118 protein-coding genes, 5 tRNA genes and 1 pseudogene (1 of these 124 running past the window's edge) are annotated in these 111,623 nt (G+C 52.7%); 37 read left to right on the top strand and 87 right to left on the bottom strand.

Translation table 11 applies throughout. From position 1 onward, the window contains the following. Positions 1-750: 750 nt before the first annotated feature. Positions 751-1,604, bottom strand: a protein-coding gene (locus HMPREF1487_RS26590) for an IS5 family transposase (RefSeq protein WP_154982398.1) whose coding sequence is annotated in 2 segments (ribosomal slippage) — positions 751-1,256 and positions 1,256-1,604 — 855 coding nt in all. Because the reading frame shifts where the segments join, the coding sequence is not laid out codon by codon here. Positions 1,605-1,746: 142 nt separating this feature from the next. On the opposite strand from HMPREF1487_RS26590, the gene HMPREF1487_RS26595 reads away from it, so the two are divergent. The 3 genes from HMPREF1487_RS26595 (at position 1,747) to HMPREF1487_RS00030 (ending at position 5,683) form a co-directional block, all read left to right on the top strand. Beyond that, positions 1,747-2,963, top strand: a protein-coding gene (locus tag HMPREF1487_RS26595; protein WP_244294402.1) for an IS3 family transposase whose coding sequence is annotated in 2 segments (ribosomal slippage) — positions 1,747-2,083 and positions 2,083-2,963 — 1,218 coding nt in all. Because the reading frame shifts where the segments join, the coding sequence is not laid out codon by codon here. Between the two features lie 321 nt (positions 2,964-3,284). Further along, positions 3,285-4,643, top strand: a complete 1,359-nt coding sequence (locus HMPREF1487_RS00025; RefSeq protein ID WP_010794541.1) for a tyrosine-type recombinase/integrase — start codon at positions 3,285-3,287, stop codon at positions 4,641-4,643. A gap of 20 nt (positions 4,644-4,663) precedes the next feature. Next, positions 4,664-5,683, top strand: coding sequence for a hypothetical protein (locus HMPREF1487_RS00030; protein WP_010794542.1), 1,020 nt, complete (start codon positions 4,664-4,666; stop codon positions 5,681-5,683). Between the two features lie 6 nt (positions 5,684-5,689). Here HMPREF1487_RS00030 and HMPREF1487_RS26190 read toward each other — a convergent pair whose 3' ends face one another. The 3 genes from HMPREF1487_RS26190 to HMPREF1487_RS26600 form a co-directional block, all read right to left on the bottom strand. Then, positions 5,690-6,784: a YagK/YfjJ domain-containing protein gene (locus tag HMPREF1487_RS26190; protein ID WP_010794543.1), complete on the bottom strand. Its 1,095-nt coding sequence runs from the start codon at positions 6,782-6,784 to the stop codon at positions 5,690-5,692. Between the two features lie 204 nt (positions 6,785-6,988). Then, on the bottom strand, positions 6,989-8,488 hold the full coding sequence (locus tag HMPREF1487_RS00040) for a YfjI family protein (protein WP_003298460.1): 1,500 nt from the start codon (positions 8,486-8,488) through the stop codon (positions 6,989-6,991). Between the two features lie 49 nt (positions 8,489-8,537). Next, a complete protein-coding gene (locus HMPREF1487_RS26600) occupies positions 8,538-8,819 on the bottom strand; it encodes a helix-turn-helix transcriptional regulator (RefSeq protein WP_308410953.1) in 282 nt (93 codons plus the stop codon). Positions 8,820-9,060: 241 nt separating this feature from the next. Here HMPREF1487_RS26600 and HMPREF1487_RS27180 point away from each other — a divergent pair, with 241 nt between their 5' ends. The 5 genes from HMPREF1487_RS27180 to radC all read left to right on the top strand — a co-directional run bounded on the left by HMPREF1487_RS27180 (position 9,061) and on the right by radC (position 13,016). Continuing rightward, positions 9,061-9,393, top strand: a complete 333-nt coding sequence (locus HMPREF1487_RS27180) for a hypothetical protein (RefSeq protein WP_010794544.1) — start codon at positions 9,061-9,063, stop codon at positions 9,391-9,393. A gap of 56 nt (positions 9,394-9,449) precedes the next feature. Then, positions 9,450-10,418, top strand: a complete 969-nt coding sequence (locus tag HMPREF1487_RS00050) for a DUF932 domain-containing protein (RefSeq protein WP_003298463.1) — start codon at positions 9,450-9,452, stop codon at positions 10,416-10,418. Positions 10,419-10,493: 75 nt separating this feature from the next. Next, a complete protein-coding gene (locus HMPREF1487_RS00055; protein WP_003298464.1) occupies positions 10,494-11,498 on the top strand; it encodes a YqaJ viral recombinase family nuclease in 1,005 nt (334 codons plus the stop codon). A gap of 89 nt (positions 11,499-11,587) precedes the next feature. Then, positions 11,588-12,490 (top strand): recombination directionality factor, encoded by a 903-nt coding sequence (locus HMPREF1487_RS00060; RefSeq protein WP_003298465.1) that lies wholly within the window; start codon positions 11,588-11,590, stop codon positions 12,488-12,490. Positions 12,491-12,518: 28 nt separating this feature from the next. Next, on the top strand, positions 12,519-13,016 hold the full coding sequence (radC, locus tag HMPREF1487_RS00065; protein WP_003298466.1) for a RadC family protein: 498 nt from the start codon (positions 12,519-12,521) through the stop codon (positions 13,014-13,016). Between the two features lie 294 nt (positions 13,017-13,310). On the opposite strand, the gene HMPREF1487_RS00070 is transcribed toward radC, so the two are convergent. From HMPREF1487_RS00070 to HMPREF1487_RS00185, 24 genes and pseudogenes are all read right to left on the bottom strand, one after another. Next, a complete protein-coding gene (locus HMPREF1487_RS00070; RefSeq protein ID WP_010794545.1) occupies positions 13,311-15,053 on the bottom strand; it encodes a LeoA/HP0731 family dynamin-like GTPase in 1,743 nt (580 codons plus the stop codon). After that, positions 15,025-16,773, bottom strand: a complete 1,749-nt coding sequence (locus HMPREF1487_RS00075; RefSeq protein WP_010794546.1) for a P-loop NTPase family protein — start codon at positions 16,771-16,773, stop codon at positions 15,025-15,027. The genes HMPREF1487_RS00070 and HMPREF1487_RS00075 overlap by 29 nt, the downstream gene beginning before the upstream one ends. Before the next feature lies 1 nt (position 16,774). After that, positions 16,775-17,374 (bottom strand): OLD family protein, encoded by a 600-nt coding sequence (locus HMPREF1487_RS27185; protein WP_003298470.1) that lies wholly within the window; start codon positions 17,372-17,374, stop codon positions 16,775-16,777. Positions 17,375-17,568: 194 nt separating this feature from the next. After that, complete coding sequence (locus HMPREF1487_RS00085; RefSeq protein ID WP_010794547.1) at positions 17,569-18,606, bottom strand: helix-turn-helix transcriptional regulator; 1,038 nt, start codon at positions 18,604-18,606, stop codon at positions 17,569-17,571. Positions 18,607-19,130: 524 nt separating this feature from the next. Further along, positions 19,131-19,920, bottom strand: a pseudogene (locus tag HMPREF1487_RS00090) (IS5 family transposase); the annotation flags it as partial. A gap of 93 nt (positions 19,921-20,013) precedes the next feature. Then, entirely contained in the window at positions 20,014-21,453 is a 1,440-nt protein-coding gene (locus HMPREF1487_RS00095) for a hypothetical protein (RefSeq protein ID WP_154982399.1), read from the bottom strand. Continuing rightward, positions 21,450-26,504 (bottom strand): AAA domain-containing protein, encoded by a 5,055-nt coding sequence (locus HMPREF1487_RS00100; RefSeq protein ID WP_010794550.1) that lies wholly within the window; start codon positions 26,502-26,504, stop codon positions 21,450-21,452. Before HMPREF1487_RS00100 ends, HMPREF1487_RS00095 begins: the two co-directional genes overlap by 4 nt. Positions 26,505-26,595: 91 nt before the next feature. Beyond that, positions 26,596-26,886 (bottom strand): AlpA family transcriptional regulator, encoded by a 291-nt coding sequence (locus HMPREF1487_RS26620; protein WP_371106359.1) that lies wholly within the window; start codon positions 26,884-26,886, stop codon positions 26,596-26,598. Further along, positions 26,876-28,987: a DEAD/DEAH box helicase gene (locus HMPREF1487_RS00110; protein ID WP_010794551.1), complete on the bottom strand. Its 2,112-nt coding sequence runs from the start codon at positions 28,985-28,987 to the stop codon at positions 26,876-26,878. The genes HMPREF1487_RS26620 and HMPREF1487_RS00110 overlap by 11 nt, the downstream gene beginning before the upstream one ends. Before the next feature lie 24 nt (positions 28,988-29,011). Further along, entirely contained in the window at positions 29,012-30,331 is a 1,320-nt protein-coding gene (brxD, locus tag HMPREF1487_RS00115; RefSeq protein WP_010794552.1) for a BREX system ATP-binding protein BrxD, read from the bottom strand. Between the two features lie 15 nt (positions 30,332-30,346). Continuing rightward, entirely contained in the window at positions 30,347-33,136 is a 2,790-nt protein-coding gene (pglZ, locus tag HMPREF1487_RS00120) for a BREX-2 system phosphatase PglZ (protein ID WP_010794553.1), read from the bottom strand. A gap of 4 nt (positions 33,137-33,140) precedes the next feature. Beyond that, the gene (locus HMPREF1487_RS00125) at positions 33,141-36,818 is read right to left on the bottom strand and encodes a BREX-2 system ATPase PglY family protein (RefSeq protein WP_010794554.1); all 3,678 of its coding nucleotides are present in this window, start codon (positions 36,816-36,818) and stop codon (positions 33,141-33,143) included. Positions 36,819-36,834: 16 nt separating this feature from the next. Next, on the bottom strand, positions 36,835-40,536 hold the full coding sequence (gene pglX, locus HMPREF1487_RS00130) for a BREX-2 system adenine-specific DNA-methyltransferase PglX (RefSeq protein WP_010794555.1): 3,702 nt from the start codon (positions 40,534-40,536) through the stop codon (positions 36,835-36,837). 43 nt (positions 40,537-40,579) lie between these two features. Next, positions 40,580-44,761: a BREX system serine/threonine kinase PglW gene (gene pglW, locus HMPREF1487_RS00135; RefSeq protein WP_010794556.1), complete on the bottom strand. Its 4,182-nt coding sequence runs from the start codon at positions 44,759-44,761 to the stop codon at positions 40,580-40,582. Positions 44,762-45,015: 254 nt separating this feature from the next. Continuing rightward, positions 45,016-45,092, bottom strand: a tRNA-Pro gene (locus HMPREF1487_RS00140). A 67-nt stretch (positions 45,093-45,159) separates the two neighbouring features. After that, on the bottom strand, positions 45,160-45,516 hold the full coding sequence (locus tag HMPREF1487_RS00145) for a MerR family transcriptional regulator (RefSeq protein ID WP_010794557.1): 357 nt from the start codon (positions 45,514-45,516) through the stop codon (positions 45,160-45,162). Further along, positions 45,497-45,799: an integration host factor subunit alpha gene (gene ihfA / locus HMPREF1487_RS00150; protein ID WP_010794558.1), complete on the bottom strand. Its 303-nt coding sequence runs from the start codon at positions 45,797-45,799 to the stop codon at positions 45,497-45,499. The genes HMPREF1487_RS00145 and ihfA overlap by 20 nt, the downstream gene beginning before the upstream one ends. 3 nt (positions 45,800-45,802) lie before the next feature. Further along, complete coding sequence (gene pheT / locus HMPREF1487_RS00155) at positions 45,803-48,181, bottom strand: phenylalanine--tRNA ligase subunit beta (RefSeq protein WP_010794559.1); 2,379 nt, start codon at positions 48,179-48,181, stop codon at positions 45,803-45,805. 17 nt (positions 48,182-48,198) lie between these two features. Continuing rightward, positions 48,199-49,203 carry a phenylalanine--tRNA ligase subunit alpha gene (gene pheS, locus HMPREF1487_RS00160; RefSeq protein ID WP_010794560.1) on the bottom strand — a complete coding sequence of 335 codons (1,005 nt, stop codon included), beginning with the start codon at positions 49,201-49,203 and terminating at the stop codon, positions 48,199-48,201. Positions 49,204-49,297: 94 nt separating this feature from the next. Then, a complete protein-coding gene (gene rplT / locus HMPREF1487_RS00165) occupies positions 49,298-49,654 on the bottom strand; it encodes a 50S ribosomal protein L20 (protein WP_010794561.1) in 357 nt (118 codons plus the stop codon). Positions 49,655-49,680: 26 nt separating this feature from the next. Then, positions 49,681-49,875 carry a 50S ribosomal protein L35 gene (gene rpmI / locus HMPREF1487_RS00170; RefSeq protein ID WP_010794562.1) on the bottom strand — a complete coding sequence of 65 codons (195 nt, stop codon included), beginning with the start codon at positions 49,873-49,875 and terminating at the stop codon, positions 49,681-49,683. Between the two features lie 61 nt (positions 49,876-49,936). Beyond that, positions 49,937-50,488 carry a translation initiation factor IF-3 gene (infC, locus tag HMPREF1487_RS00175; protein WP_010794563.1) on the bottom strand — a complete coding sequence of 184 codons (552 nt, stop codon included), beginning with the start codon at positions 50,486-50,488 and terminating at the stop codon, positions 49,937-49,939. After that, the gene (thrS, locus tag HMPREF1487_RS00180) at positions 50,488-52,410 is read right to left on the bottom strand and encodes a threonine--tRNA ligase (protein ID WP_010794564.1); all 1,923 of its coding nucleotides are present in this window, start codon (positions 52,408-52,410) and stop codon (positions 50,488-50,490) included. The genes infC and thrS overlap by 1 nt, the downstream gene beginning before the upstream one ends. A gap of 996 nt (positions 52,411-53,406) precedes the next feature. Then, positions 53,407-54,552 carry an RNA-guided endonuclease InsQ/TnpB family protein gene (locus tag HMPREF1487_RS00185; RefSeq protein ID WP_010794565.1) on the bottom strand — a complete coding sequence of 382 codons (1,146 nt, stop codon included), beginning with the start codon at positions 54,550-54,552 and terminating at the stop codon, positions 53,407-53,409. A gap of 129 nt (positions 54,553-54,681) precedes the next feature. On the opposite strand from HMPREF1487_RS00185, the gene HMPREF1487_RS00190 reads away from it, so the two are divergent. The 3 genes from HMPREF1487_RS00190 (at position 54,682) to HMPREF1487_RS00200 (ending at position 56,646) form a co-directional block, all read left to right on the top strand. Continuing rightward, positions 54,682-55,152, top strand: a complete 471-nt coding sequence (locus HMPREF1487_RS00190) for a hypothetical protein (RefSeq protein ID WP_010794566.1) — start codon at positions 54,682-54,684, stop codon at positions 55,150-55,152. A gap of 77 nt (positions 55,153-55,229) precedes the next feature. Beyond that, on the top strand, positions 55,230-55,433 hold the full coding sequence (locus HMPREF1487_RS00195) for a hypothetical protein (RefSeq protein ID WP_010794567.1): 204 nt from the start codon (positions 55,230-55,232) through the stop codon (positions 55,431-55,433). 142 nt (positions 55,434-55,575) lie between these two features. Continuing rightward, a complete protein-coding gene (locus HMPREF1487_RS00200; protein ID WP_010794568.1) occupies positions 55,576-56,646 on the top strand; it encodes a phytanoyl-CoA dioxygenase family protein in 1,071 nt (356 codons plus the stop codon). A gap of 29 nt (positions 56,647-56,675) precedes the next feature. Here the strand turns inward: HMPREF1487_RS00200 and HMPREF1487_RS00205 are convergent, their stop codons facing one another. The 11 genes from HMPREF1487_RS00205 to HMPREF1487_RS00255 all read right to left on the bottom strand — a co-directional run bounded on the left by HMPREF1487_RS00205 (position 56,676) and on the right by HMPREF1487_RS00255 (position 67,589). Then, the gene (locus tag HMPREF1487_RS00205; protein ID WP_010794569.1) at positions 56,676-56,858 is read right to left on the bottom strand and encodes a hypothetical protein; all 183 of its coding nucleotides are present in this window, start codon (positions 56,856-56,858) and stop codon (positions 56,676-56,678) included. 9 nt (positions 56,859-56,867) lie between these two features. Further along, entirely contained in the window at positions 56,868-58,538 is a 1,671-nt protein-coding gene (locus HMPREF1487_RS26195; RefSeq protein ID WP_010794570.1) for a hypothetical protein, read from the bottom strand. Positions 58,539-58,609: 71 nt separating this feature from the next. After that, positions 58,610-59,128, bottom strand: coding sequence for a hypothetical protein (locus tag HMPREF1487_RS00215; protein ID WP_010794571.1), 519 nt, complete (start codon positions 59,126-59,128; stop codon positions 58,610-58,612). After that, positions 59,125-61,896, bottom strand: a complete 2,772-nt coding sequence (locus HMPREF1487_RS00220; protein ID WP_010794572.1) for a host specificity factor TipJ family phage tail protein — start codon at positions 61,894-61,896, stop codon at positions 59,125-59,127. The genes HMPREF1487_RS00215 and HMPREF1487_RS00220 overlap by 4 nt, the downstream gene beginning before the upstream one ends. Further along, the gene (locus HMPREF1487_RS00225; RefSeq protein ID WP_010794573.1) at positions 61,889-62,287 is read right to left on the bottom strand and encodes a hypothetical protein; all 399 of its coding nucleotides are present in this window, start codon (positions 62,285-62,287) and stop codon (positions 61,889-61,891) included. Before HMPREF1487_RS00225 ends, HMPREF1487_RS00220 begins: the two co-directional genes overlap by 8 nt. A 1-nt stretch (position 62,288) precedes the next feature. Further along, positions 62,289-62,774 carry a DUF1833 family protein gene (locus HMPREF1487_RS00230; RefSeq protein ID WP_010794574.1) on the bottom strand — a complete coding sequence of 162 codons (486 nt, stop codon included), beginning with the start codon at positions 62,772-62,774 and terminating at the stop codon, positions 62,289-62,291. After that, positions 62,771-65,812, bottom strand: coding sequence for a phage tail length tape measure family protein (locus HMPREF1487_RS00235; RefSeq protein ID WP_010794575.1), 3,042 nt, complete (start codon positions 65,810-65,812; stop codon positions 62,771-62,773). The genes HMPREF1487_RS00230 and HMPREF1487_RS00235 overlap by 4 nt, the downstream gene beginning before the upstream one ends. A 2-nt stretch (positions 65,813-65,814) precedes the next feature. Next, positions 65,815-66,141 carry a DUF1799 domain-containing protein gene (locus tag HMPREF1487_RS00240; protein WP_313323663.1) on the bottom strand — a complete coding sequence of 109 codons (327 nt, stop codon included), beginning with the start codon at positions 66,139-66,141 and terminating at the stop codon, positions 65,815-65,817. Continuing rightward, positions 66,126-66,443, bottom strand: coding sequence for a phage tail assembly chaperone (locus HMPREF1487_RS00245; protein ID WP_010794577.1), 318 nt, complete (start codon positions 66,441-66,443; stop codon positions 66,126-66,128). Before HMPREF1487_RS00245 ends, HMPREF1487_RS00240 begins: the two co-directional genes overlap by 16 nt. An 8-nt stretch (positions 66,444-66,451) precedes the next feature. Continuing rightward, positions 66,452-67,096, bottom strand: a complete 645-nt coding sequence (locus HMPREF1487_RS00250) for a phage tail protein (RefSeq protein ID WP_010794578.1) — start codon at positions 67,094-67,096, stop codon at positions 66,452-66,454. 82 nt (positions 67,097-67,178) lie between these two features. Then, positions 67,179-67,589, bottom strand: a complete 411-nt coding sequence (locus HMPREF1487_RS00255) for a phage tail terminator-like protein (RefSeq protein ID WP_010794579.1) — start codon at positions 67,587-67,589, stop codon at positions 67,179-67,181. Positions 67,590-67,700: 111 nt separating this feature from the next. On the opposite strand from HMPREF1487_RS00255, the gene HMPREF1487_RS00260 reads away from it, so the two are divergent. Further along, a complete protein-coding gene (locus tag HMPREF1487_RS00260) occupies positions 67,701-68,246 on the top strand; it encodes an NUMOD4 domain-containing protein (protein WP_010794580.1) in 546 nt (181 codons plus the stop codon). Here HMPREF1487_RS00260 and HMPREF1487_RS00265 read toward each other — a convergent pair. The 36 genes from HMPREF1487_RS00265 to HMPREF1487_RS26625 form a co-directional block, all read right to left on the bottom strand. Then, on the bottom strand, positions 68,243-68,686 hold the full coding sequence (locus tag HMPREF1487_RS00265) for an HK97 gp10 family phage protein (protein ID WP_010794581.1): 444 nt from the start codon (positions 68,684-68,686) through the stop codon (positions 68,243-68,245). The genes HMPREF1487_RS00260 and HMPREF1487_RS00265 overlap by 4 nt on opposite strands. A 2-nt stretch (positions 68,687-68,688) precedes the next feature. Beyond that, positions 68,689-69,078 (bottom strand): hypothetical protein, encoded by a 390-nt coding sequence (locus HMPREF1487_RS00270; RefSeq protein WP_010794582.1) that lies wholly within the window; start codon positions 69,076-69,078, stop codon positions 68,689-68,691. Between the two features lie 5 nt (positions 69,079-69,083). Then, positions 69,084-70,085 carry a phage minor head protein gene (locus HMPREF1487_RS00275; protein WP_010794583.1) on the bottom strand — a complete coding sequence of 334 codons (1,002 nt, stop codon included), beginning with the start codon at positions 70,083-70,085 and terminating at the stop codon, positions 69,084-69,086. Continuing rightward, the gene (locus HMPREF1487_RS00280) at positions 70,082-70,603 is read right to left on the bottom strand and encodes a DnaT-like ssDNA-binding protein (RefSeq protein ID WP_010794584.1); all 522 of its coding nucleotides are present in this window, start codon (positions 70,601-70,603) and stop codon (positions 70,082-70,084) included. Before HMPREF1487_RS00280 ends, HMPREF1487_RS00275 begins: the two co-directional genes overlap by 4 nt. Positions 70,604-70,619: 16 nt before the next feature. Next, entirely contained in the window at positions 70,620-71,930 is a 1,311-nt protein-coding gene (locus tag HMPREF1487_RS00285; protein ID WP_010794585.1) for an SGNH/GDSL hydrolase family protein, read from the bottom strand. Between the two features lie 91 nt (positions 71,931-72,021). After that, entirely contained in the window at positions 72,022-72,327 is a 306-nt protein-coding gene (locus tag HMPREF1487_RS00290) for a hypothetical protein (RefSeq protein ID WP_010794586.1), read from the bottom strand. 3 nt (positions 72,328-72,330) lie between these two features. Next, positions 72,331-73,257, bottom strand: a complete 927-nt coding sequence (locus HMPREF1487_RS00295; protein WP_010794587.1) for a DUF2184 domain-containing protein — start codon at positions 73,255-73,257, stop codon at positions 72,331-72,333. 11 nt (positions 73,258-73,268) lie between these two features. Next, on the bottom strand, positions 73,269-73,673 hold the full coding sequence (locus tag HMPREF1487_RS00300; RefSeq protein WP_010794588.1) for a structural cement protein Gp24: 405 nt from the start codon (positions 73,671-73,673) through the stop codon (positions 73,269-73,271). A 12-nt stretch (positions 73,674-73,685) separates the two neighbouring features. Further along, positions 73,686-74,771 (bottom strand): DUF2213 domain-containing protein, encoded by a 1,086-nt coding sequence (locus HMPREF1487_RS00305; RefSeq protein ID WP_010794589.1) that lies wholly within the window; start codon positions 74,769-74,771, stop codon positions 73,686-73,688. Positions 74,772-75,020: 249 nt separating this feature from the next. Continuing rightward, complete coding sequence (locus tag HMPREF1487_RS00315) at positions 75,021-75,248, bottom strand: Acb2/Tad1 domain-containing protein (RefSeq protein ID WP_010794591.1); 228 nt, start codon at positions 75,246-75,248, stop codon at positions 75,021-75,023. 2 nt (positions 75,249-75,250) lie between these two features. After that, entirely contained in the window at positions 75,251-77,050 is a 1,800-nt protein-coding gene (locus tag HMPREF1487_RS00320; RefSeq protein ID WP_010794592.1) for an anti-CBASS protein Acb1 family protein, read from the bottom strand. Between the two features lie 7 nt (positions 77,051-77,057). Beyond that, positions 77,058-78,299 carry a terminase large subunit domain-containing protein gene (locus HMPREF1487_RS00325; RefSeq protein WP_010794593.1) on the bottom strand — a complete coding sequence of 414 codons (1,242 nt, stop codon included), beginning with the start codon at positions 78,297-78,299 and terminating at the stop codon, positions 77,058-77,060. Further along, positions 78,262-78,822 (bottom strand): HGGxSTG domain-containing protein, encoded by a 561-nt coding sequence (locus tag HMPREF1487_RS00330; RefSeq protein WP_010794594.1) that lies wholly within the window; start codon positions 78,820-78,822, stop codon positions 78,262-78,264. Before HMPREF1487_RS00330 ends, HMPREF1487_RS00325 begins: the two co-directional genes overlap by 38 nt. A gap of 9 nt (positions 78,823-78,831) precedes the next feature. Further along, a complete protein-coding gene (locus HMPREF1487_RS00335; protein WP_010794595.1) occupies positions 78,832-79,305 on the bottom strand; it encodes a hypothetical protein in 474 nt (157 codons plus the stop codon). After that, a complete protein-coding gene (locus HMPREF1487_RS27190) occupies positions 79,302-79,457 on the bottom strand; it encodes a hypothetical protein (protein ID WP_010794596.1) in 156 nt (51 codons plus the stop codon). Before HMPREF1487_RS27190 ends, HMPREF1487_RS00335 begins: the two co-directional genes overlap by 4 nt. A 9-nt stretch (positions 79,458-79,466) precedes the next feature. Further along, positions 79,467-80,951 (bottom strand): cellulase family glycosylhydrolase, encoded by a 1,485-nt coding sequence (locus HMPREF1487_RS00340; RefSeq protein ID WP_010794597.1) that lies wholly within the window; start codon positions 80,949-80,951, stop codon positions 79,467-79,469. A gap of 170 nt (positions 80,952-81,121) precedes the next feature. Further along, positions 81,122-81,511, bottom strand: a complete 390-nt coding sequence (locus HMPREF1487_RS00345; RefSeq protein WP_010794598.1) for a hypothetical protein — start codon at positions 81,509-81,511, stop codon at positions 81,122-81,124. A gap of 1 nt (position 81,512) precedes the next feature. Further along, positions 81,513-81,938 carry a glycoside hydrolase family protein gene (locus HMPREF1487_RS00350; protein WP_010794599.1) on the bottom strand — a complete coding sequence of 142 codons (426 nt, stop codon included), beginning with the start codon at positions 81,936-81,938 and terminating at the stop codon, positions 81,513-81,515. Then, a complete protein-coding gene (locus HMPREF1487_RS26200) occupies positions 81,938-82,402 on the bottom strand; it encodes a phage holin family protein (RefSeq protein ID WP_010794600.1) in 465 nt (154 codons plus the stop codon). Before HMPREF1487_RS26200 ends, HMPREF1487_RS00350 begins: the two co-directional genes overlap by 1 nt. Beyond that, on the bottom strand, positions 82,399-82,785 hold the full coding sequence (locus HMPREF1487_RS00360) for a putative holin (RefSeq protein ID WP_010794601.1): 387 nt from the start codon (positions 82,783-82,785) through the stop codon (positions 82,399-82,401). Before HMPREF1487_RS00360 ends, HMPREF1487_RS26200 begins: the two co-directional genes overlap by 4 nt. A gap of 337 nt (positions 82,786-83,122) precedes the next feature. Further along, positions 83,123-83,491, bottom strand: coding sequence for an antiterminator Q family protein (locus HMPREF1487_RS00365; RefSeq protein ID WP_010794602.1), 369 nt, complete (start codon positions 83,489-83,491; stop codon positions 83,123-83,125). Beyond that, positions 83,488-83,865: a VRR-NUC domain-containing protein gene (locus HMPREF1487_RS00370; RefSeq protein ID WP_010794603.1), complete on the bottom strand. Its 378-nt coding sequence runs from the start codon at positions 83,863-83,865 to the stop codon at positions 83,488-83,490. The genes HMPREF1487_RS00365 and HMPREF1487_RS00370 overlap by 4 nt, the downstream gene beginning before the upstream one ends. Beyond that, positions 83,862-84,143 carry a hypothetical protein gene (locus HMPREF1487_RS00375; protein ID WP_010794604.1) on the bottom strand — a complete coding sequence of 94 codons (282 nt, stop codon included), beginning with the start codon at positions 84,141-84,143 and terminating at the stop codon, positions 83,862-83,864. Before HMPREF1487_RS00375 ends, HMPREF1487_RS00370 begins: the two co-directional genes overlap by 4 nt. A gap of 178 nt (positions 84,144-84,321) precedes the next feature. Next, positions 84,322-84,624 carry a nuclease domain-containing protein gene (locus HMPREF1487_RS00385; protein ID WP_010794606.1) on the bottom strand — a complete coding sequence of 101 codons (303 nt, stop codon included), beginning with the start codon at positions 84,622-84,624 and terminating at the stop codon, positions 84,322-84,324. After that, complete coding sequence (locus HMPREF1487_RS00390) at positions 84,621-84,845, bottom strand: hypothetical protein (protein ID WP_010794607.1); 225 nt, start codon at positions 84,843-84,845, stop codon at positions 84,621-84,623. Before HMPREF1487_RS00390 ends, HMPREF1487_RS00385 begins: the two co-directional genes overlap by 4 nt. Further along, complete coding sequence (locus HMPREF1487_RS00395; RefSeq protein ID WP_010794608.1) at positions 84,842-85,246, bottom strand: NinB/YbcN family protein; 405 nt, start codon at positions 85,244-85,246, stop codon at positions 84,842-84,844. The genes HMPREF1487_RS00390 and HMPREF1487_RS00395 overlap by 4 nt, the downstream gene beginning before the upstream one ends. Continuing rightward, a complete protein-coding gene (locus HMPREF1487_RS27650; RefSeq protein ID WP_010794609.1) occupies positions 85,239-85,469 on the bottom strand; it encodes a hypothetical protein in 231 nt (76 codons plus the stop codon). Before HMPREF1487_RS27650 ends, HMPREF1487_RS00395 begins: the two co-directional genes overlap by 8 nt. Beyond that, on the bottom strand, positions 85,466-85,657 hold the full coding sequence (locus tag HMPREF1487_RS00405; RefSeq protein ID WP_010794610.1) for a hypothetical protein: 192 nt from the start codon (positions 85,655-85,657) through the stop codon (positions 85,466-85,468). Before HMPREF1487_RS00405 ends, HMPREF1487_RS27650 begins: the two co-directional genes overlap by 4 nt. Further along, complete coding sequence (locus tag HMPREF1487_RS00410) at positions 85,654-85,851, bottom strand: hypothetical protein (RefSeq protein ID WP_010794611.1); 198 nt, start codon at positions 85,849-85,851, stop codon at positions 85,654-85,656. The genes HMPREF1487_RS00405 and HMPREF1487_RS00410 overlap by 4 nt, the downstream gene beginning before the upstream one ends. Further along, positions 85,848-86,045, bottom strand: coding sequence for a hypothetical protein (locus tag HMPREF1487_RS00415; protein ID WP_010794612.1), 198 nt, complete (start codon positions 86,043-86,045; stop codon positions 85,848-85,850). Before HMPREF1487_RS00415 ends, HMPREF1487_RS00410 begins: the two co-directional genes overlap by 4 nt. Before the next feature lie 133 nt (positions 86,046-86,178). Beyond that, positions 86,179-86,574 (bottom strand): hypothetical protein, encoded by a 396-nt coding sequence (locus HMPREF1487_RS00420; RefSeq protein WP_010794614.1) that lies wholly within the window; start codon positions 86,572-86,574, stop codon positions 86,179-86,181. Further along, entirely contained in the window at positions 86,571-87,356 is a 786-nt protein-coding gene (locus tag HMPREF1487_RS00425) for an ATP-binding protein (protein ID WP_010794615.1), read from the bottom strand. Before HMPREF1487_RS00425 ends, HMPREF1487_RS00420 begins: the two co-directional genes overlap by 4 nt. Beyond that, positions 87,346-88,209, bottom strand: coding sequence for a YdaU family protein (locus HMPREF1487_RS00430; protein ID WP_010794616.1), 864 nt, complete (start codon positions 88,207-88,209; stop codon positions 87,346-87,348). The genes HMPREF1487_RS00425 and HMPREF1487_RS00430 overlap by 11 nt, the downstream gene beginning before the upstream one ends. Positions 88,210-88,282: 73 nt before the next feature. Beyond that, positions 88,283-88,504, bottom strand: a complete 222-nt coding sequence (locus HMPREF1487_RS00435) for a hypothetical protein (RefSeq protein ID WP_010794617.1) — start codon at positions 88,502-88,504, stop codon at positions 88,283-88,285. A gap of 19 nt (positions 88,505-88,523) precedes the next feature. Further along, the gene (locus tag HMPREF1487_RS00440; protein ID WP_010794618.1) at positions 88,524-88,739 is read right to left on the bottom strand and encodes a hypothetical protein; all 216 of its coding nucleotides are present in this window, start codon (positions 88,737-88,739) and stop codon (positions 88,524-88,526) included. 21 nt (positions 88,740-88,760) lie between these two features. After that, the gene (locus tag HMPREF1487_RS26625) at positions 88,761-88,964 is read right to left on the bottom strand and encodes a Cro/CI family transcriptional regulator (protein WP_010794619.1); all 204 of its coding nucleotides are present in this window, start codon (positions 88,962-88,964) and stop codon (positions 88,761-88,763) included. Between the two features lie 105 nt (positions 88,965-89,069). On the opposite strand from HMPREF1487_RS26625, the gene HMPREF1487_RS00445 reads away from it, so the two are divergent. Further along, positions 89,070-89,969, top strand: coding sequence for a LexA family transcriptional regulator (locus HMPREF1487_RS00445; RefSeq protein WP_010794620.1), 900 nt, complete (start codon positions 89,070-89,072; stop codon positions 89,967-89,969). A gap of 632 nt (positions 89,970-90,601) precedes the next feature. After that, positions 90,602-91,279 carry a DUF1828 domain-containing protein gene (locus HMPREF1487_RS00455; protein ID WP_177325215.1) on the top strand — a complete coding sequence of 226 codons (678 nt, stop codon included), beginning with the start codon at positions 90,602-90,604 and terminating at the stop codon, positions 91,277-91,279. 105 nt (positions 91,280-91,384) lie between these two features. Here the strand turns inward: HMPREF1487_RS00455 and HMPREF1487_RS00460 are convergent, their stop codons facing one another. Then, positions 91,385-91,618 (bottom strand): DUF1654 domain-containing protein, encoded by a 234-nt coding sequence (locus tag HMPREF1487_RS00460; RefSeq protein WP_010794623.1) that lies wholly within the window; start codon positions 91,616-91,618, stop codon positions 91,385-91,387. Positions 91,619-91,951: 333 nt separating this feature from the next. Here HMPREF1487_RS00460 and HMPREF1487_RS00465 point away from each other — a divergent pair, with 333 nt between their 5' ends. The 13 genes from HMPREF1487_RS00465 to HMPREF1487_RS00525 all read left to right on the top strand — a co-directional run bounded on the left by HMPREF1487_RS00465 (position 91,952) and on the right by HMPREF1487_RS00525 (position 98,667). After that, positions 91,952-92,446, top strand: a complete 495-nt coding sequence (locus tag HMPREF1487_RS00465) for an HNH endonuclease (RefSeq protein ID WP_010794624.1) — start codon at positions 91,952-91,954, stop codon at positions 92,444-92,446. A 714-nt stretch (positions 92,447-93,160) separates the two neighbouring features. After that, on the top strand, positions 93,161-93,532 hold the full coding sequence (locus HMPREF1487_RS00475; RefSeq protein ID WP_010794626.1) for a hypothetical protein: 372 nt from the start codon (positions 93,161-93,163) through the stop codon (positions 93,530-93,532). Next, positions 93,532-93,792 (top strand): hypothetical protein, encoded by a 261-nt coding sequence (locus tag HMPREF1487_RS00480; protein ID WP_010794627.1) that lies wholly within the window; start codon positions 93,532-93,534, stop codon positions 93,790-93,792. The genes HMPREF1487_RS00475 and HMPREF1487_RS00480 overlap by 1 nt, the downstream gene beginning before the upstream one ends. Continuing rightward, positions 93,789-94,097 (top strand): hypothetical protein, encoded by a 309-nt coding sequence (locus HMPREF1487_RS00485; protein ID WP_010794628.1) that lies wholly within the window; start codon positions 93,789-93,791, stop codon positions 94,095-94,097. Before HMPREF1487_RS00480 ends, HMPREF1487_RS00485 begins: the two co-directional genes overlap by 4 nt. 120 nt (positions 94,098-94,217) lie before the next feature. Further along, a complete protein-coding gene (locus HMPREF1487_RS28255; RefSeq protein ID WP_037029528.1) occupies positions 94,218-94,421 on the top strand; it encodes a DUF551 domain-containing protein in 204 nt (67 codons plus the stop codon). A 59-nt stretch (positions 94,422-94,480) separates the two neighbouring features. Beyond that, positions 94,481-95,227: a hypothetical protein gene (locus tag HMPREF1487_RS00495; RefSeq protein WP_010794629.1), complete on the top strand. Its 747-nt coding sequence runs from the start codon at positions 94,481-94,483 to the stop codon at positions 95,225-95,227. Positions 95,228-95,242: 15 nt separating this feature from the next. After that, complete coding sequence (locus tag HMPREF1487_RS26205; protein ID WP_010794630.1) at positions 95,243-95,848, top strand: ERF family protein; 606 nt, start codon at positions 95,243-95,245, stop codon at positions 95,846-95,848. Beyond that, entirely contained in the window at positions 95,845-96,426 is a 582-nt protein-coding gene (locus HMPREF1487_RS00505; RefSeq protein ID WP_010794631.1) for a hypothetical protein, read from the top strand. The genes HMPREF1487_RS26205 and HMPREF1487_RS00505 overlap by 4 nt, the downstream gene beginning before the upstream one ends. Before the next feature lie 28 nt (positions 96,427-96,454). Next, on the top strand, positions 96,455-96,616 hold the full coding sequence (locus HMPREF1487_RS27195) for a hypothetical protein (RefSeq protein WP_010794632.1): 162 nt from the start codon (positions 96,455-96,457) through the stop codon (positions 96,614-96,616). Between the two features lie 198 nt (positions 96,617-96,814). After that, a complete protein-coding gene (locus HMPREF1487_RS00510) occupies positions 96,815-97,072 on the top strand; it encodes a phiTE_015 family protein (protein WP_010794633.1) in 258 nt (85 codons plus the stop codon). A 75-nt stretch (positions 97,073-97,147) separates the two neighbouring features. Further along, positions 97,148-97,390: a hypothetical protein gene (locus tag HMPREF1487_RS00515; protein ID WP_010794634.1), complete on the top strand. Its 243-nt coding sequence runs from the start codon at positions 97,148-97,150 to the stop codon at positions 97,388-97,390. Next, a complete protein-coding gene (locus HMPREF1487_RS00520) occupies positions 97,383-98,384 on the top strand; it encodes a hypothetical protein (RefSeq protein WP_010794635.1) in 1,002 nt (333 codons plus the stop codon). The genes HMPREF1487_RS00515 and HMPREF1487_RS00520 overlap by 8 nt, the downstream gene beginning before the upstream one ends. Beyond that, on the top strand, positions 98,377-98,667 hold the full coding sequence (locus HMPREF1487_RS00525; RefSeq protein ID WP_010794636.1) for a hypothetical protein: 291 nt from the start codon (positions 98,377-98,379) through the stop codon (positions 98,665-98,667). Before HMPREF1487_RS00520 ends, HMPREF1487_RS00525 begins: the two co-directional genes overlap by 8 nt. A 114-nt stretch (positions 98,668-98,781) precedes the next feature. On the opposite strand, the gene HMPREF1487_RS00530 is transcribed toward HMPREF1487_RS00525, so the two are convergent. Next, the gene (locus tag HMPREF1487_RS00530; RefSeq protein WP_010794637.1) at positions 98,782-99,126 is read right to left on the bottom strand and encodes a hypothetical protein; all 345 of its coding nucleotides are present in this window, start codon (positions 99,124-99,126) and stop codon (positions 98,782-98,784) included. Between the two features lie 103 nt (positions 99,127-99,229). Here HMPREF1487_RS00530 and HMPREF1487_RS27655 point away from each other — a divergent pair, with 103 nt between their 5' ends. Genes HMPREF1487_RS27655 through HMPREF1487_RS00540 form a run of 3 tightly spaced genes read left to right on the top strand, consistent with a single transcriptional unit; the run spans position 99,230 to position 100,693 of the window. Beyond that, positions 99,230-99,406 (top strand): hypothetical protein, encoded by a 177-nt coding sequence (locus tag HMPREF1487_RS27655; RefSeq protein ID WP_010794638.1) that lies wholly within the window; start codon positions 99,230-99,232, stop codon positions 99,404-99,406. 46 nt (positions 99,407-99,452) lie between these two features. Further along, the gene (locus HMPREF1487_RS00535) at positions 99,453-99,659 is read left to right on the top strand and encodes a DUF4224 domain-containing protein (RefSeq protein ID WP_010794639.1); all 207 of its coding nucleotides are present in this window, start codon (positions 99,453-99,455) and stop codon (positions 99,657-99,659) included. A 2-nt stretch (positions 99,660-99,661) separates the two neighbouring features. Then, entirely contained in the window at positions 99,662-100,693 is a 1,032-nt protein-coding gene (locus HMPREF1487_RS00540; protein WP_010794640.1) for a tyrosine-type recombinase/integrase, read from the top strand. A 69-nt stretch (positions 100,694-100,762) separates the two neighbouring features. Here the strand turns inward: HMPREF1487_RS00540 and HMPREF1487_RS00545 are convergent. From HMPREF1487_RS00545 to HMPREF1487_RS00575, 7 genes are all read right to left on the bottom strand, one after another. Next, positions 100,763-100,849 (bottom strand) — tRNA-Leu (locus HMPREF1487_RS00545). A 125-nt stretch (positions 100,850-100,974) separates the two neighbouring features. After that, a tRNA-Cys gene (locus tag HMPREF1487_RS00550) sits at positions 100,975-101,048 on the bottom strand. Between the two features lie 41 nt (positions 101,049-101,089). Next, positions 101,090-101,165 (bottom strand) — tRNA-Gly (locus HMPREF1487_RS00555). Between the two features lie 64 nt (positions 101,166-101,229). Then, on the bottom strand, positions 101,230-101,787 hold the full coding sequence (gene pgsA / locus HMPREF1487_RS00560) for a CDP-diacylglycerol--glycerol-3-phosphate 3-phosphatidyltransferase (RefSeq protein WP_010794641.1): 558 nt from the start codon (positions 101,785-101,787) through the stop codon (positions 101,230-101,232). A 32-nt stretch (positions 101,788-101,819) separates the two neighbouring features. After that, positions 101,820-103,646, bottom strand: a complete 1,827-nt coding sequence (gene uvrC / locus HMPREF1487_RS00565; RefSeq protein ID WP_037029541.1) for an excinuclease ABC subunit UvrC — start codon at positions 103,644-103,646, stop codon at positions 101,820-101,822. Between the two features lies 1 nt (position 103,647). Beyond that, complete coding sequence (uvrY, locus tag HMPREF1487_RS00570; protein WP_010794643.1) at positions 103,648-104,292, bottom strand: response regulator transcription factor GacA; 645 nt, start codon at positions 104,290-104,292, stop codon at positions 103,648-103,650. A 132-nt stretch (positions 104,293-104,424) separates the two neighbouring features. Next, positions 104,425-104,514 (bottom strand) — tRNA-Ser (locus HMPREF1487_RS00575). 124 nt (positions 104,515-104,638) lie between these two features. On the opposite strand from HMPREF1487_RS00575, the gene HMPREF1487_RS00580 reads away from it, so the two are divergent. From HMPREF1487_RS00580 to HMPREF1487_RS00610, 7 genes are read left to right on the top strand one after another with little or no spacing between them, the layout of a single operon-like run. Further along, positions 104,639-105,307, top strand: coding sequence for a Bax inhibitor-1/YccA family protein (locus tag HMPREF1487_RS00580; protein WP_010794644.1), 669 nt, complete (start codon positions 104,639-104,641; stop codon positions 105,305-105,307). A gap of 46 nt (positions 105,308-105,353) precedes the next feature. Then, the gene (gene tusD / locus HMPREF1487_RS00585; RefSeq protein WP_037029544.1) at positions 105,354-105,746 is read left to right on the top strand and encodes a sulfurtransferase complex subunit TusD; all 393 of its coding nucleotides are present in this window, start codon (positions 105,354-105,356) and stop codon (positions 105,744-105,746) included. Next, a complete protein-coding gene (tusC, locus tag HMPREF1487_RS00590) occupies positions 105,746-106,105 on the top strand; it encodes a sulfurtransferase complex subunit TusC (protein ID WP_010794646.1) in 360 nt (119 codons plus the stop codon). The genes tusD and tusC overlap by 1 nt, the downstream gene beginning before the upstream one ends. Then, entirely contained in the window at positions 106,102-106,401 is a 300-nt protein-coding gene (gene tusB / locus HMPREF1487_RS00595; protein ID WP_037029547.1) for a sulfurtransferase complex subunit TusB, read from the top strand. The genes tusC and tusB overlap by 4 nt, the downstream gene beginning before the upstream one ends. Next, positions 106,398-106,712 (top strand): TusE/DsrC/DsvC family sulfur relay protein, encoded by a 315-nt coding sequence (locus HMPREF1487_RS00600; protein WP_010794648.1) that lies wholly within the window; start codon positions 106,398-106,400, stop codon positions 106,710-106,712. The genes tusB and HMPREF1487_RS00600 overlap by 4 nt, the downstream gene beginning before the upstream one ends. Then, a complete protein-coding gene (locus tag HMPREF1487_RS00605; RefSeq protein WP_010794649.1) occupies positions 106,709-107,680 on the top strand; it encodes a glycosyl transferase family protein in 972 nt (323 codons plus the stop codon). The genes HMPREF1487_RS00600 and HMPREF1487_RS00605 overlap by 4 nt, the downstream gene beginning before the upstream one ends. A 30-nt stretch (positions 107,681-107,710) precedes the next feature. After that, the gene (locus tag HMPREF1487_RS00610) at positions 107,711-108,718 is read left to right on the top strand and encodes a glutathione S-transferase family protein (RefSeq protein ID WP_010794650.1); all 1,008 of its coding nucleotides are present in this window, start codon (positions 107,711-107,713) and stop codon (positions 108,716-108,718) included. On the opposite strand, the gene cysG is transcribed toward HMPREF1487_RS00610, so the two are convergent. The 3 genes in view from cysG to crcB are tightly spaced (at most 13 nt apart) and all read right to left on the bottom strand, a layout consistent with a single transcriptional unit that may run on beyond the window. Next, positions 108,715-110,106, bottom strand: a complete 1,392-nt coding sequence (gene cysG / locus HMPREF1487_RS00615; RefSeq protein ID WP_010794651.1) for a siroheme synthase CysG — start codon at positions 110,104-110,106, stop codon at positions 108,715-108,717. The genes HMPREF1487_RS00610 and cysG overlap by 4 nt on opposite strands. Further along, positions 110,106-111,386, bottom strand: a complete 1,281-nt coding sequence (gene serS, locus HMPREF1487_RS00620; RefSeq protein WP_010794652.1) for a serine--tRNA ligase — start codon at positions 111,384-111,386, stop codon at positions 110,106-110,108. The genes cysG and serS overlap by 1 nt, the downstream gene beginning before the upstream one ends. A gap of 13 nt (positions 111,387-111,399) precedes the next feature. Then, a protein-coding gene (gene crcB / locus HMPREF1487_RS00625; protein ID WP_010794653.1) for a fluoride efflux transporter CrcB crosses the window boundary here: on the bottom strand, positions 111,400-111,623 show its 3' portion. It continues 151 nt past the right edge of the window; 224 of the gene's 375 nt are visible here — the last part of the coding sequence; its start codon lies beyond the right edge, outside the window; the stop codon is at positions 111,400-111,402.

Raw genomic sequence — 111,623 nt, forward strand, 5'->3', positions numbered from 1 at the left:
AGCTAAGCCATTGATATACAAGGCTTTTTGCCGTTCCGTTGCAACGGAAGTGGGGCGCATTATAGGCCCCTCCGCTCACAGGTCAAGCTTTATTTGAGAACGAACCCCGGATCAGCTATCTATTTATCAGCATTCTTTGAGGCCTAGCGCAGAAAGCCCCCCTAAAGCGCATCATTAAAGGCACTACATCTATGCATTTTACTAAATTGGAACAGCGCATTTGTATTACACGCCTGCAGCATAGGCGACCCATAGGTACTCGCCAAAGCAAGACCTTATATAGAAATTACTAAGCTACTAGTATCAGCAGCTCTTTGAATGAATACCAGACATTGATATAGCCTCAAAAACATCAACCTAATAGCTCTCAAGCCAAAGGAACCAACCCAATAACAGCTCATTTACTTTTAAACAACATTAATGCATCCGTTACCGTCACCCCGACATCGGCTCACACCGGACCGACTAAGAGTCACAGACTGCCAAAGCATGCCCTTAGGAGCGAACCTAGGCGTCATGGTGATAAGGAGCATTGAAACACTGTCAAGCTTATGGAGTACTGCCGAATCAGGATAGACAAAGCAAAACCAATAAAACCAGTGATCTTGCTAGGACCGCCTTGAGATGACGTCACAATTGGCTGAGCTAGTAACCGTCTATCGATCCGGCGGAGCATTTATTTAGATGCAAGGGGAAAAGATCACCGGATGGCAACTGACGAGAGACTCCGGAAGAAAGCCTTTAAGGATATTAGGGTTTGTCTGAAAAGTCGGCACGCATGCATCGTTCGATACAGGCCAGCGTTACCATGGCCTTGAAGCTGTTAGCCAGCTTATCAAAGCGAGTACAGAGCCGACGCCTCTCCTTTAACCAACCGAATAGCCGTTCGATCACGTTACGCTGTTGATACTTGGGTCTATCAAACAGGCGAGGCAGACCTGGCCGAGGTTTGCGGTGCGTCGTGCGCTGGGCAATCACCGGCTGCATACCGAAGCGGTCGCAATAGCGGCGCACCCCTTCACTATCGTAGCCCTTGTCCGCGATCACTGTCCGGCAACGCTTGCGTGGTCTGCCCTGAGAGCCAGGAAGACGCACCTGATCCAGTAACGGAATAAAGTTGCGCGAATCGGCCTGCTGACCAGGCGAGAGGGTAAAGCTCAGCGGATAACCATTGGCATCGCAAAGCAGGTGAATCTTGGTACCTAACCCACCCCAGCTGCGTCCCAGGCAATGATCTACAGGTTCGTCCGGGCCCCTTTTTTTCCGCCTCCTGCCGCGGCACGGGTAGCTCGAATGGTCGTAGAGTCCACCATCCAGGTATCCAGATCGATAAAGCCATCCTGGCGAAGCCGCAGATGCAGACGAGTCAATACGCGCTCAAACGTTCCGTCGTCCCGCCATTGGCGAAAACGCTGATAGACCGTTTTCCAAGGGCCGTAGCGTTCGGGTAGATCACGCCATTTGGCGCCGGAGCAAAGGATCCAGAAGATACCATTGAGCCTCTGTCGATCATCCCGGCGAGGACGGCCCATGGTCTGGGGAGGAGAAACGATGTCTTCAATCAATGCCCAGCGCTGACTCGAAAGCTCGTAGCGACCTGTCATGTCTGCCTCCGCTTGCCACAACGGCATTAGGCTAACAAACGCGAGTTTTCAGACAAACCCAAGAGACGCAGCAGGCTACTAATGAAATGGCATTGAAAGGAAATGCTTGGTTTTCATTGGTAAAGGCAACACTGCTGGCGACATATTACAAGCGCGTAAGAGTGGTGAGCTGCTCGGCCAGGAACGCCGTCGCCGCTGGAGCACCGACCAGAAGCTGGCCATTGTTCGCGAGAGCCTTGAGCCCGGACAAAGTGTTTCCGTGGTTACCCGGCGCAACGGCATCAATGCCAACCAGCTGTTCCTGTGGCGCAAGCTGTACCAGGACAGAAGCCTGTCGGCAGTCAGTGCCGGCGAAGCTGTGGTACCGGCATCCGAGCTGAGTGATGCGCTCAAGCAAATCTGCGAATTGCAGCGAATGCTGGGCAAGAAGACGATGGAAGCCAAAGTTCTCAAAGAGGTCGTGGAGATCGCTCGGTCGCGAAAATGGATTGCGCACTCACCCTTGTTGCCGGGAGACGACCAGTGAAACTGGTAAGCGAATGTCTCGGTGTGTCGCGCTCGCAATTAACGGTTCGCATCAAGCAATCAATATCGCCCAAAGTGCGGCGACGCCGGCTCGTGAATGACAAGGAACTGGTCGCTGAGATTAAGCGGCAAGTTAGCGAGCTGCCCAGCTATGGCTACCGTCGCGTCTGGGGTTTGTTGCGCCGCGAGCGTGAAACTCGCTCGCTAGCCCCGATCAATGTGAAGCGGGTTTATCGAGTGATGCGCGACCACAACCTGCTGTTGGGGAGACGAATCAAACAACAGGGCGTACTGCGCCGGCATAAAGGCCGCATTGCCGTCGCTACCAGCGATACACGGTGGTGTTCGGACGGCTTCGAGTTCCGCTGCAACGATGGTGCAAAGTTGAGCGTGACCTTTGCCCCGGACCGCTGTGATCGCGAAGCCATTGGTTGGGTCGCCAGCCCGACAGGCTACAGCGGCGATGACATCCGAGACTTGATGCTAGAAAGCGTGAAGAAGCGATTTGGCGATCAACTACCAAGCACGCCGGTGCAATGGTTGAGCGATAACGGCTCGGCCTATATCGCCGAGCAGACACGGCAGTTTGCCCGCCAGATCGGCTTGCAGCCGGTGAGCACGCCGGTGCGCAGCCCGCAGAGCAATGGCATGGCGGAGAGCTTCGTGAAGACGATCAAGCGTGATTACGTGGCGCACATGCCCAAACCTGACCGAGAAACGGCGCTGCGCAATCTGACGATTGCCTTCGAGCACTACAACGAGCAGCATCCGCACAGCGCTTTGAAACATCGGTCACCGAGAGAATTCAGGCGTTTGGCAGCAGCATCAGTTTAACGGGGAGTTGGTGTCTGATTTGGTAGGGGCAAGTCCATGCAGCGTCTTCATGACGCTCAAAAGCAAAACGGGTCGACAATCATAGATTGTTGACCCGTTTTTAGATATTTGGTCGGGACGGAGTGATTCGAACACTCGACCCCTTGCACCCCATAAAGGTAATTCATGATCCATTACCTTACAAAGAAATCCAAAGCAAGAGATGTAACCCAGTAAAAACAGGCCATCCAGGGATTTCTCTGTCCAATCGCATGCAATAGGATACCAAGCAAGCCTACGAGAAACGGTGACCAAACGGTGACCGTGATTGGCGAGGATGCGATGGCTACGATTACCGACAAACAAATGAATGCAAAGCCAGATAAGCCGACTTGGCTAATCGAAGATGCGCCGCGTGGTTGCGGTCGCTTCATGGCAAGGCTACGACCGAATGGGGAACGCCATTTTTATTTTCGCTACACGAGCTCAAGCAGTGAGCGCATTTTCCTTCCGCTTGGGGTGTATGACCCAGCCGGGGTCGATGGATTAACCCTAAAGGAAGCCCGGACGAAGGCAGGCGAGCTTTCGCGTCTCTATCAGGGTGGAATTCGCGATCTGCGGGAGTACATTCAGGCCGAAGAAGATGATCGAAAAGCGGCTCGTGAAGCAGAGCAAGCCCGAGTTGCAGCCGAGAAAGCCGCTGCAGAAGAAGCACGGGCTCGACAAGCCGCCAGAAAGACCGTCCAAGACCTATTTGATCACTGGGCCAAGGTTGATTTGATCAACCGTAAAGACGGCGGAGATGAAGTACGCCGCATGTTCAATAAGGACGTCTTGCCACTCCTAGGCAGCATACCTATCGATGAGGTAAAGAAAGGCCATATCACCGAAGTGACGGACGCTTTGCTTGCCCGTGGCGTAAATCGGATGGCCAAGATGATCTTCAGCCTTATGCGGCAAATGTTCCGATTCGCCGTTGATAGGGACTTAATCGATCACGACCCTACCGCTAGCATCCGCAAAGCGAAGATTGGTGGCAAGGACGTTGAACGAGACAGGGTGCTGAACGACGAAGAACTTCGTGCTTTAGCGAGGCAAGCACCAGCAGCCGGTTTGCTCCCCTCGACAGAGGCGGCAATCTGGATTGCGCTCTCTACCTGCTGCCGTATTGGCGAACTAATAAATGCTCGTTGGGATAATGTCGATCTGGATACTGGTATTTGGCTTATCCCCCCAGAAGACAGCAAAAATGGAAAGGCTCACAGTATCAGCCTCTCCAAATTTGCGATTCAACAATTCGAAAAAATCAAAATTTTATCTAACAAAAGTCAATGGTGTTACCCCAATACAAAAAATACCGGCCCTGTCTGTTCGAAGACCGTGACCAAACAATTGGGGGACAGGCAGCGCCAAACAAACCAAAAAGTAATGAGCAACCGCAGCGCCAACGCTCAAGCTTTAATTCTAAAAGGAGGAAAATGGACTCCACACGATCTAAGGCGGACAGGTGCAACTTTGATGACTGCGCTGGGTGTTATTCCTGAGGTAGCAGAGCGATGCCTAAATCATACCGAAGAAAATAAGGTGAAACGAACATACCAACGTCACAGCTATACAAAAGAAATGGCTAATGCTTGGAACATCCTTGGCGACCACTTATCAAATCTCCTTCAAAAAGATGACTCACATTTTAATGGCTAGCTCAGAATCTGGACTAAAGAATGGAAAACAGCAATAGCCAAATAATACCTATCACAGAAATTCGGAAAGAATATAAACTCTCAGAGTCAGAGCTCAAAGAAAATCTTATTCAATTAAAAATAGACCTTTTAGTTCGTCGCCCTGGAAATTGTGATATTTACACATCTGGCTCAGCAATCATTCTAAATTCAAATGAACCAAAAACCATAAAAGACCATTACAAGAAGCGAAAAGGGACACCATTTAGCGATGAGCATGACTCATGCAACAAGCTAAGCGAAAATGTGCTCTTTTTAACTATCTCTCTCACAGATTGGCTTGATACGATAAGTTTCGGCAAGACGTTAGTAAATAAATTCCAATCAATTTACCTTCAGACAACTGAAGGAACACTTACAAAAAAATCAGCACAACAGTTATTTAGAACCGCTCACTCGCCACTTACGCCAATATTTATTGACTCAGGAGTATTTCTGTCATCACGAGCAGGAGAGCCATCATTAATAGATTTCCCTTTAACCGAAAACGACATTTATATAACGCCTGACGCATATAGCTCACTAAAGGCCAAACTAACTGGCGACACAAATAGCGAGGCAAACTCAACTATCAAAGACTACTGGATGTCCGAAAAGCTCTTAGTTCTCAACAGAGCGTCTGATTTATTCTTTTCAAGAATAAACCATAACAATCGAGATGAAATCCTCAAAAATATTGAAGACTGGCTAAGCGAAAAATGGAACACCCCTAAAGCTCGCCTTATTGAGCAAGCAGCCTTATCTGTAATCCCAGATGAGCTTTATCGATCAGCCCCAAAAAAAACAAGCAACAAAGTAACTGGTAATCATCGATCAAGCGCACTAACCATAATCAACGAAACTGCAAAAGCTGTCGAAGATAATTTCTTGAAGAAAGGCGGAAGGAGGGACAAAGCACAAACAATAGAAAGCGAACTCATCAATACACACGGATTCACAAAAATTATGGCTACCGCAGCCACCACCATCATCAGCTTAAAAGTAAAAAAGACAAACAAATAACACCCTTTAAGGTTCAGAAGCAACCAATCTATAGAGCTTTCTAGGGCGCCCTCTCTTCACTGTATTCTTCTTGGGCATATTACCTCTAAAGAAAGCTCTCCCTTTACATGGAGACAAACGAACCCAGTAATCAATTTTAGTAAGATAAGATGCCACACGATTTTTTAAAGCATCTCTACACTCCGTCTGATCAAAATTAATCATACCTATTCCCAAGTGCCGATATTTCGTCTTCACAGCGTTACAGTTAAAATATGTCCCTGCGCCAGCTGTGACAGAATATTTCCAATGCTCTCCCACCATTTTGCCCAATACACCATCTTGACGACGAACTGAACCGTTATAGAACAATAACAGATGGAGATGAAACCCTTTCAACTGCCCATACTCAAGCTTGCAGGCGAATCCAAGAAGGCTATCAGCTGGCTTTCCCTTATAAAGATCCCTTTGCATCGCAGCCCAATGCGCTTTCACAAGAGCTAGCTTTTCATCAAATCTATCGTCTTTGTTAAAGAAGTCGGCGCGATAAGAAAGATCAACTCTGACCACAAGCAACCTAGAGTGCTTATCGAAAAGTGCATCTATGTAACTATCCAAGCTGTCTGATCTTTTTTTTGATGCTTTATAAAACCGGCCTTTCAATTTTTTGAAAGCCTTGCCGGACATCTCACTTCGTGCAAAGCAAACGAGACGGTTCATTGCTTCTGAAAAGACCACAGCATCCTTATCAATCAACCTCTCCCAACCATCAAACATAAATGATTCATCGAGACGCTTAATGCATTTATAAAAAACCTCAATGTAAGGATTGACCTCATGAACTGGAAAATGATAATCAAACTTATATACACCTTGAAGTAAACTCAACACAAAATCATTCCCCAGCCTTTTAGCTTTTATCCTCACAACCCCTCTCTCAATGAAGCATGTAAAAAGATTACTCTCTTTACAAATCTCCAAGCGCCTCATCATTTTTTCAATCCTACGCAGATCAAGCAACAAGCTTTCCTCTAGCCTTAGTAGAGGAATCTCTCCAAGATCCTCTACTATCAATCCTGTTACACCTTCATAATCAATCCAGTCTTTATCCTCATACATCATGAATCACCATTACCTCTAACAATGCCATGATGTTGGCACCATGGCATTAAGCATTAATGTAAAGCATCATTGATCTAGATAACCATATGGCTATAGTTAATTAACTATTAAATTAAATAGTAAACCAAAATTTATACCAACAAGATGCTCCTGAATTTAGAGTATTCACAAGAAAACTTAGAAGGCAGAGAGGTCCAATCAGACTTAGATCGTTGAGAAGTTAGTGGAATTCACGTAAATCGGTATGGCCGGCATAACGCCCTGCCTTGGGCTGACATCCACATAAATTGTCTTATCACCAGGCCATGAACAATATTGTACAACTCCATTACTTGCGAGATAACCAAGCAATCTATCAATAGTATCTTTCTTTCTAAACTTAACCGGTCCATACTGCCTAATATAATTTTTTTTAATCACCCGCCTACCAGACATTCGCACCGTATCTAGCCAAACATCCAACTCTCGCGCGTCAAAATTCTCCCTGGCTGCACAGCTAAATAATTTTATAAAATTATCTGAGTACCACTTAGCGACACCCTCGGCTGCTTTCAGTGTACTGATTGAGATATTTCCAGAAAACCCTTCAAAATAGTGGAACAACGCTGCCAGTCGACAAATTACATCCGCAAGTTTTGAAGCATGATCTCCCAACCCATCCATCAATCCATTTTTGCAAATCTTTGATTCGATTTCATTTGCAATGCCTATCCAATACCGAGAAGCATCATCATCAAAATGTATTAGATCCCTTCCAAAAGCCTTAGCTTCAAATTTCTTCAAATTTCTTACCAGAAGTTGTTCAATGCGCTCATTGAATTTATCCACACACGACCATGTCGCTGTTACACCGTCAATAAACCTGGTGCCTTGCTTAGATTGAGGGCGGCATAATAAGAATCTTGCCAACAGTCCGGAGCCTCTTGACTGCTCTCCCTTATTTTTCATGTACTCTGAAAAAGCACTGTCTTGCACCATCATTGAAACTGTCAACCGCCCTCCAATAAGCTGAAAGCTTTCTGATGCCTTACGATCAACCGTAATACTATCTCCACTCCAAATTGTATTTTGCTTTGAAAGATCGTTAAAAGCTCGACCACCTAGAACCCCTCCCCCCTCACTAGAAACCAAACCCGCCGCAGGCAAGTTTTTATACATTCCATAAAACAGAGCTTCAGATGTTGAGTCCTCATAAAGTATTTTGAATTCTTTTGGCCTCACTGGAAACTCACGACCTAGCGTCACTAGTGCCTCTTCAGCCTCCTTAGTCGATAGTCCTTTCGACATTTGTTTTTCAATGTTCCTTAGAACCGCTTTACGCCTAACGGACCAACCGTCATGCGCCGCCCTCCAATCCTGCAGCTTTGCGGAGAACGCCACGGCCTGTTTGGATTGAAACTCCCTAATAGATCTTAAAAAAACGTTGTCAGCCGTAGACTTTCTTTCTCCTGAATTCGCTATAGCTAAAAGCATCAAGGAAACAGGAACCTTCTGATTGTTCGGCTTATTTACGTCTATGAGCCCCTGCAAAGTTATGGAGGCTGCTGTTAATGCAGCATTCAAAAGCAGCCCTCTCGGCGCTTGTATATTGCGCTCCGCCTCATTTATTGCAGAGCTCAACAACGGCAGCGAACTAATTGAAATTCGATCATCGTCTAGCACAACATCACACTCTTTATTCCACTTTTCACCTCTATAGCTCATACCTTTCTCCAGTTGACATTAGACCTACTTACCCATCCCCAATAGCAATCTATTGCGCACCGTTTTCCCTTGATGAAACTATGCACTTCTCAATCCATAAATCTATTTCAGATTCTATCCATCGTACTGCCCCACTCCCAACACGCACCTGCCTTGGAAATTTCTCATCGTAGTGCGGTGAACTTGCATCTAGCTTGTTGTAAATAGTTGACCTTGAAAGTCCTGTTCGATTTAAAACATCTCTAAGACGAAGCATTACCAATGGCTCTAACCTTTTGCTGGACATAATTGCGTTCTCCTTCTGATTGGTTGCGCAGATCCTATAAGCCATGAATCTAGATCCAAAGAAAAATGAGCTAACGTTGCCTAACGTTATGAATTTTGAAAAGGGTAAACAGCATTCCAGCTATTAATAGCTGGAATAGCTATCAAACCTCAGAGCCGTGAGTTACCTAGTTTTGTAGGCCAAACCTGATTCAAAAAGATTTAAGAGATGTATTACCCATAGGAAGACGGGCACGAAAGGCTCGTTTCTACCTTTGGGTATCTTCTTTTGAACAGGAGTCTGAATGATGAGTATTTGCTGTCCTTCCTGCGGTTCTCTTCGAGTCGTGGCTCGCAATCATGGTCGCAAGATCGGCGGTGCTGTCGGTGCCGTTGGCGGTACAGCGAGCGGAGCAGCCGGCGCTATGGCCGGTGCAAAAAGCGGCGCTCTTATTGGGGCTTTCGCTGGTCCAGTAGGGATGACGCTGGGAAGCCTAGCGGGCGCGATTCTAGGTGGCCTGGCAGGTGGAACTGCCGGGGGCCTTGCCGGAGCCAAGATGGGTGAGGAGATCGATTCTCACGTACTCGACAATTATGAGTGTCACCACTGCGGCACTGCTTTTACACAAAGTGAACGCTGACTCCCTTTACCAATTAATGAAACGTTATGACGTATAAACCATAAAGGAGTACTGCAATGGCTCATCTCGTCGAAACCATGGCCTACGCTGGCGCCACCCCTTGGCACGGCCTAGGCAACAACCTGCCGCAGAAACAACCTATTGAAATCTGGCAACGTGAAGCCGGCATGGACTGGCAAATCCTGGAAAGCCCTGTGCACTTCAAATCGGATGCCATCGGTCACTTGGGCACGATCCATTCCTTTCCGGAACAGAAGGTGCTCTACCGTTCAGATACTAAGGCTCCGCTTTCGGTGGTCTCCAATCGTTATCAAACAGTGCAGCCACGCGAGGTACTGGAGTTCTACCGGGATCTCACCGAGGTCTCCGGCTACGAGCTGGAAACCGCTGGTGTGCTCAAGGGTGGGCGCAAGTTCTGGGCGCTTGCACGCACTGGGCAAGGCACGGCGATCAAGCGTAACGACCAGGTCAACGGCTATCTGCTTTTGGCTACGTCGTGCGATGGTACCTTGGCCACCACCGCAACGCCGACCACTGTTCGCGTGGTGTGCAACAACACACTGACCATCGCCCTGGACAGCACCAGCCGAGCGATCAAAGTGCCGCACAACACTCGCTTCGATCCGAATATGGTAAAGAAGCAGCTCGGTATAGCCGTCTCGCAATGGGACGACTTCATGTACCGCATGCGCCATCTGGCTGAGCGCAAGGTGCAGTGGCATGAGGCAATGGGCTTCTTTATTAACGTCATGTGCGAGGTCAGTCCGACCAGCCAGCTTCCTGAACAGCTGCCCAACGAGCGCGCCCTGCGCAAGGTTCAGGAGCTGTTCGAAGGCCGTGGCCGGGGCAGTCAGCTGGAGTCGGCCAAAGGCACTGCATGGGGTTTGCTCAATGCCGTGACCGAATACGTAGATCACGAGCGGCGTGCACGCAGCACCGAATACCGGCTGGATTCTGCTTGGTTTGGCCAAGGCGCACAGATCAAGCAACGCGCCCTGGATGCAGCCCTGCAACTCGCTGCCTAACCCGCCCCATCTCAACCGTATCGCCCGGTCAGCTTCACGCTGGCTGGGCGTTTTTATGTCTGCAGGAGAAGCATGATGTCAGCCATTTCATTGAACCGCAGCCCCAGCAAATCCCGACCAGCTCTACGCCTGATCAGCACCAAGGAATTGCCTCGCGAAGACTGGCTGCAGATCCGCAAGCAAGGCATCGGCAGTTCCGATGCAGCTGCAGCCGTCGGCCTCAACCCCTACAAGTCGCAGCTGGAGCTGTGGCTGGAAAAGACCGGACGCGATACCGGACTGCCAAAAACCGATCCTGATGATGAGGACAGCCCAATGTACTGGGGCAACGTCTTGGAACCCATTGTGGCGTGGCACTACAGCAAGCGCACCAAGAACAAGGTCCGCCGCGTCAATGCCGTACTGCAGCACCCTGATCCGGAGCTGTCCTGGATGCTGGCCAATATAGACCGAGAGGTTATCGGTGCCGACGACGTGCAGATCCTCGAATGCAAGACAGCCGGCATAAACGGGGCACGCCTCTGGAAAGAGGGCGTGCCCGAATATGTGCAGTTGCAGGTGATGCACCAGCTCGCCGTTACAGGCAGGCAGGCTGCCGATGTGGCGGTTGTGCTCGGTGGGCAACACCTGGAGATTCATCGCATTGAGCGAGATGAGCAGATGATTGCTCGCCTGATCGAGCTCGAACACCGTTTCTGGCAGTACGTGGAAACGGATACCCCACCACCCGCTGACGGTTCAGCTTCGGCCGAGACCGCTCTGCGCTGCCTGTTTCCAACGGATTCAGGCGAGACCGTTGATTTCAGCGGTCATGCTGGATTGTCAGCGGCTTACATTGAGCTCAAAGCACTGCGCCAAGCGATTGCCGATAAGGAAAAGCGTGAAGCCCAGCTCAAGCAGATGCTGCAACAGGCCATGGGCGAAGCGGGTCGGGCTGATTTCACCGGCGGATACATCAGTTGGCGTAAAGCCAAAGACAGCATCGGCTTCGACGTGGCCCGGCTACTCAAGGAGAGACCGCACCTAAAAGCCAAATATTCGCTGATCAAACCCGGCGCACGGCGTTTCTTGGTCGGCTAATTTCAACCTCTTCATCACTCCCTCCCCTAGGCCAGCCCATGCAGTTCGCGCTGTGTGGCTGGCCTTTTTTCATTTCCAGGAGAACCACAATGCTCAAAGGTCTGGCTATTACTCCGCCGGTGCTCGGGCGGATTTCCATCGGCAAGGTCATCGAAAAGAACGGCAAGCGCCTGCCGGAAAAGGACGATCAATTCACCATCACTTCCCAGGTACAGAGCCGCGACGGTTGGCTAGTGCATCCGCTCAATGATGAGCTGCGCCAAGGTAAAGACGACAAGCTGCGCAGCATTCCGGTACGTCTTTTGTTCAATGAACCGGAGCTGAATTTCCGAGCGGATTACACACTTTTTGACCGGCAATCGGGTCGCCCCGTTTGCGTAGGCAATGGCGAGACCTGCAAGCGGGTTAACCAGGACGGCATGCAGGTACTGCCCTGCCCTTCACCGGATGCCTGCTCGCTGGCTAAAGGCGGTGCCTGCAAGCCGTATGGCCGGCTGAACGTGGTCATTGGCGACGAGGATCCGCTGGGCAGCTTTGTGTTCCGCACCACCGGCTTCAACAGTATCCGCACCCTGGCCGCTCGCCTTCACTACTTCCAGGCCATCTCCGGCAACCGCTTGGCTTGCCTGCCGTTAGAGCTGCGACTACGCGGCAAGTCCACTCGCCAGAGCCACGGCACGCCGATCTTCTACACCGACCTGACAGTACGCAGCTGCATGGACATGACTGAGGCGCTGCGCTTGGCCGGTGAGCTCGATGAACAGCGGCAAGCGGCGGGTTTCGATCAGAACGCGCTAGACGAAGCGGCAAAGCGCGGTTTCGGCAACGGCGCCTTCGAGGACAGCGAGGAAGACGTCGGCGCCATCGTCGAGGAGTTCTTCCCCGCTCAAAGCAGCAGCGATGAGCACCGCTCTAGATCCACCACTCACCCCTCGGGCAAGCCCAGCCTGGCTGAAAAGCTAGAAGCCCAGCACCAATCCCTGAATGCCTGAGCTGACCACCCTGCCAAAGGAGCTGATGATGAGACTGCACAAAATCAAGGCCGGCGAGACCGCTGGCACCTACCTGATCGAATCGCCGGTCACCGAAGCCGACATCCTGCTGATGGCCAAACAGCTGGCCAGCTTACGCCTGCGCCGGGGACGACAACTGACCGCGCCACGGGATGTATTCAGCCACCTGCAGGCCTTGCTGGAGGCCTATGAATACGAAGTCTTCGCTCTGCTGCTGCTGGACAGCAAGCACCGGGTCATTGCCTTCCACGAGCTGTTCAGGGGCACCTTGGATGGTGCAAGCGTCTACCCCAGGGAAGTCGTCAAGATTGCTCTGGAGCACAACGCTGCTGCCATGATCCTGGTTCACAACCATCCTTCCGGCGATCCCGAACCTAGCCAGGCGGATCGCGCGCTGACCATCAAACTAAAGGAAGCGCTGAGTCTGGTCGGGGTACGAACTTTGGATCACGTCATCGTCGGCCAGGAAGGCTGCGTGTCGCTTGCGGAACAGGGCTGCCTATAAGAGCAACCGAATCCAATACGGCGCTTCCGGCAGTACCTTGGGTCGGTCGTGTGCCAGCCCAACAGCGATTCGGAATTCTGGATGAACTAGCGTGAGCAGCCGCTCGGTTGCTCACGCTAACCGCGGCATCTTTTTTTTGCGCGTTCGCATTACGTGGGCGTGATAAAGCGTGCAGACGGCACCCATGCGTATTTTCGAAACCGAGGCATACTGGCCGCCGATGCAGAAGATAGGTCGGCCTAGCGTGACTGGATAACCGATACGACCCAGCCACGGGCCATATCGGCATCGACACTATACGGAAGCTAGAGCAGGTCTCGCGACGGTCCCCGGAAGCTCCAGGGCCTTGAGTTTCTGCTGAACAAGCCTGACTCTCTCCCTGCTGGCCCGTATTTCATCGCTCTTTCCGTCTATTTCCGCGACGATTTTCTCGAACTGTTTGATCTGTGGAGCGAAGAATTCAAACACTCGCTCATCGTTACCAAGCACATCATATATGTCTTTGAAAGCATCCTTGATTAGTTCGGCAATCGAAGCCTTTGTCTGCAAAAGCTCTTGCTCTAGTTCACGCTCCTTATAGGCTCCGTAAAGATCTGCCCCAAGCGTAAAGGCCGCGCCCGCCGGCCCCGCCCACTTGGAGATATTCCCCGCTAGCTTTGTTGCTTCCCACGGCTTGAATTTATAGACGTAACCCGTCAGCTTGCCGAGTGTGTCGCGTGCGACAAATATGGTGGCCTTGATAGCCTCAGGGCTTACGCCTGCAAGGCTCTTTGCGGCTCCGCCCAATGATTTGAGTGCGCCCTGCCCCATGGAGCTGACAAAGCTCTCGCTTGAGTTGAGCTGGCTTCCAATATCCCGCGAAAGGCGGCTGGTCACAGCAGACGACATGTCGAAGAACCTGTCTATCACGGTCTTGATTTGACCATGCAATATGTACCCTGCGCCTTGTTCAGAATAACCAATCTCGTCGTCGAGAAAGCCCCGAATATCCTCGAGCGCCAGCGGTCGCAGCCGCCCTAGCAAACGACTTTCGAGCCCCCGAAGCTCGTTGAAGGCTTCTCCGGCCAAACGCTTTACCTCGCGTCTTCCTTGGCTGATATCGTCCCTGATGCGAGCAGACTCCTGTTCATTCTGCTTAGCAAAAACCTCCAATTCCATCAACTGACCTTCTGCATAGGCCACTCTCTGGCCCACCAGATCCCTGACGACGTCCAGTCCCGTCTTAGCAATAAGCACTTCGGGCACGTTCGTTTTAAGAATCTGACCGGTCACAGCCTTGAGATCGTTTATTCGGGAACGACTTTCATACTGCTCGGGCTTACCGAACCAGAAATTCAGGCCGCGGCCATTTGGGTTGGAGGCAATGCAACAGATGTTTAGGCGAGCCATCTCGTCAGGACTGAGGTTCGCAGCTCTCTGCAGCTTCGCCTTGAGGTTGTCTTTTTTTATGACGGCCTGTTCCTGGAACAGAGCCTGCTCGGTGAGATCCGTAACCTCGTCCATCTTGTTAATCACGAACACGGTCGAGGTCAGCTTGTTGAGGTCGCGCAGTACCCACCTGACTATATCGGTGTGACTGTCCTTCAGAGGATTGGTCGCATCCACCACGTACAGAACAAGGTGAGCCTCGGATATGTAACGTTTGGTGACGTCCTCATACATCACCTGCTCCCCATCAATAGTCTTTTCCTTATCGCCAAAGAGACCGGGTGTATCGACGATCTCACACTTGTCCGGCAAACCCTCGGGCTTATAAATCGCCAGGCGGTCGGAAGACTCATCCATGTCGATTTTCATGTCATCCATCACCTTCCCAAGCCAAGCGGCGATGACGCTGGTTTTCCCATCGGAAAACGCCCCGAGCAATGCAACTCGGAGCACATCGGACCGAACAGACTGCAGGGCCGAAGCAATCTTTTGAAGATCGTCGCCTACATCGATGCCAACCTTGCCAAGCTCAACCACGACTTCGCGGAGATTTTCGAGCGTATCGATGGCAGCCTGCTTTTCAATATTGAACTGCTTGAATTGTTCCATATGGCATCTTCTCTAAGTTTTCTTTTAACTTTGTCATCATCGCGATCTGTTTTTCGAGTATCTTCTCTGGCCGACGCAAGCTGTCATACAGATCATCTACCTGAGAAAGCATGTCCTTGTAGAAGGCGCCTTCGATTGTGGCTACGAGACTTTCAACCTCCTTTTCTAGCCCCTCCAAGACTTCGTCCTGAACTTCCTCAATCTTTTCTCTCACCTGCGACTGGGCCTTTCTGATGCGTTTGTCCTTGCCGCCAAACAAGCTCACCAGACTCATGAGCAGTCCAATCGCCGCACCTACTGCCGCCCCGATTGCATTGCCTACTCCCGGAAAAGCGCTACCAATACCGAAACCGGCCATCGCATAGCTGCCGATCTGAAAGGCCATCGAGCCAAAATCAAGGAGCCCGAGTCCCCAACCCAAGTCGTCTTTGCTCTCTAGTGCCCACTTGTGGCCCGCCTTAAGATCCACACGTTGTTGAAACTCAACACGTTGAACATCCTCAATCAAACGTGTCATTGCCTGCTGAAGCAGTTGCTGCAACTGCTCAACATTTTCAACCAGATTTTTTTCCACCCCCTTGGCAGCATCCTTCTGGAGTTTCCTGTAGGCTCGACCGATCTCATCCTGGATACGCTCACCCTCACCGAAGTGCTCGGCGACAATTTCGTCAGACCTATCAATCAGATCGTTAAACAGCCCAACCCACATAGTTTTTCGGCCGGCATAGACCAGTCGCTTAAAGCTCTTGAGCGATTCATCAAAGGCAGAGCGGCATTTTTCGAACTCGGGCTCAATGCTGAGCATGAAGGCCCGATGCCCATTCAGGCATTCATGGAGAACGGTCAGGTTCTCGGCAAGCAACTCTCTCACCTTGATTTTGTTGCTTTCGACAATGTCGTCTCTAAACGTATCGATTCTGCTATGCAGGACTTGAGCGACAGCCTTTATCTGGCTGAATTCATACATTTGCCTCGTCGAACCGAAGTACTTCAGGTAATTGCGCTGCTGAATGACTAGGTCACGATTACGGGCGGGATCAATGGTTGTGCTGGCCGTCTTCGCGTCGTAGGCCAGCGAAGAGAAGGCCAGCAAACCCTGTACGCAATGGCCCGACAGCAGAACCTCTGTTCCTAACACCGACTCTAGTACTTCAACCGTCTGCTCCAACGCAGCGCCAGCTCCACCCTGCTGCGCCAGTGAAAGACGATCCTCCTCGAATTCATACGCATCGGCACTGCCGCGCACATTGAATAGGGGGCAGACTTTCGTACCGCGACGTAGATACGAGCGGATCTTTTCTGCCGTGGCCCTTTCCGGTTTTTTGTGCGTTCCGTTGACGTAGAAAACCAGATGCGCCCTGGCAATCGCCTTGCGAACCTCGTCAACGTACCGCGCCTCATCACCCTCGATCCCCGGAACATCGACAAGCAGAAAGGTCTTATCCCTGTAGTTGAGGGTGTACGTCGTATTGCCCTTGGTGAAATCGGCTTCACCGGTTCCGATGATAGAGCCATCTACCCGACGTGCCGATTGCCTGTGCCGCTCGAACTCGACCAGCAGCTGCGTCAGCCTGGGAAGGTCATCATTGAGCAATGGCCGTAGCACCGGTGAAGCGGCTTTTAACACTATTTGCTTCGGGCTTTCGGGCACAGGTGCCGGAACCGGAGTATTGCGCGTAGCGGCATCGAACAGATCGCCGAACTCCTCAGGACGCCCCATCTCAACCCCCGATCAGCATGCTGAAGATTGCATAAGCGCCTGCTCCAGCTGCGAGACCTGCCGCCGCAGCGAGCGCCAGCATTCGCCTGACTCTTGCGCTCATATCTTCCCGAGCAATCTTCAGGCGAGCCTCCGCCTCATCTTGAACAATCGCGGAAAGCTGCCTTGTGCTCTCGCGAATGGATGCAATCTCGGCGGCGTGCTCGGCGTAAACTTTGTTCAGTCCGGCACGCACCCTTTCAATGTGTTCAAGCAGCGCGCACTCGAAGGAAGCGAGGTTTTGATCGTTCTCCTCCAAAAGCTTCCGGCGTGACTCCTCCTTGAACAGGATCCGAAGCGATTCGATGATTGTGCTCTTGCCCGCGTTTGTTTCACCAAAGAACGCCATGGTGAATCTGTCCCATTCAGCATGCTCTTCAAGAAACTCCAATTCCTGATCGAACCCTTCCTGTATTCCACGAAGTCTGAGCATCATGTTGCTCAGTTGTTGCTGGCCGTCTTTATGGTCCACCTTTAGCTCAGCAATGTCCGCCATGGCATTGGCTATGCTCTGGGACACATCGCTATATAAGCGGCTGAAATTTTCGGCGGTGCTGGTCATTATCATGCTCTCTAATTAAATTGCGCAGCGGTCTAGCCGGGCGATTAGGGTGCTCTAGGCTCTGTACAAAAAGTCGATCAGCCTTGGAAAGAAAAGCTGAAGCGGCCTCGAAAAATGCTTTCAGACTCAAGATTCGGCATGTTTCGCTCGTTCTTGAGGCTTGTAGATCAGTTCAAGTCTTTCCGCAGCAAAACCTAACGCAGCGGCGTATCGGTCCCGCTTTCGGTCGTTCGGTACATCTTGCGCAGAGACTCAAGTCGCTGCCTGATTTCGTCCACCCAGACTTGGGGCGCATGTACGTGAATCTGGTCGTTCAGCCCGAAAATCCACCAAAGCGTTTCCCTATCCAGCGGCACATGTGCGACGAGCCGTGGCCAATCACTACCGGAGCGCACGCTAATAGTTTGCTCACAGCTCAACGGCGTCTCTCTCAGCAGGGCGGCGAGCTGAGGGTGGACATCGGCAATGAGTTCGACCTGCTCATCGCCCTCGCGTAAATTGAAAACGCCACTCGCGATGTATCGGTCAACATCGAAGTCTTGATGACGATCGGCAGCGAGGTTGAGGATTTCGGCTTGGTGAATACGGTGAAGCGCAAATTGGCGGAGATCACCGTAGCCCTCGACGGAACCCAGCAGGTAGCTGATAGAGTGGCGGGAAACTAGGCCTGCTGGATATATTCGGAGACTCGTCAGCGCCTCCTTGCTGCGGCTGCAATAGCCAATTTGAAGCTGTCTCTGCGTCAATAGCGCCTCAGACACGATTCCCCATACGCCAGGTACCAGCTGTGCCGGCAACAGCGTTTTGCCGTTGGGCAATGCCCGTACACGACGCGCCCAGTCCGCCAGACCGTTCCGACCCAGACCGTCGAGGTAGTTGCGAGCTCTGTGAAACTGCGGGCGCAACTGATCAATCACACCTTGGGGAAGAAGCGTCGCAAGATGGCTTTCGGACAAATAGAGCGCCAATGCGGTTGGCGTATCCATCTCCAAGAGGTTCAGCGGCGCATTGCGAGTGAAGCTCCAGCGAAAAGGCGTCTCGCTGTCGTCGCATTGCAGAGAGAACGGTGTAGAGAGTCGATGCAGGTCGCGCTGAATTGACCGGAGCGTGACAGAGAAGCCACGGTCCCTTAATTTCTCCAACAAGGTAGGCGTAGCAATCCGTCGAGGCTCGGTTGGAATCAACCGTAGCAGAGCGAAAAGCCGGAGTAGCGTATCCTTCGCTTCAGACATAGAAATCCTTAAGGTCTGCTTGCGCGCCAGAATCGCAGCGTCAAATACAGCAATCGTATCAAGCCACGATATCACAGCGCCATCACACAAGTGCAGCAGCGAAGGAAACGCATCAAGTCTCGAGCTCATACGCCGTGGGGGGCCAGCTCCAGCACGCCTCGTTGGTTGCGCTGTAACGCCATACCGGGCGAAGCAAGCCCGAGAAGAACTAAACGCAACCTCAGCAGGCGCTCAGCCACCCTCACTTCACGAATGCAACCGGAAGAACTGCTCGAGCCGGGCCTTTAGTATCTCCCGCTGCGAAGCAGGTACGTGCTTCAGCGACTCGTTTCCACACTTAGGACACTGGGCGAACCAGTCGCGCCCTATGACAAGCGCATCACTTAGCGGGATAGTAGTTTTTGTCCAGGAGCAACGGGTGCACATGAAGGTAAAGGGGTGGGGTTGTCTTGGCATCTCGAACGCTCGTAACTAATTGGTGCAGTCAAGCTAATCGAAGCAGGCGACAGACGGTGTCGCAGGTGCTGCCGCTTAATCACCCTGAACGGATGCTCGACTTTGGATCGTGTCTGCGCCTTGGCTGTTCTCGATCTTGCGCTTGGCCTTGTAAAGGGCACTGCGTTTGCTCAAATGCGTGTAGCTGCTGCTCGGGGCTGCGATCTGCCAGATGACCTCGCGCCCTTCACCCTCGGGGCGCTTGTATCCCGCGTCAGCACAGGCCACGTTGGCCGGCGTGCCCGCCACGCTATGCACCAGGCCAGACTCGGCGTCGGCGCCGATGTGGGCCTTCATGCCGAAGTAATACTGGTTTCCCTTCTTCGTCTGGTGCATCTCCGGGTCGCGCTTGCCATCCTGATTCTTGGTCGAACTCGGCGCATGGATCAGCGTGGCATCGACGATGGTGCCCTGGCGCAGCGACAGGCCCCGGTCACCTAGGTAACCATTGATCACCGCCAGAATCCCAGCCGCTAACTCGTGCTTCTCCAGCAAACGAAGGAAATTGAGGATGGTGGTTTCGTCGGGAATACGCTCCAGGTTCAGCCCGGCAAACTGGCGTAAGATCGTGGTCTCGTACAGCGCCTCCTCCATCGCCGGATCGCTGTAGCCGAACCAGTTCTGCATCAGATGTACACGCAGCATCGCCATCAGCGGATACGCCGGACGGCCGCCTTCACCCTTGGGGTAGTGCGGCTCGATCAGGGCAACCAAACCCCTCCACGGCACCACCTGATCCATCTCGATCAGGAACAACTCGTTACGGGTCTGCTTGCGCTTGCCGGCGTACTCGGCGTCGGCAAAGGTCATCTGCTTCATCGGTAAACTCAGGCAACGGGATCGGCGTATTTCACCAGAAACGGAAAGTCTTCTTCAGGATTTCCCTAAGCATCGGGGACGAATAAAGCACCTCTACTTGTTGCCGTTCAGGTCAGCCAACCTCCCCAAGTACCTTGGCTTATTTTCAGAACTGTACTCATCAAGAATAGACCTAACTAGCCCCTCAACATTCCTCACGCGAACTGGATCCTCAGTGATATATCCAAACGGAATTGGCACAGGGTAACGGTCAGGCACCACAAGATGATAGATAACTACTGCAAAGCAGCCGCTCAGCATAAAGACCTCTAGAGGCGCCAAGGTTTCAGACTCAACAAAACCGTGCAAATACTCTTTCGCTTCTGCGCAATCGTTATTAGCAGCCTTTTTCGACTGCCAATCTTTGCTAGACGACAGGGGAATCAGAATCTCTACCTCAAAAGCATGCCTGTCGTTTCGCTTGCTTTTCAAACCCGCAAACTCAACGAACTTACTTAAAGCTTGACCATGGCGAGAGCTTTTACCCCACAACCCATGGGAGCATGGAGCGAGCCAGGTAAGTCTTGTGGCAACCTCACGCTCAGAATCAGAAGTTTTCTCATGGTGCTTTTTCAATAGGGAACACACCTGATCCCAATTTCTATTCAGCTGCAAAGAGCCATAGATTCTTACATCGCCACGGCGCTCATCCAAACCAAACGACAAAGCACGTTGAGCAACCCCTCTGAAATCCATCCATCCACTCGAAAGAGTATCAATCGTTTCTGAATCGCCTAACCTATCTGCCAATCGAACAACATCATCAAGATTGTCGCGCCCATTAAGGCTATGCAGCATAGATGCACGGCGCTCAAAATACTCCTCTTCCTCGGCTATCCCCTTTTTCACCTCAAAACTCAAATCGAGACTATCTGCATCAAGGCACAATGCTTCCTCAACAAGAAAGCACACATCTGAGCTCTTCCTCACATCGCTTATTTTGTACAACTCCGGGACAGAATCTTGCTGATCCTGTCCTGTCAAATCACCGCGACGAAATATCTCGTGCAAATTATTCTGAAATGCGCCAACGGCCCTTTGCTGTGAAACAGCCCTAACTTCAACACCGGCATCTAGAAGGACTGCTCGCTTTGTACTTGCCGATGAAATCCTCCCTCCAAGATAGGAGAACGTTAGCAAGTCAAAAGTGAATGATCTTCGATACTCCTGCCTAGACTTGACGCTAGGAGAATCTTCATTTCCTGAAAAAAGTCGAAGCCCTTTCTCTGAAAGAGCAATCCGCCCATCTGACTGGACAGAAACCTCGCCATTCTGGAAAAAGGGTGTCAGTGCCGTACTCAATTCTTTCGAAGTAAAACCGAAGTATCTAGCTATATCAGCCGATATCAAAGGAGAGACTTTCAACAAACGCAGCAAGAACTCAGAAACGAATGGGAGCCCCCCCTTCTCAATCAGAGAATACTCAATTCTGAACTGCTGCGCTGGCACACAGATATCAACTTCAAATAAAACCAAAACTTCACCAGCCATCATGCAGCTCCTTTTGCATTTACTACCGACGTGATCCTGTAGCGCTCACCATCCTGACGCTCTTGAATATAAGTGGCAACTCTACCCAACGGCAGATCCGCGTTCCGCCCTGCCCACATACTCATGTCACCGACAATAACCAAACGATCCATGGCTCGGGACATTGCCACATTTATTCGATTCGGCAACCGCAAGAAGCCTGGAGCAAGGTCTGCAGAGGATCGCGTCAGAGAAACAATCACAATGCGATTTTCTTTTCCTTGGTAACTATCAACAGTGTCAATCTTGACCAATTTTTTGAAATCTTCCGACCATGTTTTCTCGGCAAACTTTTTACGAACCAACTTCTTCTGCTCAGAATACATGCAGATGATCCCAATAGGAGGCTCCATGGTTTCCGTCATTTCCTCAACTAATGCTGAGCTGAATTCCATGTCGCTTTCGATATCTTTGAGCATCCTAATAATGGAGTTTGCCTCAGCATGGTTTACCAAGCTGGTACTACCTTGCTGCTCCGAGTGATTAGCTTGTTTCCCGAGAACGCCCGTATCCAGCCAAGTTACGATTGAACCGATAACATCTGGGGCATTCGAAAAGCATTCCGGCACAGGCCGTGCACCAGTCATTAGTTCACCACCGTAGAAAACCTCCGAAACCAGATCCCCGATCGGTGGTTGCATACGGTACTGAACCTTCAGTGTGGCACTGACACCTCGGCCATAAGCAGACTCAAAAGCGCGCTCGAAATCGCTACGCATGATCCGCCGAAACTCGTCTGACTGACTATGCAGTCCCAAATCACGGGCGATGGCCTTGAGATGCTCGTCTGCATAGGTTGGAGGAAGCTGCCGATGATCCCCTACCAACAGAATTCGGCTTCCCACCTGCATGGCAATCGCCAGCTCGCTAGGTGAAGAACGTGCTGCCTCATCGATGATGACCCAGTCAAACCGGTTTTCAGCAAGTTTCAAGTGCGGTAGACCAACGCCTACACAGGTACCGCAGACCAGTGTTCTGGCGCGCATCAGAAACTCATCGTAATTAGCGCCATCAGTGGCAATACGTTGCAGCAACTCCTCAGACAGCTTGATCAGATCCATGCATCGCTTAAATTCATGCGGCCTGACACCATGGCTGGCGGTAACAGTGGCATAGGCCTGCTCAAGCATATTCCGAGCAGTAGACTCTGGGGCTGCAGAGATACCATAGTCATTGGCAAGCGCCTCAAGCAGATCCTCTTGCATTCGACTCAGGCTTGCGGTCAATTGCTTGGACTCGAGAGTGCCCTCACCAGCATCTTGCAGATCCTTATCCAGACGCTCAATGCTTTTGACCAGTCCGTGAATCCTCGACTCAAGCTCAACCAGGCTCGCGATAAACCCGGCGCTAACCCCAAGCGAGGGAGCCATCAGAGACAAACGCCTTTTTAGCTCAGCGCTAAAGCTCGATTGTTGCTGGGTGACAATCGACTTGGAATAGACATCCTGCAACTCATCTGAGACTACCTGTTCGCGGTTGCTGAAACGAACAACATCGAGATCGGTATTCAATCTGCGGCAGTGGGCACGAATGCGCTCTGCCGCAGTATTTACAGCCTCATGCGACTGGCTAACAAGAAGGATATTCCTAGCCCCCTCTTCACTTATCAGGTAGTGGCAGAATGCGGCAATAAACTCAGTCTTACCGGTACCGGGTGGCCCCTGCAAAAAACCCACTGGCCCGTTTGTTATCAACTTTGAAAAAGCATCCTTCTGTGCATCATTGAGACCAATAGTCTGCCCGCTTGAAGTCTCTCGTTGGTAGACTGCGAAACCTTCCTCAGTTGGCGGCACAGAAAATCGCTCAGGAACTATACTGCAGCCTTCGTCAAAATAATCAACCAGCCCTGTTACAACTGATTGACGGCCCAAAATACGCTCTATCGCGCGCTTACGTCGGGTCAGCGATGACCTGTTTTTATTGCTTTGAAGATAGAGCACATCATCAGCTTTAATAGCAGCTCTGGTTTTTCCTGAGTACACTAAACACAGTGCAGATTTTGTACTCTTACGAAGATCTACCTCACCAAGATTGATTTGCTTTTCACCGTCTTTCTTGATGAGATTAATTTTGTCATCAGTCTCGAACGATTCTAAAATCTCCCCATTGGCTGTATATGGAATCATGAGACCAGTTTTGTCTTTATTAAAGACAGGCTCACCCGACACTTCAAGTGTTGGCAGCCCCTCGACCTCTGTATCCATAATAGCTTTCCAGACTTTGCTAGTCTGAATAGACCTCACCTTTATCTCTGGAACATGCTCTTCTGGGATATCACTGTCAGCAGCCAAATCGGTGGATTTTTGCGCACCTTCGCCCCCCTGATTTTCTGAGGGAGCACGAGCAGCATCCAGAATACTGGCAACAAGCTCATCAAACGCCAGATTACTCCCCATAAAGACTGACAGCTCTTTAAGGCTGCTAATGTTTGTAACAGCAACATTAATTTCGACGTCAATCTCAAAGTCTGCGTTACGCTCAATCCAGTGCGGCACAGCCTCCTGCTGACTGGGCTTAAATCCCCTAACAAAGGTTTTCGAGACCTTCTCATATGCAGCCGAAAAACTCCCACCCACGCCACTAAAAGTAACAACAGCCTGTTTAGCATCCTTGGCATCAGGCTTGACGCTGACAAAAAGGCGTCCATTGTCAGGATAAATTGCGTAATTGAGAGAGTCATTTCCGCGAACAGCTACTGAGATGATCTGCCTAACTTGCTTCGGACAGAACTCGCGATTAAGAGCATCATTAAATCGCTCTAGTGCAACGAAGCCTGATTCGCTTTGTAACTCCTCCTTAATTGCCTTACGTAGCTCAGCCAGATCATGTTCCCCTGGCTGATCCCAGTCCATTCCGAGCAACTCTACAGCCATACGCATAACAGCAAAGTTATCACGCTCGAAAGGTGTGCAACTTTCGGCTAGAGGGCTATATCGATTATTAAAAGGTTCGCTTCCTGAAACTGTAAGATCCGGAAGATCTAGCAGGTAGATCTGTGCAGGCTGCCCATCATCAACTGGCACTATGACTTTTATATTTCCAGGATGGAGATCTCCGTGAGTCAACTGCTGCTCATGCAGACACTCAACTGCAGAAATCAAATCACGAATCAGCTCTTCGGCTCGTCGCGAGCTCAGCTGTGATAATTCGCTCCAGTGTTGACCATCAATAAATTGTTGAACTAAAAAAGGAGTACCGCTCCTGTCGTATCCAAACTGATCTATCCTAGGCAAAAATCCGTAGCCACTTTTATTCAGCAATTCTACTTTTTCAAAAAAGCTGAGCAACAACGGACCTTGCCCTCCCTGCGGAGCATCTGCATGGATTGTGGGCCATAGTTTTACAATGCAATCACCCGACCGATAAACCTCCTTCTCAGGGGTATCAATGATTTCCTCATCCGCCGGATAAATTTTGTAAACCCTGACGTTTGAAGCGGAAAAACGCTCAAGTTGTGACTGATCGAAAGCAAACTGCTCTGTATCTTCTGGTGTTACCTGGTTCAACTCGTCCAGCAACTCACCGGCGTTGGCGTAGCGTGAGCTTGGATTGTGCTCCACCGCCTTGGCGAGAACGCCTGCGTACCATGTATCCGAACCCAGGATGTCATCCCGAACGCTATCGATGTAATCGGCATTCAGCTTGAGAGGTAAAGACTTGGCTTGAGCCAAGTGCCAGCAAAGGAGTCCAAGCGCGAAAACGTCGCGGTGGAACGGCGTACCACCGCGACCTTCATCAGTACGATCTTCTGGAAGAGCAATAGAGCCAATACTCAGTTGATCACGACGCGGCCCAACCGTACCTGCTGGCTGATGATAGGCTGCAATGAAGTTGGACAAAGCAATGGCGCTGGATGGCGAGAACCATACGCTATGGTCGCCCAAATCACGGTGAGCGACCTTAAATCCGTGCATGGCAGCGAACTGCGCGACCAAGATCTTGGCCAACTTTACCCGTTCACTCTCCTCATAGTTCTGCGCATATCGATTGATGAATTCGTTGAGCCGGTAGTGACTTGCCGGAAGCTCGCACAGCTCAGAAAATTCTTGAGTAACGGACTGCACGGAGGGGTTTCTGATAGGACGCAGACAACGTTTTGCCAACTCATGATCCCGCTGTCCAAGATAGACAAGAACATCCCGCTCCCTGGAAAGAATCTTGAACCGCCCCTCTGGGGTTTTGGCATCTACATCATCAAGCTTATTGAAGTCCCACAAACGTAAAAGAGCGCGATCGGCCTTGTTATTTTCGTTTGCAGCCTCGTACTCAACATAAACCTCGCCGGGATGCTTGAAAATCGGCTCCCCCTGCGCTCTGAACCCGTCAACCATGAGTTCCTTCGGTTTGACACTTCCCTGATTGAGCAGCTGATCAAACACATCAAAATACTGATTCAGACCTGCCGCCTCGGGATGTGGGCGAAACTTATTATTAAATTGACGCTCGTTGGCCAGCTTCAAGAAGTCATCGAGATGCATTACATGCTCGCGCTCATTTGCGGGTAGCTGATCAAACGTACACTTACCGCTCAAGACCACGCAAAATTTGATATTTGGCACAATGCCCTTCGGAAATTGCTGCCTAACTGCATTGAGCTTTTTCTTAAGTAGAAAGACTTTATTCTGAGTAACCGATACTGGTGAGCGATCACGCTCATCACCATTCTGGTACCACTTGCCACCATGGCTGGTGATAACACCATTCCAATGCTTCAGCTCGACTATGATGACGTTTTTGTGGGTCACAATGACAAGATCGAACTCGCCTTCTTTACCGCGCGAGTCCGCAAAACGGAACCCTGCATACCCCTTCCAAGGCCACATACCAGAAGGATGATCGGCCCCTTTACCTTTCAGAGACAGATTACTGAGCTGCTGAGCCAGAGACTTACCACCCGTTGGAGCGACCGTACCAGGTTGTTCTAGTTCAGGCTCACCCTTGAAGGCCTTACGCATGCTCTCGATAGCTTCGACCTCATGCCGCAGCAGGCCTCCTTCCCAGTAACGTACTTCCATTTCTAATCTCCATAACTGCCCCACCGCAGCTCATTTGGGCGGAGCAAAACTTCTGTGTCGAGCGCAGCTTACTGATACAAACAAGCGAGGTTCAGCTCGAAGGAAGACAATCTACTACTGAATTGCAGCTTGTTGAAAGATAACGGCGAAATGTCATCGATCTCGCCGGCATCAAGTTATCGGCGTGGGTTAATATCTCGCGCTGCAATCTGCCCTTAATCCAGTCCTGGATCTCACTCTCAAGCCAACCAACACTGCGGCCTACCAATGGGACGGGCCTCGGAAATCCGCCCTCACTGGTGAGATTATAGATTGTTGATCGAGCAAGGCCGGTCGTCTCGATAACTCCGCTGAGACGGATAATTTTCATATCAGGCTTCATCCTTCACCCATAGAACGGCGAGCGAAACTCGGCTGAACTGCTTGAAATCACTATCAACGGAGTACCGCTCCCCCAGCTCACGATCAATTTCCTTCTGGCTTAAACACTCAGCAAATTTCAGCTCTTGTACAAAGGATTCATCTAGCAGCACCGCTAAATTATGCGCGTCTCCTGCAAGAATCTCTCGAATAGCACGTACCAACGCCTCGGCTGAATAGACGTGCCGAAAAGTCATGCACTCATTGTCCGCGATGAGCTTATCTGCCTCATCAGCCAGCAGATCCTTCATGGCTGAGTTCAGCAGCTTGCCAGCAAAGTTCCACCAAATCGCATTACCATCGGCATCAAGGAGCAGAGTGCTTTTACCCGATTCCATCCACCCGTACTGATCACGAAGATCGGCAAGTAGTCCTTGAGCCCTGGATGAAAGGCCCTCTGGCACGAGATCTGAAATCAACACATCAGCAATCGCACGACACAGTTCATATCTCAAAGGTTGCGCATCACTGACCCATTGCGACTTACCACGCACCTCGGATGGCTCGACAAAAGCCTTTCTCCGCGGCCAGTCGATATAGGTCGTTTGCCAACTGCGTCCACCAAGAGTAAGCAGCGCTGGGCCGTTATCACGGACAGCGAAGGTCAGTTGATGAACCTCACCCAGCTCCTGCTTACCCGAAAAAACCTTGACCATGGGGGGCGTCGTGAACACCGAAAAGAGCTCCATGAAGTTCTTCTCACCAAACGCCCTCTCTCCGGCCTTGCCAATCCCGATGAGCCCCTCATCAGAGTGCAATATGCCGGCCCCAAGCATGTAGCTAATAACACCAGCCCGATCATCGGGCGTGACTCCAGCAAAACCAGGCATGCGCCCAACCCACTGATCAACGTCGGCTGCGATGATGCCTTTTTGCTGAAGCGCCAATGCCATCGTTTGCTGGGCATAGATGTGCACTGGCCTCGCGGGCGGTTCGATAGGTTCGACATACCCTTGCCGCCATAGCTGTAACAACGCCAAAGCACGAAGAAACGCATCTTCCTTGGTAGCCAGAAACAGACAGTTTCGAGAGCTACCCGCGCGTCGGCCAGTTCGGCCAATGCGTTGCAGGAAAGAAGCAACCGTGTACGGGGCATCGATCTGGATCACTCGATCAAGGTCGCCCACATCAATACCCAACTCCAACGTCGAAGTAGAAACGATGACGCAGTCATTACCCTGGGAGAAGGCTTCTTCAGCAGCTCTCCGTTCCTCCAGGCTTAAGGAACTGTGGGAGATGTAGGTGGCAACACCAAGGCACCGTAACTCAACAGCGAGCTCCTCAACCTTGGATCGACTATCCACGAAGACGAGGCGCTTCTCGCCTTTGTGCAATCTTGAAATGACAACTGCTGCGTTTTTCAGCGACCCGACCCAATCGACTTGGACGTCAGGAATCACATTGTTCTCTGCAGGAGGGTTGATCACGCTTCTTCGGGCATTACAGCTACCGGCAAGCCAATCGCAGAGCGTGTCAGGATTACCTACGGTTGCTGAGAGCCCTAAGCGCTGGATCTCTCGGCCTGCTAGAACACTGATTCGCTCAAGGACAGAGAGCAAGTGCCAGCCACGGTCATCACCCGCAAAGGCATGCACCTCATCAATAATCACTGTCCGCACGTTGGCAAAAAGCTGCTGATGATCAACCTTGTTGGAGACCAGCATGACCTCGAGCGACTCAGGTGTTGTCAGCAGAATGTCCGGTGGCGATGCCACAATCTTGGACTTACGCGCAGCACTGATATCGCCATGCCATAGGGCGACGCTGCGCCCCAGGAGGTGTCCATAATAACTCAAACGCTGCTCAAGGTTATTGAGCAGCGCCTTGATCGGGCAGATGTAGAGAACAGAAAGGCCTTCCCAGCTCTCACTGAGCATGCGTGAAAACACCGGAAAGCTTGCCGCTTCGGTTTTTCCGCCAGCCGTTGGAGCCAGCAGAATCGCGTGCTCGCCATCCAAAACGGGCTGAATGGTAGCTTCTTGCAAAGGCCGCAAACCGTTCCAACCTAGAGAGTTGACGATGTGGTGCTGCAAGGCAGGGTGGAACTTGTCGAACTCACTCATGCAGCAAAGCTCCAATCAGGCAGCTCAAAGATCGAGCTTGATATCATCTACCGAGCTTGCCGCACTGGTAGCGCGCTCGACCGATGTCAGCTCGGTATCTGAAATGGTCAATGCGTAGTGCTGTCGTGGATTGAAGTCTTCGAACTGGTCAATACGATCCAGGACCTCACCCACCAGTTTTTTCAGGAAGATCCGCGGTGCAATCCCGACTTTGCCGCCCAGCTTACCGGTCACCGCCTTTGCCAGCTCAGTGATGTAGTTATCGTCTGCCAGCCGCAAAATGCGGTCAGCCGTAGCGCTGTTATCGGCATACAGGTTACGTACCTTGCGACCGACCTCCTCCAGAGACTCCTGGCTGAAACCACGGAGACGAATTTGCACGGCACGAGGATTATCGAACCGAGCATCAGTGGTGAAGTCGACCGCCAGACGCTGAGCCAGAGGAGACAGTCGCTGGACACCCATAGGGCCATCGTAGAAGGCCGGAGTGCCTGTAATCACCAAATAAAGGCCAGGGAATCGCCCAGAGTCCACCTCATCCATCAATTGACGCAGCGCGTTCAGGCTCTTGTCGCGAACATCTCCCCGCATACGCTGGAGTGTTTCAACCTCGTCGAGCACCAGCAGCAAACCAGGATGCCCTGAGTCCTTGACTATGGTTAGAACACCTTGCAGGAAGCTCAACGCGCCGAAATGATCGATGTCGCCCTTGATCATTGCATAGCGCTTAACCGCAGCAGAGATGTTCGGCTGACCTGCCATCCAGGCCAAAAGCCCGTTGGCGATCTCTTCCTGGCCTTCTAGGAGAGCTCTCCGGTACGCACGAAGAGTTAGGGCGAATGCAGGTGCAGAGCGCACGACTTCGCCCAAGCGCTTTTCCATCAGTAAATCAGTGGCATCGATCAACGCTTCGGAGTCATTCGGATCGATGTCATGCTGGGCCAGCACATCCTCTTCAAGGGTGTAGAACCAGGCTTCGACGATATTCTGAAATGCGCCTGAGGGCATATCCGGCGTAGTCAAACGCTCCATCAGACGTCGATAGACCGTCTCCAGGCGGTGCAGCGGTGTCTCAGTCTCGGAAATTTGAACCTCGGCGCAGGCAAAGCCCAGCCGGTGTGCTTTTTCACGCAGCCAGCGTGACGCAAAGGTTTTACCGCTGCCGTATTCGCCACGAATAGCCTTGAAAACTGCTCCACCTCGACTGACCTTTTCCAGCTCATCATCGAAGGCGCGCTCGAAGGGCAACAAGCCAACAGCTAAGGCATCTAAACCATACTGCGGCACAGTTCCACGCCGCAGAGCGTCCAGAATATCCTGACGACGTTGTTGGCTGATCGACATGCCTACACCCTGTAGTTATTGAATTTCAAACTGCTTCTTCAGATCTGCAACGTTCAAACGGACTGTCTGGGAATCACGTTCGACTGAAAGTATTGGATATCCATCCACATTGAGCAGTTTCTGTGCTCCCGCGAGGAACCCACGGATCCGCAGTTTCGGGATCATCAACTCGGAACAAAGCACCGCCTCCATAACCTGCCAGCGGTACTTTTCCATCAGCCTCAGCAGCGTCTGCATTTGGTCATCGCTGATCGCTGTGCGGCCTGCCCTATCGCGAACTTGGCCATAGACCGGCGAACTGAGCAACTCAGAAACCCAATCGCTTGTACCTACCACCGGAGCGCTTTTGCTCAAGGCTTTCGCTGGCGATGCAAAGCCGAACATGTCCTCGACAACCTCAGCCACAGCCTGCTTCTTGCCAGCTGCTTTCTTGGTGGGTGCTTCGACAGATACGGTGGGCTCATCAACCGCGCTCGGCGTGTCTGACTGAATGGCCTTCGTCGAATACCACCAGGCTGGCAGTCGTCGAGGCACCTCACGCCAGCCTTCTACCCTTTGCCGCGTGGCGGCATTGATATAGACCCCAAGCGGTATCACAACCTCCTGGAGCGAACCACCACCGTGGTAGCCATGGCTCCTACTTTTGGTATAACGCAGCCGCTCTGACCAAGGCAGGATCACCTGTTTATTCGCCGTGACGACACGCTCCCCCGACAACAGGACTTCCAGCTCAGAGGGCGTGATGCCGGGAGCAACCGGCTGATAGCGCTCACCGTTTTCGTCGGCTGACTGCTGGTAAACCGAATCATGATCCAGCACGTGACCGTGATCACTGGTAATGATCACCACACGGCCAGCCTCGCGAGCAGCCTCCATCACATGCCGGAGTAAGGCCACGGTTTCAAAGGACCAGTCAACCTTAACTTGCGAGCTACTGGACAGCTGATCATCGATCGCATTGATCACCACCGCCAGAACTCGGTGCTCTGTACCAGCAATTACCCCGCGGACGCTGCTATGCAAACTGCCAGATCCAGGCTGGGACAAATCCTGCTTATGGAACACTTGCGGTGGAAACTTGGTGGAGGCCAGCTTTTTTAGCTGAGGGTGGCTACTGAAAGCTTTCTTCTCGTCGTTGGCATTGCCCTCACACAGAGCCCCTGATATCAGCGAGCAACGGCTGACCTGAGTCACCGTTGGCAAGGCTGCAACCAGACATGCATCGCCCTGTGCGCCAACGGGCTGTAGCTCCAACCAATGATTACGGGTGAGGTCTGAACTTAACTGCCGGTAGACGGCTTCGCTCATCCCATCCAGCACAAGCAAAAGCACTTGCCCCTGCTCGGCCAATGGTGCAACCAGATCATCCAGGCCGCGCTCGACAGGAATGAATCGAGCAGGCAGATGATCACCGCGAGCGATGCTTGCCAGTTGCTGCCCGAAAGCCTGGTTTTGCCGTTCCCTGTAACGCCCAACGTGCTGCGAGAGCCTCTGGTAAACCGTACTCAGGGACTCCTCAGCATCTCCCGCCCAAATTTCGGTTCGTGCCCAATCACAAAAACCACCTTGCTCGATGTAATCACCGATCAGGCTAACTGCTGTTCCGTCCACGTTCGGCGCCTGCTTGAGCCAACGTAGAAGGCGCATGGCCATATTGGCCCGAGCAACTGTCTCGCTGTAGCGATCCAAACCAGCCAGTCGATGCCCCTCTATCTGCTGCAAAGCCGACTCCGCAGCCATGGAGTCGCCACCATCCAGAGCTTGATCCAAGGCAGAAGCAAAAGCGCTAAAGCGAGCATGTAAACCGCAAGGCAACAGCGAGGAATGCTCGGCGGCAGCCTGCATATCCAAGCTTGCAAGAATCTGCTCTGCTTTCGACAAGAAGCGTGCATAGCTAGGGAAACCGAGAGCACCTATCCATTGCCTGACCAGGACAACTGCGACCTCACCCAGTGGCTGCAGGACTCGGAATTCGATCTTCTTCCCACCCAAAAAGCGCTCACGGAAAATCCCACGACTGATATGCAGCTGAGTTAAATCAAGCGCTTGCAGACGTTCAATATTCGAGGAAAACAGCACGGAGCACGCCAAGGCGACGGCGAGCAGATCACTCCCCTGATCATTCAGAAGCAGCGTCGATACCACCTCATGAGTGTCGGGCAGGCCTCGGGCCAACCAATCCCCAAGGTTGTCTCGAATATCGCCTGGCAGAGCCGTAATCAGTGCACTGACATCACCCTTAGTGCTCCAACTCAACACCGACTGCAGATCCAACGTGGCTTCTTGGTAGTTCAGATGAGCCATGGCGATAGCGCGCCAGGCTGTCTCCTCATCCAGAATCTCTCCGAAGCTGATTTTCCCCTGATAGCGTTCAACACCATTGAGCATCGCCTCAGCTACCCAACGGCTCTGCTTGCGTGTTAAACGAGGATCAATGTCCCTGACACGAATCAGCTGCTGCAGGGTCTTCCAAGGGCTTATGCGCTGCGGCTCGTTGCGCCAGATTCTGGCCAACACGTCCATAGCCAGATCCGTCTCGGCAAAGCCCGACAGCAGCACAAGACGCTCTGAGGTTTCCTTCCGATCCTGGTGATGCTTGACCAAGGCCTCACGCATCGCCAACTCAGAGACGCAGTAGACGGCCCTGACTTTTCGCCCTTCAACAACTTGCTCTACAGCTAAAGCCGCTAAAGGGTTTGGCCACACTAAAGCCACGCAGTCAGCCTCAGCATCACGCTGAAAAACTGCCTGCAGTTGGGTCACCACCGGCATCGGCAATGTCGCACTCGCCTGCATGATCGACATCACCTCAATCCTCTGCCCCGTCCATGCGCACAATGCTGTAGCTCACATCCAGCACATAGCCGTCCTGCAATTTGCTCTCAATCTCTGCGAACAAGTTGCGCGCCTGCTTGCTGGTCAAACCACTCTGCTGAACCTGCTCCAGCACCTTTCTGCCACCGGCACCTTTGTTGACACCGGTATCGGCAGGCGGCCCATCCGGACTGGTCGGCGGAACGACGTTGCGCGTCAACTGCGATGTAGCATCGGCCTGAGCCTGTCGAAGCGCTTGGGCCAGCGCCGTCACCAGCTCATCCGCGGTCAATGCAGCACTAACACGCTGCTTAATCTGCAGCGCCTCAGCTGCCCCTGACTTCCAAACGGTTTCCAGCAGTTGCCAGTTATTGTCCTGGATCGCCTGGGTCACGCTGGCAGCGCTGACGATACTTTTGGCGAGAGCCATCGCGTTGGTGGGCGGCTGAATATCCGACAGCGCAGTGATCAGATCTGCACCCTGCTTACCCTGCAAGGTCTGCAACAGGCTCACTGCATACTCGGCATTACGCAGACGATTGCATTGCGTCCCCTGATTAACCCGGCTCAATGCACCTCTGAGCTCAGTAACCAGTTCCTCACAATGCCCAAGCTGGCGCTTAACCTCATCCTGCACATCTTTTTCCAGTGCATTCTGATGGTTGGCGGTGCGCAGCTTGTTAGGCGTCAGGCCGAAGATGGCGGAAGCGTTATCTACGCCCAGCTTCCAGATGTTTGGCTCGGCCAGATCCTGCTTGGTCAGCAACAGGTTATCCGGCATGTCCTTGAGCGTCGGCTCATAGTCTTGACCATGCAACGAGAAGGCGTACTGGCCATGCTCGGCAAACACCATGATCAGCAAGTTCTGCACAATGTCCGGCAGCCCTTTGGGTGTCGGCTGATCAATGGCCGAACGTAGGCGCTTCACCGTCACTGGATCCCCGGCGTATTCATCCTTGGCCAGCTCACGAGTCATATGCTTCGGCCAATCATCCTTAAAGATGAAATGCCGCTCGTGCATCTCGCCAAGCTTCAGTGGCTGTGCAATCGAACGCATGATCGAGCGCAACGGCGTGTCGATATCGATGCGACCATTACTGGCATGCACAGCCCGACGCAGCTGCTCCATCACCTTACCTAGGTCAGCCAGCCTGACCTCACCGTCAAACTCGGGGTGATCCGGATATTGGAAGCTCAGCGCCTGGTTAAGCAGGTGCTCGAAGGCCGCACGCAGATTACTGCCCACCGGCAGCTGCGGAGTAAATCCAGGCTCCAGCGAATAAACCTGGCTGTCCAGTTGTACCGAATCATCCAGCGAGCCCGGGATCGGTTGTGCAGCGCCGAATGCACCCATGAGGTAATCACGAATGCGCTGGCGCAGCTGGCTGCGCTGGTTATCGAGAAGCGTCCGCGCTTGGGCCCGCTCAAGTGGGCTCAGATGCTTACTAAAGGAGACGAAGCGATCTTCGCTTTTCAGTACGTGCTCAAGCGTCACCAAGGTTCCCAAATCACGCTGCGCCGACTGGCTAAAGAAATACGGCAACCAGCACAGCGTCTGTGTCGCATTACCAGTGGCTTCGTACTCCTGGATGCGTGCCCTATCGCTCGCGGGAGAATGGTTGCCCTGGTCAAACGGAAAGTCGACCAGCACCTTCCAATCATCACCACGCGCCTCAAAGGTGGTGAAGTCGGAAATCTCGCGGATGTTCTGGAACATCACCTCTACGGTACGACGAGTGCCGCGCCAGGCGAATGGATGCTCAATAAACAGCTGATTATCATCCTGAACGCCGAAGGCCTCGAACAGCAAATCCTTGGTCAGTTTGCGGCGCGCGCCATCGTTGTCATGTATTTTCGCCTGCTCAAGAATGCTCTCGGTATCGACGCCGGAAAGCTGAATCGCGATAACCGGGTTGGAGTCATCACTGATCTTGATCTCACCTACACGCCCCGCCCATTTGCGGCACTTCTGCAATACCGTCTGCGCTTCACGGCCTGGGATCGGTGATTTGATGGTGCCGTGGTTCAGCGCAGCCAGCTTATTGGCCGTGAGCTGCTTGAAGCACTCCACCTCCGGAACCAGCGCCGACAGCAACAAGGTCTTAATCAAGCGCATGTCGTTGGTAAAGGCGCGACGGCCTGGATCGTTCGCAGGCAGCTCCAGCAGCTGATCCAGCTTGAGGTTGTGCTCCTCCTCCAGCAACGGCACCAGCTTGCGCTCGAACAAATGGCGAGCATTGTCGAAATGCATACGCATCACTTCTGAGAACGGCTCAGCCTCTGAAGCAATCACGTCGTACAGGTCACCAACCGGAATACATCCACCTAACTCCAGGGTTTCGCGCTGATCGACCAACAGCATCAGCATGACCTTGAGCGCAGTACGCTCACGCTGAAGAGCGGAAGAAAGCGCAACCAGCGCCTGCACCAGAGCAGGACTGAAGGGATACAGCGAGCGGAACATCTCGCGGTCACCCTGGTTGGTCAGCAGGATTTCCTGCACCTCGCTGCGCAAACCGGCATCCATGGCCGCAAAGGCATTGTCGATCTCTGCCTTGGCAGCTGCATTGATCGGCTTGAGCAAGCGACGCTCAGCGATCACTGGAAGGTTACGGTCCTCAAGGGTGATGGTGTGGAAGCGACCATCCCAGTACTTGAGCGAGTCGCTCAGTGCTTGCTGCTCAGCGCCGTTGTACTGATCACCCACGAACTCACGCAGATCACGCTGACGGGCAATAAAGCTGGCCATGGGCAGTGCACGTTGCTCACTGGCTTCAACCAGCTTCACCACTTTCTGAATGTTGTTGGCGATAAAGCGCTGGTCAGAAAGATGGCTGGCCAGCCAGAGGATCAGCTCATCGAGGAACAAGATGATCGCGTCGTAACCGAGCGCTTTGGCATGCTCCGTCATGATGCGTAGGCCTTCATCGAAATCGACGTAGCCGCCGTACTCGCTGTTGGCCATATCCGCCATGGAGCTGTAGAAGGTGCCGATCAGATCCCCAACCAGACGAGCCTTATCGTCCGCGCCAGCTTGGTCATTGAGCACTGCATCGAAGCTGGCTGCATCCCAACCAGTCGACAGATCGCCCCAGCCGTCGTCCTCAGCCGCTGCTGCTCCTTTGTTCAGAGTGACGAAAAAATTCTCATCACCCATATTGCTGCGCAGTTGCCGAGCATCTCGGAACAACCGATCGCTCATGTAGAAGCCAGGTACCGAGGCATCGGGATGCAGGTGCCTGATATGTCGCGCATAGCCACCCAACACACCCGCCTCAATGCTGGCTGCGCCGATCATGTGGTAGGGCACCAGCAGAATGTTGGTTTGCTGCAGCCACTCATCATGCTTGGCTACAGCTGGCGCCAGCTCGTTGATCGCCCGGGCTTGGGGATTGCCCTGCAATAGCAGATGCAGTACCGCCATAAAGTGCGACTTACCGCTACCGAAGCTACCGTGCAGGTAAGCGCCCTTCTGACGGTTCTGGTTGCCCACCACGGTGCTCTTGATAAAGCTCAAGGCATCGTCGAACGAGCGCTGCAGCTGCGGCGTCACCACATACTGCTCAAGCGTTTGGCTGATAGCTGCATCAGCCAACCCACTGGACAGGTTAAGAACGAAATCACCCCGTTGAACCTTTTCTGGGATCTCGATCAGCTCTTTAATCAATGTCATGCGTCAAACCCCAGAATCAGTTCTGCTCAGCCACTTTCTTTTTGCGACCGCCACGTTTTCCAGCTACTGCAGCCGGCTGCCAGCTCAAAAGGTCGGCCCGAGTAATCTCGAGATTACGCAGTTCTTCGAGGAGGAAGCCTTCGTAGTAATCCCCCATGCGCTCGCCGAACTCGGGATCCACCTCGTTGTGCCATTGCTTCAACCAGGGGATCAGCTCATCCAGCGCCACCAGCATGGGCAACAGTCGCTCAGCTTCCCAGCCCTCGCCCTCTTTGCGATCCAGATACCAAGCGGCAATGGCCTGGGCACGTTGCAAATGGTTCAAGCCGGCCCAGCCGATAACCAGCGTGCTATCACCGCCTTTTTCACCGCCAGGCAATGAGAAGAAGCGCTCTTTAGGGACATCCAGTTTGCCACGCAGGCTCCAATACGACGGCTTGCGGAAATCCACCGGTTTGTACTGCGGAGGTACCGCAATCTCGCCCACCTGCTCCTGCTTATCCAGCTCGGCCCTGGCCTTGGCCAGCTTCCAAGCAGATTGCTTCTCCGGATCCTCCGCATCGGAGTCAGGTAGTGAGTGCGCCACACCGTGATGGGTATCAATGGCATCTTCCAGCCGCTGCTTTTCCCAGGTTTCCTGCCAGGCACGAAACTTCGGCATGGCTTCGACTTTCAGCCGGGCAGCGGTCATTTGCGGCACGCTATCGCCTTCAATCAACTCAGACACCAGTGCCTGCAGATCCGCCAGATCGCTGCCACAGTAAACCTCAGCCACTCGCAGTACTTCAGCATCGCGACGCAGCCGGTCAGCCAACTGGGCACAGGTCTGCAACTCGGCCGACTGACAAGTCCGTTCGCAGCGATCCAGCAGCCATTCGCGAGCGGCGGAATGCAGACGGTCTTCCCAGCTATCACGGTTCCAGCGGCGCTTATATTCCGGCTGCTCCACCAACGTGATCCACTGGTTCTGCTCAATGGCTTGGAGGCGGCGCTCGACCAGCACGCGGTATTCCTTTGGCCAGTGCTGCGGAGTTTCAGTGGTCGGCGTGCTGCCATGGCGCTCGAACCAAGTCGATTCCAGCTCGCCGGCCGCAATCCTGCGCGCAAGGTGAATTTCGAAAGCGCGTTCACCCAGCCTGACCTCAGGAACTTCGCCCTCATAGCAAAGAACCTCGTCAACTAGGCCGTACAAGCTGTAGATGTGCCAGTCCAGCTCTTCCTGCAGAGCAATCATTTTTGCCCAAATGCTACTTTCCTCAACCGGGCCATCATTCAATCGACCACTCAGACTGTCCGCACTAACCTTCAGGCAGGCCTCCGGCGAGCAGGCAACAAGTTGCCTTCCTAGGGTATCCAGGTGCGCAGACAAGTTCTCTACAGTTTTTGAGGCATCATCTGGTACTGGAAACCTCTTGAGGCCAGTGCCTGTAAACTCACGAAACTCCTCCCATTCAGCGCGGCTCTCCTGACCAACACCGCCCTGCCCTTTGCCGTGGAACACCTGCCTCATCCAGAACATCCCAGTTGAGCTGTTCAATAACCCCAACAGTGCAAAATGCTCGGATTCTGCCTCTCCATTTGGTAGTTTGATAACAGGTGCAGAACGATTAAACACCTTCCCACCACGATCTAGTACGAAGTGGTTGTGGGTTGATACAAAAGCAAATCCTATCGATAACGGCTGCTTGTTTCTCTCCACTGGAATCTGGTGATATTCAGCATAATGACGCCCTGCATCTCTGTAAGTCAGCTTGCCAAAGGTATTTCTCGCCCAGAGCTGAGCTCTCAGAGGCCAAAGATATTGTTTCTGCTCCGAGTCAACTTCCAGAGCAATATCATTGTTGTAAGGGAAAAGCACTGTTGTCCCTGAATCCAGCATCCAATCTCTGACCAGATCGCCCTCAACCAATGGCCGTTTCCTTTGAGGAAATCTACAAGCACTCAACTTGCGAGTAGGTGCGCCAAAAGCCTCGTCCTCACCGAGGATCGCACCAAAACCGATAACCATAACCCTCTCAGACAGCGGTATATGGTCACCTTCAATCAGTGCTTTCAAATCATTAGCGCCACCACCACCAACACTCCAGGGGTGGCTAGCGAAGTAGTGCCGCTCGCAGTCAACGACAGTGACGTAATCATTCTCACTGCCAGCTTTTGGCAGTAAATCGACGATAGATAACCACACCTTGCCAAGTGCAGCGTTGTCGGGAACACCGGGCTCACCACGGATCCCCATAACAGATCGAACAACATCCGTTTTAGGCAGCTGATTACGGGCAAACAAGATTACCGTAGGTGTGCCATGCCCCGGAATATAGGCTCTTGAGGTATCGATCACATGGGTTAGATCCTTGCGCGGCAAATACTCTTCAATGAGCTTTTTCCCGAACTCTCGTTTCATAAAGCTATTGGCGGTGATCATACCCATAAAACCGGCAGGCTGATTACCATCCGGGCACAAGGTCAGATCAAAGAAACGCTCGGTAAAAGGAGCACCAAGTGAGTATTTACGGTGGCAAGTTGGATATTTATCCCGGTACGCTTGATTCAGCGCTTTGTCTTTCACCGTAATGTAAGGTGGGTTACCCACCACTACGTGATAACGCTGACCAAGAATATTGTTGAGCTTTTCAGGATCCTCAACTTCGTATACGTGTTTTTTCTCCTCATCCAGCAAACCACCCTGGATGCCCTGCCCCTGCCACTCAAATCTACGGCCATGCAACAGGGAATCGCCACACGCCAAATTGAACTTAAACTTAGGGGCTTCCTTGATCTTTGTGCTACCTGAAGCCTTCATGGCAGCAATTAGCAGGCGGAACCGGCAAATGGCAATGGCATAAGGGTTGATATCCGTGCCATGCACTACGTCCAGTGCTCGCTGTGCCAGCTCACGCGTATTAGTTCCTGGCTCGCGCTTCAACCACTGATTAAAAATCCGCTCGAAGGTCGTCAGCAGAAAGTGCCCTGAACCGCATGTAGGATCGATTAGGCGCAGCCCCGGCAGACCGAAAGTCTGAATCGCCGGCTCCAGGGTGTAGTCGAGAATAAAGCTCTCAACAAATTCCGGGGTTTGCAGCAGCGCATAACGCTTACGCACGGATTCAGAAAGATCCTGGTAGAGGTCGCCAAGGAAGCGGGTATCCCATTCCCGGTCGGTAAAGTCGTGGAGAATCTCACCACTGTCTGCATCGATCTTCTGGAAGAAGTCGATCAGACGTTTGGCACCATCAGCCGAAACCGGAATCTGCCAAAGAGGGTTATGGCGATGATCCAAGAGCTCGGCGATCACCGGGTATTTTTCCAGCTCTGCGAATAGATCGAGCAGGTAGTGGCGTTCTTCAAAGGTGGGGTTCTCGTTGAAGTAAGCCACCATGCGCTCTTTAGCCTGCTGCAAGGCATTTCGACCTTGCGCATCGATCACTGGCCCAGCCAACACCGGCTCAGTCAGTAAGCCGTTGTCTTCAAGAAAACGTACAAACACACAGGTCAAAACCCAGGCCACTGCGGCCTGGGTTATTTGCGCTTCGCGCCAGGAAACGAAGTGCTCGGCGGTGCGTTCAGCCTCAACCGCCGCGCGATATTCGCTCTGCAGATGCTCATTCAGCTCTGTATTCGCCTCGCTGTAGGCAAGGATGTCTCTCTCAATATGGGGCAGCAGAGCCTGGAGGCTTTTCAGCAGATTGGCACGGTTAATCACAGGTAAATCCTTGCGCATGTGGCCCATTACCTGAAGGCAATGGACCTGCTATCAATTTTTCTTAGGCAGTGGTTTTAACTGCCTCAGGTAGTAGCTGAGCATCGTCCAGCCAGCTACTGGGAATATGAGCAAACTCTTTGCTACCGGCGCCTGTAGGCACCAATACGTCATCGATCATGGCCGCGGAACGCTGCGCATCCACGGCTATCAGCAGAACCAACCCAGGCAACGCAATGCCACTGCGACCACTCACGCTCATCAACTGTTGGCGCAGATCATTGAGCCATGTTGTCACCAGCTCATAGCGCGCCAGCAGTCCAGGCTCTGTCAAAAGCACTGGTTGACCGGCCTGCAGAATCTCCTTAGCCATGCTCGGCAACGCACGCTGCACCAGACGCTGCAGGTTCTGCCAATCACGAGAACTGTGCTCACAGGCATCTGCCTTGAGCACCACTTGCCAATCCGGAGCTTTGGGCATGCTCGCGCACACAGCCTGCACATGGCGAAGAAGCAGCTCATCAAAGCTGATGCGCTTAAACGGATAGTCTCGGCAGAGTTTTTCCTGCGCTTGCCACCACTGACGCGGCCTGACGGTTAGCGCGAGGAAGTGGGAGGCAGTCACTGCCTTCTCAAGCATCAAGCCCAGCTCTTTAACCGACTTGAGTGTGGTGGTGTCGTCTTCGCCTTGTTGAGTCTGGCTGTAGTGAGTTGACCCGGCTGATGCGAAGCTGGTCATCCCTGCGCTTGGCAGGCAGTAACCGCCCCTATCGCCGTTGGCAAACTCAAAGCTGCCATTCCATTGGAAACCGATATCAAGCGAGCGCACCAGCTCATCCAGCTCAGGACGGCCTGGTAGCTCCTGCGCTGCGGGATAGCGGCCGGCTACACGGGTTTGAACATCTTTGACAGTGAGCGCCTTGCTGCCCAATAGCGCGCCTTGGGCCAACTCCAAAGCAAGCTTGGCGGACATCCCTCGCGGATAGAACTCCACACGGCTAGATAGGGCTGCACTCTCGGATGCGGCTGCAGCCAAACGCAGAAGGCGGTGGTTACTCAGCCCGGCAAATGACTCCGGCGCTGGCACAGCACGGATCTTCTCCAGCGTACGAACAGGAGCAAGCAGTGGCAGCTGGCGAGCACACTCATCTGCCAGGCTGCCCAGGTCGCAAGCGTAATCGGCCAGTTCCTCCCCTCGCCCCTGACGATTATCGGCAATCAGGAAGCGGTTACCGGAGCGGCGCAAAAGCCAACGAGGCTCCTGCTTACTCAATTCCGTTTCTACGGCTGCCCGCACAACGGCATAGGCCCAGCGCTCACGCAGTGGGCTGTCTTGTACCGAGCCGCGCCGAAGCAGGATTGCGTCAGCCACTTCGACCGCTGTCATCACGCCGCCGTTGTCGTCCAACAGGCCGACAATGTCCTCTCTCAAGTCCGTAATCGCTTTGGTCTTGCCCCACTGGGTCAGAACCTTGTCGACCAGTTCGCGCACCAGCAGAGTCTCAATGCCGAGGTGGCCGCTGATGGCTGCCGGCGTAGGCCAATGAACGTTGTGAGAGCCCTTTGGCGCATCCTCGTCCAATCGACCCAGGTATTCGTTAAGAAAGCTCAACCGATTCTGATCAGTGGACTTCGGCAGAACCTGCTGGAACAGTCGGTCGACACTCACAATGCTGGTGTCACCGCTATCCAATTGCTGAACTTGCTGACCGTCCAGAAGGCGCGCCTGAAGCTGACCGATGACATCTGATAGCTCATTACGGGTCTTTACCCCCACCCCAGTCCAGACTCGAACGCGGGAGCGGTTCAGCTTGATGAGGTCAGCAACGCTATTGATATTCCGGCGACTGAGGGTATCCAGCGCTTGTGGGCTCAGAGCCAACAGGCCGATCTGCGTATCCAACTGAGCCTCGCTGATGGGGCACGTACGCTCCTGTGGCTGCTGGGTCGTGTGCAGAGACTCACTGCGCGCATCATGGAATGTCTTGCGCCACTCACGCAGCATCTCGCCGGCACTGGCAAAGCGCTTGCGCACATCACGAACCAAGGCCCGTTTGAAGAACTCAACCATGCGATCGCGGATGCTCGGGTCGAAGACGGTTCGGTCGACCTCCAGCTCACCTTCGAGTTGATGTGGCAGTCCTTCAGAAGACGTCCACCCGGGCAAAGCCCCTGCGGCCATCTCGTAAAGGGTCAGCGCAACAGAGAAGCGCTCGGCATGGTCGTCCCAACGACGGCGGCCAGGATCACGGATGAACGGATCCATGTAGGCCAGCGTACCGGCACTGATATTGTCAGCACCGACACTGGACAAGGAGAAGTCAAAAAGCATGAGGTGAAGAACGCTGCCTTGCATCACCAAGCCGATGTTCTCTGGCTTGATATCACGATGCACCAACGCCTGGTCTTCTAGATGCACAACCGCACTGAGCAAGTCGTCACCGAAGCGCTCAAGCAACTCAAGCTGCACAGCGCCGACATGGCGGAGACGCTGAGCCAGGGTGCCCTCGGTCGCGTAGTCGAGCAGCAGGGCGGTATGGCCAACCATATCCAGAGTTTTGTAGTAAGGAACAATGGCCTGGTGACGCAATCTGGCCAGCACCTCACCCTCTTTCGTAAGACGGCTATTGTGGTCAGGTGTCGAAGCGATCTTCAGAACGCGAGACTGCCCCTGGTAATCGACCAGGAATACGACTGAGCACGCACCTTTGCCAAGTGGCTGAACAACCTGGAAGCCTCCCGGCAGGAAGTCACCTTTACGGGCTTCAGTTGGGTTAGATCGAAGCGTGTTCGGCTGGCTAACCTCATCTTCAAGGTCATCCAGCCGTTTGATGAACTCACTGACCGATTCCAAGCGGCTGCCGACATCAGGGTGCGTGGCGTACTGCACCAGGTACTGCATAGCCTCGCTTGCACCGTTGATCTCATCGGTAACCTGCAGACCGCTGCCTCTGCGCAGCTTGTCCAGTAACTCGATGTCGGTTTGCGCGGGCTTTTTGCCTGTAAATAAGTGGTAGGCGATCGCACCCAGGGAGAAAACATCTAAGTGCACGCCGTCTGCAGCGCCAGTGTGCGCTTCCAGCGCGACATAAGGCCCTGCCTCTTCATGCACGAGGTTACTCAAACGGGTCAGCGCGCTGATATTGCGCGACTCACTCTCAAATATCCGCTCGGCAGTGGCCCAGTTGCTGATTTTGACACTGTACTTCTCATCGCCCAGTGGCTTGACCCAGATGCACTGAGGACTTAGGCCACGGTGATAAAGCTTTTGCCCATGCGCGTACTGCACAGCCTCAGCAATTAGACGAAGCAGGTAGGTGGCCTGAACTGTATCCAGGCGCCGATCCTTACCCAGATGCATGAGTAGATGGTCGAGACGAAATGCCTTGGGATCGTGCTCATAGACTAGTGCGGGGCCGCTGTCATGATTCTGAAATTCGTGCGCTCGCAGAATTCCTGGATGCTCAATACCCTCAAGCAGGCGGAACTCAAGCTTGGCCGCTTTTTCGAGCCGAGAAACCTCTTCCTTTGGCTTACCCTGGGTCAGATAAATACGAACCTTGCGCTGCACCCCAATATCCGGGTGCAAAGCGAGCCAATCCTGATAGGTATCAGATTCGTCGAGTAGGCTCTGAAGCTCATAGCTGCCCACACGACGCATGCGCACGGACTCTTTAATGCCCGCTTCCTCTACAGCTCGTGAGATGACTTTGGCTGCATAAGCGGTAATCTGCCGATGCCTCCAGTTCTCATCGATTAGGGTGATTTCGCGGAGCAGCTCTTGCCGATTGACCACACCTTGGCGCGCATTACCTTCCAGCTTGATGACCAGGTCCTCTGCAGAGAGGAACACCAAAGCATCAATAAAAGGCACGGTTTCCTTGCTTCGATGAAATGAAGGCTGCAGCTTAAGCAGAGACGCCAGCTTTTGCGCTTTGCGCCGAGCAAGCAAGCGCGGATTATCGAAGATCTTCTGCCCACCCTTAGGCAAAGGTCTTTCCCAAACCCAGTTGGCAGCGTCACCACTAATGGTTCCAGGATGGGATTTGATCTCAATGAGGTACATCCCCTTGGGGGTGAGCACCATGAGATCAACTTCGTTGATGGAGCCGTCTTGGGCAATGAACTCAAAATTGGCCCACGCACGATAAGGATCGTGGTCAGGGAGCAGCTGCTTGGCAAACTCCAGCGCTTCCCGCTCCCATGTGTAATCGGATTGGGTGATCTGCTTCCAGAGTTTGTCCATCAATGGCCATCCTTGTTAATCGGCTGACGTTGGGAAGGTCAAGAGTATCCGTAAGGGATCGCTTGCCATTTCCGCTCTACTTACTGCGGTTTCGCCCCAGCTCTACTCTTCAAGACTACCGTAAGCGAGTACCTAACATTTAGCTAACGGTGACCCAACGGTGACCAGCATGAGCAAATCTTAACCTGCGGCAATAAATAGCGGGCATAAAAAAATCCAGTCACCGCTAAGTGACTGGATTTCTTGAGGTTTTTTGGTCGGGACGGAGTGATTCGAACACTCGACCCCTTGCACCCCATGCAAGTGCGCTACCAGGCTGCGCTACGCCCCGACTGTATCCCTTGCGAGATGGCGAGCATCTTAAGCTAAGGTTTTGATAAATGGAAGGTTTTTTTAAATTATTTTTGAAGAACTCCCAAAACGTCCTCTAATTCGCTAATCATTTGCTTTATTAGCTGGCGATACTGGGTAGTATCATCCTTAGCATCATCACTCGACAACCTTAGACGAGCCCCGCCTATGGTAAAACCTTGGTCATAAAGCAGAGCCCTGATCTGACGGATCATAATGACATCTTGTCGCTGGTAATAACGACGATTACCTCGCCTTTTTACCGGGTTAAGCTGAGGAAACTCCTGCTCCCAATATCTAAGGACATGGGGCTTTACCAAACAGAGATCACTTACCTCACCAATAGTGAAGTATCGCTTACCCGGTATAGCAGGTAACTCATTATTATGGCTTGGTTCCAGCATACGCTTCTACCCTGGCCTTAAGTTTTTGCCCAGGACGGAAAGTCACCACACGGCGTGCCGTGATTGGTATCTCTTCACCTGTTTTAGGATTGCGTCCGGGGCGCTGACGCTTGTCTCGCAAATCAAAGTTACCAAAACCTGATAGCTTAACCTGCTCGTTCTGCTCTAAAGCATTTCGAATTTCTTCGAAAAACAACTCCACTAGCTCTTTGGCCTCACGCTTATTCAGACCAAGCTCCTCATAGAGACGTTCAGCTAACTCAGCTTTCGTCAGAGCCCCCATACGCTATTTCCTTAATGTGGCGTTGAACCTTTCTTCTAGGGAAACGAGGATTTTCTGTGTCGTTTCGTTGATTTCTTCATCAGTAAGAGTGCGTGATGGATGCTGCCAGGTCAAGCCAACTGCAAGACTTTTTCTAAGCGGATCAATGCCCTTGCCCTGATATACGTCAAACAGTCTTAAATCAACCAGATACTCACCAGCCTTGTCCCGTACAACCGACAAAACATCCGCCGAAGATACCTCTATATTCACTAGGACTGCCAAGTCTCTACGTACTTCTGGATAACGTGACAGCTCTTGGAAACGTGGTAGGTATCTCTGTTCCGCCTCACCTAGCAACACTTCAAATACATAAACAGGTTGATCTAAATCCAAAGCTTTTAATAACTCGGGATGTAACGCTCCCACATAACCCACCAGCCGGCCGTCACGCTCAATGCGTGCAGTCTGCCCAGGATGCAGCGCAGGATGCTCTGCGGCGACAAAGGTAAAATCACCTACATTTTCACCGCAACCTAACAGCGATTCAACATCGCCTTTGATATCGAAAAAATCTACACGCTCAGAACCAGCGTTCCAGCTTTCTGGAGAGCGTGGCCCCGAAATCAGACCAGCCAAGACACGCTCTTGCGCCAAATCATCTAGTGAACCGACAAAACGAAGCCCTGACTCAAACAAGCGCACCCGACTCTGCTGGCGATTAAGATTGTGCTGCAGCACCTTGACCAAGCCCGGCCAAAGCGAAGCGCGCATAGCAGCCATATCTTGAGAAATCGGATTAGCCAACAATACCGGATCAAGCGTTGGCGAGAATAGCTTGAATGTCTTTTCGTCTATGAAACTATAAGTAATAGCTTCCTGATAACCCCGAGCAACCAACTGGTGTCGAAATTGCGAAAGGCCAGTACGCGCCTCGGCATATCCTTTTGGAGCCAAGCGTGCTTGTGGAAAACGAGTCGGAAGGCGGTTATATCCGTAAAGGCGCGCCAATTCTTCTATCAAATCGACTTCGATTGCTATGTCGAAACGATGGCTAGGAACGCCAATTTTCCAGTGGTTTTCATCTGTAGACTCAACGGTCAATGCAAGACCTTTCAGCAGGCGCTCAACTTCATCACTCTCAAGACGCAGACCTAGCACTTGCTCGATGCGCTCACTACGCAAAGTAATAGGGGTCTTAACAGGCAAATGTTCAGCACTTGCTATCTCTATCACCGGACCTGGTTCGCCGCCGACAATATCTACCAGTAGGGCTGTAGCGCGCTCCATTGCACGACGAGGCAGATCAAAGTCTACTCCGCGCTCAAAGCGGTGCGAAGAGTCAGTGTGAAGACCATAGGAGCGTGCCTTACCAGCAACAGCAATAGGATCGAAGAAGGCGCTTTCCAGGAACAGATCCGCGGTAATGGCACTTACACCACTGTATTCCCCCCCCATGATCCCAGCTATAGCTAGCGCGCGCTCATGGTCGGCGATAACTAACGTATCCGGGCGAAGAGTAATCTCTTGGCCGTCTAACAGAACCAGCTTCTCGTCGGGCTGCGCTAAGCGAACACGAATGCCGCCCTTGATCTCGTTGAGATCAAAAGCATGCATAGGCTGCCCAAGCTCAAGCATAACGTAATTAGTTACATCGACTGCAGCATCAATGCTACGAATCCCGGATCGCCGCAGGCGCTCTACCATCCATTGTGGCGTAGGGCGAGAGAGGTCAACATTTTTTAGCACACGCCCTACATAACGAGGGCAAGCAGAAGGCTCAATAACCTCAATTGGGCGCACATCCTCTATACTTACTTGTGCAGGAGGAACATCAAGCGCATGCACCGGGACGCCATAGAGCGCACCAACTTCACGAGCGAGGCCGGCGATTGATAAACAATCGCCGCGATTAGGCGTTAGATCAACGTCTATAGAAACGTCGTCCAACCCCAAGTAATCACGGAAATCCTTGCCTACCGGTGCATCTGACGGCAGCTCCATCAGACCTGCATTATCTTCTGATACGCTCAACTCACTAGCAGAACACAGCATGCCTTGAGACTCAACGCCGCGCAGCTTGGCTTTCTTTATAGTGAAATCACCCGGCAGCTTGGCGCCAATCATAGCGAAGGGAATCTTTAGACCAGCACGCACATTTGGCGCACCGCATACGACCTGAAACTCTTCCTGGCCATTACTAACACGGCATACATTCAGCTTATCAGCGTCAGGATGCCGCTCAGTAGCGAGCACCTCTCCTACTACCACACCGCTGAACTGCCCGGCCACCGGCTCGACGTCGTCCACTTCAAGACCTGCCATGGATAACTGAGCGATTAAATCGTCCCGAGAAGCCGGTGGACTTACCCAAGATCTCAACCACTGTTCACTGAATTTCATTGTGCCCCCTATTAAAGCTAGCGGAATTGCGCCAGGAAGCGCAGGTCGTTATCGAAGAACAGCCGTAAGTCATTTACGCCGTAACGCAGCATGGCTAGGCGCTCAACGCCCATACCAAACGCGAAGCCCTGATATTTCTCAGGATCGATACCCGCCATTTGCAACACGTTAGGGTGCACCATTCCGCAACCTAAGACTTCAAGCCAGCTAGGGGTCAACTGGCCGTCTTTATTGACATGTCGACGGATGTCGACTTCTGCAGAAGGCTCAGTGAATGGGAAATAAGAGGGTCTGAAGCGGACCTCTAGGTCTTCTTCAAAAAACTCGCGCAGAAAACCCACTATCGTGCTCTTGAGGTCGGCAAAGCTGACCTTCTCATCAATCACAAGCCCTTCTACCTGATGAAACATCGGCGAGTGCGTCTGATCGGAATCGCAGCGATAAACTCGGCCTGGGCAGATGATACGAATCGGAGGCTGCTGCTGCTCCATGACACGAATCTGCACGGGTGAGGTATGCGTACGCAGTAGACGTGTAGCATTAAAATAAAACGTATCGTGCATAGCACGAGCCGGGTGGTGACCTGGAATATTAAGCGCCTCGAAGTTATGGTAGTCGTCTTCGATTTCAGGGCCTTCAGCCACGTTGTAACCAATACCTGTAAAAAGTCGCTCGATACGTTCCAAAGTACGGGTAATAGGGTGCAAACCACCCGTTTTTTGCCCTCTGCCAGGCAACGTTACGTCAACCCGCTCCGCTGCTAATTTTTCAGCCAAAGCGGATTCTTCTAAAAACTGTTTGCGGGCGTTAAGCGCATCTTGCACACGCTCTTTAGCCGCATTGATCAGCGCACCGACTTTCGGCCGCTCTTCTGCAGGCAGATTGCCCAGCGTCTTCATGACCTGGGTAAGCTCACCTTTTTTCCCTAGGTAGCCAACCCGTAGCTGTTCAAGAACAGTCGTGTCTTCAGTTTGCTGCACGGCCTCCAACGCTTGGCTGACCAGTGCCTCCAGGTTTTCCATTCACTGACTCCAGATACAAAATAGGGGAAGAGCTTTAGGCCCTTCCCCTACTGGTGACGTTACTGTCGGGCCAAGGCCCTGATTGACGCAGGGCTTAAGCCAAAGAAGCTTTAGCTTTCTCGACAATCGCAGCGAACGCTACTTTTTCATTTACCGCCAGATCGGCCAGAACCTTACGGTCGATCTCGATGGCCGCTTTCTTCAAGCCAGCGATGAAACGGCTGTAAGACAGACCGTTCATACGAGCACCAGCATTAATACGAGCGATCCATAGGGCGCGGAACTGACGCTTGCGCTGACGGCGGTCACGATAGGCGTATTGGCCTGCCTTGATCACAGCCTGCTTAGCAACACGGAACACGCGAGAGCGAGCACCGTAGTAACCTTTAGCCAGCTTCAGAATTTTTTTATGACGACGACGGGCAATTACGCCACGCTTAACACGAGCCATGAGTTATACCTTTACCTTGTGACCGATTAACGAACGCGCAGCATGCGCTCAACTTTTTGAACGTCAGACGGGTGCATCAGAGATGTACCACGCAGCTGGCGCTTACGCTTGGTGGTCATTTTGGTCAAGATGTGACTCTTGAACGCGTGCTTGTGCTTGTAGCCGGAAGCGGTCTTTTTAAAACGCTTCGCTGCACCACTTTTGGTTTTCATCTTTGGCATGTTCATATACTCCGCATTGGGTGATTACGCATAACCGCAAGGCCTGCCAGTGCCCTGGTGGTTACTTTTTCTTTTTAGGGGCGATGACCATAATTAGCTGGCGTCCTTCCATCTTAGGATGCTGTTCTACGGCACCGTATTCAGCAAGGTCAGCCTCGACCCGCTTTAACAGCTCCATACCCAGCTCCTGGTGAGCCATCTCACGACCACGGAATCGCAAGGATACCTTGGCCTTGTCCCCCTCATTAAGGAAACGTACCAGGTTGCGTAGTTTTACCTGGTAATCCCCTTCTTCCGTCCCTGGACGAAACTTGATTTCTTTTACCTGAACCTGTTTTTGGTTCTTTTTCGCTGCTGCGGTCTGCTTCTTCTTCTCGAAAAGATGCTTGCCATAATCCATGATGCGGCACACAGGAGGTACTGCATCGGCGGAAATTTCCACCAAGTCCAGCTTGGCTTCATCAGCAGCGCGTAGCGCTTCATCAATCGAGACGACGCCAATCTGTTGGCCGTCAGCACCAATCAACCGGACTTCACGAGCCGAGATATTCTCGTTGATCGGAGCCTTGGGTTGAGTTCGCTTATCCTGTCTCATTTCACGCTTAATAGTCATTACTCCAATTCTTGTCGACCGCGACGAGCAACTGCTTGAGCTAGAAGCTCCTTGAAGTCCGCAATAGGCATTGAGCCCAGATCAGCACCTTCACGCGTGCGTACAGCCACGGCTCTTGATTCAACTTCCCGATCACCTATAACAAGAAGATAGGGAACCTTGAGCAAAGTATGCTCCCGAATTTTAAAGCCGATTTTCTCGTTTCTCAAGTCAGCTTTAGCTCGGAAACCGCTTTGATCAAGAATTTGCACCACTTCGTTAGCGAAATCGGCCTGTTTGTCAGTGATATTCATGACCACTGCCTGAGTTGGAGCAAGCCACGCCGGGAAAGATCCCTCGTAATGCTCAATCAAAATACCGATGAATCGCTCAAAAGAACCAAGGATAGCACGATGCAGCATTACTGGGTGCTTACGGCTATTATCTTCACTGACGTATTCAGCACCAAGACGAGACGGCAAATTAAAATCAAGCTGTAGCGTACCGCATTGCCATACTCGACCCAGACAGTCCTTCAAAGAAAATTCAATTTTTGGACCGTAGAATGCACCTTCTCCCGGCTGCAAGTCATAGGCCAGCCCTGCATGATCAAGCGCCGCAGCTAATGCTGATTCTGCCTGATCCCACAAGTCATCTGATCCAACACGCTTTTCAGGACGGGTAGAAAGCTTCAGTTGTATATCAGTGAATCCGAAATCAGCGTAAACCGCCAAAGTAAGCTTAATGAAAGCAGCCGCCTCTTCCTGCATTTGGTCTTCTGTGCAGAAAATGTGAGCGTCATCTTGAGTGAACCCTCTGACACGCATAATGCCATGTAAAGAGCCTGATGGCTCATTACGGTGACAAGCGCCGAACTCTGCCAGACGAAGAGGCAGTTCCTTGTAACTCTTTAGCCCCTGATTAAACACCTGCACATGGCAAGGACAGTTCATTGGCTTGATAGCATAGTCACGACTTTCCGATTCAGTCGTAAACATATTGTCGGCATAGTTAGCCCAGTGGCCGGACTTTTCCCAAAGGGAACGATCCACAACTTGTGGCGTACGGATTTCGGAGTAGCCGTTTTCATGCTGAATACGGCGCATGTACTGCTCAAGCGCCTGATAAACAGTCCAGCCGCTTGGATGCCAGAACACCATTCCTGGCGCCTCTTCCTGAGTATGGAAGAGATCCAGCCGCTTGCCCAGCTTGCGGTGGTCACGTTTTTCAGCTTCTTCAATGCGCTGAATATAAGCTGCCAGCTGCTTTTTATCGGCCCAAGCCGTACCATAGACACGCTGCAGCTGTTCGTTTTTGGAGTCGCCACGCCAGTAGGCACCAGACAGCTTCGTTAGCTTAAATGCCTTCAAAAAGCGGGTATTGGGCACATGCGGACCACGACACATGTCCACATACTCCTCATGATGATACAACCCCATTGCCTTTTCATCAGGCATATCTTCAATCAAGCGGAGCTTGTAATCTTCCCCTCTCGCTTTAAACGTCTCGATAACCTGCTCTCGCGGAGTCATACGCTTGATGACGTCGTAGTCCTTATCGATCAACTCACGCATCCGCGTCTCGATAGCAGCCAGATCATCCAGCGTAAAAGGACGCTCATACGAGATGTCGTAATAGAATCCCTCATTAATAACAGGACCAATTACCATTTTCGCTGTCGGGAACAGCTGCTTTACAGCATGACCAACCAGATGAGCACAAGAGTGACGGATGATCTCCAAACCCTCTTCATCTTTAGGTGTAATAATTTGCAGGGACGCGTCATGATCAATAACGTCGCAAGCATCCACCAGACGTCCATCTACTTTGCCTGCCAGAGTAGCTTTCGCTAATCCAGCGCCTATAGACTGAGCGACCTCTGTGACTGTAACAGGATGATCGAATAAACGTTGGCTACCGTCGGGAAGAGTAATAGTGGGCATGGCGCCTCCTTTAACAGTGGTGACCCATACCAAGGGCCACATGGTTCGGATGAGCCAGTAAGCTACAGCATCGAATTATATATCCTACCGAACGATGGCAGGCCTATGCACTTTTCAATTAATCGATGAAGGATCACTGGAGCAACAAAGAATATATATGCTTTCAGAAAATGATTAGCTATACAACCAAGCATTAGGCCACACCTAAAAATATTAGCCCTCCACACCAAGCTAGTCAGACTAGCTACCTAGTGGTTTTCATGCAGCACAACTTGAAAGCAAGCCATCACCTGGGCACTTGATCAAAGATCACTTTTGGCATGCCGTAGCTGTAAAAACTATTGGATTGAAACTGAAGAATAGCCAACACAGGCCGATAACTCGCATAACCAAAGCGGGATCGACTTGCCGTGATCATTCCAGACATACCGATTGTAAGAATAAGCCTGAAAGACTACGCGTTGTTAGCAAGGGCGCTAGATTCAACGGTGTTTTCAATTACATTGAAAACAGACGAAGGAAAGCCCATTGCCTGGCGCTTTTCAAAGGGTTACTTCACGAATAAAAGAATGTTTGAGCAGATAGTAGGCCGATTGCCACTATAAAGCAGCCAGACCTTGCCTAAAAAAATAAGGGCCTGACCAATCAAGTCAAGCCCTTATTACAACTGGTGCCCGGAGCCGGAATCGAACCGGCACGGAGTTTCCTCCGAGGGATTTTAAGTCCCGAGACAAAACCAGCATTCATGCGGGTTTCAGCCCTATTTCCGGTCCGCAAACACATAAATTTTGACCCTCTCCAGCCCAACGGCATCAATGGGTCCAAAATAATTGCGGACCGGAACCATATAGTTATGAAAGATAACGATTCAAGGGATGACCTCCACCTAGCAGGTGCCCACTAGCCACCCTCCCTCTTTCCGACTACTGTATGCATCCTCAGTAGAACGGACCCTCTTTTGACTGCTCCCCGCCCTAAAGGACGGGGATTCCCAATTCAACGAGAACAGGACATAGGTACTTGACCTATGCTGCTTACATTCTCTCCAAGGGCTAACACTGCCAGTCCGGCAGCTTTGATATTAATGGCGGCATTAACATCGCGGTCATGTTCTGCCTTGCATTCAGGGCAAACCCACGAGCGGATGTTAAGGGGCATTGAATCCATTATGTACCCGCAAGACGAACAACGCTTTGAACTGGGATACCAGCGGTCAATAGCGACCACTTGCCTACCTGCCCATGCGCCCTTGTATTCGAATTGCCGGGTTAGTTCGCCCCAGCCAGCGTCGGCTATTGCCTTGCTTAGCTTGGGATTGCGAATCATGTTTTTTACGGCAAGGTTTTCGACACAGACCACTTGGTTTTCGTTAATCAGTCTGCGTGACAGCTTGTGTAAGCCGTCGAGTCGGCAATCGGAGATTTTAGCGTGAATGCGCGCAACCTTCTGGCGAGCCTTGGCGCGATTGGCAGAACCGAGCTTTTTACGGCTCAGGCGGCGCTGTGCCAGTGCAAGCCTTGCAGCATACCGGCCTGTATGACGGGCATTGGCAATACGCTCACCCTCGGACGTGACAAACAGGTCCTTAAGACCCATGTCGATGCCGACCATTTTCGGCGTAACGGGCAGGGCTTGAGGTTCAAACTCGCACAGGCACGACACGAAGTAGCGGCCCGCTGCATCCCTGGAAATTGTCACAGTGGACGGTGCGGACGGCAGGTCACGACTCCAACGAACATTAAGCGGCATCTTGCTTTTGGCAAGGTACAACTTTCCGTCCTGATACTTAAAGGCCGAGGCCGTGAACTCAGCCGATTGGTGGTTTCGCTTTTTCTTGAAGGCTGGGTATTTAGCGCGACCTTCAAAGAAGTTCTTGAACGCGGCCTGCTGGTGGCGCAAGCACTGCTGCAAGGGTACGCAAGAAACCTCATTCAGAAACGCCAGTTCCGGCTTTTTCTTGATGGCGGTCAGGTGTGCGCTGGCAGCGGTGTAACCAATCTTCTGCTGCTCTTTGTAGAACGCTTTGGTGCGCCAGTTAAGCACCTTGTTGTAGACCAAACGCACGCAACCAAACGTCTTCGCAAGCAGTTCCGCTTGTTCGGTCGTTGGGTAGAAACAGTATTTGTAGGCGCGTTTAGTCATGCCTTACAAATACTCAATTTAATGTGAGATAGCAAATAGCCACTAAGAGGAAGCGAGAACAGGGGCACGCTTTGCGTGCCGCGCTATCCCTCCCCGAACTAGAAGTACGGGGTATCTCGCGCAAAATTGATGAGCACTTCAATTGCCGAATGGGAAAGACTGGCTAACGACCAGCACGCCCTTGTGCGCCTACCTGAACACCATACCTCTTACATGAAAGATGTGGCCGACCGGCTGTTAAGTACCCAGGCAATCACTAAAGATCGCTGGCAAGACATGATGGAGGTCATCGACTCGGCAAAGTTGTGGGCGGCTGAGGCATTGGCTACTTATTCGCCCGACTTCCTCAAAGGCGGCATCTACGAACTCAGGGATACGAACGGCAAGCTGGCCGGGATCGTCGAACAGTCAGCGTTCGAGTTCTACAACCTGAACGAGGATCATGGTGTTGTCCGGAGAGATCCGAACGGCCGCCTGGAATTCCACGAGCGAAACGCTGGGCTATATGGCTCGGTCGATCGGATGAGGCTAACGCGGAAGGATGGGCAGCACTTTGATTTGATTCTCATTGGAAGAATCGTTAATGGCGAGAGAACTTGAAAAGTGAGGACGTGTTCAGCTTTATTTCATACTCGATCGTCTACTGTGACAGCGCTATTACAAGGCACGAGGGAGCCATGAACACAGAAAGACTACTGAAAATGAAATCTTCCTTTGAGGCCGCCAAGGGTATCTGCTGGGAGGATGCGTCAGAAGAAATTCAACAGGAATGGACAACCTGCTGGGATCTAGCTATCGCCTCAGTAACGATTGAGCTACCCCAGAACCCCCTGGAATTTAAACGGGATAGACATGCTCAATTATCAGCAAGCTATCAATGACTGCAGGGACGTCATTATAAGAAGCGGTTTAAAAACCGTACCCTAACAGTCAAAAGGTGTCCCAGTTAACAGATTTTATGTATTGACCTGATCTTTTGCTACAATCCGCAGCGCTATAGCACTCTTGAGCGAGATCACATAAATGACAACGCAGTTCTCAAATCCTCTACCTGGGGTGCCTTCGGTAGAGAGTCCCTTTTTTCAAAAGATCTTTGCCGACCCATCTATTGATGAGTGGACTAAGAACATAGCTCACGAACTGAACGAAAACGGCTTTGCTGTCATCGACTTTCCTGACGAGGAAATAGAGGCGCGTGCAGAGCGTATAAAACGAGATCTGCATGACCAATACGATTGGAAGTTCTGGCACGAGGTAGGTTTCGAAAGAAATGCTTCCCTGCGCTTGATGAATGCCTGGGAGACCAATGAAGACGTACGGAGCATTGCTACTAACCAAAAGGTTATGGATCTGCTTTCCACTCTCTTCGGTCGCAAGGCTTGGCCTTTCCAAACTCTTAACTTCCCGGTAGGCACTCAGCAGCCATTCCACACTGATTCCGTACACTTCAGTTCAACGCCAGAACGCTTTATGTGCGGCGTATGGACTGCGCTGGAAGATATCGATGAGGATGCTGGCCCGCTGGTTTATTACCCTGGCAGTCACAAGTGGCCAATCTATACTAACGAGCATATTGGTATTTGTGCCGTTGACTCCGACACCAAGATTACCCAAGCCGCATATGAACCAATGTGGAACGCTTTGGTTGAGGCGCATGGCGTACAGCCACAGTATTTTAGGGCTAAGAAGGGCCAAAGCCTGATCTGGCTATCCAATCTTCTGCATGGTGGTATCAAACACCAGAATCAGCAGAAGACCCGCTGGTCCCAGGTGACGCATTATTTCTTTGAAGACTGCGCCTACTATATCCCGATGCATTCGGATCCGTTCTACGGAAATATCGTTTTCCGCGAACTGTCCAATATCATCACAGGCGAAGTTGTTAAGAACCAATATGTCGGGCGTGAAATTCCCCAGCAATTCATCCAGGAATCTCGCCTGCGCCGCTTCAACGAAGCGCCCAAGGAAGTTCCTGAAAACTTTGACCCTCAGCTGTATTTGGCAGCGAACCCAGATTTACTAGCTGCGGGTGTAGATCCGGCACAGCATTATATAAATCACGGATGGAAAGAGCGCCGCGCCCTGCGTCCGTAACATAGGGGCCCCAGTTAGAGGGGCCTTCTCTATGCAAAGTTGCCAATTGATTCTGCAGCATCAGAAGCCTCTTGTGAGGCTTTTTCTTCATCAAGCCCTTTCAGCATTCCTTCCAGCTTTTCAGTTTGAAGCGCATTAAGATGTCTCTGCTGTTCTAAGTATTGAAGTTGAAGCAGGATATTGTTGCGCTTGAGCTGATGTATCTCGTCCATATCTATTCCTTAATCCGTTAGCCCATGCGTACGAAGCATCGAGTCCATCGCCATAACACGGCGAGATAGAACCTGGACTGCTGTCATCAGGTTCTGCATTTGAGTCTGTGTGTATGTTGAGGCCGCCGCTGTTGGTTCATATGTTGTGATGGCAGCCTTTGATGCCGTGCCAGTCATTGCGCCCCAGCCGGTGTCTCTACCCCCTACAACCTTGACGTTATTGACCCGGTACTCAGCGGCTACCATTTGACCATTCAAGGTCATCAGGCCGGTATCGGCTAGAACCAGCAGTTGCTTGTCTTTCGCGTGGTTTAAAATACGAAACGAGTTTTGGTCAACGCCGATTGTTTTAGTGTTTCCGGTAGCATCTGCTAGTGTCATCTGACCATACGAGTCGACCAAAAAAGTTGTCACGCCACCACGTACACCCCTAAAAAAGTAGTTCCATACTCCACCGGCATCAGAGATCCGAATACCTTCATCTAGAACGCCTGTGTTTGCCACTGCATGAAAGCCAACTGCAATACCATTCTTGTCAGCTTCAGAGTTCCCAACCAAGCCAATCTGAGTTTGCATCTGCTTGGTAATAGTACTGTTAGCCGGATCTATACGAGATGTCTGCCCTTCGAAGATCGCGTTAAACCCAGTGCCATAATGCGCAACGTTGAAAAGACCAGCACAGACATCTGAGTCTTTACCTCCCTGCCTTATGACCATTTGCATACCGTCTATTTCGCCGACAGCCGCAGTACCATCGCTAAATCCCTTCTTTTGGAGGGTCATCATGAGGGCGTAGTCGGCATTGCCGGGGCCATTCGCACCACTCCCCCTTGCATAACCTTCAATGCCGACTACACCGCGAGAGGAACCAACATGACTTGCCTCGATCTGTCCGCGCATTAAGCGCTTGACCTGCATCAGATCGCTTATGCCATCCTCCCCGTAGGGATTTAGTAAAGGGACCTTCTGACCTGTGTAGTCCAGAAGCGCGTCATACGTGTCGGGTAGAGCAGCATTTTGATACCCGTCAGGCATCACAACTAAAGTAGGCGTATCTAGTAAAGCTGCAAGACCAGATGACGTGTAGTCCTTGGCGCTTGGAGAGTCATCGAGACGGGCACCTACGGTGCGAGATCGGTAGCCCGTTATATACGCACCTTTGTTGCCTGAAGTGCTTGCGATGTCCTGCCTAAGAATATCATCACCAAGCAAAACGAAATTTTCTGACTCGTCCGCCCACACGCCAGTAGTGGTGTATGGGAGCGCAACCCCGCCCTTTAGGTGATAATAAAAGCCGTTATAACTGAATGTCTTATTCAGTGCATCAAGCACTATCCCAGCCTTATAAATGCCGAGATCTTGATATCCACTGGATTCGAGAAACGCTTGAAATCTGTCTTCTTGGCTCTGCTGGGAAAGTGTAAAAGCAGTATTTCGTTGATTCTCACCACTGTAAAAAGCAGCATTTCTTTGCTTCTCGCCATCCTCAAAAGCTTCTTGCCTCCCATCTTGAGCATTGTTGAAATCTTCTTCCATGCCAGTAAAGGAATGACGCAACTTGCCAAGACGGTCTGTATAAAACGGGTCTACTCCGTTTGCGAGTTTGTCGAAGTTAGCAGCGTTATCGTAAAGGTCTCGGGGGTCTGTGGACCCAACAGGGTTGCGAGTATTAAAAGCCATGCAATTTTCTCCAGACGAGCGAAGGCCCACAGCGTCCGTGGGGCCGTGTCTTAAACGGGGTTTAGGTTAGGTCAGGCCTGAGGAGGCCACTCTCTGTTTTGCGATTGATCGAACTCGGGCATGTAGGTCTGATACCGGCTTTCCGGCCATTCCTGATTCATGGCTTTGTCGAATACGTTAGCGAGCAGGATGTACTGCGGTGCGTAGATAACCCATCCCGGCTGCAGGATCGGCCGCTTTCTCAATTCAAGGGTTGCGGTGAACTGCCACCATCCTTTTGTTATTTGGACGGGACCGTCATACATCCCTCTGATCCGTGCGGTATAGGGCGCAAACCCCAGCGGAGTGGATAGCTCGCACTCAAACCACTTGGTACCGGATACCAGGACCTCTTCAAACCAGGCCTCGAAGTATCTGGCCTGCGATTCGGTCATCAGCCACTTGACCGACGCCTGGGTTGGAACCGAAGTGAATGCCCGTCTTTCGATCGTGCGTCCGCTTTGGAAAGAGGTCTCAACCTTTGGACTTGCGGTCTGTAGCTCATACCCATCCTGTAACGGCCTGGGCAACTCCTTTGGGTATGTGATCATGCGTCCTCCGGCGCGACGTTGTTGTCATCGGCATAGACGCGTTCGTCATAACCGACCGCCTCTACATCAGCGGTGTATTCGCCTGGTTCAATTGAAGTAATCAGAACGGGGTAGCCGGAACGCTTCATGGTGCCGAACAGCAGATGAGGCGGATCAATCTCCCAGCTGGTATCGGGAACGAAGTCCAGATCACCAATGGTCATCCGGTAATCGTCCAGCTTGGATGCAGGCCATGGGCCGCTGGTGGATCCATTCGGGCGACGCAGCAGAACCACATGCTGCTGATCTTCCTGCCACTGAAGCGGTTCAGAACTCACCAGCACACTCATGCCGTCAATTGCCATGAAGTCTTCCAGGATCGCGCTCTGGGCATAACCAGGAACGTCATCCGCCACCACGTCATAGCTCAGATACCCGCTATTGAGCGCAGCCAGTTCCGTGGAGAAGTTATAGCTCTTGGTGCGGTAGGCATATTCCCTGCGCCGCCGCATCCCTATCCGCCATGCTCGGTCTCGGTTGGTCACGCCGTTAAGAGTGATCTCCTTGACCGTATTCCCCTCATCCCCAGGCAGACGGCACTTAACAGTCTCGTCTGCGTAGGTCTTCTCGTCGGTGTACTTGATGTCCACCCCGTCGTAATCATCAGGAGATGGAAGCGTAAAGCTGCGCTTGAGCGCCTCGGTCATGTTCTGGGGTGAGTACATCTGCCCATACACACTTCTAGGCTCATCCCGCACCGGCTTGAGCTTGCCGCGTTCAAGGGTGAATTCAGCAAAGCCTGCTGTCAGCGCATCACTGATGCATTCCTTGACCGTGCTGCTGTCCTCAACGGCATAGTCGAAGTAATCACGACGATCGCTCCAAACCTTTCCAAGCCGCTCCAGTTCATCCAGGTCGAAGTCATCATCGACATAGCCTATGGATTTGGCGACATACCCAACCCAAGGGACGATATCCCGAGTAGCGACTGGCTTTGTCCAGCTCCCTCCTATGAGCCTAGGCAGTTTACGAGTAGCGACTACCGAAACCTGACTTTCAGACTGAGCCGATAGCTGATCGCCGCCACGGATGTAAACAGTCATCACCGTAACGCCTTGGTAAGCTTTAGGAGCTTTATTCAGGCGGGCCTTTAAGGCATACCACTGCACGCGGTCATACTTGTCGGTAGAGGTCGATTCCTGACCTATACGCCTCATTCTGACCTCTGCCCGGATGGATGAAGGCAGATTGACGCGCTCGGTATAACCAAGCTGATCAGAGGTGTTATTGGTATATCTGAAGCGTACCGATTGCCATGCCCCAAGAGTTGCCATGTCTCTGTATTGCAATTCAATGGTGCATGAAAACGGGTTCTTGGTGCCCTTCTTGGTATTGAAGTTAACCAAGCCCTGCGGGAAGAAGACGTCGATCTCCAGGGTATTGGTGACTTCATCCTCTGGACACGCCGCGAAAGGGCCCGCCCAGTCACCCTCAATCGTGGAAGCATCCAGCGTTATGACGGGTGTCGCGCTGTTGAAGGTATCAAACCCAGGCCACTCGTCATCCGCCGTACCTGTAGCCGTCAGGCGCTCCACCGTAATAGTGGATGGGCCATGATTTTCAGTCTTTGGATCGTCATCACTGACTGCATCATCAGAAACTGACGTTATACGATAACGTAATCCCTGATGACCGATGCAGCTGTATAGGTTGCCGGTCTGTAGGCCGTTGGCCGGTGCGCCGCTCGCATAGTTGAGCGTCATCGTGGCCGGTGTGTCGTCCTCCCCTAACCCGCCTTCCTCAAATGGCTGATAACTGGCTACCACGTAGGAGCCTGCATTATCTCCGGTGATTTCGATGGGCATGCCCACATAGGGGTTGATCATGGCGACATGAGGTCCGCTGATGATCGTTGCCCCACCGTTGCCTGGGCTTGTATAGGTGTAGGGGTACATCACCTCTACTCGGGCAATCAGGCCGGGCTGCCAGCCGATAGGAAACCAGCCCGCGCCGGTAGGAACGCTTATCTGATAACCAGAGAACAGGAAGGTATCTGCCGTGGGCTGCTCATCAATGGCAAACGTTGACTTGAGCGTAAGGCCCGCGCCGCCGGTGCTTGTGGATCCAACCTCAGTGGATGGATGCCACCAGTCCGCTGCCGTCTCGCCGGAAAGGTCTTGGCCTGGGCCAAAGATCTTGTAGGAAGCGGTATTACCCAGGGATGCAAGGGATGTCTCACCGACCTTTACCGCGCCGGGGTCAATCTGGAACTCACCTACTCCCACGCATAGCAGCAGTTCAGCCCACTGAATCCTGGTGTTCTCGAAGTAGTGACGGGGAGGAAGTAGGTAGTCAGGGTAGATCCTGTTCTTGCCTGCCGCCTCACGGATGATATCGCCGATCTTGACTTGGTTGCCCTTGCTTCGGGCCAAGTTGAGTGTTTTACCCTGCTGATCGAATGACCCTGGCGTCTTGACGTTCGGCCGGAGGAAGATAACCGCCGCCACCACCGCTGCAGCTGCAGCTGCCGCAACAATAGCAACAGTTGCAGCCTCAAGGCCCTTTGGCTCAGGGTAGATCCGAACGTCGTCCTCTGGGCTAAACAGTTTCGAATCCCACTGTTCGGGATCAATCAGTAATCCGTTTATTTCGATGCTGATAGGCGGAGATGTACGGCGTTCATAGCTCTTGACGTTGATCGAAAGCCACTTATCAAGCGTCATCACCGACTCGGTGTAATGCTTTTCTAGAGGTTCGCCCTCAAGCTTGCTCGGGTAAATGCTAATCAAAGTGAAAGCTCGCTTTAGGATATCGTTCAAGAAACTTGTTAAGTGGCTTCACGGAAACACCTGTCTGAAGCATTTCCATACCGTGAAGGCGTCCATCCACGTCAACGACCAACCCTACGTGAACACAGATCGCTCCACGCCAAAGGCAGACGATTGCACCTACCCTTGGCTCACAAGGAACCATTGCGCCGGTGCATTCATGAGCAGCTTTGGTGAACTCACGAGCCATGGTGTGCCGTACATGCCCCCAGCTAGGTAGAAGCGGGAGGCCATAGACCTCATGCCTCACTGCGCGGACAAGCCCCCAACAGTCCAGCCGCTGGATACCGTCCACAACCTCGCCTCTCCCGCCGTCCAGGTAGACGGCAGAGAAATAGTCATTCAAGGTCATATCAGACGTACCGTAGGCCAGGAGCGAAGTCCAAGGTGTACTTTCGGCGGGGCCATGCAAGGTTCAACAGGTCGTAATAGCCAGAGGACAGCTGAGAGGTGACGCCCTGTATATACCCGCCCTTCACCTTCATCCGGTAAGGCTTCTCAGCCGGGCCGGACAGATCGCTGGACAGATACACCCTGAACACCAAACTAATAACCTGTCTGGTATCCAAGGCCTCATCGATCAGCTGTTGAGACTCGCCGGTGACGTTATCAATGGCGAAGTTCAGCGTCTGATTCCCGCTGTTGTCCCGCTTGGGCAGGGCCACATCCATACCGCAGGCTTGGTATGTCACAACCTCCCCTGTTTCGGTTGCAGCCATCACATCCTCATAGGCCTTACACAGATAGACAGGCTTCTCCCAGGCAGGACAGGACAGCTCTAGAGTGGCGATCTTTACATCGGATCCGCCTGATGCGTAAAACTGCTCCAGAACCGTCATCGTCCTACCCTTCTAAGTCCATAGGTCTGCTCGAATGCCTTGGCAGCCTGACCGCCTTGGTGAATGTTCGATACGAACACGTCCATGGTCATGCCACCGCCTGAATTGTTGATCTGCTGAACCTGTCCAGCTTTGTTGGCGTCCTCGTGAAGGTTCACTACCACGCCGCCACCGCCTGACTTGCCCGGAGCGGTACCAGCTAGCCCGGCATTGCCATTCGGCGCGTAGCCTTTACGCAGTGACTCAACCGTCGCCACACCGCCCGCCCGGGCAATGTCAGCCTGTGACCAGACCACCTCGCCTTTGTGGACGATACCGGCTGGGTCGTACTTACCACCCGGACCGGTATAACCGCCCTCGGAGAACCCACCAGTGGCCGCTCCCGCAATAGCCGAGGAAGCTGCTGCAATCGCTGCTGCTGCAAACGGTGCCGTGGCTGCCGCTGCCGTGGCCGCTGCCGCTGGAGCCAATGCAGGACCGACGATAGGGATAGCCGCGGTAGAAGCGAAGGCGTTCAATGCGGCCAAGTTAACCTCAGCTGTAGACTGGCCTGTCACAGCAGCGGCATAGCCTGCCCCTGCCGTAGCGCCCAGCGCAGCCTTGGCGGTCTGCACGGTTGTGAGCCCTGCCACCTCCAGCGCGGCGTTGATAGCGTATCGTGCGCCCATCTCAATCAATGAGCTAACCACCTGGGTAAGGATCGTCTCCCCCAGGTTTGCCATCGCATCACCAAGGTCTTTGGTGTGGGTGATTGCATCGGTCAGGCTGTCAGCGATGCCTGTCGTCAGATTCTCAAGCGTTCCGCCTACGAAGTTCTGAGCCTGGTCCGCTATGTTTTTGGCTTGCTCGCTGTACTCGCTTATTGCACGTTGCGCGCCTACCGCCGCATTGCCGTTCAGTTCATCCAGCGCGGAGTAATACTCCTGCTGCATTGCCAGACGCTCGTCCAGGTTCTGCTTGAGCGCTTCGGTCTCCGCCCGGTAGGTGTCCTCAGTTATAGAGCCATTGGTGCGATCCCGCGCCGCCCGTTCAAGCTGACGTTGATAGTCCTGCCTGATCTTCTGCTCTGCCTGAAGCCTTTGCCGTGCTTCTGGGCCTAGCGTTGAGCCAGCCAGTTGGTCGGCGTACCCCTCGCGCTCCTGAGCCCTGCTGGCCTCAAGAGACTGCTGGAAGGCTTGCAGCTTGGTCAGCTGTTCGCGCTTCTTGATCTCATCTTCAAGCGCTACGTTTTGCTCAAGCTGAGCCCTGATCTGCAGCTCATTCTCCTGGAGGCTTTTCTGCTGGGCGGTTAGCGTACCCTTGGTCTTGAGGTCAGCTATTTGCTGCTCGAACTGAGCCAGAGCACGCTGAGAGGTGGTTAGCTTCTCGTTGGTGGTGAGCTGGTTTCGTAGAGTGGCTTCCTGCTCCTTGAGCGACAGAAGCATGCGAGTGGCTGCGTCATCCTGATAGGCCGCTGGCTTTCTGGCCCTAGGCCCTTTCGGATCGGCGTATTTCTCGTTCAGGTCGGCAATCACCCGATCGACGTTGCTTTGCTTCAAGCGCTCGTCGTTCGGGTTGACCTTCCTGATGTCCTCAAGAAGCTTCTTGTAGTCAGTGATGGCCTTGTTGCGCTGCTCAACCTTGCTCAATGAGGATTGAGTGATCGTGTCGATCTTCTGCTGGGCAGCAATAGCCTTTTCGTTCTGTTCAGCAGACAGCTTCTGAGCCGCTGCAATACCTTGCTGCGTGGCCTTCTGCTGCTCCAGGAACTGAAGGCGCAGCTTAAGGCCAGCCTGAGCTTCTGGCGTGATGAAATCGCCCTGGCCCAGAGCCTGATCAACGAAGCTTCTGGACTTCTGGTTGGCGGCTTTCTCAAGATCCGCCCGGACAGAAGCAATCTGCTCGTCAATCGTCTGTTCACGACCGACGTTAAGCATGGCATCCCATGCCGCCTTGGCCGCGCCCTTAACGCTATTCCAGGCACCCTCAATAGCGCCTAGATTCTGCTTGACCGCATCCGCCCGCGCTTTCAGTGCGTTGGCGTATGTTTCCTCGGCAAGGTTCGCCGCACCTACTGTGTCGCCCTGCTGCTGAAGGGCTCTAATCTGCTCATAAACCGCAGCAGTCAGGTAATGGTACTGCTCGTTAAGCTCAGCAGAGGCCTTGGCAGGATCTTCTGCCAGCTTCTGGAACTGAGCAACCGTATCCTCTACCGCTTGACCGGTAGCGCTCTCAAACGCCACCGCAGCGATAGCGATGTTCTTGAACTGGTCGCTGGCAATCCTGCCGGTGGCAACAATCTGCGTCAGTGCATCCGCAGCCGCTCCGGTAGTTCCGGTAACCGAGCTAACCTGCTTGGCAAGGTTCGCCATGCTGTCGGCGGTCTGGCCCGACTGATTGCCGGTAACAATCAGAGCACGCTGGAAGGCTGAACCCTCATCACTGCCCTGTTTATAGGCAAGTGCAAGCGCTGCTGCAGCTGCCGCGGCTACCGTGAACGGGTTTACCAGACCAGCGACGTATCCACCCAAAGCACGCGCAGCAGGACCAATCCCGCCGAACATGTCCTTAAGCTGTCCGCCCTGCTGGAGTAGTACCTGTAAAGGCTGCTGGCCTCCCTGTAGCGATACAACGATGTCCGTGAACTGAGCGGGGACGCCTCTCAGTGCGTTTGCCGTCTGCTTGGCAGTATTGCCAGTTCGATTCAGTGCATCAGCTTGTCGGGATATTGCCTCGCGGCTTTGATCCAACACCGACTTGTATTGCCGGTAGGTGTCGATGTCGATCTTGTTCGACGATCGGAACTGAGCAAGCTTGCGCTCCTGCTGGTCCAGCTTATCCAGTGCTCTGGTAGCGGGGTCAATGGAGGCAAGAAGCCGTCCTAACTCGTCCTTCTGATCCTTGAAGGTTTTGGTTGTCTGCTCAGCAGAATCCTTAACTTTCTTGGAAGACGCCTCAGCCTTTTCGCCTGCACTTGCCAGCCGCTTTAGGCTTTCCGTGCCCTTATCTACTTCGCTTGAGTCAACCCTTAGGCCAAGGGAAGCAATATCATTTGCCATGGCTATTTCTCTTGGTGAATGGCTTCAAGCGCGGCGCTCTCCATCACGCGTACTGCGTCGAAGACTTCGCCATGGTCTGCTTCAGGAATGGATAGATACCGCATGACAACCGGGATCTCGCTGTACACAAGGCCGGTAGGTCCTCCGGGGCCACAACGCCATTGCGTCATCATGGCCTCGAAGACTTGGAAGGCCTGCATATTCTCAGGCCATAACGGGTAATCGATGCTGCCCAGGAGGTCAGGTGTAAGCCCGAACGCCGCTAGATCAGAAGCCTTTGGCTGCTTCCGGTACAGCGCCCGAGCAGCGCCGATCAGTTTAAACGTGATGCCTGAGTCAGCTCATTGATGTAGGTCTTGTATACCAACAACCCGGAGCCGCCATAGTTTTCTGTAAGGCGCTTGATGTTCTCAGGAGTAAACTCATCCTCAAGATCCCAGCCGACTACCATTTCTATGATTAGATCATCTAGAAGACTTTCCTTGGTGGCCTCGATGAATTGCTGCAGCTCAGCCTTTGGGCGATGCTTAAACTTCATCTTGACGTTAGCCGAGCCCCCGCCGTGCAAGGGTATTGGAACAATTGCATCAAAGGTCGGGTTGGGATCTAGTTTGAAAAGTACCTTACTCATTCATCACCTCAGCGAGCGTACCGGACAACTTCACCGGCCAGGGCAAAGGATGCAGTTACAGTGCGGCCAGTGTTGATATCACCGACAGGGTTGTTGTTGAAGCCGACGTAAACCGGATAGATGTTGGTGGAGCCGTCGCTGTTGTTGAAGCGAACCACACGAATCAAACCGTCTTGGTCAGCCTGTTCGAGGTACTGGTAGAACGGCAGGGTTGGGTCATCCAGAATGGTCAGCGTGAAGCTCATGGCCGACTTGAAGGTTGGGATCTGCTTCTGAACCTTGGATTCAAGGAACTGGTACTGGTAGTAGTTCTGATCGCCACCAGTAAAGGCCAGAGCTGTAATCTGGCTGATACGCACCCACTCAGAGACCTGACGGGCAGTACCAACACCAGCACCGGATGGATAGCGCATGGTATCTACAGTATTCAGGCCTGGAAGGGTAAAGCCGGTCGCGCTCGCATCGTCTACACGGAAGGCGCGGTCATTAGCGTATTCCCAGCCAGTTCCGAGCAGAACAACGTCACCGTCAGCGAAGTCATTGGCAGCTGTCGCAACAGCCGGGTTTGCGTTGGTCAGGGCTGTGACAGTCGCTTCATCGGCAAAGGCTGCCGAGAAATCCACTGTCAGGCCATTGATCAGTGTAACGCTCATGTAATAGTCCTCTCTGCCGTTGGCAGTTTTCAGTCAATAAAAAACCCGCACTTGGCGGGTCTTGGTGATGCCCAACGGGCGATTAGTTGGTGTCGGCGCGGTACGTGAAGGAAGTAGGTACGGTAAATGTACTGTCGCCCGGGATTGCTCTTGCCATGGCTACAGGGGTAATGACCTGGACAGTAAAGCCGTCTTTGCTCAAGCGATCATTAAGCGGATACAGGGCCGCTAACTCATCTGCCAAGGCTTCCCCTGCCCCAGCACCCTTCCCTGCGGGCGTCACAACGCTGACCTGGAAGATGCCGGTGTATTCCCGATGATCCCCGGCGAGCGTCAGGCTGTCGGTCAATGCGGGAAGCGTGGCAGTCGTTAAGTAGGTCTCAGCGTCACCCGGATCGAAGCTCACGTTCTGGTACGCCACTCGGAGATTCTTAGTCTTGGCCCATGCAGCTAGGCGTGCTTCCAGCAGTGATCGAATAATGCGATGCGACATGCGTTATTCCTATAAAATAGTAATGTGCAGCTAGGGTAGCTCCCGAAAAGCCGCTTCATCCCCGGCCTGCTGCATCACATCGGGGTGTCTACTCTGTGATGGAGAGTAATCATGCAAGAAGTCTGGAAACCAATTACCAGTCTTGAGTCCTCCTATGAGGTTTCAAACCTTGGCCGCGTCAGATCGCTTGATCGATTCGTTAATAACCGCTGGGGTACAGACAAGAAACGTTTTATCCCCGGAAAGCTGAAAGCCTTTTCCAGAAACAATCAAGGCTATTGCTCTGTTCACCTTTATTCCGGACAGATAATGCACAAGTTTTACGTGCATCGTCTGGTTGCAATGGCCTTCATTTCTAATCCCTTGAGCCTTCCCCAAGTCAATCATCTAGACGGCAATAAGGAGAACAATGCCGCCTCTAACCTTGCTTGGTGTACAGCCGTCGAGAATTGCAGGCACGCGGTAACCGCGAAACTTTATGAATCCGTTCGCGGCGAGGCAGTCAACAGCGCTGTCTTAACTGAAGCTCAAGTTATCGAGATTCGAAGAATGGCTAGCGAGGGAAGCTACCATAAGGACATTGCTGCGATATTTGGTGTTGGCCGTAAAGCAATCACTAAAATAGTAAATAGACAACGATGGGCGCATGTTAGCTAAACCTTGTTTCTAGTTGCTGCATCCCTAACGATCGCCTGGAAACGGGCGACCGTTATTCGAACGATCCCCCCAGGCGCTCGCTGGCTGTGTCCATACTCCAAAGGGATCGCGTATGGCAGGTTGTTCACGATGTAAACCGTCTGCCCTGGCTGTAGGTCATTGAAGGCCGCAATCAGAGAGGCAATGGTTTCATCCCCCCCTTTGTCATAATCGTCAAATGTGGCTGACTCAACGCGATCCAGAGAGGCGTGCCAGTTGGCCTTAAACCTTCCGGTATCTACGGGAGAAAGGTTGATAAGGGTTTCACCCACTTGGATAACGACATCTTTGAATGTCTGCCCTATCGCCTCTAGCGCCTTCTTCTGGAATTCTTCAATCTGCAGAGAGAAGCTGCCATTCAAGCCGCCGTAGCGAGTAGTCATGTGTGATCCGCGAGGCATACTTAGCTCCTTGCCTGAACTTCAAAACCAACTGTCAGGCCTGCGAAATTCCATGTGGAGACATTAACTACGCCGTAAGTGTCGCCATTGAAGACTATCTGATCGCCGTCTGAGATTCGGGGCATATCAGACCCATCCAGCTGGACCGGCGAGATAATGAATTTCACGTCCTCCGTGAGGATATTCGTGTTATCGATGTCCTCTTCGGCGTAGTTGTCACGTAGAGCTGAGCCTTGATACTCAACGGTACCGCCTTCATAGGTACTGGTATCAGGGTTGTATTCAGCCTCAGTCGTCTTGATCAGAGTCATCTCCAGCCCCTTGCCGCCTTTCGAGCGCGGGGCCAGCATGCGGATAGCCAAGGCTTTGCCGCGATCATAGATATCCGCCATGAGGTTTACTCTTTAGGTGCGCGCTTTACGCGGTAGGAGACAGTGCAACGGCAGTGGGCTAACTCATCCCAACCAGCACCCATTGAATCATCGCCAGGGAACATCATTTGAGCCCCTTTAGGCGACTGGAATGGCTGATTGAATGGCACTCGCTGACCATTCAGCAGTGCGTGGGTATGGCGAACCTTGTCGTCACCCTTGCTCCGCCAAATCTTTTCGACTGACTCAGGCGGCACATCCTGCTGAAGTAGCTGGGCATACAGCCTGTTCCAGCCCGCGTTATAAGCCTTGTGAGCCTCAGACTGAGCAATCATCTGAGCCCTTGCTTCAAGCTTACGATCTGCATACCGACCGATGATGCGCTTGGTGTCAGCCTTGCTGACTGGCTTGCCGGTCTCGATTGACTCATGAATGATGCCATCTAGCCGCTTATCTCTGTCGGCGCGAGTCAGGTACTGCCTGAGCTGAACGAGATCGCCACTCATGAGCTGTTCTGTGGCTCGAGCAATGGCCTGAGCATCATTGCCTGCAAGCCCTATCACCCCGCCTGACCGGTTACCGGTCTGGGCATTCACTCTGCCAATGATGTCGAGCGCTATTTCTCTGGCCGTCTGTCCACGATTCAGGCCAGCGCGCATCGTCACGCTAATGGCTTCACGCTGGTTACTGGATATCTCTTCCAGCAGATCCGCTGCACCCTTCTGGATGTCGGCCTGGGCCTCGGGCTGGTTGACGTCGAACTCTATAGGCTTTGCACCTGGGCGCGGCGGTTTCACCTTCTCCGATGTAGCCCCAGCTATGTAGGCGGCGCGACTAGCCTCCATCAATGCAGCGAAGACACCTAGATAAAGCAACTCGCTGACGCCGCGCTCATCCTGCTGCTCTATAAGCCTTTCGATCTCTGCAATAGTGGCTGCATCAACGACCGAGCGTATTTGATCCAGGTAGGCGCGCTGAAGTCTTGGTTCAAGTCCTTCAATATTGCGCAGGATCTCGGCTTCGGTCATACCACCATCACTCCAGGTAGATCGTAGCGAGCCACCAGAACAGGCGCGATGATCTCGTCTATTACGGTGATCACAGGACGCACCGAGTCAGCAGAACCGCCGTCGGCCGACACCGCGTACTCCGTATCAATAGGCCCAACCTTCTCGCGCTTAATCGCAGCAGCTGCGACAAAGTCAGGGCTCAGGCTGCCTGGGGATGACAGCTCGCGAATAGCGGCTTCATACGTGGCGTACTCGACCTCAACCGGAACCTCGTCATCAGGGATGGGGTTGCCGTCGTAGTCAGTAGCGCCTGTGCGAGGCCATTCCCGCTCCTGCCCCCTTGCTGCCGTCTTGCTGCCGGGGAACATAGATTCCCAGCGGCCAGATGAAAGCTGCTTACGATAACGTCCGTCGATATAGACGGAGGCCCGGAGCAACGCAGCCGATTTAGCTGCGTTATCACCCGTCCAGGCTGAATTACCCATGTCGGTATGGTAGGCATCTGCCCCCTCTACCGTTCCGTAAAACTGAACCATGGTTTCAGCCCTTTCGTTATGGAAGTAACGCCAGTAGGCGCTTGAAGTAAGGCTTTACGATTTCTTTCAAGGCGTCGTAGCCAGCATCATTCGGATGGACGTTGTCGCCGGTAAAGCCTGTCTTGATCTGGTCCTGGCCTGCCGCGTCTCGATCGCCTGTGATAGCAGCGGCATACCCTTTGAATACCACCCCGTTCACGACACCCGGTAAGAATTTGGCGTTGTAGTCACGGCGGACCTGGTCGTTAGCCCCGACATTGCGGTAGCTGGTGTTAACCGGAGTAGCCTCAGGGAAGAAGATGATTGGTCGCATGTTGCGCTGCTGTAGCGCTGCATAGACCCTCCCAAGTGCTGCCTTATATCGGCGTTGAGCCGCTACAGTCATTCCTGTATTGGCTGCCACATCGTTACCCGACCAAGGTGCATAGCTCAGCACCGTAGGTCTAACCATGTCGATGTGGTCTTCAATCATCCGGCTATACAGGTCAGGCGCCTGTGCGTGTAGCGCTGCATTGAAGTATTCAATTGGCCGCTCAGGAGTGCTCAATTCATAACAGGTACGCTGGATGGCTCCATAGTCCCTGACGTTGCCGCCTAGCCCCTCTTGGATACTGTCGCCCATGATCATCACTTGATGACCGCGCTTGGTCGTCATGTACTGAATTGCTGGTACGACGGCCTTGGCATCTCCGCCAGAGGTAACAATGTTGTTCTGGGTGAACGTCGCCTTATTCGTTACACCCTGAACCTCCTGGTTGGTGCTGCGGTAAATCCGGGGAGCCGAAGCGCCTCGCCAGTAGTACAGGTCATTGTATGGAGTAGTCAGCGTAGAGCCTGCTGGATACTCGATACGAACCATGATCAATGGCCGACCTGATGCCGAGTCCGTCCGAGCGATGCTGGGAAGGTAGATCATGTCTGACCAGGGCAAGCTATAACGCTCTTCCGCTATCCGCATCGGCAGGTCAACTGTCGCCGCGCCGTTGTTCCAAGTGACGTCTACCCATTCGCTGGCTTCAGGAGTAGTGAAGACCTGGTAGTCGGCGGCAGGAACTGCTGCAACCACTCCTACACATGCTTTGACGCCGGTTACCGCGGCTGTATGAATGTTCGGGATGCCGATTCGAAACCCGAGGAAGTCGGTTTCGACTTCAATGATCATGTGAAAGGTGATCGCATTGGCTGCTGGCTGAGTCTTCATCCGACCAAACAGGTGCTTGGTGAAGATGCTCGTGCCAGTGGTCATCAGCCCACTAAACCGGTCTCTATCTTCCAGATGATCGTATACCGGCCCCAGAGATACTGGGAGGTGGCGTGGGTAGGTCATTTCCAGCTCCATTGTATTCAGGCGACCATGCCAAAATCCTGATGCGCCATGGATGTATAGGAATAAGTGGGCGGCGAACCGCCCGAAGGGATTACTGGCCTTGCTTGGCCTTAGCTTCTTCCAGCTTCTCGCGCAGGGTTTCAACCTTGCTGCGAGTAGTGGCGTCGATGCCGTAGGTCTTCAGTTCAGCAATCAGAGCCTCTTTTTCAGAGTCTTCATCGGGAACCTGAGCAGCAGCCTCACCGACCGAAAGGATCTTCTCGTCCAAGTAATACTTGATGCTCTGACGGTCCTTGAACTTATCCCAATCCGCCACTTCCGCTGTCTGGCCGGGCAGGATGCGAATACCTGCCAGACCAATAGGGGTAGCGCGGTGAGTGTTGGTCACTTTAGCCATGATTCAGATCCCGTCCGTATAGGAGAAGAGCAGCGGCTGGCGAATATCCACGCCACCCAAACGGAAGATACCCGGTACTTCCCAGCGGATCGGGCCGGCCTGGAATGCTGGAAGGAAGCGGTGAACCATGGGGATATGGATCTTCACAACAGAAGGATCGCGGCGATAGGCAACCATCCGAGCGGTACCGCCTGCGCCTGCTGTATCCAGGCCACGAATAGCGCGGATCTTCAAAGGTTGGCCAGTTGCAGCGGTGTAGGCGTTATTGCGCGTGATCCAGCTGAACAGCGTCTCAGTCGCCAGATCGCTAACCATGCGAGTAGTCAGCAGCAGCCAGCGGCCATAGGGAAGCAGCAATGTGTCAGCCATAGCCGTATTCAGTGTCGCGTTGTACTGACCGATCAGCTCAGAGTTAATATCAGCCAGGATCTGAGCAGGTGTCGCGGTTTCCCAGTTACCAGTAACAGCAGTACCAGCGGTTACAGACGGAGCATTGATCAGGCCGTAGAAGCCTTTTGAGGTATCACCATAGATAGCGACACGATCAACCATCTCTTCGTAGGCGCGACGAGCAGCCAGAGCGTCCTGCGCCGGCAGATTCAGGCCCAGCATCTGCGCTTGGCTGATCTCTTCCAGGCCGTAACCATAACCGATACCCGCGGTATAAACCGCAGTTTCGTTACGGGCCATCTCAGTGCCAGCCATTGGGATGTCATCGGAATTGCCATTGATCCAGTCTGCTTTGCCGTATTTGTCGGCAGAGTAATAGGTAACCGTCTTGGCCCAAGGGTTAGCTGAGGTATCAACCGGCACCAACTGCGGATACTGGATATCAGGGTAAACGGTCTCGTTCACCTGACGCTCGATGTAGCTGGTTTGGGACGTGACAAAGCCAAGTGCGGCCTGGGCGTCCAGAAGTTTAAAAGCCATGTTTACTCCTATTAGCCCAGACGGACTTGAACGATTTGGTTAGCAGCGGCGCTTGTGTCGTAACGAGCATCCGGAATAGTTACACCGCCGATCACAACAGCATCGCCAGCAGCTACAGCGGCCGGAGCGGTAATCCAGATAGCACCCTTGGTCATGATCCGGGCCGATTCGTACTGGCTGAACTGGCTGTCAACAGCAACGGAGCGGTCCAGAACGGTAAAGCCAACAAAGTCAGCAGCTGTACCGGCTGTGGCAGTTACACCCTTGTCAGCAGCGCCTTGATAAACAGGTAGGCCGAATGCGATACCGGCAGCATCCTCAACTGTGCGAGAGATGAGCGTCTTCGGAATCATGTCTACGATGGCACCCGGCACGCCAGCGCGGATATTTTCGGAGTAGCTAGTTTGGATAGGCATGGTCGAGCCTCCTTATTTCCAGGCAGTAGTCAGGCGAGTCTCGTAAGCGCTCTGCCCGTTGTCGTTGATGTTTGTCTTGCTGTCCTGCGCCTGGAAGTGGCTGCGGACGGGATCTTGCTTGGCAGCGTCTTCAACCAACAGATCGAAGCGGGCCTGAACGTAGATTTCTGGCTGACCAGCAATGGCAGCATCGCCAAACTTGGCAACAACTACAGCCTTGCGGATCTCGGCATCGGATTTGCCGGAATAATCAGCGTCAGCAATAGTCTTGGCCGTGGCGATCAGGTCAGCACGCTCTTTCACACGAGCATCGATCTGGGCATCGCTCAGCACCTTAGCTTTGGCATCATCCAGAGCGGCTTGAAGTTTGCTCAGCTGGTCGTCTTTGGCAGCCAGAGCCACGGCATGAGAATCAGCCAGCTTCTGGGTATTGGTCGCGGCATCGCTGAGCTGCTTGGTCAGCTTCTCGATTGCCTGAGCGCCCTGGTCAGTGGTTTGAACGGACAGGCCATCTACAATGACCGTGCGCAGTTGATCAGCCATGTCATGGCCTCCTTTTGGGGTTTGGGTTTTGTTATCGCCGATACGCAGCTGCACGCCTCCACGGGCGCGGTCAACTAACGCAAGGTGATTCATCTTCATGGGGCCTAAATAGGCGTCGTATTTCTGGCCGTCCGGGGTCTCGCCATCCTGGAAGATGACTTCAGCGCCGTAGCCCATCGACAGTTCGCACTTGCCCGCCTCGTAGTCCCGGATAGCCTTGCCATCCATCAGCACGAGGGGTACGCGAACAAAGTCGCCATCACGCATGACCTCGCCACCGGTTTGCCCGATCGCGTGATCCTTCCAGTTATCAGCGCTGACGCTTTCGCCTGGGTGATCGTTGGTCATGGGCCGGTAGGCGTAGGATTTCATCGCGTCCTGGTGGAATACCGACTCAGCAGGGCGATAAACCCGGACGATCGGCATCTCAGGCTTGCCCACTTCTGAGCCCAGATATTCCTGAATACCGACTCGGGCCACTTTTGCATCGGCCACAAGGTATCCATCGGCAGTCCTGCGTACGCTGGACACCGTTACGGAGTCTGTAAGGTTCATTCTTTCACCCAAGAAAAAGGCCGCTCAGTGGCGGCCTTAATTCATTATTTTTTAACAGGCATTGGCTAGCCCTTCCGCATCCATGTGCGCAGAGCTTCAGGATCCTCTGCCTCTCCAGCAGCTAGCCTGCGATTGGTCCATTGGTTGGGGTCTTGCGACTGAACGTATTCAAGTTCTGATTCGCTGAGCTCTACGCATAACCACTGATCTTCAGCGCTGTACCAGGTGTCACCGATTTTTACTCGCATATCAGAAGCTCGTAGGTTGTGCGACCGCCCTAGTCAAAGCCATCAGTCCAGTTTGCAAATCAGTTGCACCGATACTGATCCAGCGAGCATCTAGCCCTTGGCATTGCCTAAGCTTTTCGACAAGCTCGCCTAGCTCTACGCCCTTAGCCTTGATCTCATTCATCAAGGCCGCCTCTTCCTCGTTGAGTTGGCGATAACCGGTAATTTTGGGCTGGGTAAAGGTTTCCATTGCTATTCCTCTGACGGTTTCCAGTCTAAGTTGAGCTCTTCGAATACCTCGGGACCAAACTCAATCTTGCCTCTGTAGGGCTCAATCGCTTTCAAATCCACTTCGCCCGGCTCATATGTGATGGTGATATGCGGTTGGTATTCTTCGTAATCCCATGAGGCGCCCGCCTCTCGGATTGACATGTGACGCCAAGACAACTCAGAACTGTTGAACAGCAGAACGACTGCCCCTTGGTCCCCAAGCGGTTCAACCAGACGTGCACCACCAGCAGATACGGTCAATGTACCGTCGCTATTGCTTGCCCAGTCATCACCAACCTTCATCCAGTCAAGCGCATCACGGCTATAGGCAATCGTTACGTGCAGGTCATCAGCTGTCAGGGTCTTGATAAATCCCTGCGACCTAGCCCATGCAAGTATTTCCTCGCCGTTGGTTACCTTGCGGGACACATAAAGCGTGCGCGGTGCTGCATCAGATAAGGTCTGCTGGGTGTTTGAAGGTAATTCCTCTTCTTCACCTTCAGGTGTACTGGCGGCGTAATCAGCCATCGCCGTCTCAAGCCCAGGCACTACGTCCTGCTCAACCAGCATCGTCTGGGCTGCCTTGCTCAGCGCTTCCTCTGGAAAGAGCTTGGTATCCGTAAGAACCTTAATCATGTCGGCGGTGGTCTTGCCTATCGTGGCCTTATCGGTTGCCTTGATCTGCCAGAGCAGCCGCCATGTGTAGTAGATCTCTGCAGGACGACTACCCAAGGCGGACCTGATCAGGCACTCATCGAACACTGCCATGGCTGGAGACAGATCAAGCTCTTGGCTGGACTGGATGCGATCGTAATAATTTGCGAGATCACTTTCCCCGCTAGCATTCATCCCAGCTGGGGCTTGGCTCAGGTAGCGAGTAGCTGGGATATCCGAGGCGGCGCATACCTGTTGAAGGAAGCGATCCATGATGTCTGGAAGCGTTCCGAAGTTAGCCGTCTTGGTCTCGTACTCCTCTTCCTTGTCCAGTAAGAGCGTGCCGTTAATACCCTTGGCCGTCGCTGCGAGACTAAGCCGCTCCAGCACAAGCTTTTCGTATTGCTTGTCGGCAAGGCCATCCATAAAACCGGGGATGCGAATCACATCGACCTTGGCTTCAAAAACCATGCTGGCAACGTTAGCCATCGTGGCGTCAGCCTGCTTAACCGACTCAAGGATGGCGGTCAGAACTGAATCTCCCCAACCATATTCATTGCCGGTTACCAGCTCCTGATCAGGTAGCTTGGCACCCACAAAGATAATCAGGCGGGACGGGTGAATATCGATCGCGCTGTTTTGCAACCGGTAAGCCTTAGGTCTGCCGAAGTATTCAGACTGGACGTCCTGTTCTATCTCGGTAGGAGATAGTTGCCGGCGCGTCATCACGCTCAGGTACTTGATGCCACCCTTCCCTATTCGCTCAGGATTGAGCGGCTGACTTGTGTCACGCTCACCGGTACCAATGAATACCGCAGCACCTCCAAATAAACGAGCCTTGATCTGGGCCTCTAGGAGCTTGTGCTTGATGCCTAGTCGCTTCTCTTCCGCTTCAATCAGGCCAATCTGATCTTTATCAGCCTGCCACCCTCGCCATTTTCGGGTTGAGTCATAGGCTGGGATATCGATAGTCTTGCGAGCCATCCATGAGCCTCGGTAGGCATGGATAGCCTGCTCATCCGTCATAAAGACAGGGGCATAGGTCGAGGAAGCCGACTTATCGCGCCCCGTACCCATGTTGGATACCAGGTTGACTAGCTTGTCGGCTAGGTAAGTTATCGTGCCCATGGTTGTCTCACGCTACGTTGGATAGTGAATACCGGCCTGCAACCGGGAACAGGTAGGCCAGCGGGTAGCCTCCAGCGTCTAGTACGTGGTCAATGCCGCTTGATTTATCGGGCATGCCGTTCTTGTCATAGGCCTGTTGTTCCAGGCCATCTGTTAGGTGCGGGCACCGGTATGTGTTTACTTTCAGGCGCCGCTCGCCGTTGCCGTTAAGGATCAAGGCATTCACTGCGTTTACCCTGTCCATGATGGCTGGGTTGGTGCTGTTGACCTTTACGCTCAAGCCAGCCTTGCGAAGGATCGAAAGGTCAGACTCGCTAGCATTCTTACTGCTGGAATTCTGGCCACTGGCATCAGGGAAGACCTGCACTGCATGACCCTTGCGCTTGTACCGCTCGACGAACAGATCAGCCATCTGGGGTGTATCACGTCCATCAGTGATTTCATCCACCGCAACAGGCCAGCCATCCCGGAGCACGTAGATAACCGCCGCCATGTGCAGTCGGTTGAAGTCCATCCCGATCAGCACAGGCTCTCTCTCCTGCAAGACCGCGTCTGAATGATTCAGCTTGCGGTCAAAGTTCGGGTAAACGCTACCAGCCGTAAGATTCGTGAATTGGCCTTCGATATAAGCTTCGATGAGCCCTGCTGGGTAGCTGTCCCTGAGACTCTGTACGTAGTCCTCGGGAAGGAAGGGGTTCGTATAAGTTGCAGCCTGAACCATGGCATACCCTGGCTTAGGATTGCGGCCCCACGTCTCATAGACGAACCGAAAACCTTCAGGGGTTGTATAGGCTGACACCCGGTTGAATGGGTCCGCGATCCCTTCAGGCTTTTGTCGGTTACGGGCGATGATCTTCTGCCATGCCAACCGTGCCTGATCCTTTTTAAGCGTATCGATCTCATCCACATGAGCGCGGTATGACTCATATCCAATGATTCGCGCTGGATTCTCAAGCGTTCTGAGGATGAAGTCTCCGCACTGACTTGAACTGGTGTAGATGATGTTCTCTTGCTTGTTGTACTTGTACCGTATGCCCAGACTGGACAACTTCTCTTCCATGCGCGGGGCAAGGATGAGTCGCACAAGGTCGTACGTTGGCTCATACAACGCTATCAATGCGCTGGACGACTCAAGGCCATCTCGTAACGCACAGTTGGCAAGCGTCTCTGTCTTGCCGGTACCGAATCCGCCTATGAACGCTGGGTATTTGTCAGGAAGCTGGAAGAACCGGGCTTGCGGCTCTGTCATCTGTAGCCGTACCGTTCTCCCGTCCACTTACTACCTCAATTTGGATCCTGCCTACTGGTATCTCCGGAGGCGGGTTGGCTTTAAGCAGCTCAGCACGCTTAGCCTCAAGATCACCGATCCGACCCAGTAAGCGATTGATAATGTCTTCGTATCCACGGCGGCGGCGCTGGGTGCTCTTGGTTGAGCCTGCCGGACCATTTGAATCGGTCTCTACATCAAGATCTAGCCCATCACCCTCTTCTGCCTTGGCCTGTGCTATCAAAGCCCTGCGTAGCTGAAGCTTGGCTATCTTGATGTCATCGTCGAGTGTGCCGACATTGATCTCATCCCACATCTCCTGCTCATCAGCAGATAAAGTGTCTGAGTAAATACCGTGTTTGCGGGCATTTTGGTTTCCATATTGTCGGGCTGGAACCTTTGGCCCTGTACTCTTGCCGCCATGCAAGGCGCAGCGTTCTTTTCCAGCTAACGCCATGCGCTGGCACACCCCGCCTGCGCGGGTAGATGCCCCGCACTTAGGCATAGATCACCTCTACATGGGGTTTTGTTTCTCAGAATAGGGTGGCCCTGGCTCATCCTCAACGAACTCAATGCCGATCTCGCCATAAGCGAAGTACTCAATAATCGAGTTGGTTGCTAGATCCACTTGAGGATCTTCGCCTGCATAGATAGCAAAGCCTTGGCGGACGTCAGCATAGCGACAGCCCATCAGCTCCTGACCATCCACATAAACTCTGCGTCGGCCTCGGTCATCATCTGGTGTATGTACCCACTCAGGCCATGCCTCTAGCCCTACGTACTCGATGGCTACCTTACCGGCTCGCTTCTCTTTGATGACTCGGCCTTTATCATCCACACCCGCCGCAATACCAACTGTTCCGCTTTCGGGATAGGCGCATAGCCAGTTTTCTTGAAGCACACCGTCCAAGTATACGTTGCGGGCATCCCGGGTTATCTGGCAGGTGTAAAAGCCATCGTCTCGATGATGCTTATCCCAGTCGATCATTCAATCACCCTCTCAACGAATACTGCCCTTGGTATCTCTTTAACCAGCTCAGCACCCACATAGAAGCGGGCACTGGTGCTGTCCTGTACGTAGGTCTGAGCCTCTACTACGAAGGCCCGACCGTCTGCGTCTATGACCTTCCACTGTGTCATGGCCTTCACCTATTTGAAGACTTCGCGGAATGCATCCAGAGCAGGCTTATTACGATCAGCCTCAAGACTCATGATGTTTTCCTTAGCCGTCTCGGTGGCCCACCATGCATAGCAATCGGAGCCGTTGTCTCGCGCATAGATCAGGGCGTTCTTCAGTGCTGCCAACGCATTAGGCATAAAGCCAGGAGCGCCCACTTCACCAAGGCAATGCTTGAAGCCAGCCTTCTTACAGAGGGCTATACACTCCTTCATCCGATTAACGCCGACTTGAGGGTCGATGTTGTCGTGCCCGTAACCCCCACCAGCATTCTCATCCATGTATAGATGGGTATGGATTTCGATGCGGTTCGCTGGGTCCTTCAGGGTGAATAGCTTTTCGTTGCCCTTAGCCTTAAAGCTTGCCGTGGTCGCCCAATCAAAGGACTCGACAGCAATGGCGCACTGCATATCGATCTTGCGGATCTCATCAATACACAGCTGGGCTTCTTTGACCCACACGTCTACAGATGGAATACCTACAGGCTCGTTACATAGATCGATACCGTAGAACGCCGCATAAGCCTCTGGATCTGACTTGATCAATGCAACGATCTTGGCGTCTACGTCAGCCAGCGCACCATGCGGTACTGCTGCCGTTCCGATCTTCTGCCGATTAACCGCAGTGTTGGTAGTGGTGTAGCCCACATAGTTATGGACATCCACCAGGACCTTTAGCCCCATTTTGCCGTGTAGCTTGATGTTATCTAGTAACTCTTTGCTGTAGCCGGGATCCAGTGGCCCAAATAGCTTTCGCTGGATACGCTCCCAGGCAATACCGACACGGGCTTTCTTGGCGCCGTATCCTGCCCAACGCGTGATCTGTGCTGCACTAGCCCAGAAGTAATTAGTACCTGCCTTTCCGGGTAGGACAGTCTCACCACCACCAGCCTGACCGATGTTGACGCAGAAGAGACCTTTCGGCGTCAGGTTCGGATTCACTCCGGCAACAAGAGCCGGGTCATTAGCCGGTACGTTTGGAGTCACCGGGGCGGGTGACTCCTCAGACTTTGGGACAGTGAAGATCACCGCCTTACCAGCCACCTTGCTTGGGTCGAGCTTGTTACCCTCAAAGGTTACGCTGGTCTTGTCGCCAAATACTTCGACGTTCTTGACCTTGCGGGTTGTGCCATCGCCTAGCGTTGCAGACTGGCCTATCTTCAGAGCCGAATTACTGGCTACCGAGATACGTGCAGCGTCATCTGCTGCCCATACGCCGTCTTGCCAATCACCACCAGTGACCTGCTCATTAGGCACAAGGCTTAACGTTGTGGTCTCTGCTGGCGTTTCGATTGGCGCTGTAGGCGTCTCTACGGGCTTTGTAGGCGCTTCTACCGTACCTGCATTGATCTTGGCGATTGCTGCCGATAACGGCGCTATAGCCTTCGTAACACTGCTATCGATGAGCGCAGTGAGTTCGTCGTCCGTAAGAACGACTATTTTGGGCATTTCGGCCATGTGACTCGTCTCCTAGGGTTGCCGCGCCGGACAACGTTCTCGGTCACTGGCCATTGATGATGGTGTTTTGCTCATTGATCCACTCTTGCAGGCTGCTGAGCTGTTCAGCATTAGCCCTACAGGTGGCGTAATTCTGGGTAACGGTTGTCGCTATGGTGCTCAGCTTGACTTTAGGGCCTGCTGGTAGCGGTTGAAGCTCGCGGGGCTGTTGCATTAGGAGTGTCGGAGGCAGCATCCAAACTGATTCCTCGGGCCGCTGCGTCGTGCACGCGGACAAAGCCATCAGGCACAGGGCACTGATCATCAGCTTCAGGGGTGATATAGACCGGCACCTGCTTGATGATGGTGTCGGCCTGCTTGTAAACGATCCTTTCTCTATCCACATACTGAGTGACTACCCTATCTCTTACCTTGACGAGTACCTGAACATCCTTGACGGTCTGTTTCAGTTCCTTTTCTTGGTTATGGGCAGCTCCAGATACCCAGCCATGTGCCCATATCGCAACACCCAGGGCCAGTACGGCTACGTACGCCCATATGCGAGGGATGAGTAGGTTCATGTCAGCCCCAGGTGCCGGTACGCATTGCCTTGGCGAGTTCTTTGGCTCGGCCCTTCACTTGGCTGGCCCACTTGCTATCAAGCATCTCGGTAGCGGCCAGGTCGAACTGCTGATTACCAATAGCAGTGAGCATCTTCTTGAAGCCAGCTAACCGGGAGCGGCCAAGGTTGAAAGCCATCTCGATCATGACTTCCTGCCGCACGCCATCCAGCGATTGGTAGCGAGGCACAACGGCCAAGGCATCCATGATTGCATCATCGATGTCGTTAGCCAGGAGAAAGGCAATCTCGGAGTCTCTGAGGCCCTTGTCGTCCAGGTTGCGACCAATACCTATGGTCAGCTTCCCTTCGGTGTCCAGATACGGCTTATTGCGCTTGTCTTCCTTGGCGGCAAGACGACGCTGAAGCCTTGCCATGTCGATAGCCATTAATGCCGTCTCCGCTCAGTGCGTCCGTCCCATTCATCCCATGTAGCGATCTTGGCGACGTTTCCGTTCGCTCGGCAGACCAGAATCAGGATGATGGCGAGAATCATGGTGTTGTAGATGGATACTTCAGGCCATTCCCCATATACGAGAATGCGGCCAGAGATGCTTAGCCATTGCTGAGCGGTGGCAGAAGCCAGTCCGAACGCACACAGGCTAGGCAGGAGGCGGTACTTTGACCGGCCCCTTGAATACTTGAAGGCAATCATGATGCAGATGCCAGCGCATACAGAGGCTTGGGCCAGAGCCGCATAGCGGATGGGCTCAGTCAGGTATCCGTAGGTCGCCATGGCCCCTGTCATCGCAGCAGCGCACATCGCCCCTGCCTGGTTATCTCGGCGGTAGTAGATGGCCGAGATAGTTGCAAACAGGATGGTTAGGAAAATCAGTACCGAGGTTGATGTCATGGCTGCGTGTCTCGCTTACCAAGGAAGCGATTTAGAATGAACAGGAGCCACTTGGGCGCTCGTCCAGTCTGTATGGCTTCCAAGACTGAGATGCAGACAACTACACAAATAAGGCCTGCGATGAATGCTGCAAAGCCGCTGGTTTGTGCCCATTTCTGGGCAAGCAGCTCTACAGCTCCGAAGTAGCCGCCTATCCACCCCACGAAGAGGTAGCCCAGGCGCTGCAGCACCTTAAGATCCTTGGCGAAAATGATAAAAGCGAATGCTCCCCCGAACGCGCCTACTACGGCGGCTAAGTCCACTCCGGGGAATATGCTGGCTAAACTGAGTCCGAAAAATCCCGCAGCCAGCGGTGTACCTAAGCTGGTCGTGGGTTCGGCCATGTTTGCTCCGGTTGTAAAATCCCGCTGTAAAGGGGATCAGCGGGTGCCAAGGCGCTTGGCGTAAAGGGTGACAGGTGGCCGGCCCGACACTCCGGCTAGTGAATCTCTCGGCGACCGGTATCTACCAGTCCATTCACCTGTCTATTGGTCCGTCATGGGGCTGTTGTCCGTACGGGAGCACGCATGCGGGACTAATTAGGGCCTTATTTCAGGCAATAAAAAACCCGCCACTGAGGACGGGTTCTTATGTGTGCGTTTCTGCCTTTGCAGTTACCGCAGCATGGAAAGAATCGTAAACTTTACGTAATCCAGTGTCAAGTACCTGAGAAATGGATCACTAAGCTGCCTCTAAGAGCACACATAGGCGAGCATCGACCCAGGCCTCCCCCGCCCTAACTAGCTCTTGCGCCTTCATATGAGTAATACCCATTAGCCGCCCAAGCTGGCGATAACTCATCCCGTCATACCTGTAGTAGTTCCATAGTGCAGTCCCCATTTCCTTATCTCGGGAATAGAGACGAGACACAGCGTGATCAACCCATAAGGCCTCATCGTCTGTAAGCATAGGTATAGGCGGCCGGTCCTCTTCCACCACGTTGTCACGCATGAGCGCATACAGTGGGCTGATATAATTCGGCACGCCTGTCTGCACACGCAGCCAAATACCCCATTGGGAAAGAAGGTAATAGGTGCTGACTTGTCTCATGCTGCTGCTCCTACGTATTCACGGATTACCTGTTGAGCAGCCTCAAAGCCGCCACATACTACTGCTTGATAACCTTGCTGCTTGGCGCGCTCTATGAACGCGCGCTGCTCCTCGCTCACGTCGGATGGTGAGTACTTCTTCTTTTTCATCTCAATCCAGAGGCCCGCGTATGAGCCCCTAGGAAGCATCAGGAAGAGGTCAGATACTCCAGGCGTAAAACCCTCAGCCTTCATGCGTTGAACCTTCTTGGCGCGCTGGATAGGCGTTCCTGCGAGGTGTGAGCCATTAGGGATGGCAAAGAGACATCCCTTGAAGGCTGGGTACTGGAGCTTGAACCAGCGAACGACTGCACACTGTTCGAGGTATTCACTCATTCAGCACCTCCTGTCAGGCCGTACTCACGCAGCCACTCATCACCGACCTGGTAGTGCTCGCCATCGCCGTGAGATGCAGCGATGCGATCTATTCTTGCTTCGTCGAATGACTCTAGGAATTGGAATGATGTTTGGTCATCAGGCCACTTCGGGAAGCGCTTATCCCTCACTTCATCGGCGTACTTGCAGGCTTCCATGAAGCTATCAAAGATCTTCGGCTCGCCGTTACCCTTCACAACCACAGCGCTTGGGTTCGTGTTGTCTATGATCAGGCTCATCGTGGGAACGTCCATGCTGCGATTGACATGCAAAACCAAACGATTGCGGCTATTACCCGCAGTCCAGTTTCCCAGGCCCACGGCCGGACATCCCACATTCCGAAAGCAGCAGCTGAATAAATGCCAACCATCAGACCTAACACCCAGCCAAGACGGTCTTTTGTTTTCGCCGACAAAATCATGCTGCTACTCCTTGAATCTTCAGCAGGCCCATACGAACCCAGATCATTTGTGTTTCAGCCAGTGCGCGGAGAAGATCCGCTTCGGTGTAGTGCCCGTGGGCGCGGCCATCGATAACGGCATGGCAATGGTCACAACCGAATACAGCAAAGAGGTCAGGCGACTTTAGGCCCACCCCTTTCATGCCTACTGGAAGATGGCAAAGCACCGTGAACTCTGGGCTGAAGCGGCACCCGTCCAGCCGCAGAGTGCAGTCTTGGTCCCGGGCTGAATCGCGCAGTTTCTTGGATACGATCTTCATGCTGCTTGCTCCGTCAGCAGCCAAAGGCCTCTTTCGCGCTTGATGATTCCCGCCTTTTGCATCCGCTGCATGGCGGCACGGATCTGCTCGATGCTGAAGTCCTTTCCCTTCCGTCTCAGATTTACTCGCACATGGCATCCCTGGCAGCAGCCCTCTTCCATTGCATGAAGGACGTAGTACTGAATGGTTTGCTCTGGCTGATCTATGAAATGCCATTTCATGCTGCGTGCTCCATCATCAAAGGCCAGCCATTCGAAGCTGCCCACTGCTCGATCTGGGTCATGTAGTTACCAAAGTCTTCAATGCTGAGCGTCGTCGTGCTGATGCCTCGGCGCTGTCCGTTGGGCAGGTCTTCCCAGCCAATGAATTCCTGCTTGGCCCACTCGTGCCATGCTTCCTTGCTGTACTGGCGACCATCCAGCCATGCGATAGCGGACAGCTCACGAATCAAGGCGTGGTAGCGCCTGTTCTGGGCGACACTGCGCTTCTCCTTCATTGGCCTAACGACGATCTCCAGACCATGCTTGGCCTTGCCGATCATTCCGCCTGCGAGGTTCCAGGCGGCGAGGAAGGCGGCACGTAGGCCAGCCTGCTCGTTGATACGAAAGATGCGCTCAGACATGGCCATCCTCCGGTATCTTGCTCACTAGCTTCCCTTCGGCACGGAGTTGATGAAGGTGATTTCTTAAAGTCCGCACGTCATACAACGCCCTAAGCTCCCTAAACAGGGTTCCACCTAAGGACCTCACCGTAAGGATGGCTAAGGTCATCAATGCAGCCAGACCGAACACTGCGATGCATCCCATGAATGCCCAGCCGATGTAGGCAGCTATTTCGTTATTCATTGCTTACCTCCCACGCTGAACAGACGAGGCTCCACATCACGGCAGCGAGCGTGGTAGTAGGCCTCGGTACGGAACACGTCCATTGGGTCGCCCTTCTCGCTCACAGTAGCGGCGCAGCGGTAGCCGTCATCGAACAGGCTTTCTGCAAACTCTCTGAGCTGGTCAGTAGTGAGGGTGTAGGTCCTCATGCCGCCCCCTTGAACATCTCTAACTGCTGGATGCGCTCAGGGCGCTCAATCAGGCCATTTACCCAGGCGTCCCATGTCTTTCGGTCGATCAACTGACCTTCGTACTCATGCCCGCCACAGGCATGGCAGTACACATGCGGGGTCTGGATGCCAAAGCTTGAGGTCTTGGCGGATTTACAGAGCTTGCAACTCATGCCGCCTCCCTCCCCATGATCTGCAAATGACGCTCACAGCGCTCCTTCGCCTCTTGCACGGTGTCGCAGCGATCACCGAGAGACTCCATGCCGTGCCAAGCTATATAGCGAGGCTTGCCGTCTACGATGTACTCGCCGACCTGATAGCCGTGTTCACCTCGCAGGACGTATTTGCCGTCTTGTTTCCAATTCATAGCTGGACCTCACACTTATGGGTCGCGGCATATCTGCTTTCACCTCGGTCGACACCAAGGTTAAAAGCAACGAACAGCAGTACAGCTACCGAGCAAATGAGTGCGGCATTAGGGAAGTTGTCTATAAACTTGCTCATGCTGCACCACCCGCATAGGAGGCTGGGACGAAAGCCAGCTGACGGTAGAGAATCCCATCTTCACTCGTGACGTTAATGAGGCTCCTTGGCAAAGGAAGACCATTGGTAGACAGGTAGCCCATATCGATAGCAAGGGTCGCGTCCGCTACGCCTTCCCGCACTTGCTCCCAATGGAAGGCAACAACGCCGCATACCACCTCGGCACTCGAAGCGCGCTCAAGCGCGCAGATAGCAAAGAAAAACTTCTCGAAAGACTCCGAATCAGCCTTGCTCACCGGCCCGCTGTAGCAATCTGTCGTGATGTGAGCATTCGGGCCAATGGTTGCGACATATCGCTGTTGGAGTGAGCCCTTGTTCAGGAGCCAGCCTTTAAGGTCGATAACGTTGCTCATGCCCGCTCTCCCCGCTTGGATGCCCAATCAAACGAGACGGCAATGCCTCCGTTCTCACGTAAGCGATCAACGCAGCGCTCACCGAGGGCCGTTGATAGATCAGTCGCGCCTAGGTTGCTAATCACAATGGTTGGCAGGCAACGCTCGTATCGGGCATTGATGATTTTGAAGAGAGTCGCGTGCTCGAACTCAGTAGGCTTAGTAGCCCCCACCTCATCCAGAACCAGAAGGCCACAGCCAGACAGTTCACGCAGAATGTCGTGCTCCGATCCTTCGCCGCCGTCATAGGTGCTGCGGATAGTGACCATGATGTCGCCTACCGTGCGGTACATTGCAGACACCATGCGATGACGAATCAGGAAGTCAGCAATCGCACACGCAAGGTGAGTCTTGCCGGTTCCAACATTTCCCAGCAGCAACAGGCAGCGGCCCGCCTTGGCATGATTGCGAAAGTCATCAACATAGTTGCAGCAGATCTCTAGGGCGCGGCGCTGCTTGGCATTTTTGCTTTCGTAGGTATCAAACGACTTTCCAGCAAAACGGCGCGGAATACCGGCGCGTGGCATGTGGCGACCAACGAAGGCCTCTAGGCGAAGCTGGTACTGCTCCTCTTCCCGCTTAGCCTCAGCGCATACCGGGCAACCAGAGGGTTCGTGATCACGGCGGAGCACCTGGATGAAGTCACCATGCTGCTCACACTTGGCTGGCTGTTTGCCAATCACACCGAAGCGCTTTTCGAACTCATTGATGCTCAGGTCCATTTTGTAAGCCTCAGAAGCCATGGGTGCCATCCTCACGCTCATACAGCCCTTGGGTGTAATCGCGCTCAGCAAATCCGGTATGTCGGGAGTTAGGGAGGTGGTGGACGTTGCTGGCTGGCTTTACCTCATCCTCCCAGCGGCGGCCATTCAGCCATGTCGTGGGATGCGGGATGTACTGGCCTTCGTCCTTGGTCCAATCGCGGCAGACACAGCACCTGCCAAGACCAGCCATGATCTCCTCGAAGAGCGGTTGATCAGGGTTGAGCTTTGCCCATGCCTTCTGCGCTTTGGCCTTGTCGGTTTTGCGTGGATACAGCTTCCAGAATCGAGAAAATAAATCCTCAGCCGCTTCGACTTGATCGCCGCATTCCCCCTCGGGGGGTAAGGGGGGTTCTTCTTTTGGTTCTTGGTTATTGGTTAATGGTTCTTGGTTAGCTTTCGATCCGGTTTCCTCTGGGTTAGCAGAATTAACCGGCTGGGTTTTTTCTGGGTTATTTCCGCTAACCGTTTCGGTTTCTTCTAGCTTCGGTTCGCTATCCGGCTTGGATTCGTCTTGCTTCTTTGGGCGACCACCGCGCTTACCATTCTCAGCAGCTTGCTTAGCTTTAGCATGGTACTGAGCGATAACCTTATCGCAGTGGTGATGGCGAAACCCTTCCTCAGTAGCCTCGAAGAACTCAGCAAGAACTGCCGCTACTTCAATTGCATGCTCACGCATACGGATAACGCGAGCGATACTCTCGGCATTACCTTCAATAGGGCTTTCGTTAACGTAATAAAGATCGATCAGACGACGGTATGCAGCGTCTTCAACCACGTTCAAGTGGGCAGTACGCAACATGTAATCGCCAGGGTGGAAAGGAAAGAAGTTCATGGTAAACTCTGCCTACAACGTTGAAATGAATGAGCCGGTCTAGCCACCGGCTTTTTCTTGCGCCTTTAAAGGGCTAATTCGTATCTTTTTTGTCCCTTCTTTGGCCCACCTCCTTGGGTGGCCCTAAGATCTGCGTCACCTTGGCTTTGGGACGACCTGCGAATGTCAGGCCGCCCATTGCTATCCCGCTTGTTACTATTTCTTCTATTGCCTCATCGAGGCTCTGTCCTTTCGCCGTCATCAAGCGCTCAACCTCTGCTCTTGCTTCCGGCTTCAAGTCTTCAAAGCACAGCATTTGGGCCCCTTATGGCCCTTCAGGCCACGCTAGACTCGTCGGCTCTCAACAGGTCGTTACCGACGATTTCTTCAACGGCGCCGTTCTCGATTGCCCACTCAATCAGCTCAAGCAAGAAGGTGGCGTTCTGCTTACGAGCGCGAGCGGCTGACTTGGTGATGATTTTGTTCAACGTGCTGTTGAGGCTGACCTTGTGCCTGTTGTCACGGCGGTCAGCTGGGTTTGCGTAGCTCATTGATACTGCTCCTGAGCGCGTTTAAGCGGCTTGATATTTGGTTGATTGAGATGGAAATGGACGTGATTCAACGGCTCGAAAACTCCCGTCTGGAAGCTCGAGAACCCGGATGTCCCGCTTAGTAGAAATAGCTTTGTGAATTGCCGGAGGGGTCACCCGTAGAAGCCTTGCAGCTTCGGACTGTCCTTTCGCGGCCACAAAGGATTCGAGAGTGATTTCTTTCATGGTCGTGCCTCTGGTGTAGATACCAGAATATTAACCATCGGTTAGCTTTTTTGCAATACCGATGGTTTCTTCCAGTTTTTAACCGTTGGTTTATGATCGCGACCCATGAACAAAAAGCGCGCGCTCCCTCCTGACCGATTGGCCGAATGCCAAGCGGCACATGAGCTTTTCCTTAAAAAGAAAGGCCCCTTGAAGCTCAGCCAAAAGAAATTGGCTGAAATGGCAGGCATGTCTGCGCCTGCTGTAAACCTGTATTTCAAAGGCCTTAATCCGCTAAACGCGAAATTTGCTGCGATTCTGGCTAAAGCCTTGCAGGTAGACGTAGCTGATTTCAGCCCAAGGCTTGCTCAAGAGATAGGGGAAATGTCGGCTGCAATGAGGTCTAACCTGGAAGATCCGGCAGGACCTCAGGAAACTACGTCAGCGGCTGACTTAGTGAGCCAAATGCTGGCCAAGCATGGCAAGAACCTATCGGATGAAGCCAGACAGCGTATCGCTGATGCTGTAATCGAGACAGCAGAAACCAAGCTTGTAGCCGGCGAGGTAATTACCACCGACATCACTAATCCCGGCCTGGTTGGCGATGAGATGCATATCGCTCATTACGACGTCCGGGCGGCAATGGGTGGCGGGCAGATAGCTTCGGACTATGCCGAAATCCTGCGAGACGTAAAGGTGAGTGAGACGCACCTACGCGAGCTAGGCGTGACCTATGACGACCCTCATCACCTGAAGATCGTCACTGGATGGGGCCAATCAATGGAGCCGACAATCAAGCATCGCGACCCCTTGATTGTTGATGCGAGTGTTCGTGAGTTTACTGGGGATGGTATCTACCTCTTCTCCTGGCAAGGCCTGCTCTACATCAAGCGCCTAGAGATCGCTGATTCTGAACATTTTGAGATGATTTCAGACAATCCACTTCATAAAGACAAACCAATTCGGCGGGACGAAACGTATATCCAGGCGCGTGTGCTTCTGGTTTGGAATGCTCGGAGGGTTTGATCTTATGGAGCTTCTGGAAAAGGGAGCGGAACCAGGATGGAGTCGACCTAATTGATATCTTATGATGAGGCAATACGTGGCATTGACATGCAAAAGAAATGGTTCGGCGCGAACCGTATCGAATGGGTCATGACAACTGTTCACCGCTGGCCGTCAACTTACAAATGTCGCGTAAATTTAATGGTAGGCGAGAGAACTATTGAAGGTCTGTTCGTCCAGCTAGAGTATAAAGCCGGAAGATTTGCCGGAGCGCCCGAGCGGCTTTACTTTGGACTGTTCGTTCAAAGCTCAAGATCTTTTGCTGTTGATGAGGGCGGCTTCACTAGACATCGGAACAAGGTAGGCATAGGGCGACCCTTTTACCAAGAGACTATAGGTCACCCGCATATGCACATACCAGTGCTAGAAGCATCTTACGGCTACGCTGAGCCAATGGGACGTGAACCTGCCGAGCAGCTATGGCAGATTTTCCTACAGCGTGCCAATATTCACGATGCACCAGTCTTTAATCTCCCTGACGAGATAGGCCAAGATGGCCAATTGAGGTTGATATGAACTGCGCGGAGCTTGGGAACGCACTCGCTCTGACATGCGTTCCGGTAAATGAAGACTTGGTCTACATGGAAAGCCATGTGACCGTACCCTATGACGGAAATCTAATCGGCGCCTATGTTGAAGACATAGGGCGAGGCCGTGTGCGAATCTCGGATAATGCCGACACTTTGTTCCACGCCATGACTGTTGGAATCCAGCCTACCGCATCACGTGGCCGAAAATTAGCTGACATCGCCGCAGACAATCACGTCCATCTTTCGGACGATGGCGAACTGTTCGTAGCTTGCGATAAGGAAAACGCTTCGTTTTATCTTACGCAAATCATCGATGCAGCCGCTTCAATCAGCTACGCCTGCAGCCAATGGCAAGTTGCAAGCGAGTCTCGCTTTGATCGGGTGGTTTCGGATGCTCTTAAGAAATCATTTCCGGGAAAAGTAAAGCGCAACTTCACTATTACTGGAGCCAGTGGCCATCAGTTAAAGTTCCCATTTGCCATCGACGTCGAGACACCTGAAATTCAAGTTGTCCAGACGGTTAGTGCTGTCAATGGAGTGCCTTATTGGCCGTCAGTGTACCAAGCACTAGGCAAAATGATCGACGTCAAAAATGCAATACCAAGCATTCGCCGCACTGTGATATTTGAAGAAGCAGCAGCTAATGAAATATCAAAAGCATCTGCAGCATTAGTTGAGTGCGCATCCGTATTGATATACAGCACACCAGCACAGCTTACTAAGGGGCTGCGAGCCGCCTAGGTTGATCTTGTGTTGCAAAGCCCGCCATTAGGTGGGCTTTTTTATGCAGCCAAGATTGATTGACAATCTGTTTTTAATGAAATGCAAGGAGTAGGTTTACCTTATTTATCTTGGCAGCCAAGATAAGGTTACTGCGCAATTATCGTTTAGCTCCATATCTAGCCCATCCGTTTCCCTAAGCATTTCCAACACCCCTTCCCATGCCTCGTCTGGCTCGCTATCCAAGCGATGTATCACTACGCGCCGCTGCATCTGAGCTTTCGGCGTATTGATCATGTTCGAGATCCTGATCGCTAGTCGCTCCTGAGCTGAAACTACTGGGCTAGCGGCCTTCGGCATAACGTGACCCTCATCTCAAATACTGGATAAAACAACAGTAGCCCATCTCAGGCACTGATATCAAGGCGCCTTCACGCAAAAATAATTAACCGATGGTATTGACGGTAAAACAAACCGATGGTTAACTTTAACTCATCGCCGGGCACAACCCGGTACGGGACAAATTAGTCCCACACGATCCGAACGCCGGATAGCCGGGACAGCGAAATGATCCCCCAGCCCCACAATGATTCGTTCAGTGGGACCGACTGGAAACAAGTTCTTTGAAACAGACGATTTGCGGCTGGGCATTTTCGAGTGCCCAGCTACTCAAGTCATCTGAGAGAAACTCATATGAAAGTAGAAATCACTTACGAGCAGGCTAGGGAGCTAGTTGATTACCTGCCTGAGACAGGGGAGTTCTTCCGAAAGAGGAATGCTCACAAAGGCAAAGAGTTATCGAAGGGTTGGCCGGGGAAAGACGGTTACCTTCGATACACGTTAAGAGGTAAGCACTACCGAGCACATAGGCTCGCATGGCTCCTTTCCGTAGGGAAATGGCCTGATGGGGAAATCGACCATATCAATGGCGATAAGCAGGACAACAGGATTACTAACCTACGTGTTTGTACTCATCAACAGAACAACCATAACCAAGGACTCAGGAAGACAAATAGCTCCGGACATAAGAATGTTCATTGGTTTAAGGCTGTTCAGAAATGGCACGTCCAGGTCTGCAAGAACAGAAAGATCCATAACGGCGGGCTATACGCAAATCTTGATGATGCCGTATTAGCGGCAAGACAGCTTCGCATAAAGCTTCACGGCGAGTTCGCAAACCACGGATAACCAATCCCCTCTTGTTCAGCCCAGAACATGGAGACACCGCATGAACCCCCTAATCCTGACAGCTGCTCTCTTACTGCTCTGGCTTGACCTGCCAGATATGAGCGGTCGTGCCTAACCCGGCTTCCCTGCATATGGAGATATGAGATGGAACAAAAGCGTAAGCCTGTTTTAGATAAGCACGGCAAGCTTGAAAACTTCACGATAAGGATCGCTGGTGAGCGTTTTAGATGCGATTGCAGGTGCAACGTGTTTAACAAGCCAGATGATCGAGATCTGAATCTTTACCAGTGCAACTCATGCCGCACTGAATACCAAACCGAGTAACCGCACCACCTGCCCCGCTTAAGCGGTAAGCAGTCTCCCTGCCCCTCTACGGAGGGGTATGGCTTCAGGTTGTAGTGGGAAGGCGAAGCATGTTCTCAAGTGGGACGCATCGACGGGAGAGATAAGACCGCATAAGTCCCTGTGTCCGAGCAACTGCGGACGTGAACGTAAAAGCAAGCGCAGCGGAAGTAAGCAGGGGTAACGCCTTGGTGTGCTTCTCCTTCACCAGTACAACCTCCTCCCCCTAAATACCCATGACCACCCAACAAGTTTTGGCCGATGCCCAACGCATACGGCAGCAGGCGGCTGCTCAAGATTCCTTCGTAGCAGCGATGTTAATCGAGCGAGCGCAAAGGCTGGAGCAGCGTGCCCAGCAAGGACGTATCAAGTATGGACCTCTACGAGCGGTTGCATAGAGCTGATGAGCTTCGCAAACAGGCTGCCCAGCTTCGATCTGTGTTCTACCAGCGTGACCGGCTTGATTACGAAAGTTACGAGTGGACGCACAGCATTGCGCTGGATCGTGAAGCCGATGAGCTGGACGGCACTGCCGCTAGACGCAAGCGTGAAGACGAAGCTAACCAAGCCGCACACGAAGCCCGCATGGCTCTGTATCACCAGTACCCACCTGAAGTCAGGGCCAAGCAGAAGCAGGCCCGCATCAAAGAAGTCATCCAGAACCTGGACGCCCTGAACAACTGGCGTCACGAGAACCTAGACCCTCTATACGCCTACAACGCAGGCACGCAAGGAGCGCAGTAATGGACCTCATGAAAGCACTGGCAGATTGCAAGAAGACGTTTGAAAGCGCTGATCGCACCCTGATGGAGGCTCAGGCTTATCTAGCCAAGCGTGAGCAATCAGCCTGCAAGATCCTTGATGTCTGGGTTGTATCGACCACCAGCGTAGGAAGGCAGCTAGCAGCAAGCCTACTGGTGTTTGCGTTTAGGCATGGCGACATCAGCGAGCGGGTGTTTGATCAGTATTGGGTTCGGTTGAATGGTTTGGAGGTGGCGGCATGAGTGATCGTGAATTGCTCGAATTGGCTGCTAAGGCGGCTGGTTATGACATTGTTTTCTGGAGCGACAAAGCAGCATTTAAGAATGTTGATATCAATCCAAACTGGTCACCGTTAACTGATGATGGTGACGCGCTGCGGCTGGCCTCATGCTTGCTGCTAGATGTGCTGATTGAAGATAGCTGGATAACGGTTATTTCAGGGCATCTGGATGAGACTATTGATGTTCCTGTAAATGATGATCGCTTAGCCGCAACCCGCCGAGCCATCGTACGAGCTGCCGCTGAAGTCGGGCGGACCATGCCATGACCACCAAACAAGCTCTTCGCCGCCGCCTCATATGGCAAGGCTGCTTCACATCAATCTCTCTCTACACACTCGTTATTGTTTGCATGGGTGTGGCTGGACGCGTTAAAGGATGAGGTGGTTATGAGTGAATGGATAAGCGTTCACCTACAGAAGCCTAAGCCAGGGCAATGCGTTCTGGTGTATAGACCGGATGCGCTAAACACCCATGACCCACTAATTAGAATAGCAACGTATCAGGGCGACAACGGGACGAGGCACCACGGCTTCGACTGCTACTGCACGCCTTCTCATTGGCAGCCATTGCCAGAACCTCCCCAAGCCTAACACCCCTCTCCCTCTTCCCCTTTATGCAGCCATGCATGATTAGGCTGCCTGGAGAAATCATGTCCGAACGAACACAAATATGGAGCAGCGGCGGTGGCACACAGTCCACCGCAATTGCCGCTCTCATTTGTCAGGGAGAGCTATCACCTGATCTCTCCATCATCATAGATACAGAGCGTGAGCTGAGCACCACATGGGACTACTTAGATAAATGGGTAATGCCAGCGCTCAAAGCGGCTGGAGTAGTTCTACATGTTGTCCCTAAAAGCGATTACGCAACCGTAGACCTCATGAGAAACGATGACGTGCTAATCCCGGCTTTCACAACCGAGAGCGGTTCGATCGGCAAGCTTCCAACCTACTGCTCAAACGAGTGGAAACAGCGCGTTATGCGCCGCTGGGCAGTCGAACAAGGCGTGAAGCAGGCAGATGTTTGGATAGGCTTCACAATCGACGAGATGAAGCGAGTCACCCAGCCGGTAGGCAAGTGGCAAAACAAATACCCGCTTATTGAGCGGCGCATGACTAGAGGTGACTGCATTGCCTTGGTTAAGCGTATGGGCTGGCCTGATCCTCCACGATCTTCGTGCTGGATGTTCCCAAATAAGCCCCATCATGAGTGGGAATGGCAGCGCATTAATGCTCCTGCCGACTTCGCTAAGGCAGTCGAGTTCGAAAAGCAGATCCAAACCAAGGATGAAGACCTCTGGCTGACAGATACAGGCAGCCCGCTTAGTGAGGCCAACTTCTCCCAGCCAGATGATCTCTTCACTGGTCGCTGCACATCAGGCATGTGCTTCGTATAACTATTGGTACTAATCATGAAAATGTCCGAAACCATTGCCGAACTGGCGAAGGCGCTTGCTGCTGCCCAGGCGGAAATCGAGAACGCCAGCAAGGCTAGCGTGAATCCCCATTTTAAGAACCGGTACGCCGATCTTGCCGAGATCCTGAACACCTCCCGCCCGGTACTTAGTAAGCATGGCCTGAGCATCGTACAGATGCCCTTCTTCAGCGAAGGAAAGGTAGGCGTTGAGACGGTCTTGATGCACGAGTCCGGACAGTGGATCGCTAACGAACTGCTAGGCCCATGCGTCAAGCAGGACCCTCAAGGCGTGGGCAGCGCGATCACGTATTACAGGCGTTATAGCTTGGCGGCTTTCGCAGGTATTGCCCAAGAGGATGACGATGCCAACACAGCGAGTGGCAAGAGCCAGCCTCCAGCACCCCAGTACATCAGCAAGGCCCAGGTAGAACGGCTGGATGAGATCCTTCTGGGCTGCCACATGAACACGGTGAAGCGATTCGAGCAGGACTATCCGGACATGACCAAGATCACGGCGGACGTCTATGGAAGCATCGTATCCAGCTTGGAATCGGCAGCTAGGAAGTATCAAGAGCGGAAGAACCAGGAGGATGCAGCATGATGATCGATCGCTCATCCATCGAGGCGCGTGATGCTATCCGCGCCGACCTCTCTGCTGCGGTGAACGCCTTTCTCGAGCAAGGCAAGCAGATCGATGTCATTAGCGTGCCGACAGTATCCAGACCCTATAACGTCCGCACCGACTTTCGCTTGGAGGGTTCGCCAAGAGATCCCAAGCCCAAACGTAAGCGGGATTCGAAGACGCGGCTGGCCCAGCGTATCGAGCGGGCAGCCCAGCGGCAGGCCAAGCTGAACGATGAGATCCAGACCATACGCCAGATGGCTGCTACAGGAGCCTCAAAGGTCGAGGTGGCTGAGAAGCTCGGACGTGATCGAAAGTGGGTAGGCCAGAAGGCAGTAGCCCACGGCATCGAGTTCGTTGGAATCATCAGCGGCAAGAACCTAGAGGCCTTCGAGGCAGCCAAGGCCGAGCGGGCCCGCCTAGCCGAGATCATCAAGCGCGACATGTTGGACCTGAGCGGCACTGAGGTCGCCAAGGCCCTTGGTATCGCCATATCACACACATACCGCATCTTGGCTGAGCACGACATCACCCTGAACAGTGCTCGCCGGAAGTAACCACCTCGCCCAGTAGTTGGAGGCGACCATGACCATAGATCAACTCGTGAAGGCGTACGAGATGCACGCCGAAGGCTTCACCTGGAAGCTAATTGCCTACGTTATGGACCTTGATGCCGACAAGTTGCGCAAGAAGGTCAAGGCATTCGAGCAGAACGGAATACCTCAGCGTTACCTGCTAACCGCATAGGTACACCCCCATGACAACGTTACGAGAATCAGCGCAGGCCGTTGAGGCGTGTGTGTGGCTGCCTGTCCCTACCGGTGTTCGGTATCGAATCGTACTCACCTCAGACGCAGGCGTAGAGCTGGAGAACATAGCAGCAATGCGGTGTAGGCAAGTGCTTTGGAAGGACTTCAATAACTCCAGCGTATGGGAGAGGCAGAGATGAGCGACCGTGAAGAGTTTGAAGCGGCAATGTTGGAGATGGAGCACCCGCACTTCGGCTTCCTCGGTAACGAATACCTGGCTAAAGAAGGCGAAGAATATCTAGACGTATACATGCAGGGCTTGTGGATTGGCTGGCAGTCCTCCCGCGCCGGACTTGTGGTGAAGTTGCCAGAAGAACAGCCCGGCTACATGTACTACGCGCCGGATGTAGTAGATGCCCTCGATGCCGCGGGCATCCCGGTAAGGCAGCCATGACCCTCCTATCCGCTCTACTCCCTCCCCTAACCCTCACTATCACAGTCATAGCCTATCTGGCTTGGAGCGTTACGCATGAACATTGATATCGATGGATTGATTGAGCGAGCAAAGGCTGCGTATGCGATCGGATATGACCCGCGCATAGGGCTGACTTCGGAAGAGAAAGAGTTCTGCTTATTGGCAAGCCCATCCACCATCCTAGCCCTCTGCGAACGCCTGCGCGAAGCAGAAAAGACCATTCAGAACGCCCTCTCCGAGCTAAAGGCTGGAGACGTACAAAGCGCTATTGATCAGTTGGAGGCGGGAAATGAGTGAGTTCTGGAAGTGGCTTGATGAAGCCTATGCAGACGGCAGCCAAGGAGAGCAACCCAAGTTCACGAAATACAACATGGAGGTTGCTTATGCGGCTGGACGCGCCGCCCGTACCGCATCGGCTGAGCCTGTGGAGCTGCAAGCACTGTCTAAAGTAGAGGAGGATACGGTCGCAGACCGTCTTGACCGTATGGCTGACTCTCTGCCTACCGGATCACAATCCCAGTCTGACCTATACGCGGCGGCAACAATATGGCGCAAGCATCTAGCCGCACCCGACGCACTACAGGCTGAAGTGGAGCGCCTGAAAAACGCGCTGGAAGTGGCTGAGCGCTCGGTAGAGAACGAGGTTAAGCGGCGCAATCAGTATGCTAAGGAAAGCGACGAGCTAGATAGGCAAGTAGAGGCGCTGAAGGCTAACTTCGATAGCGACATTAAATTCATCGGAGAAAATTATAGCGAGATCGAGGCCGAGCGTGATGCGCTGAAGGAGGAAGTGGAGCGGCTGAACCAAGAGGCCGATGAAAACACAGCTGAGTGGGGAGCTGTACGGCTGGAGATTGCAGTGGTGAAGGCGGAGAACGAGCGCTTGCGGAAAGATAGAAAGTCCTGCTGGGAAGAGTTCAAAGCGCTGGTTAAATCATCTAAGGAGCGCGAGGGCGAGCTAAAGGCAGAGAACGAGCGCTTACGGGAGGAAGTGGAGCGACTGACCAAGGCGAACGAGGAAAAGTGGGCAGCGTTCTGTTCGCTTGAAACAAAGCATGGCAAAGCCTGCGACGAGCGTGACGCGCTGAAGGCTGACGCTGAGCGGTATCGCTGGCTGCGAGACGGAGCGCAGTCTTCAAATTTTAACGGGGACTATTCAGAAATACCGATAGGTAGTATCGACTGCGTAATGCAGTGGACTGGCTCGCTCATGTGCGGATTGTATGGAGAAGAACTAGACGCAGAAATCGACGCAGCCCGCACAGCCAAACCAGAGGTGGATCATGAGTGAGTACATTCAGGATGGTCGGGTAATACGCCTGTCTAGCGGAGAATACGTGTGTGAAATGATCGGCTGGAGGTGCGATCGCTTATCAAGCCTCCTATCCTCCGCTAACGACCACGACAAGCGTGTGGCTGAGCTTGAGGCAGAACTGGCTGAGGCGGTGGAGCTTATTAAGCAAGCTAAGCCACTTGTTGATCTGCTGTTCTACGGCGGGAGCATGGACCGTCAGTCAGGGGAGCGCGTTAAAGAACTCTTCCACATGTTCGCCCGCCACGGTGACAAGTCATGACTCAACAAGCAAAGCAGCCATTCACGTGGGGTGAACTACTGGCCTGGGCGATCCTAGCCTTCTTCGCTTGGCTTTACTGGGAGGCTTACCAGATGCAGGGAGGGATATGGTAATTCAGAGGCACTCTTTCACCGAGTTGTAGATATCACGAGGCCGGAACGGATTATTCGACGAGCGCTCATGCAGGACGACATTGATGCCTCTGGATGTCTCATTGACGAATATCACTGCAGCTGTAGCTGGTGAGGTGAATTGAGGCACCACGATGCGCTGGCGTGCTGGCGTTCCATCTACAACAGGCTCACGCCGGATCTTGCCCAGCTTGGGTACGATGCAGGACATGTACTGAGCAACAGACTTCCCTGAGATTGCATCCATAGACGGCGGGCGCTTTTCTATTCGTTCGGTAGTAGCGCATCCAGCCAAAGCCATTACTCCCAATAGTGCAAGCAGTCTCATAGACCCTCCGTAATAGACGGCTTGAGACTAGCAAGCGAACCGGTATCTATCAAACCTTCCTTTTATTTATGCCTGCCATTAGGCGGGACGGAGACCTATTGCCATGAATCTAGTTGATTGCTACGTAAAAGAGCTTGTAGGCGTGCCGTATGAGAAATATGGCAAATGGTGGCAGGTTGTCATCTATAGCACCTGGGGTGCGGATGCCAAGACTGAGCTGATGTTTTCTACCAAGGAAGAAGCTTTATCAGTCCAGATCGGCCATCACTTCTTAGCGTAACCCCCTTCCCCTTCCTTTATATACACCTGCCCTGCAGGAGGCATCTATGAGCGTTTTATTTCTTACTCACGCCGAGGTGTGCGAGCTAACCGGCGCGAAAACCAAAGCCGGTCAGATTACGAACCTCAAGAAAAATGGTATACGGCACACGATCAAAGCCAATGGCTGGCCGGCCGTTAGCGCCTCAGCAGTTATTGGCGGCGTACAAACACCTGAAGAAAGACCGAAATGGACGCCTAGAAAGGCAGGCTGAATATGGGAAGAAGGCCAAACAAGCCGGGCTCTATCGCTCGGCTGAGAGAACGAAAGAAACCAAGCGGCACCATCTATTACTACTATGACGCAGGCGGCAAGCCGCGCAAGGAGATACCCCTAGGAAGTGACTACGGCTTGGCAATTATGAAATATGCCGAGCTTGAGCGGGACAGGACAGCTGATGCCATCAAGCGAGACGTGATCACCCTTCCCTATGTAGCCAGCCGGTACTTTGAGGAAATCGTTCCAAGCAAATCACCAGCGACGCAGAAAGACAATGCCAGGGAGTTAAAGCAGCTGCTTTCCTTCTTTGGAGATCCACCGGCGCCGCTGGACGAGATCCAGCCTCAGCACATCAGGCAGTACCTGAATTATCGAAAGGATGCAAAGGTTCGAGCCAACAGGGAAAAGGCCCTACTCTCCGCGATCTGGAACTACGCACGAGAGACAGGCTATACCGCGCTGGCAAACCCATGTTCAGGGGTCAAGGGGAATAAGGAGACAGGGAGGGACGTATACATTGAGGATTCAGTCTACAAGGCCGTGCACGATGCAGCCGATGCAGGACTGAGAGATGCGATGGATCTCGCCTACCTAACGGGCCAGCGAGTGGGTGACACGCTCAGGATGGATGAGCGAGATATAAGGGAGGGTCATATCTGGGTAACGCAGTCAAAGACGAAAGCGAAACGTCGTATTGAGATCAGCGGACAGCTAGCAGTATTGGTTGACCGGATCATGACCAGGAAGGCAGGACACAAGGTACGATCGACAAAGCTGATTGTGACTGAGGACGGAACGCCAATGACGGCTAGTATGCTTCGCACTAGATTTGACGAAGCGCGTGAATCGGCTGGCGTCAATAAAGCGGCATTTCAACTTAGGGATTTACGAGCGAAGGCGGGAACTGACAAAGCCGAATTGAGTGGTGATATCCTACAGGCAAGGGACCAGCTAGGACATACAACGGTCGTCATGACCGAGGCCTACATCAGAGAGCGCAAGGGTAAGAAAATCACTCCTACCCGATAATTGCGGACCGGCCTCTGATTTTGCGGACCGTTTTTTCAGGGCTCGAAACGCTCAAACCCGCATGGTTATTGGTGCCCGGAGCCGGAATCGAACCGGCACGGAGTTTCCTCCGAGGGATTTTAAGTCCCTTGCGTCTACCGATTTCGCCATCCGGGCGGTAGCGCTCTACACTGAGCATTTAGCTAGGGATAGATAGCAAACAACCCAACTTAGCCAGCACAGCGAACAACAAAGTAAAAATAAAAAGCCCTACAGACCGCTAGATCTGCAGGGCTACATAGTGGAGGCCGAGGTCGGAATCGAACCGGCGTACACGGATTTGCAATCCGCTGCATGACCACTCTGCCACCCGGCCTCATAAGCCAACCCCAATTAAAGCGGAGCTGACTGACAAACTGGAGCGGGAAACGAGACTCGAACTCGCGACCCCGACCTTGGCAAGGTCGTGCTCTACCAACTGAGCTATTCCCGCGTCTTGGTGACGGGCGCCATTCTATACAATCCAACGACGCTGTCAACTCATTGATTCAAAAAAGTTATTTTTTCTTCGTTATGCTCAGATGCGGCCAAGCCGCAAGCAGATAACTGCACATAGACCAAAGCGTAAGCGCAGCCGCAATGATCAGAAGAACATACCCTGTCAAAACCCAGAACGTCAGTTGAGGAGGATTAGCCAACAGCACAATCAAAGACACCATCTGCGCCGCTGTTTTCCATTTGCCAAGACTAGATACAGCTACTTGAGCTCGCGCCCCTAATTCTGCCATCCACTCACGAAGGGCTGACACTACAATTTCTCGACCAATAATAATGGTAGCAGGCAACGTTAACCAAATAGTGGCATGTTCCTGCACCAGAAGCACCAAGGCCACCGCAACCATGAGCTTGTCAGCAACCGGGTCCAGGAAAGCTCCGAATGGAGTACTCTGTTTCCATCGACGAGCCAAGTAGCCATCCAGCCAATCAGTAAAACTAGCCAAGGCAAACACTGAACTCGCCGCCCAATAGCTCCAAGAAACCGGCATGTAAAACAGAGCAATAAAGAAAGGAATGAGCAGAACGCGCAGAACAGTAAGCAGGTTAGGAATGTTCATTGGCACAGGAAATATATGAATGTCTGGACATTCTACTCACTGTGCAGTGCAGCATAAATCTGCTCAGCTAGTTTTTTGCTAATTCCTGGCGCCTTGGCTATCTCATCGACACTTGCACGATTAAGCTCTTGCAGGCCTCCGAAGTACTTAAGCAGCTCTCTACGCCGCTTCGGCCCTACTCCTGCAACATCTTCAAGTGTAGATGTCCTACGCGCCTTCCCTCTTCTTGCTCGATGCCCCGTAATAGCAAAGCGATGCGCCTCGTCACGAATCTGCTGTATCAGGTGCAATGCAGGAGAGTGACCCGGCAAGCTGAACTCATTAGAGGGATCATTCAGATAGAGTGTCTCCAAACCTGGCTTGCGAGTTACACCCTTGGCCACACCCAACAAGACGAGATCCGGAACCGCCAGCTCTTGAAGCACATCACGAGCCATTGCCAACTGTCCCTTACCGCCATCCACCAGTAAGATATCAGGCATTTTACCCTCCCCATCCTTGAGCTTACTGAAACGACGGGTCAACGCCTGATGCATGGCAGCATAATCATCACCTGCCGTGACACCCTCAATATTGTATCGGCGATAATCGGATTTAATAGGCCCCTCAGGACCAAACACCACGCAGGAAGCAACTGTAGCCTCCCCACTTGAGTGGCTAATATCAAAGCACTCCAACCTTTGTGGCGCCTCAGCCAACCCCAACACATCCGTAAGCGCCTCAAAACGAGCAGCCATATGCTGGCGATTAGCAAGCCGAGTATTAAGCGCCTGCTCAGCATTTGTCACAGCCAATTGCTGCCAGCGGGCACGAGTGCCTCGAACACGATGCGAGATCTCAAGACCTCGAGAATGCAATTCGTTAAAGGCACTTATGAGGGTTGGGAAGTCCTCATGAACGGTATTTACGATGACTTCATCGGGCAAATCCCGCTCTATATGAGCAAGATAATACTGTTCCAAAAATGCAAGAAGAACGTCATGGGGCTCCTCCTCAATCGCAACCTGCGGGAAAAAGTTTTTGCTACCAAGAACACGGCCGCCACGCACAGTGATTAGATGAACGCATGCACCACCCGGATTCACCATCGCAGCGATAACATCTACATCCCCGCTCCCACCCTCTATATGCTGCTGATCCTGCACTCGTCGCACTAAGGCAATTTGATCACGCAGCTCGGCGGCCCGTTCAAAATCCAAAGCCATGGCAGCCTTTTCCATAACTGCACTTAGCTCTTCAGCCAAGGCATTGCTGCGCCCCTCCAGGAACATAGCCGAATGACGAACATCTTCAGCATATTCCTCTCGGGAAACCATATTGGTGCACGGACCCTTGCAGCGCTTGATTTGATATTGAAGACAGGGGCGAGTACGGTTTTTGAAAAAACCGTCCTCACACTGGCGCACCATAAACGCCTTTTGCAGGAGATTCAGACTTTCACGGATAGCACCCGCGCTCGGATACGGACCGAAATAGCGGCCCCGTTCCTTTTTAGCGCCTCTGTGGATAGCAAGCCGAGGAAATTCATCCTCAGTTGACAGAAATACATAAGGATAGGATTTGTCATCCCGAAGGAGAATATTGTAAGGGGGGCGTAACTGCTTGATAAGGTTCTGCTCAAGCAGAAGCGCCTCTGTCTCATTCCCAGTAATAGTTATCTCAATCTGGGAAATTTTTGCTACTAACGCCGCTGTTTTGGGAGCCAAGCCAGTTTTGCGGAAGTAACTGGAAAGGCGCTTTTTGAGATTCTTTGCTTTTCCGACATAAAGCACCTTGGAGCTTTCGTCGAACATTCGATAAACACCTGGCCGAGAACTGCAGCCAGAAAGAAAAGCAGAAGGATCAAACGTTTCGGTCATTTCAACTCGTAGCGTCTACCATCCCGTGACGAACTGCCAATAAAGCCAGCTCCACATCACTGGTAATGGAGAGTTTCTCGTAAATACGATAACGATAGGTGTTAACGGTCTTGGGCGACAGGCAAAGCTTATCGGAGATCACCTGAACCTTATGGCAATTAGCAATCATCAATGCGATCTGGATTTCGCGCTCTGAAAGAAGATCAAACGGCGAGCCATTGCTTTGAGGTTGAAAAGACTTTAGCGCTAACTGCTGAGCAATCTGAGCACTTATGTACCGCTGACCGCCAAATGCATGACGTATAGCAGTAATCATCTCCTGGATATCCGCACCTTTTGTAAGATAACCAGAAGCCCCAGCCTGCAACAGACGAGTCGGAAAGGGATCTTCCTCACATGCCGTTACTGCAATGACCTTTACCTCGGGATGACTACGAAGAAGCTTTCGAGTAGCTTCCAAGCCGCCGATGCCTGGCATCTTGACGTCCATGAGGACCACATCAGGCTTTAACTCTCTGACAAGCTTTAATCCATTCTCGCCAGAATCTGCCTGACCAATGACCTGAATGCCATCGACATCCGCCAACATACGGATAATACCGGCCCTTACCAGATCATGGTCGTCGACCACCAGCACTTTAATCACCGTGCACCTCATAACGCTGATGCATAAGCCAATTACAAGCCTAAGACTCGTCTCAAGCTAATAAATGCGAAAGAATGTGTAACGACTATACACAAGTCAGAGATAAACGCACGATGACTTGGAGCAAGAAGATGGCGGAGGCGGTGAGATTCGAACTCACGGAAGAGTCTCCCCTTCGACGGTTTTCAAGACCGTTGCCTTAAACCACTCGGCCACACCTCCGCAGGTGCGGGCCGCAATATTACCCGAACGAAACACGCTGTCAAACACTTAAATCTATTTTTTTTCAAAGAGTTGTTATTATCTTATGGTATGAATAGGTTTCGACCACATTAGGAGTGTCGTTATGAACGAGCGTCAATATGCCTTCAACCCTGCGGTTGCCGAACGGCGCGACATTAGTCGCACGCTGCGCAACACCTATGCTCTGTTGGGAATGACGCTGGCCTTCAGTGGCTTGGTAGCTTACGTCTCGCAGCAGATGCGTGTTGCATATCCCAACATATTTGTAGTTCTGATCGGCTTTTATGGTCTGTTCTTTCTCACTGTGAAATTGCGTAACAGTGGCTGGGGGCTGGTCAGCACGTTTGCGCTTACCGGCTTCATGGGCTACACCCTAGGCCCGATACTGAATATGTATCTGGGCCTGCCTAATGGCGGAAGCATCATTTCTTCTGCCTTAGGCATGACTGCCCTGGTCTTCTTTGGCCTGTCGGCATATGCACTGATTACCCGCAAAGACATGAGCTTTTTGTCGGGCTTTCTAATGGCCGGATTCTGGATATTGCTAGGCGCAATAGCGCTGTCGTTCTTTGTGAATATCAGCGGCTTGCAGCTTGCGATTAGTGCGGGCTTTGTACTGTTTGCCTCGGCAGCAATTCTGTTCCAAACCAGCGCCATCATCCATGGCGGGGAAGATAATTACATCATGGCTACCATCAGCCTATACGTCTCGATATACAATCTGTTTGTCAGCCTGCTTCAATTGCTAGGCTTTGCCAGCAGCAATGATTAACGAGACGTGCACTGGAGAGGCCCGCTTCGGCGGGCCTTTTTTATTTATGAAATTTGCTATCGTTGTATTTTCCGCACCTCACTCGCCCTCCTCCCGAAGAGCCCTTCGGTTTGCTGAGGCCGTGTTGTCCGCGCACCATGAAATCACTCGTCTTTTTTTCTATCAGGATGGAGTACACAATGCCTCTTCATCCATCGTAACGCCTCAAGATGAGCAAGACTGGGCGGGCCAATGGGGCTTATTCATTCAGCAAAATAAGCTGGATTCAGTCGTCTGCATTTCTGCCGCTTTACGGCGCGGCATTCTGAGCTCGGAAGAGGCTCATCGCCATGGGCGCCAGAGTGCCAACCTTTACGAGCCCTGGCAGCTTTCTGGTCTAGGGCAGCTTCATGAGGCTGCACAGGAAGCCGATCGCCTCATTTGCTTTGGAGACATTTAATGGCAAAGTCGCTGCTCATTATTAGTCGGCAAGCGCCATGGTCGGGCATGGCAGCCCGAGAAGCCCTAGACATTGCCCTAGCAGGCGGCGCTTTCGATTTACCCATTGCCATGCTCTTTATGGATGACGGTGTTTTCCAATTACAACCCTCTCAGGCCGCTTCACATCTTGAGCAAAAAGATCTGACCGCTAATCTACAAGCTCTTCCCTTGTTCGGCGTAGACAAACTGTATGCATTGGAAAGCAGCTTACTGGAGCGCAACGTAATGCAATCAACGCTTGAACTGGAAGTTGAGATCCTATCTACCGAAGAGGCTCGGCTGCTTTTAAATCAGCACGACATGGTGATTACACTGTGAAGACGCTTCACCTTATCTTGGCTTCGCCTTTCCAGAGCAGGATGCTAGACAGCGCCCTACCGCTACTTGCGGAGCAGGATGCACTTTTATTAATGGGCGACGCTACATACCTGCTACAAGAAAGCTCGCGAACAGCGGCTCTGCTTGAAACGCTTCAAACCGGCGTCAAAGGCTTTGCTCTTCAAGAAGATGTCGAGGCCCGTGGACTCAGAGAAACATCTCGTTTTGAAATGATTGACTATGATCGTTTTGTGGCTCTTTGTGTAGCTTATGACAAGGTACATAGCTGGCCATGACTGCACTCAATGTTGACAAGGAAGGCTATTTACTGGATCTAGGAGACTGGTCCGTTGAAATAGCTGAGGAGCTGGCTCTTCGAGAGGGTCTCCCTCTTACGCCTGAACACTGGGAAATCCTTCATGCTCTTAGAGATTTCTATGCTGAGTTCCAGCTTTCCCCAGCTAATCGTCCGCTGATTAAATATATTGCGCAAACCTTAGGTCCCGAGAAGGGTAACAGCCTTCATTTGAATCTCCTTTTCAAAGGAAGCCCCGCCAAGCTAGCAGCCAAGCTGGCAGGACTTCCAAAACCGACTAATTGCTTATGATAACGACGCCTGAAGAACATCCCTTTGCTCAATTCATACGCATACTCGGCAAAGGTAAACGCGGTTCACGCAGCCTAACTCGCGAAGAAGCCCAGTGCGCCATGGGGATGATCCTTGAGGGAAATGTCGAGGATGTTCAACTCGGCGCTTTTCTTATGCTGCTTCGACACAAGGAAGAAAGCGCAGAAGAGCTTGCCGGCTTTACCGATGCTATTCGAGCACATCTCAACGCCCCGACCATTCCAGTAGATCTGGACTGGCCTAGCTATGCAGGTAAAAAACGCCACTTACCATGGTTTCTGCTTGCCACCAAATGCCTGTCATCCCATGGTGTGCGGATTCTGATTCACGGCGGCGGCGCTCATACAGCAGGACGACTATATACGGAGCAGGTTCTAGAAACGCTGGGTATTCATCTTTGTAACGATTGGCACCAGACACAGGAAGCTTTAAATAAAGACCACCTGGCGTTTATGCCACTGGAAAACTGGATGCCTGCCTTGCAGCATATGATCAACTTACGCAACACGTTGGGATTGCGTTCGCCTATTCATTCGCTGGTCAGACTGTTAAATCCGCTCAACGCAACTTGCATCCTGCAAAGTATCTTTCACCCAGGCTACCAACCCATTCACCGTGAAGCCAGCCGCCTATTAGGCGACAAGGCTATCGTGATTAAAGGCGAAGGCGGTGAAATTGAAGTCAACCCAGACAATGATTTTCATCTCTATGGCACAGAGTACGGCACTGAATGGAATGAAGCCTGGCCTGCACTTTCAGAAAGAAGACACGTCAAACCTGAGCGGCTGGATGCCAATCATCTATTGGATGTATGGACCGGCAAAGCAAACGATGCCTACGGCGAACTGGCCGTTCTTTCTACGATAGCCTTGGGTTTGAGAGCGCTTGGCCACAGCCGGGAAGCCGCTCTAGCCAAGGCAAAAGATTACTGGAGCCAACGTCATTAATAGACGGCTCCACAATATGGAGAGGAGCCGATGGGCCTATTGATAGAAGGCAAATGGCAGGACCGCTGGTACGACACCGGCGAAGATGGAAGCTTCAAGCGGGAAAGCGCCCAGTTCAGACACTGGGTAACGCCCACTGGTGAGCCTGGCCCTACAGGCGAGGCAGGCTTCGAGGCAGAGCCTAACCGCTACCGCTTGTATATTTCTCTAGCCTGCCCCTGGGCTCATCGCACCCTTATTTTCCGAAAGCTTAAAGGCCTTGAGAGTATTATCGACGTATCCGTTGTTAGTTGGCTTATGAAGGACAAAGGATGGACTTTTAATCAAACGCTCGGCTCAACGGGTGACACACTTGATGAAGCCAAGCGGTTTCTTTATGAGCGCTACCTAGAGGCTACACCTCATTACACAGGTCGCGTTACAGTACCAATGCTTTGGGATAACAAGCATAAGTGCATCGTTAACAATGAGTCTGCCGATATCATCCGCATGATGAATCATGCATTTGACGGACTGACAGACAACAGCATCGATTTTTATCCAGAACCATTACAGCAAGACATCGACTCACTTAACGAGCTTATCTATGCCAAGGTGAATAACGGTGTTTATAAGGCTGGATTTGCAACAGAGCAGTACGCTTACGAACTCGCCTTTGAAGAGCTGTTTACTACTCTTGATCAACTAGAAAATCGCCTGAGCAGGCATCGCTATCTGACAGGAAAATACCTGACAGAAGCAGATTGGCGACTTTTTACAACATTAATACGGTTCGACTCAGTCTATTACGGACACTTCAAATGCAATCTACGCCGCATTACAGACTACCCTAACCTTCAGGGATGGCTGAAGGAGCTCTATCAGTGGCCAGGCATTGCAGGGACTGTCAACTTTGAGCATATCAAGCATCACTATTATGGCAGTCACGAAACGATTAACCCTAACGGGATCATTCCCAAAGGGCCAGCACTCGACTTAACGTCGCCTCACGATCGAGAGCAGTTGCCCGCTGTAGGTTTATGGCAGCGTGACCGTTAAGGATGCGATTGGCCTTCGAACCAGGCCAGCTTTTCACGCAAGGTTACGACCTCACCTACGATTATTAGCGTAGGCGCATGAACCTCATGGCGCGCTACGAGAACAGGTAAATCTGCCAGCGTTCCCGTAAATACACGCTGACTTGAGGTGGTGCCTTGCTGAACCAAGGCGGCCGGCGTACAAGCGTCACGCCCGTGCTTAATAAGCTGCTCGCAAATGATTGGTAGCCCAACCAACCCCATATAAAAAACCAACGTTTGCCCCGGAGAGGTCAAATCACTCCATGGCAAATCACACGTGTCATTTTTTAAATGGCCTGTGATAAAGCGTACAGATTGGGCATAGTCTCTATGCGTCAGCGGTATGCCGGCATAGGCCGCACAGCCACTGGCAGCTGTAATACCCGGCACTACCTGGAATCCGATCCCATGGGCAGCCAGACGCTCAATTTCTTCGCCCCCGCGCCCAAAGATAAACGGATCGCCGCCTTTAAGTCTTAGGACACGCTTACCTTGACCGGCCAGATCAATTAAAAGCTGATTGATTTCTTCTTGCGGAACCGCGTGCTCAGCCCTTTTTTTGCCTACATAGATTCTATCAGCGTCTCTACGACACATATCCAGGATAGCGGGAGCAACCAAGCGATCGTATAAGACTACATCGGCCTGCTGCATGAGGCGTAAAGCCCTGAATGTCAGCAAGTCAGGATCACCCGGTCCCGCGCCCACCAGATAGACTTCGCCCTTAACGCTTGAGGATGCGTTACAAAGTTTCTCTTCAAGCAAACGCTCAGCTACTTGAGGCTGGCCAGCGAGTACCTTTTCGCCAATTTCGCTTTGGAATACCTCTTCCCAGAAAACGCGCCTCGCCTGGACATCACCAAAACGGCGCTTAACCTTAGAACGAAATTTCTTAGCCAGGCCGGCTAGCTCACCATATGCAGCAGGTATCCAACTCTCTAGTTTGGCTCGTACAAGCCGAGCCAAGACGGGCGCATCTCCCCCGCTCGAAACCGCGACAATCAAAGGTGAGCGGTCAATAATTGCAGGAAAGATAACAGTGCACAGTGAAGGAGAGTCCACCACATTAACTGGCACACCTATCGCCTTGGCTTGGGCCGAAACCTGGATGTTAAGGTCTTCATTATCGGTTGCAGCAATAACCAGGACGGCCCCACCCATATCATCTGCCTGGTAGGGCCGCTCGATCAACGAATCGCCACCATTTCCAATCAATTCTCGCATGGCCGGATGAATGCGTGGCGCAACAACCTTGAGCATTGCCCCAGCATCCTTAAGTAAACGCGCCTTGCGTAAAGCGACCTCACCTCCACCAACAATCAGTACAGGGCGGCCGCTCAGATTGTGAAACAGTGGCAAGAACTCCATCAGCCAATAACCTCAACGCCACCCATGTACGGCTTGAGGACTTCCGGTACGCGAATGGTTCCATCGGCTTGTTGATAATTTTCCAGCACAGCCACTAACGTGCGGCCCACTGCTAAGCCCGAGCCGTTTAATGTATGTACGAGCTCTGGCTTGCCCGTTTCCGGGTTACGCCACCGAGCCTGCATACGGCGCGCCTGGAAATCACCGCAGTTAGAGCAGGAAGAAATCTCGCGATATTTATCCTGACTCGGAATCCATACTTCAAGGTCATACGTTTTGGTGGCACTGAAGCCCATATCGCCAGTGCAGAGAGCAAGCACACGATAGGGCAACTCTAGAAGTTGCAGAACACGCTCAGCATGACCTGTCAGAGCCTCTAACGCCTCGAAAGATTTTGCAGGCTCAACGATATGTACCATTTCAACCTTATCGAACTGGTGCTGACGGATCATGCCCCGCGTATCGCGTCCGGAAGCACCCGCCTCGCTACGGAAGCATGGGGTATGGGCTACCAACTGAATAGGCAGTGCCTTGGTGTCCAAAATCCTGCCTGCTGCGATATTGGTCAATGTGACCTCCGCAGTCGGGATCAGATAAAGCGGACTTTCACCGTCACGCGGAACCTTGAACAGATCTTCCTCAAACTTAGGAAGCTGCCCTGTGCCTTGTAAGGTTTCGGCCTGGACAAGATAAGGTGTGTAAGCCTCCTCGTAACCATGCTCGCCCGTATGCAGATTGATCATAAACTGCGCCAATGCACGGTGTAGACGGGCTATAGGGCCTCGCATCAAGGCAAAGCGAGCACCCGAGAAGCGAGAGGCCGTATCAAAATCCAACCAACCATGAGCTTCACCCAGGGTTACATGATCCTTAACCTCAAAGTCAAAACGCTTAGGAGTGCCCCAACGGCGAACCTCTACGTTCTCCTCCTCGCTGGTGCCTACTGGAACGGACTCATGTGGCAAGTTAGGCAGCCCTAGCAGCAGAGCATCCAATTCAGACTGAATCACGTCCAGCTCACGCTTGGCGGTCTCCAGTTCGCCTCCCATACGGTCCACATCGGCCAGAAGCGGCGCGATGTCTTCACCGCGCGCCTTGGCTTGACCAATGGCCTTTGATCGACTGTTACGTTCAGCCTGAAGCTCCTCGGTACGTGTTTGCACAGACTTGCGAGTTGATTCCAAGGATTCGATGCGCTGTACATCAAGCGTGAAACCACGCGCGGCAAGGCGTTCTGCCACTTCCTGAGGCTGTGTACGTACCAGTTTTGCATCAAGCATGTTTTTTCTCGTATCAGAGTTTTGTCAATGACAGGCCTGCCCACGTAGCAAGCAAACCACCTACGACGCTGGCCGTGGCATATCCAATGGCAAGCAAAGCCTGGCCACCTTCCAGCAAGCGTAATGTATCAAGGGAAAAGGAAGAAAAAGTTGTTAAGCCACCTAGAAAGCCAACGATAAGCCCTGCTCTTAGCTCCGCAGGCACATCAGGTCGAATAAGGAAAAGACCGTATAAAA

The sequence above is a fragment of the Pseudomonas sp. HPB0071 genome, assembly GCF_000478505.2.
Lineage (GTDB): Bacteria > Pseudomonadota > Gammaproteobacteria > Pseudomonadales > Pseudomonadaceae > Chryseomonas > Chryseomonas luteola.

Excerpts from the sequence above, each read along its gene's own strand:
- rplT (WP_010794561.1), bottom strand. The coding sequence starts at position 49,654 with ATGGCTCGTGTTAAGCGTGGCGTAATTGCCCGTCGTCGTCATAAAAAA.
- HMPREF1487_RS00300 (WP_010794588.1), bottom strand. The coding sequence starts at position 73,673 with ATGCCTATCCAAACTAGCTACTCCGAAAATATCCGCGCTGGCGTGCCG.
- HMPREF1487_RS00255 (WP_010794579.1), bottom strand. The coding sequence starts at position 67,589 with ATGTCGCATCGCATTATTCGATCACTGCTGGAAGCACGCCTAGCTGCA.
- HMPREF1487_RS00100 (WP_010794550.1), bottom strand. The coding sequence starts at position 26,504 with ATGGAAGTACGTTACTGGGAAGGAGGCCTGCTGCGGCATGAGGTCGAA.
- HMPREF1487_RS00540 (WP_010794640.1), top strand. The coding sequence starts at position 99,662 with ATGGGAAGAAGGCCAAACAAGCCGGGCTCTATCGCTCGGCTGAGAGAA.
- tusC (WP_010794646.1), top strand. The coding sequence starts at position 105,746 with ATGGCAAAGTCGCTGCTCATTATTAGTCGGCAAGCGCCATGGTCGGGC.
- HMPREF1487_RS00370 (WP_010794603.1), bottom strand. The coding sequence starts at position 83,865 with ATGAGTGAATACCTCGAACAGTGTGCAGTCGTTCGCTGGTTCAAGCTC.
- HMPREF1487_RS00495 (WP_010794629.1), top strand. The coding sequence starts at position 94,481 with ATGTCCGAACGAACACAAATATGGAGCAGCGGCGGTGGCACACAGTCC.
- HMPREF1487_RS00420 (WP_010794614.1), bottom strand. The coding sequence starts at position 86,574 with ATGAGCAACGTTATCGACCTTAAAGGCTGGCTCCTGAACAAGGGCTCA.
- HMPREF1487_RS00195 (WP_010794567.1), top strand. The coding sequence starts at position 55,230 with ATGAACACAGAAAGACTACTGAAAATGAAATCTTCCTTTGAGGCCGCC.
- HMPREF1487_RS27655 (WP_010794638.1), top strand. The coding sequence starts at position 99,230 with ATGAATCTAGTTGATTGCTACGTAAAAGAGCTTGTAGGCGTGCCGTAT.
- HMPREF1487_RS00270 (WP_010794582.1), bottom strand. The coding sequence starts at position 69,078 with ATGGCGGATATCTATGATCGCGGCAAAGCCTTGGCTATCCGCATGCTG.
- HMPREF1487_RS00505 (WP_010794631.1), top strand. The coding sequence starts at position 95,845 with ATGATGATCGATCGCTCATCCATCGAGGCGCGTGATGCTATCCGCGCC.
- HMPREF1487_RS00095 (WP_154982399.1), bottom strand. The coding sequence starts at position 21,453 with ATGATGGCTGGTGAAGTTTTGGTTTTATTTGAAGTTGATATCTGTGTG.
- HMPREF1487_RS26190 (WP_010794543.1), bottom strand. The coding sequence starts at position 6,784 with ATGATGTATGAGGATAAAGACTGGATTGATTATGAAGGTGTAACAGGA.
- HMPREF1487_RS00510 (WP_010794633.1), top strand. The coding sequence starts at position 96,815 with ATGAGCGACCGTGAAGAGTTTGAAGCGGCAATGTTGGAGATGGAGCAC.
- pheT (WP_010794559.1), bottom strand. The coding sequence starts at position 48,181 with ATGAAATTCAGTGAACAGTGGTTGAGATCTTGGGTAAGTCCACCGGCT.
- HMPREF1487_RS00415 (WP_010794612.1), bottom strand. The coding sequence starts at position 86,045 with ATGAATTGGAAACAAGACGGCAAATACGTCCTGCGAGGTGAACACGGC.
- HMPREF1487_RS00060 (WP_003298465.1), top strand. The coding sequence starts at position 11,588 with ATGCTCAAAGGTCTGGCTATTACTCCGCCGGTGCTCGGGCGGATTTCC.
- HMPREF1487_RS27190 (WP_010794596.1), bottom strand. The coding sequence starts at position 79,457 with ATGACACAGTGGAAGGTCATAGACGCAGACGGTCGGGCCTTCGTAGTA.
- HMPREF1487_RS00215 (WP_010794571.1), bottom strand. The coding sequence starts at position 59,128 with ATGATCACATACCCAAAGGAGTTGCCCAGGCCGTTACAGGATGGGTAT.
- pgsA (WP_010794641.1), bottom strand. The coding sequence starts at position 101,787 with ATGAACATTCCTAACCTGCTTACTGTTCTGCGCGTTCTGCTCATTCCT.
- HMPREF1487_RS00320 (WP_010794592.1), bottom strand. The coding sequence starts at position 77,050 with ATGGGCACGATAACTTACCTAGCCGACAAGCTAGTCAACCTGGTATCC.
- uvrC (WP_037029541.1), bottom strand. The coding sequence starts at position 103,646 with ATGACCGAAACGTTTGATCCTTCTGCTTTTCTTTCTGGCTGCAGTTCT.
- HMPREF1487_RS00125 (WP_010794554.1), bottom strand. The coding sequence starts at position 36,818 with ATGACATTGATTAAAGAGCTGATCGAGATCCCAGAAAAGGTTCAACGG.
- HMPREF1487_RS00260 (WP_010794580.1), top strand. The coding sequence starts at position 67,701 with ATGCAAGAAGTCTGGAAACCAATTACCAGTCTTGAGTCCTCCTATGAG.
- HMPREF1487_RS00525 (WP_010794636.1), top strand. The coding sequence starts at position 98,377 with ATGAGTGAGTACATTCAGGATGGTCGGGTAATACGCCTGTCTAGCGGA.
- HMPREF1487_RS00605 (WP_010794649.1), top strand. The coding sequence starts at position 106,709 with ATGATAACGACGCCTGAAGAACATCCCTTTGCTCAATTCATACGCATA.
- HMPREF1487_RS27195 (WP_010794632.1), top strand. The coding sequence starts at position 96,455 with ATGACCATAGATCAACTCGTGAAGGCGTACGAGATGCACGCCGAAGGC.
- HMPREF1487_RS26600 (WP_308410953.1), bottom strand. The coding sequence starts at position 8,819 with ATGGCTTATAGGATCTGCGCAACCAATCAGAAGGAGAACGCAATTATG.
- HMPREF1487_RS00535 (WP_010794639.1), top strand. The coding sequence starts at position 99,453 with ATGAGCGTTTTATTTCTTACTCACGCCGAGGTGTGCGAGCTAACCGGC.
- HMPREF1487_RS00390 (WP_010794607.1), bottom strand. The coding sequence starts at position 84,845 with ATGAAATGGCATTTCATAGATCAGCCAGAGCAAACCATTCAGTACTAC.
- HMPREF1487_RS00280 (WP_010794584.1), bottom strand. The coding sequence starts at position 70,603 with ATGGTTCAGTTTTACGGAACGGTAGAGGGGGCAGATGCCTACCATACC.
- HMPREF1487_RS00225 (WP_010794573.1), bottom strand. The coding sequence starts at position 62,287 with ATGACCTTGAATGACTATTTCTCTGCCGTCTACCTGGACGGCGGGAGA.
- HMPREF1487_RS00515 (WP_010794634.1), top strand. The coding sequence starts at position 97,148 with ATGAACATTGATATCGATGGATTGATTGAGCGAGCAAAGGCTGCGTAT.
- HMPREF1487_RS00460 (WP_010794623.1), bottom strand. The coding sequence starts at position 91,618 with ATGCCGAAGGCCGCTAGCCCAGTAGTTTCAGCTCAGGAGCGACTAGCG.
- HMPREF1487_RS26200 (WP_010794600.1), bottom strand. The coding sequence starts at position 82,402 with ATGACATCAACCTCGGTACTGATTTTCCTAACCATCCTGTTTGCAACT.
- HMPREF1487_RS00305 (WP_010794589.1), bottom strand. The coding sequence starts at position 74,771 with ATGAACCTTACAGACTCCGTAACGGTGTCCAGCGTACGCAGGACTGCC.
- HMPREF1487_RS00435 (WP_010794617.1), bottom strand. The coding sequence starts at position 88,504 with ATGCTGTGCTTTGAAGACTTGAAGCCGGAAGCAAGAGCAGAGGTTGAG.
- pglX (WP_010794555.1), bottom strand. The coding sequence starts at position 40,536 with ATGCGCAAGGATTTACCTGTGATTAACCGTGCCAATCTGCTGAAAAGC.
- HMPREF1487_RS00465 (WP_010794624.1), top strand. The coding sequence starts at position 91,952 with ATGAAAGTAGAAATCACTTACGAGCAGGCTAGGGAGCTAGTTGATTAC.
- infC (WP_010794563.1), bottom strand. The coding sequence starts at position 50,488 with ATGACTATTAAGCGTGAAATGAGACAGGATAAGCGAACTCAACCCAAG.
- HMPREF1487_RS00030 (WP_010794542.1), top strand. The coding sequence starts at position 4,664 with ATGGAAAACAGCAATAGCCAAATAATACCTATCACAGAAATTCGGAAA.
- HMPREF1487_RS00070 (WP_010794545.1), bottom strand. The coding sequence starts at position 15,053 with ATGGAACAATTCAAGCAGTTCAATATTGAAAAGCAGGCTGCCATCGAT.
- HMPREF1487_RS00600 (WP_010794648.1), top strand. The coding sequence starts at position 106,398 with ATGACTGCACTCAATGTTGACAAGGAAGGCTATTTACTGGATCTAGGA.
- HMPREF1487_RS00330 (WP_010794594.1), bottom strand. The coding sequence starts at position 78,822 with ATGCCTAAGTGCGGGGCATCTACCCGCGCAGGCGGGGTGTGCCAGCGC.
- HMPREF1487_RS00050 (WP_003298463.1), top strand. The coding sequence starts at position 9,450 with ATGGCTCATCTCGTCGAAACCATGGCCTACGCTGGCGCCACCCCTTGG.
- HMPREF1487_RS00530 (WP_010794637.1), bottom strand. The coding sequence starts at position 99,126 with ATGAGACTGCTTGCACTATTGGGAGTAATGGCTTTGGCTGGATGCGCT.
- HMPREF1487_RS00410 (WP_010794611.1), bottom strand. The coding sequence starts at position 85,851 with ATGAGTTGCAAGCTCTGTAAATCCGCCAAGACCTCAAGCTTTGGCATC.
- HMPREF1487_RS27180 (WP_010794544.1), top strand. The coding sequence starts at position 9,061 with ATGAGTATTTGCTGTCCTTCCTGCGGTTCTCTTCGAGTCGTGGCTCGC.
- HMPREF1487_RS00245 (WP_010794577.1), bottom strand. The coding sequence starts at position 66,443 with ATGAGTAAGGTACTTTTCAAACTAGATCCCAACCCGACCTTTGATGCA.
- HMPREF1487_RS00265 (WP_010794581.1), bottom strand. The coding sequence starts at position 68,686 with ATGCCTCGCGGATCACACATGACTACTCGCTACGGCGGCTTGAATGGC.
- pglZ (WP_010794553.1), bottom strand. The coding sequence starts at position 33,136 with ATGTCGATCATGCAGGCGAGTGCGACATTGCCGATGCCGGTGGTGACC.
- HMPREF1487_RS00520 (WP_010794635.1), top strand. The coding sequence starts at position 97,383 with ATGAGTGAGTTCTGGAAGTGGCTTGATGAAGCCTATGCAGACGGCAGC.
- serS (WP_010794652.1), bottom strand. The coding sequence starts at position 111,386 with ATGCTTGATGCAAAACTGGTACGTACACAGCCTCAGGAAGTGGCAGAA.
- HMPREF1487_RS00480 (WP_010794627.1), top strand. The coding sequence starts at position 93,532 with ATGGACCTCATGAAAGCACTGGCAGATTGCAAGAAGACGTTTGAAAGC.
- cysG (WP_010794651.1), bottom strand. The coding sequence starts at position 110,106 with ATGGAGTTCTTGCCACTGTTTCACAATCTGAGCGGCCGCCCTGTACTG.
- HMPREF1487_RS00200 (WP_010794568.1), top strand. The coding sequence starts at position 55,576 with ATGACAACGCAGTTCTCAAATCCTCTACCTGGGGTGCCTTCGGTAGAG.
- HMPREF1487_RS26195 (WP_010794570.1), bottom strand. The coding sequence starts at position 58,538 with ATGGCTTTTAATACTCGCAACCCTGTTGGGTCCACAGACCCCCGAGAC.
- tusD (WP_037029544.1), top strand. The coding sequence starts at position 105,354 with ATGAAATTTGCTATCGTTGTATTTTCCGCACCTCACTCGCCCTCCTCC.
- HMPREF1487_RS00335 (WP_010794595.1), bottom strand. The coding sequence starts at position 79,305 with ATGATCGACTGGGATAAGCATCATCGAGACGATGGCTTTTACACCTGC.
- HMPREF1487_RS00325 (WP_010794593.1), bottom strand. The coding sequence starts at position 78,299 with ATGACAGAGCCGCAAGCCCGGTTCTTCCAGCTTCCTGACAAATACCCA.
- HMPREF1487_RS00395 (WP_010794608.1), bottom strand. The coding sequence starts at position 85,246 with ATGTCTGAGCGCATCTTTCGTATCAACGAGCAGGCTGGCCTACGTGCC.
- HMPREF1487_RS00085 (WP_010794547.1), bottom strand. The coding sequence starts at position 18,606 with ATGTCTGAAGCGAAGGATACGCTACTCCGGCTTTTCGCTCTGCTACGG.
- HMPREF1487_RS00350 (WP_010794599.1), bottom strand. The coding sequence starts at position 81,938 with ATGGCTATCGACATGGCAAGGCTTCAGCGTCGTCTTGCCGCCAAGGAA.
- HMPREF1487_RS00405 (WP_010794610.1), bottom strand. The coding sequence starts at position 85,657 with ATGAGGACCTACACCCTCACTACTGACCAGCTCAGAGAGTTTGCAGAA.
- HMPREF1487_RS00290 (WP_010794586.1), bottom strand. The coding sequence starts at position 72,327 with ATGGCTAAAGTGACCAACACTCACCGCGCTACCCCTATTGGTCTGGCA.
- HMPREF1487_RS00475 (WP_010794626.1), top strand. The coding sequence starts at position 93,161 with ATGGACCTCTACGAGCGGTTGCATAGAGCTGATGAGCTTCGCAAACAG.
- HMPREF1487_RS00230 (WP_010794574.1), bottom strand. The coding sequence starts at position 62,774 with ATGACGGTTCTGGAGCAGTTTTACGCATCAGGCGGATCCGATGTAAAG.
- HMPREF1487_RS00445 (WP_010794620.1), top strand. The coding sequence starts at position 89,070 with ATGAACAAAAAGCGCGCGCTCCCTCCTGACCGATTGGCCGAATGCCAA.
- HMPREF1487_RS00360 (WP_010794601.1), bottom strand. The coding sequence starts at position 82,785 with ATGGCCGAACCCACGACCAGCTTAGGTACACCGCTGGCTGCGGGATTT.
- HMPREF1487_RS00430 (WP_010794616.1), bottom strand. The coding sequence starts at position 88,209 with ATGAACTTCTTTCCTTTCCACCCTGGCGATTACATGTTGCGTACTGCC.
- HMPREF1487_RS00235 (WP_010794575.1), bottom strand. The coding sequence starts at position 65,812 with ATGGCAAATGATATTGCTTCCCTTGGCCTAAGGGTTGACTCAAGCGAA.
- rpmI (WP_010794562.1), bottom strand. The coding sequence starts at position 49,875 with ATGCCAAAGATGAAAACCAAAAGTGGTGCAGCGAAGCGTTTTAAAAAG.
- HMPREF1487_RS00440 (WP_010794618.1), bottom strand. The coding sequence starts at position 88,739 with ATGAGCTACGCAAACCCAGCTGACCGCCGTGACAACAGGCACAAGGTC.
- HMPREF1487_RS00375 (WP_010794604.1), bottom strand. The coding sequence starts at position 84,143 with ATGAGCCTGATCATAGACAACACGAACCCAAGCGCTGTGGTTGTGAAG.
- HMPREF1487_RS00365 (WP_010794602.1), bottom strand. The coding sequence starts at position 83,491 with ATGAGACAAGTCAGCACCTATTACCTTCTTTCCCAATGGGGTATTTGG.
- HMPREF1487_RS00250 (WP_010794578.1), bottom strand. The coding sequence starts at position 67,096 with ATGAGCGTTACACTGATCAATGGCCTGACAGTGGATTTCTCGGCAGCC.
- HMPREF1487_RS00385 (WP_010794606.1), bottom strand. The coding sequence starts at position 84,624 with ATGAAGATCGTATCCAAGAAACTGCGCGATTCAGCCCGGGACCAAGAC.
- HMPREF1487_RS00145 (WP_010794557.1), bottom strand. The coding sequence starts at position 45,516 with ATGCTGGAACCAAGCCATAATAATGAGTTACCTGCTATACCGGGTAAG.
- HMPREF1487_RS26620 (WP_371106359.1), bottom strand. The coding sequence starts at position 26,886 with ATGAAGCCTGATATGAAAATTATCCGTCTCAGCGGAGTTATCGAGACG.
- HMPREF1487_RS00340 (WP_010794597.1), bottom strand. The coding sequence starts at position 80,951 with ATGGCCGAAATGCCCAAAATAGTCGTTCTTACGGACGACGAACTCACT.
- HMPREF1487_RS00025 (WP_010794541.1), top strand. The coding sequence starts at position 3,285 with ATGGCTACGATTACCGACAAACAAATGAATGCAAAGCCAGATAAGCCG.
- HMPREF1487_RS27650 (WP_010794609.1), bottom strand. The coding sequence starts at position 85,469 with ATGAATAACGAAATAGCTGCCTACATCGGCTGGGCATTCATGGGATGC.
- HMPREF1487_RS00580 (WP_010794644.1), top strand. The coding sequence starts at position 104,639 with ATGAACGAGCGTCAATATGCCTTCAACCCTGCGGTTGCCGAACGGCGC.
- HMPREF1487_RS27185 (WP_003298470.1), bottom strand. The coding sequence starts at position 17,374 with ATGACCAGCACCGCCGAAAATTTCAGCCGCTTATATAGCGATGTGTCC.
- HMPREF1487_RS00075 (WP_010794546.1), bottom strand. The coding sequence starts at position 16,773 with ATGGGGCGTCCTGAGGAGTTCGGCGATCTGTTCGATGCCGCTACGCGC.
- HMPREF1487_RS00485 (WP_010794628.1), top strand. The coding sequence starts at position 93,789 with ATGAGTGATCGTGAATTGCTCGAATTGGCTGCTAAGGCGGCTGGTTAT.
- HMPREF1487_RS26625 (WP_010794619.1), bottom strand. The coding sequence starts at position 88,964 with ATGAAAGAAATCACTCTCGAATCCTTTGTGGCCGCGAAAGGACAGTCC.
- pglW (WP_010794556.1), bottom strand. The coding sequence starts at position 44,761 with ATGGACAAACTCTGGAAGCAGATCACCCAATCCGATTACACATGGGAG.
- pheS (WP_010794560.1), bottom strand. The coding sequence starts at position 49,203 with ATGGAAAACCTGGAGGCACTGGTCAGCCAAGCGTTGGAGGCCGTGCAG.
- ihfA (WP_010794558.1), bottom strand. The coding sequence starts at position 45,799 with ATGGGGGCTCTGACGAAAGCTGAGTTAGCTGAACGTCTCTATGAGGAG.
- brxD (WP_010794552.1), bottom strand. The coding sequence starts at position 30,331 with ATGTCGATCAGCCAACAACGTCGTCAGGATATTCTGGACGCTCTGCGG.
- HMPREF1487_RS28255 (WP_037029528.1), top strand. The coding sequence starts at position 94,218 with ATGAGTGAATGGATAAGCGTTCACCTACAGAAGCCTAAGCCAGGGCAA.
- HMPREF1487_RS00285 (WP_010794585.1), bottom strand. The coding sequence starts at position 71,930 with ATGACCTACCCACGCCACCTCCCAGTATCTCTGGGGCCGGTATACGAT.
- thrS (WP_010794564.1), bottom strand. The coding sequence starts at position 52,410 with ATGCCCACTATTACTCTTCCCGACGGTAGCCAACGTTTATTCGATCAT.
- radC (WP_003298466.1), top strand. The coding sequence starts at position 12,519 with ATGAGACTGCACAAAATCAAGGCCGGCGAGACCGCTGGCACCTACCTG.
- HMPREF1487_RS00275 (WP_010794583.1), bottom strand. The coding sequence starts at position 70,085 with ATGACCGAAGCCGAGATCCTGCGCAATATTGAAGGACTTGAACCAAGA.
- HMPREF1487_RS00205 (WP_010794569.1), bottom strand. The coding sequence starts at position 56,858 with ATGGACGAGATACATCAGCTCAAGCGCAACAATATCCTGCTTCAACTT.
- HMPREF1487_RS00295 (WP_010794587.1), bottom strand. The coding sequence starts at position 73,257 with ATGGCTTTTAAACTTCTGGACGCCCAGGCCGCACTTGGCTTTGTCACG.
- HMPREF1487_RS00110 (WP_010794551.1), bottom strand. The coding sequence starts at position 28,987 with ATGAGTGAGTTCGACAAGTTCCACCCTGCCTTGCAGCACCACATCGTC.
- HMPREF1487_RS26205 (WP_010794630.1), top strand. The coding sequence starts at position 95,243 with ATGAAAATGTCCGAAACCATTGCCGAACTGGCGAAGGCGCTTGCTGCT.
- HMPREF1487_RS00190 (WP_010794566.1), top strand. The coding sequence starts at position 54,682 with ATGAGCACTTCAATTGCCGAATGGGAAAGACTGGCTAACGACCAGCAC.
- HMPREF1487_RS00425 (WP_010794615.1), bottom strand. The coding sequence starts at position 87,356 with ATGGCTTCTGAGGCTTACAAAATGGACCTGAGCATCAATGAGTTCGAA.
- HMPREF1487_RS00040 (WP_003298460.1), bottom strand. The coding sequence starts at position 8,488 with ATGAGCTATAGAGGTGAAAAGTGGAATAAAGAGTGTGATGTTGTGCTA.
- HMPREF1487_RS00185 (WP_010794565.1), bottom strand. The coding sequence starts at position 54,552 with ATGACTAAACGCGCCTACAAATACTGTTTCTACCCAACGACCGAACAA.
- HMPREF1487_RS00345 (WP_010794598.1), bottom strand. The coding sequence starts at position 81,511 with ATGAACCTACTCATCCCTCGCATATGGGCGTACGTAGCCGTACTGGCC.
- HMPREF1487_RS00610 (WP_010794650.1), top strand. The coding sequence starts at position 107,711 with ATGGGCCTATTGATAGAAGGCAAATGGCAGGACCGCTGGTACGACACC.
- HMPREF1487_RS00055 (WP_003298464.1), top strand. The coding sequence starts at position 10,494 with ATGTCAGCCATTTCATTGAACCGCAGCCCCAGCAAATCCCGACCAGCT.
- HMPREF1487_RS00315 (WP_010794591.1), bottom strand. The coding sequence starts at position 75,248 with ATGGAAACCTTTACCCAGCCCAAAATTACCGGTTATCGCCAACTCAAC.